Source organism: Microbulbifer maximicatervae (SeqCode), assembly GCF_052467225.1.
Genome location: NZ_CP174303.1, coordinates 1,000,515 through 1,115,857 on the forward strand (window position 1 = coordinate 1,000,515; position 115,343 = coordinate 1,115,857).

Annotated in this window: 104 protein-coding genes and 1 pseudogene (2 of these 105 cut by a window edge); 55 read left to right on the forward strand and 50 right to left on the reverse strand. The window is 48.5% G+C overall.

Annotation, left to right across the window (positions count from 1 at the left end; all coding sequences use genetic code 11):
* The 6 genes from ACJJIZ_RS04395 to gcvH all read left to right on the forward strand — a co-directional run.
* Positions 1 to 467 carry the final stretch of an FAD-dependent monooxygenase gene (locus ACJJIZ_RS04395; protein ID WP_444915312.1) on the forward strand. The gene continues 772 nt to the left of window position 1, outside the view, so only the last 467 of its 1,239 coding nucleotides appear in the window; its start codon lies off the left edge, out of view; it ends in the stop codon at positions 465 to 467.
* Positions 468 to 517: 50 nt separating this feature from the next.
* Positions 518 to 1,756: a UbiH/UbiF/VisC/COQ6 family ubiquinone biosynthesis hydroxylase gene (locus ACJJIZ_RS04400; RefSeq protein WP_282930941.1), complete on the forward strand. Its 1,239-nt coding sequence runs from the start codon at positions 518 to 520 to the stop codon at positions 1,754 to 1,756.
* A 148-nt stretch (positions 1,757 to 1,904) separates the two neighbouring features.
* Positions 1,905 to 2,846, forward strand: a complete 942-nt coding sequence (locus ACJJIZ_RS04405) for a rhomboid family intramembrane serine protease (protein WP_444915313.1) — start codon at positions 1,905 to 1,907, stop codon at positions 2,844 to 2,846.
* A gap of 5 nt (positions 2,847 to 2,851) precedes the next feature.
* Positions 2,852 to 3,967, forward strand: coding sequence for a CNNM domain-containing protein (locus ACJJIZ_RS04410; RefSeq protein WP_444907019.1), 1,116 nt, complete (start codon positions 2,852 to 2,854; stop codon positions 3,965 to 3,967).
* A 268-nt stretch (positions 3,968 to 4,235) separates the two neighbouring features.
* Positions 4,236 to 5,324: a glycine cleavage system aminomethyltransferase GcvT gene (gcvT, locus tag ACJJIZ_RS04415; RefSeq protein WP_444915314.1), complete on the forward strand. Its 1,089-nt coding sequence runs from the start codon at positions 4,236 to 4,238 to the stop codon at positions 5,322 to 5,324.
* Positions 5,325 to 5,390: 66 nt separating this feature from the next.
* The gene (gene gcvH, locus ACJJIZ_RS04420; RefSeq protein WP_444895858.1) at positions 5,391 to 5,777 is read left to right on the forward strand and encodes a glycine cleavage system protein GcvH; all 387 of its coding nucleotides are present in this window, start codon (positions 5,391 to 5,393) and stop codon (positions 5,775 to 5,777) included.
* 91 nt (positions 5,778 to 5,868) lie between these two features.
* On the opposite strand, the gene ACJJIZ_RS04425 is transcribed toward gcvH, so the two are convergent.
* From ACJJIZ_RS04425 to ACJJIZ_RS04445, 5 genes are all read right to left on the reverse strand, one after another.
* Positions 5,869 to 6,090, reverse strand: coding sequence for a hypothetical protein (locus tag ACJJIZ_RS04425; RefSeq protein ID WP_444915315.1), 222 nt, complete (start codon positions 6,088 to 6,090; stop codon positions 5,869 to 5,871).
* A gap of 118 nt (positions 6,091 to 6,208) precedes the next feature.
* Entirely contained in the window at positions 6,209 to 6,574 is a 366-nt protein-coding gene (locus ACJJIZ_RS04430; RefSeq protein ID WP_444915316.1) for a hypothetical protein, read from the reverse strand.
* Between the two features lie 75 nt (positions 6,575 to 6,649).
* A complete protein-coding gene (locus tag ACJJIZ_RS04435) occupies positions 6,650 to 7,387 on the reverse strand; it encodes a DUF1963 domain-containing protein (protein WP_444915317.1) in 738 nt (245 codons plus the stop codon).
* A 60-nt stretch (positions 7,388 to 7,447) separates the two neighbouring features.
* Complete coding sequence (locus ACJJIZ_RS04440) at positions 7,448 to 8,131, reverse strand: alpha/beta hydrolase (protein WP_444916187.1); 684 nt, start codon at positions 8,129 to 8,131, stop codon at positions 7,448 to 7,450.
* 720 nt (positions 8,132 to 8,851) lie between these two features.
* Positions 8,852 to 9,097 carry a hypothetical protein gene (locus ACJJIZ_RS04445; RefSeq protein ID WP_444915318.1) on the reverse strand — a complete coding sequence of 82 codons (246 nt, stop codon included), beginning with the start codon at positions 9,095 to 9,097 and terminating at the stop codon, positions 8,852 to 8,854.
* Positions 9,098 to 10,639: 1,542 nt separating this feature from the next.
* Here ACJJIZ_RS04445 and csrA point away from each other — a divergent pair.
* Positions 10,640 to 10,828, forward strand: coding sequence for a carbon storage regulator CsrA (gene csrA, locus ACJJIZ_RS04450; RefSeq protein WP_444915319.1), 189 nt, complete (start codon positions 10,640 to 10,642; stop codon positions 10,826 to 10,828).
* A 93-nt stretch (positions 10,829 to 10,921) separates the two neighbouring features.
* Here the strand turns inward: csrA and ACJJIZ_RS04455 are convergent, their stop codons facing one another.
* The 17 genes from ACJJIZ_RS04455 to ACJJIZ_RS04535 all read right to left on the reverse strand — a co-directional run bounded on the left by ACJJIZ_RS04455 (position 10,922) and on the right by ACJJIZ_RS04535 (position 25,278).
* A complete protein-coding gene (locus ACJJIZ_RS04455; protein ID WP_444915320.1) occupies positions 10,922 to 11,254 on the reverse strand; it encodes a hypothetical protein in 333 nt (110 codons plus the stop codon).
* A 1,492-nt stretch (positions 11,255 to 12,746) separates the two neighbouring features.
* Positions 12,747 to 13,067, reverse strand: coding sequence for an immunity protein PIM1 family protein (locus ACJJIZ_RS04460; RefSeq protein ID WP_444915321.1), 321 nt, complete (start codon positions 13,065 to 13,067; stop codon positions 12,747 to 12,749).
* Positions 13,068 to 13,098: 31 nt separating this feature from the next.
* On the reverse strand, positions 13,099 to 13,485 hold the full coding sequence (locus ACJJIZ_RS04465) for an MAPEG family protein (protein WP_444915322.1): 387 nt from the start codon (positions 13,483 to 13,485) through the stop codon (positions 13,099 to 13,101).
* A gap of 39 nt (positions 13,486 to 13,524) precedes the next feature.
* Positions 13,525 to 13,899: an alpha/beta fold hydrolase family protein gene (locus tag ACJJIZ_RS04470; RefSeq protein WP_444915323.1), complete on the reverse strand. Its 375-nt coding sequence runs from the start codon at positions 13,897 to 13,899 to the stop codon at positions 13,525 to 13,527.
* A gap of 440 nt (positions 13,900 to 14,339) precedes the next feature.
* The gene (locus ACJJIZ_RS04475; RefSeq protein WP_444915324.1) at positions 14,340 to 14,543 is read right to left on the reverse strand and encodes a hypothetical protein; all 204 of its coding nucleotides are present in this window, start codon (positions 14,541 to 14,543) and stop codon (positions 14,340 to 14,342) included.
* 175 nt (positions 14,544 to 14,718) lie between these two features.
* Entirely contained in the window at positions 14,719 to 15,141 is a 423-nt protein-coding gene (locus ACJJIZ_RS04480; RefSeq protein WP_444915325.1) for a hypothetical protein, read from the reverse strand.
* A gap of 142 nt (positions 15,142 to 15,283) precedes the next feature.
* Entirely contained in the window at positions 15,284 to 15,787 is a 504-nt protein-coding gene (locus ACJJIZ_RS04485; protein WP_444915326.1) for a hypothetical protein, read from the reverse strand.
* Positions 15,788 to 15,879: 92 nt separating this feature from the next.
* Positions 15,880 to 16,287, reverse strand: coding sequence for a hypothetical protein (locus tag ACJJIZ_RS04490; RefSeq protein WP_444915327.1), 408 nt, complete (start codon positions 16,285 to 16,287; stop codon positions 15,880 to 15,882).
* A 1,338-nt stretch (positions 16,288 to 17,625) separates the two neighbouring features.
* Positions 17,626 to 18,462, reverse strand: coding sequence for a hypothetical protein (locus ACJJIZ_RS04495; protein ID WP_444915328.1), 837 nt, complete (start codon positions 18,460 to 18,462; stop codon positions 17,626 to 17,628).
* Positions 18,463 to 18,817: 355 nt separating this feature from the next.
* Entirely contained in the window at positions 18,818 to 19,066 is a 249-nt protein-coding gene (locus tag ACJJIZ_RS04500) for a hypothetical protein (RefSeq protein ID WP_444915329.1), read from the reverse strand.
* A gap of 127 nt (positions 19,067 to 19,193) precedes the next feature.
* Entirely contained in the window at positions 19,194 to 19,700 is a 507-nt protein-coding gene (locus tag ACJJIZ_RS04505; RefSeq protein WP_444915330.1) for a hypothetical protein, read from the reverse strand.
* A 98-nt stretch (positions 19,701 to 19,798) separates the two neighbouring features.
* Positions 19,799 to 20,050: a hypothetical protein gene (locus ACJJIZ_RS04510; RefSeq protein WP_444915331.1), complete on the reverse strand. Its 252-nt coding sequence runs from the start codon at positions 20,048 to 20,050 to the stop codon at positions 19,799 to 19,801.
* A gap of 87 nt (positions 20,051 to 20,137) precedes the next feature.
* Positions 20,138 to 20,476 (reverse strand): hypothetical protein, encoded by a 339-nt coding sequence (locus ACJJIZ_RS04515; protein WP_444915332.1) that lies wholly within the window; start codon positions 20,474 to 20,476, stop codon positions 20,138 to 20,140.
* A gap of 83 nt (positions 20,477 to 20,559) precedes the next feature.
* Entirely contained in the window at positions 20,560 to 21,009 is a 450-nt protein-coding gene (locus ACJJIZ_RS04520) for a hypothetical protein (protein ID WP_444915333.1), read from the reverse strand.
* Positions 21,010 to 21,090: 81 nt separating this feature from the next.
* Positions 21,091 to 21,732: a hypothetical protein gene (locus ACJJIZ_RS04525; RefSeq protein ID WP_444915334.1), complete on the reverse strand. Its 642-nt coding sequence runs from the start codon at positions 21,730 to 21,732 to the stop codon at positions 21,091 to 21,093.
* A 678-nt stretch (positions 21,733 to 22,410) separates the two neighbouring features.
* The gene (gene ptsP / locus ACJJIZ_RS04530) at positions 22,411 to 24,663 is read right to left on the reverse strand and encodes a phosphoenolpyruvate--protein phosphotransferase (RefSeq protein ID WP_444915335.1); all 2,253 of its coding nucleotides are present in this window, start codon (positions 24,661 to 24,663) and stop codon (positions 22,411 to 22,413) included.
* A 108-nt stretch (positions 24,664 to 24,771) separates the two neighbouring features.
* Positions 24,772 to 25,278: an RNA pyrophosphohydrolase gene (locus ACJJIZ_RS04535; RefSeq protein ID WP_444916188.1), complete on the reverse strand. Its 507-nt coding sequence runs from the start codon at positions 25,276 to 25,278 to the stop codon at positions 24,772 to 24,774.
* Positions 25,279 to 25,616: 338 nt separating this feature from the next.
* Here ACJJIZ_RS04535 and ACJJIZ_RS04540 point away from each other — a divergent pair, with 338 nt between their 5' ends.
* A complete protein-coding gene (locus tag ACJJIZ_RS04540; protein WP_413665895.1) occupies positions 25,617 to 26,285 on the forward strand; it encodes a histidinol-phosphatase in 669 nt (222 codons plus the stop codon).
* Between the two features lie 42 nt (positions 26,286 to 26,327).
* On the forward strand, positions 26,328 to 27,512 hold the full coding sequence (locus tag ACJJIZ_RS04545; RefSeq protein WP_444915336.1) for an imelysin family protein: 1,185 nt from the start codon (positions 26,328 to 26,330) through the stop codon (positions 27,510 to 27,512).
* A 68-nt stretch (positions 27,513 to 27,580) separates the two neighbouring features.
* Here the strand turns inward: ACJJIZ_RS04545 and mepK are convergent, their stop codons facing one another.
* The 5 genes from mepK to ACJJIZ_RS04570 form a co-directional block, all read right to left on the reverse strand.
* Entirely contained in the window at positions 27,581 to 28,114 is a 534-nt protein-coding gene (gene mepK, locus ACJJIZ_RS04550) for a peptidoglycan L,D-endopeptidase MepK (RefSeq protein WP_282930973.1), read from the reverse strand.
* An 862-nt stretch (positions 28,115 to 28,976) separates the two neighbouring features.
* A complete protein-coding gene (locus tag ACJJIZ_RS04555; protein WP_444915337.1) occupies positions 28,977 to 30,155 on the reverse strand; it encodes a L,D-transpeptidase family protein in 1,179 nt (392 codons plus the stop codon).
* 56 nt (positions 30,156 to 30,211) lie between these two features.
* Positions 30,212 to 31,435: a L,D-transpeptidase family protein gene (locus ACJJIZ_RS04560; protein ID WP_444915338.1), complete on the reverse strand. Its 1,224-nt coding sequence runs from the start codon at positions 31,433 to 31,435 to the stop codon at positions 30,212 to 30,214.
* A gap of 187 nt (positions 31,436 to 31,622) precedes the next feature.
* Positions 31,623 to 33,575, reverse strand: coding sequence for a L,D-transpeptidase family protein (locus tag ACJJIZ_RS04565; protein ID WP_413663577.1), 1,953 nt, complete (start codon positions 33,573 to 33,575; stop codon positions 31,623 to 31,625).
* A gap of 414 nt (positions 33,576 to 33,989) precedes the next feature.
* On the reverse strand, positions 33,990 to 34,811 hold the full coding sequence (locus ACJJIZ_RS04570; RefSeq protein WP_444915339.1) for an NRDE family protein: 822 nt from the start codon (positions 34,809 to 34,811) through the stop codon (positions 33,990 to 33,992).
* Between the two features lie 88 nt (positions 34,812 to 34,899).
* On the opposite strand from ACJJIZ_RS04570, the gene lgt reads away from it, so the two are divergent.
* The 10 genes from lgt (at position 34,900) to ACJJIZ_RS04620 (ending at position 43,464) form a co-directional block, all read left to right on the forward strand.
* The gene (gene lgt, locus ACJJIZ_RS04575) at positions 34,900 to 35,751 is read left to right on the forward strand and encodes a prolipoprotein diacylglyceryl transferase (RefSeq protein WP_413665894.1); all 852 of its coding nucleotides are present in this window, start codon (positions 34,900 to 34,902) and stop codon (positions 35,749 to 35,751) included.
* Positions 35,752 to 35,757: 6 nt separating this feature from the next.
* Complete coding sequence (locus tag ACJJIZ_RS04580; RefSeq protein WP_444915340.1) at positions 35,758 to 36,591, forward strand: thymidylate synthase; 834 nt, start codon at positions 35,758 to 35,760, stop codon at positions 36,589 to 36,591.
* Positions 36,592 to 36,600: 9 nt separating this feature from the next.
* Positions 36,601 to 37,110, forward strand: a complete 510-nt coding sequence (locus tag ACJJIZ_RS04585; protein ID WP_444915341.1) for a dihydrofolate reductase — start codon at positions 36,601 to 36,603, stop codon at positions 37,108 to 37,110.
* A 287-nt stretch (positions 37,111 to 37,397) separates the two neighbouring features.
* A complete protein-coding gene (locus tag ACJJIZ_RS04590) occupies positions 37,398 to 38,180 on the forward strand; it encodes a DUF3450 domain-containing protein (RefSeq protein WP_413663573.1) in 783 nt (260 codons plus the stop codon).
* Positions 38,177 to 39,547 (forward strand): MotA/TolQ/ExbB proton channel family protein, encoded by a 1,371-nt coding sequence (locus ACJJIZ_RS04595; protein ID WP_444915342.1) that lies wholly within the window; start codon positions 38,177 to 38,179, stop codon positions 39,545 to 39,547. The genes ACJJIZ_RS04590 and ACJJIZ_RS04595 overlap by 4 nt, the downstream gene beginning before the upstream one ends.
* 14 nt (positions 39,548 to 39,561) lie before the next feature.
* On the forward strand, positions 39,562 to 40,089 hold the full coding sequence (locus ACJJIZ_RS04600) for a MotA/TolQ/ExbB proton channel family protein (RefSeq protein ID WP_444915343.1): 528 nt from the start codon (positions 39,562 to 39,564) through the stop codon (positions 40,087 to 40,089).
* A gap of 112 nt (positions 40,090 to 40,201) precedes the next feature.
* Positions 40,202 to 40,603, forward strand: a complete 402-nt coding sequence (locus ACJJIZ_RS04605) for an ExbD/TolR family protein (protein ID WP_444915344.1) — start codon at positions 40,202 to 40,204, stop codon at positions 40,601 to 40,603.
* A 5-nt stretch (positions 40,604 to 40,608) separates the two neighbouring features.
* Complete coding sequence (locus tag ACJJIZ_RS04610) at positions 40,609 to 41,226, forward strand: energy transducer TonB (protein WP_444915345.1); 618 nt, start codon at positions 40,609 to 40,611, stop codon at positions 41,224 to 41,226.
* A 14-nt stretch (positions 41,227 to 41,240) separates the two neighbouring features.
* Positions 41,241 to 42,593: a tetratricopeptide repeat protein gene (locus tag ACJJIZ_RS04615; protein ID WP_444915346.1), complete on the forward strand. Its 1,353-nt coding sequence runs from the start codon at positions 41,241 to 41,243 to the stop codon at positions 42,591 to 42,593.
* Positions 42,594 to 42,819: 226 nt separating this feature from the next.
* Positions 42,820 to 43,464, forward strand: coding sequence for an energy transducer TonB (locus tag ACJJIZ_RS04620; protein ID WP_444915347.1), 645 nt, complete (start codon positions 42,820 to 42,822; stop codon positions 43,462 to 43,464).
* 42 nt (positions 43,465 to 43,506) lie between these two features.
* On the opposite strand, the gene ilvD is transcribed toward ACJJIZ_RS04620, so the two are convergent.
* The 6 genes from ilvD to ACJJIZ_RS04650 all read right to left on the reverse strand — a co-directional run bounded on the left by ilvD (position 43,507) and on the right by ACJJIZ_RS04650 (position 51,013).
* Positions 43,507 to 45,339, reverse strand: coding sequence for a dihydroxy-acid dehydratase (gene ilvD, locus ACJJIZ_RS04625; protein ID WP_444915348.1), 1,833 nt, complete (start codon positions 45,337 to 45,339; stop codon positions 43,507 to 43,509).
* 127 nt (positions 45,340 to 45,466) lie between these two features.
* Positions 45,467 to 46,789: an amino-acid N-acetyltransferase gene (gene argA, locus ACJJIZ_RS04630; protein ID WP_444915349.1), complete on the reverse strand. Its 1,323-nt coding sequence runs from the start codon at positions 46,787 to 46,789 to the stop codon at positions 45,467 to 45,469.
* A gap of 59 nt (positions 46,790 to 46,848) precedes the next feature.
* Positions 46,849 to 48,012: an acetylornithine deacetylase gene (gene argE, locus ACJJIZ_RS04635; protein ID WP_444915350.1), complete on the reverse strand. Its 1,164-nt coding sequence runs from the start codon at positions 48,010 to 48,012 to the stop codon at positions 46,849 to 46,851.
* The gene (locus ACJJIZ_RS04640) at positions 47,990 to 48,868 is read right to left on the reverse strand and encodes a carboxylate/amino acid/amine transporter (RefSeq protein ID WP_444915351.1); all 879 of its coding nucleotides are present in this window, start codon (positions 48,866 to 48,868) and stop codon (positions 47,990 to 47,992) included. The genes argE and ACJJIZ_RS04640 overlap by 23 nt, the downstream gene beginning before the upstream one ends.
* A gap of 182 nt (positions 48,869 to 49,050) precedes the next feature.
* On the reverse strand, positions 49,051 to 50,325 hold the full coding sequence (locus tag ACJJIZ_RS04645) for an inorganic phosphate transporter (RefSeq protein WP_282930993.1): 1,275 nt from the start codon (positions 50,323 to 50,325) through the stop codon (positions 49,051 to 49,053).
* A 10-nt stretch (positions 50,326 to 50,335) separates the two neighbouring features.
* The gene (locus tag ACJJIZ_RS04650; RefSeq protein ID WP_444915352.1) at positions 50,336 to 51,013 is read right to left on the reverse strand and encodes a TIGR00153 family protein; all 678 of its coding nucleotides are present in this window, start codon (positions 51,011 to 51,013) and stop codon (positions 50,336 to 50,338) included.
* A 146-nt stretch (positions 51,014 to 51,159) separates the two neighbouring features.
* On the opposite strand from ACJJIZ_RS04650, the gene tfpB reads away from it, so the two are divergent.
* The 3 genes from tfpB to ACJJIZ_RS04665 all read left to right on the forward strand — a co-directional run bounded on the left by tfpB (position 51,160) and on the right by ACJJIZ_RS04665 (position 56,961).
* A complete protein-coding gene (tfpB, locus tag ACJJIZ_RS04655) occupies positions 51,160 to 52,935 on the forward strand; it encodes a type IV pilus assembly ATPase TfpB (RefSeq protein ID WP_444915353.1) in 1,776 nt (591 codons plus the stop codon).
* 169 nt (positions 52,936 to 53,104) lie between these two features.
* Positions 53,105 to 55,948, forward strand: a complete 2,844-nt coding sequence (gene glnE, locus ACJJIZ_RS04660) for a bifunctional [glutamate--ammonia ligase]-adenylyl-L-tyrosine phosphorylase/[glutamate--ammonia-ligase] adenylyltransferase (protein ID WP_444915354.1) — start codon at positions 53,105 to 53,107, stop codon at positions 55,946 to 55,948.
* Between the two features lie 59 nt (positions 55,949 to 56,007).
* A complete protein-coding gene (locus ACJJIZ_RS04665) occupies positions 56,008 to 56,961 on the forward strand; it encodes a branched-chain amino acid transaminase (protein WP_444895899.1) in 954 nt (317 codons plus the stop codon).
* Positions 56,962 to 57,013: 52 nt separating this feature from the next.
* Here the strand turns inward: ACJJIZ_RS04665 and ACJJIZ_RS04670 are convergent, their stop codons facing one another.
* The gene (locus ACJJIZ_RS04670; RefSeq protein WP_444915355.1) at positions 57,014 to 58,357 is read right to left on the reverse strand and encodes a UDP-glucose dehydrogenase family protein; all 1,344 of its coding nucleotides are present in this window, start codon (positions 58,355 to 58,357) and stop codon (positions 57,014 to 57,016) included.
* The gene (locus ACJJIZ_RS04675; protein WP_444915356.1) at positions 58,357 to 59,658 is read right to left on the reverse strand and encodes an O-antigen ligase family protein; all 1,302 of its coding nucleotides are present in this window, start codon (positions 59,656 to 59,658) and stop codon (positions 58,357 to 58,359) included. The genes ACJJIZ_RS04670 and ACJJIZ_RS04675 overlap by 1 nt, the downstream gene beginning before the upstream one ends.
* Positions 59,659 to 60,007: 349 nt before the next feature.
* Between ACJJIZ_RS04675 and ACJJIZ_RS04680 the strand changes: the two genes are divergently transcribed.
* A complete protein-coding gene (locus tag ACJJIZ_RS04680) occupies positions 60,008 to 60,895 on the forward strand; it encodes an ELM1/GtrOC1 family putative glycosyltransferase (RefSeq protein ID WP_444915357.1) in 888 nt (295 codons plus the stop codon).
* On the opposite strand, the gene ACJJIZ_RS04685 is transcribed toward ACJJIZ_RS04680, so the two are convergent.
* Both ACJJIZ_RS04685 and ACJJIZ_RS04690 read right to left on the reverse strand, forming a co-directional pair.
* A complete protein-coding gene (locus tag ACJJIZ_RS04685) occupies positions 60,892 to 61,557 on the reverse strand; it encodes a YrbL family protein (protein WP_444915358.1) in 666 nt (221 codons plus the stop codon). The two genes, ACJJIZ_RS04680 and ACJJIZ_RS04685, sit on opposite strands and share 4 nt — an antisense overlap.
* On the reverse strand, positions 61,550 to 62,680 hold the full coding sequence (locus tag ACJJIZ_RS04690; protein ID WP_444915359.1) for a glycosyltransferase family 4 protein: 1,131 nt from the start codon (positions 62,678 to 62,680) through the stop codon (positions 61,550 to 61,552). Before ACJJIZ_RS04690 ends, ACJJIZ_RS04685 begins: the two co-directional genes overlap by 8 nt.
* A gap of 238 nt (positions 62,681 to 62,918) precedes the next feature.
* Between ACJJIZ_RS04690 and ACJJIZ_RS04695 the strand changes: the two genes are divergently transcribed.
* Both ACJJIZ_RS04695 and waaA read left to right on the forward strand, forming a co-directional pair.
* A complete protein-coding gene (locus ACJJIZ_RS04695) occupies positions 62,919 to 63,839 on the forward strand; it encodes a glycosyltransferase family 2 protein (protein ID WP_444915360.1) in 921 nt (306 codons plus the stop codon).
* A gap of 103 nt (positions 63,840 to 63,942) precedes the next feature.
* Positions 63,943 to 65,268 carry a lipid IV(A) 3-deoxy-D-manno-octulosonic acid transferase gene (waaA, locus tag ACJJIZ_RS04700; RefSeq protein ID WP_444915361.1) on the forward strand — a complete coding sequence of 442 codons (1,326 nt, stop codon included), beginning with the start codon at positions 63,943 to 63,945 and terminating at the stop codon, positions 65,266 to 65,268.
* Positions 65,269 to 65,282: 14 nt separating this feature from the next.
* Here the strand turns inward: waaA and ACJJIZ_RS04705 are convergent, their stop codons facing one another.
* A complete protein-coding gene (locus ACJJIZ_RS04705) occupies positions 65,283 to 66,806 on the reverse strand; it encodes a TolC family outer membrane protein (RefSeq protein ID WP_444915362.1) in 1,524 nt (507 codons plus the stop codon).
* Between the two features lie 350 nt (positions 66,807 to 67,156).
* Here ACJJIZ_RS04705 and ACJJIZ_RS04710 point away from each other — a divergent pair, with 350 nt between their 5' ends.
* From ACJJIZ_RS04710 to ACJJIZ_RS04725, 4 genes are all read left to right on the forward strand, one after another.
* Positions 67,157 to 67,798 (forward strand): paraquat-inducible protein A, encoded by a 642-nt coding sequence (locus ACJJIZ_RS04710; protein WP_444915363.1) that lies wholly within the window; start codon positions 67,157 to 67,159, stop codon positions 67,796 to 67,798.
* 148 nt (positions 67,799 to 67,946) lie between these two features.
* The gene (locus ACJJIZ_RS04715; protein WP_413663550.1) at positions 67,947 to 68,483 is read left to right on the forward strand and encodes a paraquat-inducible protein A; all 537 of its coding nucleotides are present in this window, start codon (positions 67,947 to 67,949) and stop codon (positions 68,481 to 68,483) included.
* Positions 68,476 to 70,860, forward strand: a complete 2,385-nt coding sequence (locus tag ACJJIZ_RS04720) for a PqiB family protein (RefSeq protein WP_444915364.1) — start codon at positions 68,476 to 68,478, stop codon at positions 70,858 to 70,860. Before ACJJIZ_RS04715 ends, ACJJIZ_RS04720 begins: the two co-directional genes overlap by 8 nt.
* Positions 70,861 to 70,882: 22 nt before the next feature.
* A complete protein-coding gene (locus ACJJIZ_RS04725; RefSeq protein WP_444911647.1) occupies positions 70,883 to 71,434 on the forward strand; it encodes a DUF4136 domain-containing protein in 552 nt (183 codons plus the stop codon).
* Positions 71,435 to 71,503: 69 nt separating this feature from the next.
* Here the strand turns inward: ACJJIZ_RS04725 and ACJJIZ_RS04730 are convergent, their stop codons facing one another.
* Entirely contained in the window at positions 71,504 to 72,556 is a 1,053-nt protein-coding gene (locus tag ACJJIZ_RS04730; protein ID WP_444915365.1) for a glycosyltransferase, read from the reverse strand.
* Positions 72,557 to 72,593: 37 nt separating this feature from the next.
* The gene (locus ACJJIZ_RS04735; RefSeq protein ID WP_444892190.1) at positions 72,594 to 73,634 is read right to left on the reverse strand and encodes a glycosyltransferase family protein; all 1,041 of its coding nucleotides are present in this window, start codon (positions 73,632 to 73,634) and stop codon (positions 72,594 to 72,596) included.
* 146 nt (positions 73,635 to 73,780) lie between these two features.
* Between ACJJIZ_RS04735 and ACJJIZ_RS04740 the strand changes: the two genes are divergently transcribed.
* The 9 genes and pseudogenes from ACJJIZ_RS04740 (at position 73,781) to asnB (ending at position 85,915) form a co-directional block, all read left to right on the forward strand.
* Complete coding sequence (locus ACJJIZ_RS04740; protein WP_444915366.1) at positions 73,781 to 74,443, forward strand: NUDIX domain-containing protein; 663 nt, start codon at positions 73,781 to 73,783, stop codon at positions 74,441 to 74,443.
* A gap of 87 nt (positions 74,444 to 74,530) precedes the next feature.
* A complete protein-coding gene (locus ACJJIZ_RS04745) occupies positions 74,531 to 75,052 on the forward strand; it encodes a DUF1249 domain-containing protein (protein WP_444915367.1) in 522 nt (173 codons plus the stop codon).
* A gap of 41 nt (positions 75,053 to 75,093) precedes the next feature.
* Entirely contained in the window at positions 75,094 to 75,918 is an 825-nt protein-coding gene (gene cpdA, locus ACJJIZ_RS04750; RefSeq protein ID WP_444915368.1) for a 3',5'-cyclic-AMP phosphodiesterase, read from the forward strand.
* Between the two features lie 344 nt (positions 75,919 to 76,262).
* Positions 76,263 to 76,937 (forward strand): hypothetical protein, encoded by a 675-nt coding sequence (locus ACJJIZ_RS04755; RefSeq protein ID WP_444915369.1) that lies wholly within the window; start codon positions 76,263 to 76,265, stop codon positions 76,935 to 76,937.
* 102 nt (positions 76,938 to 77,039) lie between these two features.
* Positions 77,040 to 77,633, forward strand: a complete 594-nt coding sequence (locus ACJJIZ_RS04760) for a YqiA/YcfP family alpha/beta fold hydrolase (protein ID WP_444915370.1) — start codon at positions 77,040 to 77,042, stop codon at positions 77,631 to 77,633.
* 12 nt (positions 77,634 to 77,645) lie between these two features.
* On the forward strand, positions 77,646 to 79,532 hold the full coding sequence (parE, locus tag ACJJIZ_RS04765) for a DNA topoisomerase IV subunit B (protein WP_282931020.1): 1,887 nt from the start codon (positions 77,646 to 77,648) through the stop codon (positions 79,530 to 79,532).
* Between the two features lie 502 nt (positions 79,533 to 80,034).
* On the forward strand, positions 80,035 to 80,538 hold the full coding sequence (locus ACJJIZ_RS04770) for a hypothetical protein (protein ID WP_444915371.1): 504 nt from the start codon (positions 80,035 to 80,037) through the stop codon (positions 80,536 to 80,538).
* Between the two features lie 1,350 nt (positions 80,539 to 81,888).
* Positions 81,889 to 83,544 carry a histidine kinase gene (locus tag ACJJIZ_RS04775; RefSeq protein ID WP_444915372.1) on the forward strand — a complete coding sequence of 552 codons (1,656 nt, stop codon included), beginning with the start codon at positions 81,889 to 81,891 and terminating at the stop codon, positions 83,542 to 83,544.
* A gap of 436 nt (positions 83,545 to 83,980) precedes the next feature.
* Positions 83,981 to 85,915, forward strand: a pseudogene (gene asnB / locus ACJJIZ_RS04780) (asparagine synthase (glutamine-hydrolyzing)).
* 150 nt (positions 85,916 to 86,065) lie between these two features.
* Here asnB and ACJJIZ_RS04785 read toward each other — a convergent pair.
* Positions 86,066 to 86,857: an SDR family NAD(P)-dependent oxidoreductase gene (locus ACJJIZ_RS04785; RefSeq protein ID WP_413663536.1), complete on the reverse strand. Its 792-nt coding sequence runs from the start codon at positions 86,855 to 86,857 to the stop codon at positions 86,066 to 86,068.
* 111 nt (positions 86,858 to 86,968) lie between these two features.
* Here ACJJIZ_RS04785 and ACJJIZ_RS04790 point away from each other — a divergent pair, with 111 nt between their 5' ends.
* Positions 86,969 to 87,325: a winged helix-turn-helix transcriptional regulator gene (locus ACJJIZ_RS04790; RefSeq protein ID WP_413663535.1), complete on the forward strand. Its 357-nt coding sequence runs from the start codon at positions 86,969 to 86,971 to the stop codon at positions 87,323 to 87,325.
* A 60-nt stretch (positions 87,326 to 87,385) separates the two neighbouring features.
* Positions 87,386 to 88,099, forward strand: coding sequence for an NUDIX hydrolase (locus ACJJIZ_RS04795; protein WP_413663534.1), 714 nt, complete (start codon positions 87,386 to 87,388; stop codon positions 88,097 to 88,099).
* A 20-nt stretch (positions 88,100 to 88,119) separates the two neighbouring features.
* On the opposite strand, the gene ACJJIZ_RS04800 is transcribed toward ACJJIZ_RS04795, so the two are convergent.
* The 3 genes from ACJJIZ_RS04800 to ACJJIZ_RS04810 all read right to left on the reverse strand — a co-directional run bounded on the left by ACJJIZ_RS04800 (position 88,120) and on the right by ACJJIZ_RS04810 (position 91,726).
* Complete coding sequence (locus tag ACJJIZ_RS04800) at positions 88,120 to 88,959, reverse strand: ADP-ribosylglycohydrolase family protein (protein WP_444915373.1); 840 nt, start codon at positions 88,957 to 88,959, stop codon at positions 88,120 to 88,122.
* A 28-nt stretch (positions 88,960 to 88,987) separates the two neighbouring features.
* Positions 88,988 to 90,409, reverse strand: coding sequence for a nicotinate phosphoribosyltransferase (locus ACJJIZ_RS04805; RefSeq protein WP_444915374.1), 1,422 nt, complete (start codon positions 90,407 to 90,409; stop codon positions 88,988 to 88,990).
* Between the two features lie 204 nt (positions 90,410 to 90,613).
* Complete coding sequence (locus tag ACJJIZ_RS04810; protein ID WP_444916189.1) at positions 90,614 to 91,726, reverse strand: bifunctional nicotinamide-nucleotide adenylyltransferase/Nudix hydroxylase; 1,113 nt, start codon at positions 91,724 to 91,726, stop codon at positions 90,614 to 90,616.
* A gap of 139 nt (positions 91,727 to 91,865) precedes the next feature.
* Between ACJJIZ_RS04810 and ACJJIZ_RS04815 the strand changes: the two genes are divergently transcribed.
* Positions 91,866 to 92,261: an FAD-binding oxidoreductase gene (locus tag ACJJIZ_RS04815; protein WP_282931030.1), complete on the forward strand. Its 396-nt coding sequence runs from the start codon at positions 91,866 to 91,868 to the stop codon at positions 92,259 to 92,261.
* A gap of 57 nt (positions 92,262 to 92,318) precedes the next feature.
* Here ACJJIZ_RS04815 and ACJJIZ_RS04820 read toward each other — a convergent pair whose 3' ends face one another.
* Entirely contained in the window at positions 92,319 to 93,233 is a 915-nt protein-coding gene (locus ACJJIZ_RS04820; protein WP_444916190.1) for a LysR family transcriptional regulator, read from the reverse strand.
* Positions 93,234 to 93,350: 117 nt separating this feature from the next.
* Between ACJJIZ_RS04820 and ACJJIZ_RS04825 the strand changes: the two genes are divergently transcribed.
* Positions 93,351 to 94,073, forward strand: coding sequence for an SDR family oxidoreductase (locus ACJJIZ_RS04825; protein ID WP_444895922.1), 723 nt, complete (start codon positions 93,351 to 93,353; stop codon positions 94,071 to 94,073).
* Between the two features lie 131 nt (positions 94,074 to 94,204).
* Complete coding sequence (locus tag ACJJIZ_RS04830; protein WP_444911637.1) at positions 94,205 to 94,735, forward strand: hypothetical protein; 531 nt, start codon at positions 94,205 to 94,207, stop codon at positions 94,733 to 94,735.
* Between the two features lie 67 nt (positions 94,736 to 94,802).
* Here ACJJIZ_RS04830 and mmsB read toward each other — a convergent pair whose 3' ends face one another.
* Together mmsB and ACJJIZ_RS04840 are read right to left on the reverse strand one after the other, a co-directional pair.
* Positions 94,803 to 95,696, reverse strand: coding sequence for a 3-hydroxyisobutyrate dehydrogenase (gene mmsB, locus ACJJIZ_RS04835; protein ID WP_444915375.1), 894 nt, complete (start codon positions 95,694 to 95,696; stop codon positions 94,803 to 94,805).
* Between the two features lie 18 nt (positions 95,697 to 95,714).
* On the reverse strand, positions 95,715 to 97,226 hold the full coding sequence (locus tag ACJJIZ_RS04840; RefSeq protein ID WP_444915376.1) for a CoA-acylating methylmalonate-semialdehyde dehydrogenase: 1,512 nt from the start codon (positions 97,224 to 97,226) through the stop codon (positions 95,715 to 95,717).
* Positions 97,227 to 97,543: 317 nt separating this feature from the next.
* Here ACJJIZ_RS04840 and ACJJIZ_RS04845 point away from each other — a divergent pair, with 317 nt between their 5' ends.
* From ACJJIZ_RS04845 to ACJJIZ_RS04855, 3 genes are all read left to right on the forward strand, one after another.
* Positions 97,544 to 98,596 (forward strand): hypothetical protein, encoded by a 1,053-nt coding sequence (locus ACJJIZ_RS04845; protein ID WP_444915377.1) that lies wholly within the window; start codon positions 97,544 to 97,546, stop codon positions 98,594 to 98,596.
* A gap of 175 nt (positions 98,597 to 98,771) precedes the next feature.
* Positions 98,772 to 98,996, forward strand: coding sequence for a DUF7661 family protein (locus tag ACJJIZ_RS04850; protein ID WP_444907104.1), 225 nt, complete (start codon positions 98,772 to 98,774; stop codon positions 98,994 to 98,996).
* Between the two features lie 254 nt (positions 98,997 to 99,250).
* Positions 99,251 to 99,820 carry a cysteine hydrolase family protein gene (locus ACJJIZ_RS04855; RefSeq protein WP_444915378.1) on the forward strand — a complete coding sequence of 190 codons (570 nt, stop codon included), beginning with the start codon at positions 99,251 to 99,253 and terminating at the stop codon, positions 99,818 to 99,820.
* Positions 99,821 to 100,017: 197 nt separating this feature from the next.
* On the opposite strand, the gene ACJJIZ_RS04860 is transcribed toward ACJJIZ_RS04855, so the two are convergent.
* A complete protein-coding gene (locus tag ACJJIZ_RS04860) occupies positions 100,018 to 100,620 on the reverse strand; it encodes a GNAT family N-acetyltransferase (RefSeq protein WP_444907106.1) in 603 nt (200 codons plus the stop codon).
* A 461-nt stretch (positions 100,621 to 101,081) separates the two neighbouring features.
* Between ACJJIZ_RS04860 and ACJJIZ_RS04865 the strand changes: the two genes are divergently transcribed.
* Positions 101,082 to 102,563, forward strand: coding sequence for a DEAD/DEAH box helicase (locus tag ACJJIZ_RS04865; RefSeq protein WP_444916191.1), 1,482 nt, complete (start codon positions 101,082 to 101,084; stop codon positions 102,561 to 102,563).
* A gap of 126 nt (positions 102,564 to 102,689) precedes the next feature.
* Here ACJJIZ_RS04865 and ACJJIZ_RS04870 read toward each other — a convergent pair whose 3' ends face one another.
* Positions 102,690 to 103,991: a M20 family metallopeptidase gene (locus tag ACJJIZ_RS04870; protein WP_444915379.1), complete on the reverse strand. Its 1,302-nt coding sequence runs from the start codon at positions 103,989 to 103,991 to the stop codon at positions 102,690 to 102,692.
* Between the two features lie 727 nt (positions 103,992 to 104,718).
* Here ACJJIZ_RS04870 and ACJJIZ_RS04875 point away from each other — a divergent pair.
* From ACJJIZ_RS04875 to ACJJIZ_RS04885, 3 genes are read left to right on the forward strand one after another with little or no spacing between them, the layout of a single operon-like run.
* Positions 104,719 to 107,076, forward strand: a complete 2,358-nt coding sequence (locus ACJJIZ_RS04875; protein WP_444915380.1) for an efflux RND transporter permease subunit — start codon at positions 104,719 to 104,721, stop codon at positions 107,074 to 107,076.
* Positions 107,057 to 107,872: an outer membrane lipoprotein-sorting protein gene (locus ACJJIZ_RS04880; RefSeq protein WP_444915381.1), complete on the forward strand. Its 816-nt coding sequence runs from the start codon at positions 107,057 to 107,059 to the stop codon at positions 107,870 to 107,872. Before ACJJIZ_RS04875 ends, ACJJIZ_RS04880 begins: the two co-directional genes overlap by 20 nt.
* A gap of 11 nt (positions 107,873 to 107,883) precedes the next feature.
* A complete protein-coding gene (locus tag ACJJIZ_RS04885) occupies positions 107,884 to 109,068 on the forward strand; it encodes a hypothetical protein (protein WP_444915382.1) in 1,185 nt (394 codons plus the stop codon).
* Positions 109,069 to 109,137: 69 nt separating this feature from the next.
* Here ACJJIZ_RS04885 and ACJJIZ_RS04890 read toward each other — a convergent pair whose 3' ends face one another.
* Positions 109,138 to 109,731 (reverse strand): TetR/AcrR family transcriptional regulator, encoded by a 594-nt coding sequence (locus ACJJIZ_RS04890; RefSeq protein WP_444915383.1) that lies wholly within the window; start codon positions 109,729 to 109,731, stop codon positions 109,138 to 109,140.
* 352 nt (positions 109,732 to 110,083) lie between these two features.
* On the opposite strand from ACJJIZ_RS04890, the gene ACJJIZ_RS04895 reads away from it, so the two are divergent.
* The 5 genes from ACJJIZ_RS04895 to ACJJIZ_RS04915 form a co-directional block, all read left to right on the forward strand.
* Positions 110,084 to 110,380 carry a hypothetical protein gene (locus ACJJIZ_RS04895; RefSeq protein ID WP_444915384.1) on the forward strand — a complete coding sequence of 99 codons (297 nt, stop codon included), beginning with the start codon at positions 110,084 to 110,086 and terminating at the stop codon, positions 110,378 to 110,380.
* A gap of 60 nt (positions 110,381 to 110,440) precedes the next feature.
* Positions 110,441 to 110,752 (forward strand): cupin domain-containing protein, encoded by a 312-nt coding sequence (locus ACJJIZ_RS04900; RefSeq protein WP_444915385.1) that lies wholly within the window; start codon positions 110,441 to 110,443, stop codon positions 110,750 to 110,752.
* Between the two features lie 329 nt (positions 110,753 to 111,081).
* Positions 111,082 to 111,390, forward strand: a complete 309-nt coding sequence (locus tag ACJJIZ_RS04905) for a DUF1272 domain-containing protein (protein WP_444915386.1) — start codon at positions 111,082 to 111,084, stop codon at positions 111,388 to 111,390.
* Positions 111,391 to 111,581: 191 nt separating this feature from the next.
* Positions 111,582 to 112,544: a glucokinase gene (gene glk / locus ACJJIZ_RS04910; RefSeq protein WP_444915387.1), complete on the forward strand. Its 963-nt coding sequence runs from the start codon at positions 111,582 to 111,584 to the stop codon at positions 112,542 to 112,544.
* Between the two features lie 170 nt (positions 112,545 to 112,714).
* Positions 112,715 to 115,343, forward strand: the 5' portion of a protein-coding gene (locus tag ACJJIZ_RS04915; RefSeq protein ID WP_444915388.1) for a TonB-dependent receptor. It continues 236 nt past the right edge of the window; only the first 2,629 of its 2,865 coding nucleotides appear in the window; the start codon lies at positions 112,715 to 112,717; its stop codon lies off the right edge, out of view.

A 115,343-nucleotide genomic window follows, 5' to 3' on the forward strand; every position in this document is an offset into this window, starting at 1 on the left:
TAATGCCTGAGGCTGAGCGCCTGAAAAAACTGCAGCAGGTATTTGGTTGGCGTGCCGGACGTTTTATTAAGGTTGGAGCCGTTCAGGGGTATCCACTGAGTTTATCGATCGCCCAGGAACAGTGGCGCCGGAATGTGGTGTTGATGGGCAATTGTGCCCACTTTCTGCACCCAGTAGCAGGGCAGGGTTTTAACCTGACTCTGCGGGACTGTTATGGATTGGCACAAGCGCTGTCGACAGTGACGTCGGATACATTGCCAGGGCGGCTCGATTTCCTGCAGAAATACGGAGAAATGCGCCAGCTGGACCAGCAATTGACGATTGGATTCAGTGACCGTATTCCCACACTGTTTTCCTCTTCCGGTTGGCTGCAACAGGGAATTCGTCAGTTGGGAATGCTCGGCCTTACAATGGTCCCGCCGCTGCGCCGGGAATTTGTCAATCAAGCGGCGGGATTTGGGCTTTAAAAGGTGCAGGGTCGGGGACGGCTGCTGCCACTTCAGCGGAATTGGCTTTTATGAACAGACATCGTTTGGATTTTGCCATTGTGGGTGCGGGCATGGTGGGCATGGCCCAGGCAGCGCTGCTGGCAGTTCGGCACCCGGGCATGCGTCTGGCCTTGCTGGAGGCGTCCCCGGAAACAACGCCGCAATTGTCACCGCAGTATGAACCTCGCGTGGTGGCCCTGACACAGGCCTCCCGCGAGCTGCTCGAAGAGGTGGGAGCCTGGGATGATATTGCCAGCCGCCGCGCCTGCCCCTATGTGGAAATGCGGGTTTGGGATGCAGATGGAACCGGCTCAGTAAGCTTTAACAGCCGCGATGTGCAGCTGCCGAATCTTGGTCATATCGTTGAGAATAATGTCATTGTCGCCGCGTTAAGAGCACGGCTGGAAACCTTACCCAACGTGGAGTTGGTCAATGGTTTTCGCCTGGAGAGCTGGTGGCGCGACTGCGGACTCTGGCATTTACAGCCTCGCGGTGAAGATCGCTTAAATGAAGAGGATGGCCTCCGTGAGCAACCAGAGATAGTGCGTACCCGCCTGTTAATCGGTGCCGATGGCGCCCGCTCTAAAGTGCGAGACTTACTGCATATCCGCTCCCAGGATACCGATTACCATCAAACTGCGTTGGTGTGTGTCGCGCGCAGTGAGAAATCTCACCGTCACACCGCTTGGCAGCGTTTTTTACAAACGGGTCCACTGGCATTTTTACCTCTCGCGGGGTTGGGGGATGACAATCACTGCGCCGTGGTTTGGTCTGCGGATGAAGAGCTGGCGCAAGAGCTATTGATGCTGGATGACCAGGCCTTTGCCCTGAACCTGGAAAAAGCCTTTGAGAGCCGTTTGGGCAAAGTGGAATCCGTCAGTGAGCGCTTTTCCTTCCCCCTGCGCGCGCGCCATGCGGAACGTTATCGCGGCCCTGGCGCTGTATTGGTGGGAGACGCCGCCCACAGTATCCACCCCCTCGCGGGCCAGGGTGTAAATCTTGGGCTGCAGGATGTGCGGGTGTTGGCAGATGAAATTGACCGCGCTATGGCGCGCGGCCTGGAGCCCTCTCACTCTTCAGTGTTGGCCCGCTACGAACGCCGCCGTCGCGGCGACAACGCCGCCACTATGAAAGCGATGAGCGCCTTTAAGTCTTTGTTCGGTGCTGGTGATGTGCACTGGCGCTGGCTGCGTAACACTGGGTTGAGCATGGTAGATGCCAGCCCCATGTTAAAGAAGCGGATTATTATGCGGGCTATGGCTGTTTAAATTTGCTATTCCCGCAAAACGGATCGGGAGAAAGTGCTCGGTGGGGGTGTCAGAGAAGTTGCTGGTGTTTGCCTATCTACTTAGTGGCTTTTCCCAGAGGCAGAGGGGAATTAAAAGCCTTGCCGTCGGTAAAAAAGGTTAATTTCAATTGAGTCACTGGATTACTGTTTACTCATTTCCTATATCAAAGGATCTCAGCGCGCTTTTTCGCTTAATACAGCGTTACCAATTGCCATTGAGAATTGCTGAGGAAAAAAATCAGCAGGCGTTGTTGACGACAGATTCAGGTATAGCTGAATTGCTGAAGCCGCTTTTGCAAGATTGGGAGCGGGGATTAGTTGATCTGGACAGAGTTCAGCTAACAAAGGCAGAACCAGAGGCCGGCGAACATTTACCGGGTGAAGAGGGACAAGCATCAAAGGAGAAAGCACCTGTAAGCCCCTCATTTTTACCGACTTTCCCAATGGATAAAACACCGATTAGTTTACTGTTAATCGGCCTGTGTTTTTTTGGTTGGTTTTTACATTCCAATAATCTGTCTGCCCCGCTTTTAATATATCCAGATACCAGTGGTGGCCCACTTTTCTCACAGTCGTCTTTAATGTGGCACTTGGAGAGAGGGGAGTTTTGGCGATTGTGGACTCCTGCAATCATCAACTTGTCTTTTCAGCATGCCCTGTTCAATGCTCTGGCTATCTGGATACTTGGGCGTCCATTGGAAGCACGCGGAGGGCCATTTATTTATAGCCTTCTGGTGTTGCTCGGCGGGATTGCAGCTAATTTATCCCAATATGCCTGGAAGCCCGAGGTGATATTCGCTGGAATGTCGGGTGTTGTATACACGCTGGTCGGATTTGCTGTGGTAATGCAGCGTTGGCAACCGGCATGGAGAGATATACCCCCGGGTATTATTACCCTGGCGATTGTGTGGATGATATTGTGTGTTCTTGGAGTGATTACCTATTTTACTGGGATCGGCATCGCCAATGCTGCGCATTTAGGAGGCTTTTTTGCTGGTTTTTTGATTGCGCTGGTTTACTGCGTTGCTGGTGGTGCGCGAAAATTTAACTCTTATCCCGCTTCAATCTGAATTTTATGATTTTACTGATAACCTACGTTTTTATTGCCCTTGGCTTTTCTTTTCTGTGCTCGATAGCAGAGTCAGTTATTCTCAGCGTAACAACGCCATACGTACGCTTGATGGAGCGGGAGGGGCATAAAGCGGGGTCTTTGCTGCGCAAATTAAAATCCGATATTAATGCCCCCCTGGCCGCAATCCTCACTCTGAATACCGTCGCGCACACAGCGGGTGCTGCAGGTGCTGGTGCCCAGGCAGCAGCGGTTTTTGGCAATGAGTACCTGGGTATCGCTTCAGCGATCCTGACCCTGCTGATCCTGGTTTTTTCTGAAATTATCCCCAAAACCCTGGGAGCCGTGTACTGGCGCCAATTGGCCCCAAGCACCGCTTATGTATTGCGCGGCCTGGTTTGGTTACTCCACCCGTTTGTAAAAATGTCCGAGTGGTTGACCAAAGGACTGTCCCACGGCCCAACCCTGACGGGCTTCAGCCGCGATGAGTTCGCCATTATGGCGGAAATTGGCGAGGCCGAAGGGCAGTTGGAGCAGCGGGAGTCCAGCATTCTGCGCAACCTGTTCTTCACCCTGCGGGACCACTCCGTGCGCGAGGTGATGACTCCCCGTACGGTAGTCTTCTCCCTGCCGCAGGACATTACTGTGGAAGAGGCCTACGAGGATGCAGAGAAAGGGCGTTTCTCCCGTATCCCTGTCTATGAAAATCGCGACCCGGATTGTGTGGTGGGTTTTGTATTGCGACAGGAGCTACTGCTGGCCTACGCCAAAGGCGAACACCAGAAAACTCTGGCGGATTATCGCCGTGAAATGTTGATCCTGCCGGAAACAGCGACTATCTACCAAGCGTTCCAGAAAATGCTGTCCCGCCGCGTGCAGATTAGTGCGGTTATGGATGAATATGGCAGTCTCGAGGGCTTGGTGACCCTGGAGGATCTGCTGGAGACCCTGCTCGGGGAAGAAATTGTCGACGAGGCAGATAAAACACCGGACCGCCAGGAGTTGGCTAAGCGTTTGTGGCGCTGGAGATCGAAGAAGTACGGCCTCAAAGTCGACGAATCCGCAAACACAGAAGAGAACGCGGAAGAGGCTGGTCAAGGGCGCGACCGGGGCAGTGACTGATAAGAGCTTTGCTGGTTGAAAAGTGATCATTTCTGCACTAGCCCAATACAGCGGGTATTGGGTATTGCCCGATTCCCAAACGCGGGCGAATGCAGGATAGAGCGCCAGCGGAATCTTTGACGGCCTCTGTGAACCTGGACAGGTTTTACTACCAATGCCTGCTAGGCTTGCAGAGCATATATATTGCCGCGTCTGCCCCGCTGGCAAGGCCGGTACCCAAGCCGCTAGAATACGCCGCTTCGGAACCTGACGGACTGAGATTTTAAAAATGGGAAATAGAACTCCTCTGTATGACACGCATGTCGCTATGGGCGGCAAAATGGTGGATTTCGGTGGATGGGACATGCCGCTGCACTACGGTTCGCAGCTGGATGAGCACAACAAGGTGCGCACCGATGCGGGGATGTTCGATGTCTCCCATATGACCGTGGTCGACGTAGATGGCGCCCAAGCTCGCGACTACCTGCGCTACCTGCTGGCCAATGATGTGTCCAAGCTGGATGGCAACCCGGGTAAGGCCCTTTACACCGGCATGCTCAATGACAAAGGCGGTGTGATTGACGACCTGATCGTCTACCTGCGCGATCCCGGCTATCGAGTGGTTGTTAACTGTGCAACTCGCGAGAAAGACCTGGCGTGGATGCGCAAGCAGGCAGAGTCCTTCGATGTGACCCTGACAGAGTGCCCGGATGTAGCGATGGTCGCTATCCAGGGCCCCAATGCCATCGAGAAAACCAAAGAGGTTTTGGGCATTGATTGGACTGCCGCGATTGACGCACTGAAAGTTTTCCAAAGCGTTGCCCGAGGTGGCTGGTTTGTAGCGCGCACCGGTTACACCGGTGAAGATGGTCTGGAAATTATGTTGCCGGGTGAAGATGCCAGTGGTTTCTGGCGCGCCCTGGCCGAAGCGGGCGTTTCTCCCTGTGGACTGGGTGCACGCGACACCCTGCGCCTGGAAGCGGGTATGAACCTGTACGGGCATGAGATGGACGATGAGACCTCCCCTCTGGTTGCCAACATGGCCTGGACGGTTGCCTGGGCACCGGAGAGCCGCAACTTTATCGGCCGTGGTGTTCTGGAGCAGGAAAAAGCCGATGGCGTTAAGCACAAGCTTGTAGGCCTGGTGCTTGAAGAGCGCGGTGTATTGCGCGCAGGTCAACCGGTAGTGGTAGACGATAGTGATGACCGGGGTATCATTACCAGCGGCACTTTCTCCCCCACACTGGGTTACTCTATCGCCTTGGCGCGAGTTCCGGTGAGTGTTGGTGATACCGCACAGGTGGAAATCCGCAAGAAACTGCAGCCAGTCAAGGTGGTTAAGCCCTGCTTCGTACGCAACGGCAAGTCAGTTATTTAAGCGTCGCCCAGAGGTGTACGCGTCACTAAGACAATAAACTTAGATGCTTAATCAAGGGATAACAGCATGAGCGAAATCCGCAATGAATTAAAATACCTCTCCAGCCACGAGTGGGCACGCCTGGAAGAGGACGGCACCGTAACCATCGGCATCAGCGATCACGCTCAAGATGCCCTGGGTGATGTGGTTTACGTTGAGACTCCAGAAGTGGGCACCAACCTGGCTGCTGGTGACGAGGCAGGAGTAGTTGAATCCGTTAAAGCTGCCAGCGATATCTACTCCCCGGTTTCCGGTGAAGTAGTTGCTGTCAATGAAGCTCTGGAAGACGCTCCGGAAACTGTAAACTCCTCTCCTTACGACGATGGCTGGTTCTTCCGCATTAAGCCCTCCGACGTGAGTGAGCTGGACAATATGCTGGATGCAGACACATATCGCTCAGAGTCCGAAGACTAATAGAGCGAATGTGCTGAAAAGCATATTAAAAAAGGCTGTGGGTAATCCCCACAGCCTTTTTTGTTTTATAAGCGCCTAAAACAATTTCCGCTTATTGATCAAACGATACTGCGTTGCGAACTTCCTCATCATTCACAATCTGATCTAGCTGAGCTTTATAGGCCCGCAAGATATTGTTTTGTGGAGATTCACTAGCCTGCTCATCAACGACATCCCTTTCAGCAATATTCTTGGCAAGTAACTTCCCTTCTTCCAGGCTGTATATGAGGATGTCGGTATTCGTGTCGAAGTTGAATGCTGAAACCCAGTTCAAGTTAACACTGAAATACCACTCATTAAGCACAAGACTAATTATTTTTCATTACTTACCTCAATTTTTATTGAATTGAGGCAAACTTGCTATATGTGCTATTCACCCGTAGAGAGGAAGCTTAGTTACGTAGCCTTATAAAAAAAGAAGCGCCCAACCAAAGAGTAGCACCTACCACAAATCCCCCCGTAGTAACTACTAAAGAATAAATCAGGCTCCATAGATCCACACCGAAAAATGGAACAGTCAAAATATATAGAAGCAATCCAGCAATGCCACCAGAGATAGCAGCGTTGATTAAAGGGGCCTGAGCACCACGTTTTACCACCACTATGCCTGAGAGAATAGACGACAAAACTAGGAGTACCCCTGTAGCGCTAAGTGGAACGGCTAGAAAATTTATCATCAGAGTCAGCATGACCCAAAGAATACTGAAACTAATCAGACCCCAGGATATAGCCTTCTTGTTCAATTTTGTATAAAGCACTCTGGTCTTTCCAGCAAGGTTATAATATTTTTTTGTAAACAGCGTTGTATAAGCGGCATTGTATTAATTCTATTATTAACAGCAAGCCCATGCCATTGCTAATTGTTCCTTATGTTCTGTGCACTGTGAAATATGTGCGCATCCAGAATCTCCAAACATATAAGGAATATTTCCTGAGGAGTCTATTTGAAAGATAAACTGCATTTGTTTATTACATATCTTGCAGGATTGATATTCAATTCCCTGGACCCAATGCGGCCACCCCAGTAACTTTTCACCAGAGAATGGAACTTCGTCTTCGCATAGAAAATCTTCTTCGTCTTCTGAGAGCTCTACACCTAACTCCTCGAGCTCAAATGTATCTGGGTAGTCTTCTAACTCTTCCCAACCAGTTATTTTTAATTCTGGATAATCTGAAGAAGGGGTTAATGTAACTTCTGTTTGAGCCGGAATATTTAGTGGCAATATCCTTAATAGTGTAGCTTTTGAATTTGCAGCCCACGTATCACAGTCAGCCTCGCAGCTTGAATTTTCGTTAACACAATAGAAAACTTGTAATATTCCATCTCCAAAAGGGGTATTTGAAGCCTCTGGGAGATCTTTAGAGTTCAATTGTACAAAGAGCTGCATAGGTTCATTGCAATTTCCACACTCAGGCCAGCCTTCTGCTGTAAGTAGTGGCATTCCACAAAATTTAGAATCTGATATTTCAGTCACTTGCTCTTGTGTTTGAGGTTCCCACGCGATTTTTCTATAGGGGCTGAGTTTGCTTTTTAATTCTTCCCAATATTTCTCCCAATCAATTTCAGACAAAATTTAATACCTCATGCAAGTTATAAGAATCTTATTAATAAGTCAGTCAGATTGTAAGCATCACTTGGATTTGTGTGTTAGCTTACCAAACCAGTGAATTAACTCCCGACTTTCATTGTTACCAATTATTGACATACTTGGGTGGTTTCGGTCGTCAACTTTTACAATTGAAACACCATTCGATGCTAGATTGCTATAGCTTCTGTGTGGAACAATAGGGTCTGAAGATGATGCAAAAATAATTATAGGTACACTAGAAGATCCAATAATTGGCTTAATGTCCGTCTGTTCAAGGGTGATATCGGCTCTAACTAAACTATCTAACGCTCCTTGCTTGATGCTTTCCTCTGAGAAAAGCATTGTCATACTCGGAAAGTTAGCTTTAGTATAATTTAAAACTGCCTTATCAAATCGAAGCATTGGAGCTTGTAGTATTATTCCATCAATGTCATTTCTTAAAGTAGAAATGTGCATTGCAGTTGTACCACCCATAGAGTTACCAACAATATACAGGGTTTTATTTTCATATTTGTTGATGATTTCGTTGACTATTTTAGTATCACCAACACCGTATTCTTTATCCTCATCAGACTCACCATGCCCTAATAAGTCAGGAACTATAACTCTAAAGCCTAACATTCTGAAGTACAGAGCCGAATTCAGCATAAACTCTTTAGATGCCCTAAAACCATGTATAAGAACAACTGTTCCTGAATGTAATTCAGGTAGTGAGCTTTTTAAAATGTCTAAACTAACAGTGCTTTCCGCACCGCTAAATTATTCTAGGGAAACCGTATAGTGAAGTTTCTTGTTTTCAAGTGGCTCCCCTAGAAGGTAGTTTGTGCATACTTTATGCTCTGTAGAGCAATACCTGTTGTTTTTAAACCCATAAGTTTCAATAGTATCGAAAGAAACAATCTCTTTAAAATCAAAGCTATTAGACCGCTCAATATATTCTGTAACTACTGTGGAACAGCCAATAGCTATGCTGCTCACAAATACTAATATCAATTTCTTAATCATAATCTTTAATGATATAGGGAAAGATAATACTCTTACCTTTACACTTGATGCCAAAGCTCAATAGATTGTGTGGTTGGGCCTTCTCCCCACCTTATTGTGATATTACCCCTACCAAGAATAGATGGAGCATTAATAAAGATAACCACTTTATTGTCAAAGCTACATGTCTCTAGGTACAGCCAGATAGATTTCGACCTTACCCGAATAAGAGTTGGACTAATTGTATCTGTAAATACAGCCGGAATCTGATCGCCTTTAAGTACTATATTTTCAGAATTATCCATAAGCTCTAGTGCCGAATGATAAAGAGATGCTAACTGTTCATTAGTCAAACTCTTTGCCGTGACCACTTTATCAGATTGTGCTGTGCACGTGCTTTCACCTCAACTTATAATTAAAGCAGTACTAGCTATAAGAACTAGAAGTTTGAGTTTTACAAATTTACTTAACAATGGCCCCTATTGCTAATAAAAATACATCTATTGACAAGTTTTCAGTGCCGGTTGAACTAGCATCTAAGACACTATTTACACTTACTTCTGATTTTTCAAAATTAAATACAAGATCATAAACATTTCCATTAAACTCTCTAAAAGCTATCGATGGTTCTTCAACAGTGGCTTCAATACGCCCAATCAAGCGCTCGTAGAGTTCTTCACGAATAAAATTTTCTAGTAATACACCCATTGTTAGGTCTTTCTGCTAATTAGGTTCCACCTCTGTATTAAACCAAGCGAATAGGTTAAGCCGAGAATTAAACATATGCCTGAGCTGGTTAGCCAGAAAGTTAGCGAATTATCTGGGAAGGCTGGCATTATGAAATAAAAACCCAGCGCACGAGCTAAAAGTATCGTTGAGATTAGTATTAGGCCAAGCCGAACTAGCGGTAACCTAACAATTAAACCCGCTCCAGAAAAAGCATAGCTAGCCCAAAGCAGTAGAACGGCTGAAATTACGCTAGTTACAATAGTTGGGTAGGGGTGGCCACTTTCAGCTAGTTGAGCCATATGTTCACCGGCACCGAGAAACCGATACCAATCACCACCAAATACTATACACCCAATATGAACTAAAGCAGCCAATACAGTAAGTATCCCTGCTATCTGCAAATAGTTAATTCTCTGACTGACCATTTACTCTCCTTGGCTGGTCTATTCGTATAATCGAAAGTGGGAGAAATCATATCATTTATCAGCATGCCCAGAGAATGGAAAACGACTCAAATCAGGGAAAGATACCCACTAATGTAAAAACCAGTACCGATTGAAGAATATTCCAGTGGCCATATCACGTGTACAGTATATTCGCCTTGAGCCCTCTTTTAGAAAAAATCGTTATAAATCAATGAGTTGTAATACTTGCTGCAATATTTGTAATATCAGAATGTATCATAAGTAGTGCCCAGCCAAAATATACGGCTTGAGAAGAGTAATTAATGAGTTTTCAGGGACATTGAACTTTTAAATAGGTACGATCATGCAGGATATCTCTCCTAAATTACTGGCTGAAAATCAGAGTGCGAATGCCAATGGGTAAGTCGCATAAAACCCACGGCAATATACCCAATACTTAGAAGATACTTAGCCTTTCTCTTTTGAAATGAGGAGTACGTTTACGTATTTATTTTTGATTGTCTTGTGCCTTGAGGTTCTAACGTAAAAGCCATTAAAGATTGCCAATACGATTGGCCATTTTCTACATACTCCGATATTTTCCAAGGCGGTAACTTACAAAAAATAGGCACAAAAATGATCTTATTGAAATTTATTAAGTTTGTTTCAGTGTCAAATCTGCGTAAAATCGACAGATGTTTATTGGTATTTTGGTCGTAAATGAGGCGCTTTTTGAAGGCCTGTGACCAAAGAGATTCAATAGACCAAGATTTTTCTAAAAGAACCACTCTCTCAAAGGAGAACGGTAGCGTGACGTAAGAGTAAGTAAAAGGCGCTGACCCAAGGTGCGGGAACACCAGGGGCCAGCTAACCAAATTGATACCTTAACTATCAAAATGGCTATATGGATCATACGCTAGAAACCCGCTCGTCTCCAATAAATTGGAGTACACCCAGCGGCTTGGAGAGATTCTCTAAGCTCTGGGAGCGTTGCGTCCGGCTTTTCTTCTTCTATGCCTATCGTCCTCGCGCTCCCCCTGCATTCTTCAACAGATTAGTTTCTCAGCCGTCCATCAATAAAAGCCTACCCATGGCTTGAAAAGCAGAGAATAGAAATATGTTGATCTTAAAGCGCAGAACTGGTGAAAACCTAAGGATCGGAGCCAATGTCTCAATCACAGTATTGGAAGTTAAGGGAAATCAGGTAAAGATAGGAATACAAGCTCCCAGATCACTTCCAGTTCACCGTGAAGAAATTTACATACGTGTCCAGAAGGGAAGGATGCAGGGGAATAGAAACTGTTGAGAGCTTGGTCCTAATTGTGGAGCATCCAAAGCATCGGCATCAAAACCTTAGCAGAACCGCGGTCTTGGTGCCAGGTGCCGTTGCTAGTTACGTCTATTCACCTGATGGTACCACTTGATAAATACCGGCCTCATCTAGTAAAACGCCATTGGACATCATATAAGTAAAAATTAACAAAGATAAGATAACTACAGCTAAATGAACCTTCGTTGCTGAATTGGCGTACTTAGAAAGATAACCCAGGCCATTCTTTTGGTCTGAAGTGGCTGCAATGGCGAATGGTAATAATACAACTATTGCTAGTCCAGCTAAGAAGAAGTATGAAAGATATTCCTCATAATAATAAGGGAACCATGACTCATAGAAAGCTGTAAAAGTAAGATAATATGCAGCAAGTGCAAGTAGGAGTGTAATGGTAAAAATCAATAGCCTCTTCAACCGGAATGCCAATATTTCAAATAAAGCATATAAACTTGTGAAAAAATGCATTGTGAGGTTTTTTATCCGAAGAATAATACCAAAAAATGGAATGATAAAATCTATTTGTGAAATGCTAAAGCGTATACATGGCCAAATATTTTTAAGAATTAGGTCACTAGAAGTTGCCTTGTATGGGTAGCATACAAGGCAAAAATAATTAATCGTCAAATCTAACTTTAGGCATTTTGATATAATGTAATATAGAAAAAACAGTACCAAAAGGTATATTTAGCAGAGAAAATGCTGAGAATATATGAAGTGGAATTTGGCACCAAGATTTTCTACGAAAATAGCCTAAGATGCAGAATATTTCAGTGCAAAAAAATAAAATGGAAAAGATAAGTACGGCTGTAGTGATTGTCGAAGTGCTATTATAGGATGAAATTATTCCTACTATGAAGAATAGAATAAAAATAGTATTTCCGGCGAGCCTTAACCCCCATACAAAATTTAAAGTTTGAATCGCATTGGATTCTTCCATTTGCCGCCGAGACTCAGCTAGCTTTTCTGAGGAAGATAGAGTCTTAGGTGGACTTTTAATCTCCAACTCAGATTCAGGTGATTTATATATTGTATTTTCCACTTTTATATTTCCTTGCATAAAATTTAGCTTATACAGATTTTTGAACACAGCTGTATTTGGATCACTAATAATAAATCTATTATACCAATGGAAAATTTGAACCCCTAGTACAAGGATTACCAAAATACAGATCATTGTAAAACATACGTAATACATAAATTGTAGCTTGTGCCTCATCCGGGTGCGGCTCATTTTGTGCGTGTCTTTACACAAAAAGTGACAGCTACAATTTGTACGATGTAGCCACTTGGTACGCCCAGCATGGGCGTGAAATAATGGTGTGAAAGTTCCCTGTAGGAAGATCACCATTTAATGGGCTTCATTAAGTGCTAACTACTAGCGAATGGCAACTGAAATACCGATAGGTCTTGTGGGGAAGAAAAAACTAAGAGCTGACGAACAGAAACATCATGTAAGGCTTAGCCTGGAGGCGAGGCGGCCAAGGACATCGAAACCATGTGATCTAGCGGGTAGAGTAAATGATGCAGTTGTGTAGTGAAAATTCACATTCTTATCTGGGGAGATCTGTTTAGCGTGCTGCTGTCATAAGTAGGCCCAATCCACTAGTCACTATCACGGGAATAAAAAAATGGTGGAACACAGCAGTGCCATGCCAAGATGAACACCAAAGACAGGGTGAAGGTCTGAACCTAAATCCACGAGTTAAAAGACAGGGCTAGCCTACCTATATGTTTCCAGTCAGATAAAGTTAAGGTGGCGCACTGCCATGCCACTCAAGTCAAGTGAAGATTTACTAGTTGAGTAGAGATGCATTATGGATAGGGCACCGCCCATTGGAGACTTGCATGATGGGTGGCGAGGGGACCGGTATCTTGAAACTACCGGATACCCGATTTAGGTGTGCCATTCACTGGGGACTACGCCTTGCTGATAGCAGTGTTTTAAGTAATCTAAGAACTCTGATTCTATTCCCAGCGTTTCTGTCTTGTTGATAAGCTCAAGATCATCGGCGATGTAAGAGCAAACCACATGGTGGTTTGTAGCATTGGACAATCTTATAAAGAGCTCTTTGTTGTCTATAGTTGCACTAACTTCGCTTATACGCTGATTCAATTTGACCCATGTGCAATCAAATGGACCTTCATCTCTTTGGTCAAGCAAATTATCAAGATCATCAGAACTCAATGATTGTAAGGTTTCTAGCAGTTTATTCATAATCCCTTTTTACAGTTAATGCAGCGCCTTGTTAGGCATTTAAGCTGACCAACAAGGTTAAAATTGCAGCTCCTTGAGTAGCGTATGTAATTGCTGCGCCTATTTGTCTCAATAGTGGGTTTCTAAGTAGCATACCATATGCGTGAAGTAATCTTGTAAGAGTAAAAATAATTACCAAGATCGGTAGTGCAACATTATCTGGATTTGCAAATGATATCGATAGGATAATTAATGCATATATTGGAACTTGCTCTGTACCGTTAGCGTGAACCCTTATGGCTTTCATTAAACCTTTATTGCCTCCATCACCCCAAGATATTTTATACTTAATTCTTAGTCTTGATACGTTTATTGTAAATGCCAAAAGAATTGCACTATTCGAGATGATAAAAATAATAAACCAGTAATAATCTTGCATAGAACTTCCTTATTTAGTTGATGCCTAATATCCCGCTAATCAGCGAGCGTTAGTGAGTCCAATAGAGGCCACGCTTTTGGCGGCCGAAACGATTTTTGAGCGGCTTGCTAGAATTTTACGTGCGCAATAAACGGTAGAAAAGTGCAATACGAATGGTCCCCCTCCGCTACCACTAATTACATGACATTTTCTGATTTCGTTGTTTTGTAGGTACGCACTAGTTTTTTCCGAACATTTGTCAAATGACGGGGCTGAATCAAACTCGCCATACCAGGCGCGGGTAGGGCAAATTAGCCGAATACCAACTTTACTCGCGAGCTCTGAAAACTCATGCCCGGACTCACCTTTTTGAGGTGTACCCATAAAGAAAATGACCGGGATACCCTGATAGTCACCAAATTCATAGACTTGCACAATATCTCCTTGTGTGTGCTAACGACTACAACAGGGTCGGTTGGAACGAAGCGTAGTCCGTCCCGCGAAGGGCCAAAGGCCCGAAGCAACTTGACTTTTGCTTGTTAAAAATGATTGGATCCTGAGCTATTTCAACGGCCATATTTTGACTCCAATACACACTAATGCTGCCACAAGCACCCCTTGGAGCGCGGCTATTACGGGGGCCATGACCAAGAGTAAAACTACAGGCTTTCCTAGCTCCGGACCAAGAAGGTATCCAAGTAAAATAGCTATGAATGCCAGAATACTTACGCTAGTAAACCAACCGCGCCAAACAATTTTGAAAAGATGTTCTGTGTTCATAGATCAATTTTTAATGACTACAACAGGGGGTGCTGAAAGTAGACCGTCCCGGGAAGGACCAAAGGCCTTCAGCAACCTACTTGTGCCTGTTAAATTTATTCTGGCAGAGCTGGCACCACTAAACCAATTAAGAAAGGTAACACATAGCATGATGGGAAGTACCAAACAGCTACACCTTTTTTCATGAGTGATAAACTTCTCAATGCCGATAACGCGCCTACGGAAACCACTACAAAAGGAAGCTCTATGAGATTGGCTAATGAACCTCCTTTTATCATTGACCCAGCATACCAAGCCAATAAAGGTCCTCCGATGAAGACTACGAAGCCCCATTCATAGTCTTTGAAATAATCACGATAGAAGTATCGGCCAACAGCAATACCAATAATCAGTGGCCCCCACCAAACATAGTAAATGTATTAAAGAATAAATAGCGTTCAATACCCAATCCATTCTGTGCATGAAATTTATCGACTACAACAGGGGCGTCTGGTGGGCAGTATAGGCCGTCCCGTGAAAGGGCCGAAGACCCGCAGCAACTTGCTTGTACTTGTTAAGCATAGCGACGCTATAAGCAGAATAACTTTGATAAACTTCATGATCTTTGTAATCCCCTTGCTCATTTAAGTTTATATATATTTGAATGGCACAATCATAGAATAGCCAAAGAAATATAGATTCAAATTTACAGTCAGACTCATTTTCTCGTACTACGGCCTGATATCTAAAAGAATACACAATGTTAGTTGAGGTTAAATATTCTTCAATTAATTTCTTACTATCGCCTTGTGATAGATTAGCAGAAATACTTTCCTGTATTTTTTTGACCGTATTGAGATTATTACTCCAAACAGGATTACTAATTATTATTAGTGCTAATATAGTAACTGTCTTCAATGCTCTTCCTTGAACGCTGAACGCTGAACGCTGAACGCTGAACGCCTTTGTCACGGGCTAAATTGGGATGGATTATTTTGACATGAAATTTCAACGCAATGCCAAAATGCGTAACGGAAATTTAGTTCAGTGCGCAAACTTGTTAGCTATTGGGAAGCAAAATAAGCCAGTTAAAAAATCCATTTATCTCTTTTACAGGAAACTTATCACCTATGGAGTAACACTTAAAATCTTTTCTATCAACTGCAAGCTCTATGGTTTTCCCTTGTCGATCAATACTAATGTGCCAGGCTTCGGAGGATTTGCCTGCCCTCTCTTGATATTTTTTATCTTTAATCTCATAAGAGGAAATAGTTTCACTCTTGGCGTAATTTCTATTTAATACACAAGAGGTAGAGATAGAAAAGCTGATAACGCCAACATAAAACAAAGATTTTGCTGCCCATATCTCGTTATCAGGCACACTAGAAAGCAAAAAAGAACCTTTACGGGCTATAGCTGCTGAAACACAAATCCCAAATAATGTTGCTACCAGAAGCAATAAATATATATCTTGTGTGTTCTCCAAATCTCTCAATTTAAACAATATGGAGATCAATCCACAAAAAAACGTACAGAAAATTACAAAACTTTTTATAGACTTCATATTGAAATAGCTAATGCCCCGCACAAGGACAGATAAATAAATGCAGCGCTTTGATTGTCCCAACGACCAACGGGAGCGATTGCTGCGGCTTATTACACACGATTTAGCTCTCTTAGTGAAAATCCCAAACCTAATATTACTAGCGTATAAATAGCTAAAAGTGAAAGCCATAACTTTAAATTGGTTTCTTCCACAGATTCTGTCCATTCACCTTCATATGATCTGCGAATTGTAACAATTTTACTAGCGCTAGAAACACTTATAAATTGTCTCTGATCATAAGCATTACTGTAATCACACTCTTCATTGACGCAGGAATAGCTGCCAAAACCAAAGCCGATTTGAAGCAGTTTAGAGTTTGGAAGGTGATTTCTTGCTCTTTCTACGTGCTCTATACTTGGATTCAAGTACCCACTCACAACAGAGTATATCGGCAAAAACACGAGTACTAGGCATGGCATTAATATAAAAAATCCTACAGCTAACTTTCGATTAAGCACTAATACTCCTTGCTGTGTAACGCTCGCAGTAACCGGACGGAGCTGCGAAGCAGTGGAGGTCCGATGGAAGCCGCGAAGCGGCTGGAATGAAGTTGACTGTTTTGGTACGCCCAGCATGGGCGTGAACTAATGGGGTGAAAGTCCCCTGTAGGAAGATCACCGTTTAATGGACTTCATTAAATGCTAACTACTAGCGAATGGCAACTGCAACACCGTGAGGTTTTGTGGGGAGGAAGCCGCTAGCAAAACTACGAGCTGACGAACAGAAAAATCATATAAGGCTTAGCCTGGAGGCGAGGTAGCCAAGGATCCCAAAGCCATGTGGTCTAACGGGTAGAGTAAATGATGCAGTTTTGTAGTGAAAGTTCACGTTCTTATCTGGGGAGATCTGTTTAACTTGCCGCTGTGAAGCTGTCAGCGTGGCCGCTGACTCATAAATAGGCCCAACTCGCTAGCCACCATCGCGGGGATAGAAAAAAATGGTGGAACGCAGCAGCGCTCCGCTCAGTAATGAGTAGGGTGATTAAACAGAAGTCAGCAGACGGCATAGTAGCCAAATGCCAAGATTAATACCTTGGACAGGGTGAAGGCCTGAACCTAAATCCACGAGTTGAAAGGCAGGGCTAGCCTACTGATATGTTTCCAGTCGGTTAAAGTTGATGTAGCGCACTGCCATGACACTCAACTCAAATGAAGATCTGCTCGATACTATCGTTGGGTAGAGATTCATTACGGATAGGGAACCGCCCATTGCGGACCCGCACGATGGGTGGTGTGGGGGCCGGTAGCTAAAACTACCGGCTACCCGATTTAGCCATTGCTGCACCCCGGAACCCAGTATACAGGGGCTCCACCACCCCCGTCTTCAACTGTATAGCTTACACAATGACTCTCACCTTTTTTTAGGTTTGCCGGCCTTTGAGTACTCTTGATCAGAGTAAAAGACTTCGTAGACTTTGCCTACGTGCCGCTGACAGTCAGTGCAACTACTGAAATATAACTCACCCCTAGTTTTTGAAAATTTCTTTGCTTCCTCTACTTTTAGCTGAAACTTCAACTCGCGCTCATACCCTTGAACATCTGAGACCACACGGCCGGACAAATGGCAGAATTCCATCGATGATGCCGCGGTCATGTATGGAAGCAGCAAAATGATAGCTACGTATTTCTTCATTTTATGGCTAATGCCTTGCTCAGTGGAGGCTTACTTTATGCGTATTTTGCGCAAAAATAGGAGCGAAGCAACCCCGTAAAATGAGCATAAAGTAAGGCGTGGGCTGCAGCACTTTGTTAGCGGGGACGTGGCACTTAGCTCAAGAAATATATATTGACGTACCGCTATTTTCTGAAATCACTGAACGAATAAGCTTTAGCATGAGAGTCATTTTTGTTAAATGAATCAGTAAAGACCAACTGTCGGTTGACCTGGGAAAAGGTTACTACAGGATCATCAGGATGATTACGCCACCTACCATTTGGGTAATTTCTCCAAACTATCCGATTTCCCTCTATTCGGCATTGTACTGGACTATAGCTTCCTGGATGATCTACAACAGGTTGATCTCCTCTCCGGCTGACATATATCATGTTTAGTGGTTTTGTACCCACATTCGCCATATGTGCTCCGACTAAGCCACGGCATAAATCATATTTTGAATAAAGGAAGTTTTCTTTTGGTATGGAAGCGTCCTTGCCATTGAGTGCCGATGTAAGAATTGCCAAAAATACAACGACGCCAGTGATAACGCCAATCACACGCTTCGAATTGTTATTGTTTTTACTGTTGCCACTCTCAACGGGCACTCCAACCTTACCAACAATAGAAGTCTCAAGTTGCGCAGTACGATGATTGCCTGAAGCTGAAACGTTTCTTGACGGTGCTGATGAATCAACTACTCTCTGAGCCCCTGTAGCACTGAAGCTTAAAACAATAGTTTGGATTCTATCGCTTGACCATGTCTCTTGGGAATCCAATGTTCTCTCACCAGAGTCATTCATCAGTTTCGCGATAGCGTAACTGTCGTTCCCCGCGTTGTGCCAATCCATAATTTTACATATCTGCTTATTTGCGGCAGCGTTTTCAACATACAGTGGATCAACTTTTGCGCTGCAAAACCTGCAGATTTTAGCTCTTTTTTGTATTTTCTCTGCACAGTATGGGCATTCTCTTTGCATAAAAAATCAGACTCCCCAGTAGATCCAGATGCTTAAAATATTGCTAACGCTCAAAACACGGGCCGGAACGGAGGGGCCAATTTTGTGGTTCACAAAATTGAGCGCCGCAGTGGAGGTCCGGCCAGCTTGCTGGCTTGGCGTGGTTTTGCTTGTTATACATTATTTTGCGTTTTTTAGTACATGATAACTGGGCAGGGTGACCGCACGTATGTGTGTTTTTTGAGCACAATGCATATTGAGCATATATTTATGGATCAAGCGATAAACGTTTTGCTCCGTAAGTATACGAACTCTGTATACGAAAACCCCATATTTTGATTAAAAAACGTTCATGTGGTTGCCCTGGATAACTGGGTTAGCTGCCAACAAGAGAAAGTGGAAGCGCCAGAATTAAAATATAAACTGCTTTTGGATATTTATAACCAACAAGACCAGCTGATACACCAAAAAAGAGCGCCACAATGTATTGAACTATACTTGATTCTAGTGAGCTTCCGGCTAGTAAAAATGAAACTGAAAAAGCCACAACAATGAAAACAATAGAGTAAGAAACCCTCTCTTTGCTTGAGTAATCACTATTCCTTTTTCTAAGTCCTTTCATCATATCCTTATTACCTTAACTGTGTGTATAACGACTGCATCACCAGCCGGAGGTAATTGGAGGCTTTTTTGCAGCTCTACCGCAAAAAAGGTGCAAATTGCCGGAGGTCGGGTGCATGCCCTGGTTATGTTTATTTCTCATTCCACGCTAACCCCAATTGGGTTACCACTACAAAATCACTAAATTCTACAAAGAATAAAATGTACTCATCACCGTCATCATCAAGAAATCTTAAAGTCGTATGTTCTTGACTAATAAATCTATTCCAAGGGCCATCTTCTTGGTCTGATGTTGAGATAAGACCATAATACTCAATTAGATTCCAATCTAAATTATCCAAAGCCCTAGTTTTGGTATCTGATATTTTCTTATAAATATGATCGATGAATAATTGATAAGTAGTTTTGTAATCAGATTGTCTTTGTTCTATGAGTTTTCCAAACTCACCAATACTTTTTATTGTGCCTTCGATAATAGAGTTTAAACCAGCATCCTTTTCGACAAGTGTTGCACTAAACATCCTTTTCGGACAGTCGATCACACACCTTAATGCATTGAGGAAGCCATTCAACTCAATTACTGCAGGCTCTGCTCTATGAATTTCAAGATTATTTGTTTTAATGGAACGACCTCTCAAAAAACATAACGCCTCAATAACCGGCAGCTGGAACGGAGCGAAGCGCAGTGTAAACTGTCCGGTGCCGAAGGCGCGAAGTTCATTGACTTGTTATGTGTCTACTGCCTAATAAGAAAGCCATAAGTCTCAATGCTATGATCAATTTCTTCTTGAACCTCTGGATGTATATCAGTGATTTTTTTGTTGAAATTGTATCCGATATCGGCAATAACCTGGGCCAGAGATGACTTTAGAGATTCTTTTAGAGCCTCATCATCGCAGTGCTCGTTTATAAAAGCATAGAGATTGGTAAGTTCTGACGAGCTTCTAAAGGCGGTTTTTACTACGTGTCTTGCGACTTCAATATCCATCTTTTTCTCTAATTTTGGTTTTGCACATAAACGCCCGCGGAGGCCCGAAGGGCCGGAGCAAACTGCCTGCGATTGTTATGAGTTTTGCTACAGACCACGGGCAATGGCTTTCTTAACTATTGGTGCAACGGACTCAGCTGTTATACGCCGCTCTTTACAATACTCAGACTGCAACCAAGCTGAAAGGCCTTTTTGCCCTTTACTCGCATTGCAACCACGACAACAAAGAGCGATATTTTCTTTCGTGATTATTTTTGCATCATTGATGATATATTCCCAACTTGGAGATGCCTTCACAGATTCTTTTGGTGATGTGAATTCATTACGGCAATAGATGCAATCTTTATCTCTTGCCCTCACTTCTGCCTCAAGCCAAGCTGGAATATTCCAATTATTTGCCATCGTGATTTCCTTGAGTTGACTCATAACGCCTCAATAACCGGCAGCTGGAACGAAGCGAAGCGTAGAGCAAGCTGTCCGGCGCCGTAGGCGCGAAGTTGATTGATTCGTTATGTGTTTTTGGCACCGAGATACCCTTTACTCAGTTTTGTCTTGTTGTACTGAGCGATATCAGTGAAAGGCCAATATGCCAACTCACCATGTTCTTGCCACTTTTCGAGAGTGCTTTGCCCGAAAGCCCCGAAACTGATTGAGTTAAGAAATCTGTCTCTGAAACTAGCAGAGGGCCACTTATACTCAATGTCTGACTTTAGGAAAAGAATCCAACGCGCTACAACAGACCGCTCTTCATTGGAAAGTGCCTCTTTTCCTCTAAGTTTGTACTCTTTCATATCGCTGTACAGACACCAAACCCCGTGATGAAAAACCTCCCATACAGCATCATCTTTTGACTGAGGTAAAGCATCTTCAAACTCATCATTTGTAATTATGCCAGCAACCAAGCTACGAATAAGCTCAGCAAGTTTATTTCTAGATTCTCGGTCAATCATGGTTTGCACATAACGCCGCCAACACAGGCCGAGCGCAGCGAGGTCCAGCCCAATGTGTTTTTTTGCATTGGGCAATTGTGCTTGGCTTTGTTAGGCATTTTGTAGTTCGGTTAATAATTGGGAAGCTGATATTACATTTGGTTTATAAACTAGACTTTTAGCCTGATTTATAGACCTTTCTAATTTGGCATCCAAGGTTAAAAAGTAATCTGCCTCATTTATCTCTGCACACCACAAGAAATACGCATCTGCAAGCTGATTGTAATTGGCATCCTTTCCTTGTAATGCACCAGAGAATTTCGCTAACTCTAAGAATCTTGGGTGTTTCAGATTATGAAGGAAATTGTGAAATTGCTTGTCGGTAGGCCCTGAATTTAACCAGCTAGGACCCCCTAGAACCGTATTAAATTCAGGCGGCCGCTCCGCGTATTTGATGTCGCTACCATAAAAGAATTCTTTCCTAAATCTTCCCGCCCTACGCACCTCTGAATAGATATTATCAAAATCCATGATCAGAGTGGCACGGAGAGCTTTCAATTTAGATGCCAGCTCTTCCAAACAATCAATTTCCGCCCTCAGTTTTTGGTTTTTTGCTGGTTTCTTGTTAATTGTTTGAATTGGTCCTTTTCTTACCAATGGCTCACCTGGCTTAGCTCCACCAAAATATATATCCATAGTGCGATATGTTGTCGCTGAGTGCTGAATAATATTGCTATCTAGGAATACCTTCATATCTCGACATGCCTAACATTTATATAGTAATCATTCTGACCACTTTTATCATGATTACTATTTCGGAATCAATTTTCCCGATATAGTGGAAATTTTAAATATAAATCATAGGTTTAGATGTATTTGGTGCTAAAGTGCAAATTACAAAAATGATCACTTTGACTACTATCCCAGTTTTTAACTCAACTTATAACTGACTGATTTTTAAAGTATTTCTACACATTCTACGTGAAACTCAAAAATAACGGTCAAAATGATCATAATTACCTGAGCTGGCATTCACTAACTTGTCAGAATTATCGGAAATTTAGAATTGTGATGAGGCCAAGGCTTCAGGGTTGAGTGTTGTGAAGGGTTAGATATTTTTTTGGTTTGAGTGTACTAATTGAATATCACGCGTATTTAGTAGTTATTTGTTTTTTCTTTGGGTGGGGGATATTCTGCTATTCCATTGACACACTTAAAAATAAAGTGAGATTGCCATTTCTGAAAAGCAGCTTAAGGATTAGGAAACATTGAGAAGTTATTTAGTGGGTCAGAATAATGTTGAGCAATATAGCTCTTCATTAGTCGCTTGGGCAAATATCTTACTGTTGCGAGGGACTAACGGTCTGGTTGTTAGCTATTGAGCGCAGGCTTTATAAAATCGGGTAAATTTAGATTTAAATACCTCATCATTTACGGCTGCAAAGACACCTTCAACCCCGCCTCATTAAGAAACTCTTTTACCGTACTTTCAATTTGCTCAGGGCTATTCATCTGCAAAACCTGTTGCAGGAGCTGCTCAATATCAGCTCGGCTAACGGCGCGCAGCGTAGCTTTTATTCGCGGTAAGTTAGTGGCGTTCATCGATAGCATATCGTAGCCCATGGCTACTAATAACAATGCACCACTAGGTTCTCCTGCTAGTTCTCCACAGATCCCCACCTTTGTGCCAACGGCATGGGCTGCCGTTACGATTTCCTGCAAAGCGCGCAGTACCGCTGGGTGCAGAGCGTGGTAAATATTGGCTACGCGGCTGTTATTACGATCCACCGCCAGGAGATATTGGGTGAGGTCATTACTGCCCACCGATATAAAGTCTGCATGCACGGCGAGTTCCCGTACTTGGTAGACGGCGGAGGGTACTTCTACCATTACCCCGAGTGGGGGCATAACAATTTCGTAACCTTCTTCAAGCAACTCCCGGTAGGCTCTTTCCACCAGTTTGCGCGCGGCTTCGAGCTCGTTCAGGCCGCTGATCATGGGGAGCATAATGCGTAGGTTATTTAACCCCAGGCTGGCTTTCATCATGGCGCGTACTTGCGCCAGGAATATTTCCGGGTGGTCGAGAGTTACGCGAATGCCACGCCACCCCAGAAAGGGATTGGTTTCCTCTATAGGGAAATAGGCCAGTGCTTTATCGCCACCGATATCCAAGGTGCGCATTGTTACGGGAAGGGGGGCAAAGGCTTCCAGTTGCTCCCGGTAAATTTCCCGCTGCTCTTCCTCGGAGGGGAAGCGGTCTCGCAATAGGAAAGGTACTTCGGTGCGGAAAAGTCCTACTCCTTCAGCGCCGCGTTCCAGGGAGCGAACAACATCGGCCATCAGCCCAGTATTTACCATCAGGCGAATGCGGTGGCCATCGGAGGTGATTGCCGGGAGTTGTGCCAGATGGTCCAGGTTGCGGGCCAGTTGCTCCTCTTCTTTGACAATATCGTCGTAGCGACGTTTGAGTTCTGCGCCGGGGTGAATATGCAAGTCGCCTCGGTAGCCATCCACCACCATATCGACACCGTCGATGGTTTCGTAGGGTAGGTCCTGGACTCCCATTACTGCGGGCAGTCCCATGGCTCGGGCAATAATAGCCACATGGCTGTTGGAGGAGCCTTTAACGGATACGGCTCCGATCAGCTTTTCCCTGGGCACTTCTGCCAATACCGCTGCGGTTAGCTCTTCGCCGATCAGGATGGTGTTATCGGGGAAGTCCCGGTCGCTCTGCTGCTGTTGCCGCAGGTGCATCAGCACTCGGGCGCCCAGGTCGCGAACATCGGCGGCCCTATCGCGAAAGTAGGAGTCGGACATGGCTTCAAAGCGCCGCACATGTTCCAACATAACTTCGGCCCAGGCCCGCTGGGCACTTAGCTGTTGTTGGATGCGATCGCACACCTCGACGGCGAGGGAGCTGTCATCCAACATGCTGATATAGGCATCGAATAGCGCCCGTTCCTCGGGGCTGAGGTCGCTCTTCAGGCGCTCACCGACTTCGCGAATTTCATCTTGGGCGGCGGTCAGGGCCTGTTGGAACAGGGCCAGTTCAGTGTCCACATCCTCGCATTCGGAGTAGGGCACTGTGCCGAGATTCGCATGTGGGGTGACAATATGTACCCGCCCGATAGCCACACCGGGGGACGCAGCAATGCCAGAGAAGTGAGTTTCCCGTTGTTGCTTGCCAATACAGGCGAGAAGACCGGTGGCCTCGGCGTGGGCGATAACGCCAGCGAGCTGCGCCGAGAGGGTGACCAGGAAAGCTTCCTCCCACTCGTCGAATCGACGCTTCTCCTCTTGCTGCACAACTAGGACACCCAGTACGGCGCGGTGGTGAATAATCGGTGTGCCGAGAAAGGCGCTGAAGCGCTCTTCTCCTGTAGAGGGGAAATATTGGAAGGCGGGGTGGGCTTCGGCCCTTTCCAGGTTAATCGGCTCTTCGCGGGTAACTACATTGCCCACCAGTCCCTCGCCGGGGGCCAGGTGGACCTGGCCAACCGCTTTGGGGTTGAGGCCATCGGTGGCCATCAGGACATAGTTGCCGTGTTGCTTGTCGCGCAGGTATACGGAGCAGACGCGGGTGTGCATGATTTCCCGCACGCGATGCACAATGATTTCCAGCACCGCGGTGAGGTTCCGGGCGGCATTTACTTCCTGAACGATACTGCGCAGAGATCCGAGCAATGGCCTGTCCTCGCCAATCAACGGAGAAATTCGATGGCCCCGGAAAGTAGAATTTCGATGCTGATCGGGGCCATTTTGTGAAGATACGCTGCTAACTACCCTGTGCGGTCAGCTGTCCTGTCCGCGCAGCCAGCGTCTCTCCAGCTGTATTTGTTGTGGGGCTAGCTCGGTCAGTGCGCGCCGGTATACTTCACGCTTAAAGGTCACCACTTTACTCAGTGGGTGCCAGTAGCTTACCCAGCGCCAGTGGTCGAATTCGGGTTTGTAACCATTGTCGAAGCTGATAGAGGCCTCTTCTGACTCGAGCCTCAGCAGGTACCACTTTTGCTTTTGCCCGATGCACAGTGGTTCGGAGCGACGTCGAATCAGCCTTTGAGGCAGGCGATAACGCAGCCAGCCACGGGTACAGGCAATCATACTGACTTGATCGCGAGTAAGGCCTACTTCCTCGTACAGTTCCCTATATAGCGCCTGTTCAGGGGTTTCGCCCGGATTAATACCACCCTGGGGAAATTGCCAGGCGTCCTTGCCACCTACCCGCCGCGCCCACAGTGCCTGACCGCGGGCGTTGAGCACGATAATACCGACATTGGGGCGGAACCCCTCGGCATCGATATTGCTGCTGCTCTCGCCACTCGTGCCCCGGTTCTTGTTACCGGCCGGGGCTTTATCATTGCGATTCGAATGCTTGGCGGGCTTACGGCGGTTCTTTCGTCCGGCCTGTGCCGGCTTGCCGTCGCCCAAAATACCATCCTCAATACTGTTGTGTGCGGCCGTGCGCTGCACTTACTTGTTCTGCATTGTTCCACAGCGGGGGGTTTACAGCAATTCAGTGACGCAGTCCGTGTGCTGTCGTGCGGCGCAAGGTAAAATTAGCGGCCGCGCTGGGGACGTTTCTGGCTTCCTGGCGGTCAAATACTTATGGGGAACCTATAGTTATGGGAGAGTCGACGGTGCACTTGGCAATCTTTGATCTGGATAACACGCTGATAGGTGGTGATAGCGATCATGCCTGGGGCGAATTTCTGGTGGAGCGCGAACATGTCGACGGGACCCGTTACCGCTCGGCTAACGATCGCTTTTATCAAGATTACCAGCGCGGTGAATTGGATATTTTTGCCTACCTGGAATTTGCCTTGGAGCCCCTGGCTCAGCTTTCCCGTGGCCAATTGGATAACTTGCAAAGCGAGTTTATGCAGGAAGTTATCAGTGAATTGTGGCTGCCTCGGGCCCAGGAGCTGATCGGCGAACACCGCCGCAAAGGCCACCACATCATGATTATCACTGCGACCAATCGCTTTGTGGTTGAGCCTATTGCCTCGCGCCTCGGTGTCGATACCCTGCTGGCCACTGAGCCTGAGGAGGATGAGGGGCGGTTCACCGGGAAGGTTGTTGGTGAACCCTGTTACCAGGGGGGGAAAGTTGTCCGGTTGCGCCAATGGTTGGCCCACAATCCGGAATACGCCAACAGTGAAAAGTGGTTCTACAGTGACTCCATCAATGATCTGCCCTTACTGGGCGAAGTTGAGCACCCAATTGCGGTGGACCCGGATGATCGCCTGCGCGCAGAAGCTGAGGCTCGCGGATGGCCGGTGATCAGTTTGCGGGAAGAGAGTGAGTAGGTGCTTGCCAGTATTTGTGAAATGCACAAGATGGGGAATTGAGTGAACGGATCTATTATCCAGTACCGGGCCCTGGCTGTTTTAATCGGGGCCCTGGCCGGACTTTCTGCCTGTGAACAAAAAGCGGTAGAAAAACCGCAGCAGGTATCGCAACAAAGTATTGCGCCGCAACCTGTGAATGAAAAGGCTGCGACCGAGTTATCCCTGGCAATTTGGCAGGCGGGTGAGGCCCAGGTTATCCACGCCCATGCTGCTGTTGAAACTTTGCAGCGTGAAGTGGATGGTCTTCTGGCTCAGCCGAATGAAAATAAGCTGGAAAATGCCAGGCTCGCCTGGCTGGATGCCCACAGGGAATTTGCTGCTGCACTGCCTTATATCCAGTTGGCTTTTTCTTCGGGAGAGTTGCGCAGCCAGGGTAGAAAATTACTGTTATCAGTAGATAGTTGGCCGGCCCAGGCGGGCTACCTGGATACAGTGCCGGGTTATTCTGAGAGCGGTATCGTTAACGATACGGCCATTGATCTGACTTTAACGAACTTGCGCAAGCAGCACCGCCTGACGGCACATGAAGAGGCAAGCACCGGTTTTCACGCCCTGGAAATCATGCTCTGGGGACCCACCAGCGAGCGGGTTGCGGAACAGTTTTTGGCTAAGTCCGATGGGGAAAAACCCGAGGCCCTGGCCGTCAATCGGCGCCGTGAACTAACCCGCTTGATCGTTAAAGGTGTGGAAGAGGATATGGCAGGCTTGGCCCGCCGTTGGCCGACGGCAGCCAACAGCCTGTCGCGGCCCTATCTATCCCTTGGCCCGGTTGCCCGATTGCAGCAAATCCGTGCAGCGCACACCCGGGTGATTGATGAGCAGCTGTTGCGCAGGTTGCCGGAGAGTTCTGAGAGCGATGTGGAAAGTAGCCGCGCTGCCGATTCAAAGCAGGCGATATTGGCGATTATGGCAACTCTCCAGTCAAACTGGATTCCCACTGGTGGGGGCGGCTTGGCGGAGCTGTTACTGGATAGACATCAGGTGACAGCTTTAGAGCAGGCTTTTGTGGATTTCGAGAGCTTGTTGTTGCAAATGGAAGACCCGATTGAACTGGCGGAGCTGACCCAATTGGCGCAGGCACGCAAACTTCTCGAGCGTATCGCCGGGTTGATGGCAGGTACTACCCAAGTGCCAGTATCCGATCAGGATGTGATGCCGGTTAGCTTACCGGTTGATGGTGAATAAATCTTGCTCTCACAGGCATAACAAAAAACCCGGCGACTGCCGGGTTTTTTGTATCTGTTGGGTGGGGATTACCAGCGACGTACAGGGCCAGTATCCACGTGTACGAAGTTACTCTTCGGGTAGTATCCGACACCGCCCGCTTTCAGGTTGAGTGCTGCCTGGCGCAACTTCGACAGGGACACACCCGGCATACGGATATCCAAGGCCATACCACGTGTGTGGTAACTGCGTTTCGCTACGCCTCGGCCAGCTGCACGCAGCTTGGCATTGGTTTTAGGTGAACGGTATCCAGAGATAATCTCAATGGTGCCGTTGTAATTGAACTTCTCCTTCAGCTTGTAGACGATATCTAGAAGCTTGGGGTCCATTCGGGTCACTTCGTTGGCGCGGTGGTCACGAAGCAATTTGTTGAACTGCTTCAGGCCTCCGCTGCTGTAATCTCCGTTAGTCCAGTAGGCGGCCTCCAGCTTCTCCCCGGTGTGCAGGTTGCGCATTTTCAGGGTGCGGGAGCTACCTACTTTTGCGAAAGTCGGTCCGGCGCTGACGGCCGCCGCAGTTGCGCAGGTCACTGCCAGGAATCGACGTCTGGATGGATTCTTCATAATTCCGCCTCGTCGTTAAATCTCTCGTCGGTTTGCCTTAGTTGGCGCAACCGGGTACGGCGGAAAATGTACAAAAAATAACCAGTTGTTACAAACCTGAAGCTGCTAATTCGGAAATAATTAGATGGCCCCGGTGGTATATTTTTTCTTTTCTGCTACCTGAAACCGGAATTTTTATTGCTGATCAGTCAACGGTGTTGAATAGGGAGGAGACAGCGTTGTCATTGCACGCTAATCACTAAAAAATTATTTTTCTGCGACTTATAAGTTTTATCGGGCTGTTTCGTCAGTGTACTTGGGAGCTATCCGATCACCTCTTCGGTCATGAGCTTGATAGCCTTCTTTATTAGTGGATGGTTTACCGATCTATATACAGAAGACAACCTAGATATAGAGAAGATAAGAATTTGTATGTACATGTATATACATGTGACTTAGGTGCTGCTAGCGTAGTATTTCTCCGGACATTCAGCTGTTTAGATTATCTGGCAGACCCTGGACCGCCCTATATTTGGGGGCGTATTGATCTCGATTTCCTGGAGCCCTCCAGTAGAAGCGGGCGATAAAGAGAAACCTGGAAAAATTAGATCCGGCCAGTATTGCTACCACGGTTGTGAATATGGCAACGCTCTAATTTTGTGATAACAAGGATGTAGTTTTCAAACCAAAGCCAGGGTTTAAATAGAAGTGTGAGTAGTGCTTTGAAAAATTAAATCAAACTTGCTTAGGTGGTTATTTTGACCGGTGTCTTTCAAGTTCTATTTCCTGGGGAGCTTTAGCGTTATAGAGCGCTGCCAGCGAAAATGAGAACAGGCAAAATCCTTTAGCGATACTTAATATTTTTCACTTGCCGATAGGCTCCCTAATTTGGATAAGGCTGTTCTTTGTCACGATGATAAATATCAGGGCGGAATTGGGGGCGCCCATCCCTATCTATCCAGGCGGTCATATAAACGATGTAAATACGGGGTGATCCCTTAATCTTTACATTCAGAGCATCGTGCCCATTGGCTGCCTGCGCTACCCGGGTTCTGTCCCACCCCTGGTCACGGAGAAGAAAATAAGCTAATTCTTCTGGTGCTTGTAGCCTTACGCATCCGTGACTTAATGCCCGCTGGCGAAGTTTAAACAGGCTTTGAGCCTGGGTGTCATGGAGAAAAATAGCCTGCTTATTGGGGATAACAAATTTCACTTTTCCCAGAGTATTCTCAGGGCCACTCAATTGCCTCAAAGTAGCGTGCCCACCGGCTGCCTTGGCAATAGTCTCCTCTGTAATAGGGGACGATTTACCGCTGCGATATTGCACTACTCGATAACCCCGCTTGTGCATGGCTGTTGGGTTGTGTCGTGCCTTGGGCAAAAGCTCGGTGACAAGAATACTTCGGGGGACAGTCCAGGTTGGGCTGAAAACAATATTGGTTATCCGCGTGCGTAAATTTGGTGTGCGCGTACTGCTTTTTCCCACGACGGTTTTCATATTGAGAGCGACCGAACCATCTTCAATAAGCTGCAATCGATAGTCGGGCACGTTGACGATTACGTAGCGATCATCCTCTGGGAGCTTTAGCTGCTCCCATCGGGATGCATTTAATTCCATTTGCTTAGCGCGTTCCATTGGCGATATAGCCAAGGCTGCAAGTGTGTCTTCATCGGCGATACCGGTAACGTTCAATCCGTGGCGTTCCTGAAAGCGCTCCACTGCAGCTTGGAGCGCACTGTCAAATCTTCGGGGGTCTTTTTGCGGAGCGGAAAGCGGCCCGGGCTGACCGTGATAATCCTTATACATTGCCAGTAAATTACGTAGTTGTAGGACACGAGGGCCTTTGTCTCCGGGCTGTAAAGTTTTTCCCTGGGTAATCGGTCGCCAGTTTTTCGCTAACAGTCGGTAGGCCTGAGCGGTATCGCGTAATTGCTGGGTCGAACTGATTGGCTCAATAATGATATCGGTCCGCCCAGTGAATGAAGCATTCAAAGGGCTGGCCGAGGCAATTACGAGGCTTATCAGTGCGGCGATGCCGAGCTGGAATGGGCCATTTGCCATACTGATAACTCAGTAGTCCCTGTAGCTCTCAATCCGCTTCACTCTGTTACCTCCTATTACTGATCCCGGTTATAGATATCCGGCCGAAACTGAAGCTGCCCATTTTCATCGATCCAGGCAGTCCAGTAAGCGATATAAACCGGTAGGGGATTTTTAAGGGCAACGCCATGGGTGCGACCACTTCCCAGCGCGCGATTGATGCGAGCATCACTCCACTTGTTTTGCTGAGCTAACATCATGCGAGCAAACTGCAATGGTTTTTCCAGACGAATACAACCGTGGCTAAAGGCCCTTTGTGATTTTTTAAATAAATGCTTGCTATTTGTGTCGTGTAGAAAAATGGCCTGCCGATTGGGGATAACAAATTTCACTCTTCCCAAAGCATTTCCCGGCCCGCCTTTTTGTTGCAGTGAAACTTGTCCTCGACGCACTGCGGCTACATTTCCACGAGTAAAAGGCACCGATCTGCCCCGATGATTCATCAGGCGATAACCTTTTGCCCTAAGGGCGGAACTGCCCTTGGGTAAAAGTTCCCGCAGCGCAATACTGGGCGGGACACGCCATACAGGATTAAATTCCAGTCGCGTCATACGGGTAGCGATTTGTGGTGTTTTGTGTTTTGGTTTTCCCACAACCACACGCATACGGAACTGCTCTTTATCGCCTTCAATTAGGCGCAAATTAAATTCCGGGACATTCACGATGATATAGCGAGGCCCTAAATCCTTGGGGAGTTGTTTCCAGCGTTCAATATTTGCTGCCAGAATTTTGGCAACTTTAGCTGGCGGGGTATTGAGTCGACTCCGGGTTCCCTCATCAACAAGTGCCGTTTGTTTTAATCCGTGACGTTTCTGAAACCGTTTAACGGCCTGCTGCAATTTTTTGTCGTAGACATCTGCTTTAGAAGTATCTGCTCCGTACTCTTCGGGGTGGTGATCACCATAGAGCATTAGCAGGCTTCTCAATTGCGCAACCCGGGGACTGCGACTGCCCGGTGCGATAGGTTGTCCAGCACTGAGCGGTTTCCAGTAGTTACCTTGTGCCAGGGTTTGGTAGCGTGCTAACGCTTCGCTGAGTAGGGAAAATTGCCTGCCCTGAGGTAAAAAAGGATCGCGACTGCCGATCAAGTCAGGTTCGACGGTATCTTTAGCTTCGGCGATTATTTGTGGTGAGTGAATGCCTATCGATATTGCTATGGCAATCGCAGCGGCACTCGCCCTGAGGGAGGTTAGTTGGTTGCGTGGCAAAAAAGCGCAAAGTGAATTGTTGGCAGCACCCATAAGTCACCCCTGCAAGCACTGAGAAATCAGTGAGATTTATCACTGTGCTCACATTGATAACTTGTGACTGATAGTCTTTAAATAATTTTCAGGAATGGCGCTGCTTAAGAAAGGCTAATTAATGGAATAACACGCTCAATAATTCCTTGGTTATAACCGGGGCGACGTATAGCCGCCCCGGTTTCTTTTAAAATTGATTATCGGTCAGTCCATCTTTGCCATAAATATCCGGGCGGAAGTTCAGGTTGCCCTGACCATCGACCCAGGCAGTCCAGTAGGTGATATAAACCTTCACCAGTTGGGACATATCCACTTCTGTGGTTTCCTCTCCTGTGGTCAATTGATCGATACGCCATTGATCCCAATCCCCTTGGGGACGAAGCAGCGCTTCGGCCAAGTGGCGGGGTTTTTCCAGGCGGATGCAGCCATGGCTATAGCCCCGTGAGGTCAGGGAAAAAAGTTTGCGCGCGCGCGTATCGTGCAGGTACACGTCGTGAATATTGGGGATTTCAAATTTGACACGTCCCAATATGTTTTCCTCACCGCCCATTTGGCGCATAAGGTAGGAACCCGCACCTGCAGCAGATAGGTTTTGCGGAGTTAGAGGCAGTTTTTCACCCCTACCGCTAATCACCCGGTATCCCATTTTTTCCATACCCGCTGGGTTTTTACGAGCTTTGGGGAGTATCTCATTTACCAGGATACTGCGCGGTACTGTCCAAGTGGGGTTAAAGACTACCTTGCTGACACGGGTGGTTATTTCAGGCGTTGCGTGCTTTTTCTTGCCGACGACCACATTCATCGCCAGTTTGACCTGGTCGTTTTCCACGTATTTGAGACGATACGCAGGAATATTGACCTGGATAAAGCGGCTGCCCAATTGTTCCGGCAACTCTTCGCGGCGCTTGATATTCATTTCCACAATGCGGGCGCGCGCAGCTGGGGATAAGTTCAGGCGCTTGCGAGTTGAGCGACCGACAATACCATCTGCTCTCAGGCCGTGACGTTTCTGGAAGCGCACCACCGCTTGGTGAAGGCCCCGATCGAAGCGATTGCGATCAGTGCCGCCGTAGCTGTAGTAAGACTGGTAATCACCGTATAGGGAGAGCAGGTTGCGCAGGAGGCCCACATGTGGGTGGCGTGCACCCATGGTCATGGCAGGGCCCGCCGGGATCGGACGCCAGCGACCGCTGGAGGAAATCTTGCGCAGTCGTTGCAGCTCACCGCGCAGCGCCCTTACATCGTTGCCATAGGGCCGGTTTTCCTCGTAGTAAGGCCCCTCACTGTTTTCAGATCTCACCGGTGGGGCGGCAGTATTTGACCGCCCCTGATTGTAATAAACACGGCTGCCGGAACCTGAGCCACTATTGTTGTCCCGGTAGGAACGGTATCGACTGCGCTCATAGGTGCGAGTGCTACCGGAATAATTGCGTCCTGAGTAATTGCCGGAAGTATCCGCATTGTATTCCCGCGAGTAATAGCGGCTGCGTACATTGCTGCCGAGATTGGCTGCGCGATCATATCCGCGGAAGTACTTGCGCCCGCTGGGTTCACTGGAAGCCTGCTGTTGAGCGGTGCTGGTAGCAACCAGGCGGAAACCTTCGCTATCCCGCAGAACCGGTGTGACACCCCGACGCGGGCGGGTTTTGGGCTTGAGCCTGTCCAGCTGGGTATCTTGCGCGTAGGAGACAAAGGCATCGGTCAGTAAGATATCCAATACTGCAGCCATCTGAAGCCGTTGTGGAGTATCGCGGAGGGTGCGATCGAAGTACCCCAGGTGGTAGCGGTAGTCGACCATGCTGCTCGGATTGCCGGAGCTGGCAGCTGTGAGTTGTTTCAGCAGGTCATTGGCACTATCACTTAGGCTGTAGTTATCGAACCAAAGCAAGCGGTAATCCGTGCGCTGGTAGATCTTGCGCACAGCGGCGGGGTTAAAAATGGGGTCCTGGGCTGGCCAGGCATCAGGGTTTTCCTCCAGCCAGTGCACTAAATGAGGGCGAACAGCGTTCTCCGGTAAAACGGGTACGGTCTTCTGGTTTGCTGCGAAAGCATAATAAAGAATGAAGACACAGAGACTACCCAGTGTCAGCAGTGGAAGTACAGATTTGCGTCTACGATGCTCGGGGTTGAAATACGACATGGTACCTCAGCGATTCTGCGGGGGCCCGGTGCGATATTTTGGAAAATGCCGGGCGCCAGATCGTTCATACCTTCCCAACCTGTGGCGAGCCCATCCAGATACTCAGGGATATTATCGGTGACTCGCACGTGTCATGCGTCCCGCGCGACTTCCTTTTATTAAGACTGCTGTCGGTGTCCTGCTTGCGCGAAACTCAACCAACTTCAGTCTGTGAAAGTAAGTATGGCAATAAATGCAAAATTTGCTTGGCGCTTCATTCTTTTTAGAGTAAGGATTTGCGAATGATGAGTTTTGCGTCAAATTTTCCGCTCGTGGGTGAAAAAGGGGCGTGTTTACTGGGGCTTATTTGAATATGGTGCAGAGGCTTGCACAAAAAGTTATGCACAATTTCTCTGCCATTAGCATTGAGCCCGCTTAATTGGGCGACTTAGTAGTGAAGTAGCGCAGGGGGCCATTTTCATTGCCCTGTATAAAAGTCTGCTCCCAAAGTTGGCCACACCCCCTCTGGTCGATGGTGATTACGGTGCTCGCGCGGGTGCCGTAGCCTCCATTGCGAAGCATTGGTTCTGTCGCCGAGCTATTGGCATCAATTTGAATGAATATAGGAGAGAGTGCCCGCTCAATCTTCAGTGGCAGTCCAGTATGGGGGAGTTGTTGGTCCGGCGCGGGGGTGCGATCTTTGAGTAGTGCCAGGGCTGGCTCCACAAAGCTCTCGATTGTTACCAGCTGGTCGGCCGCAGGTATTATTTCTGCCAGCCCCGCTTTGCCCCTCTCCACCTTTGGCCAGGGTTCGTCCGGTGCGCCGTTGGAGATACCGTGAATACCCGGTTCAAACGTAAATGGCTTGTGCCGGTTTCCGGCACAGAAGAGAGTGTTTTGATTCTCAACATCAAACAGCAGGGCGTTAAAGCCCCGGTACTGCTGGGATTCCAGGTAGTGGATGAAATGCTCAGGGCTAATTTGTTGGCTGAGGAATTTCTGCGGTATTTCCCCGCGGGATAGCGCTCCTACAGGTTCCGGTGTTCCAGGTTCCCGGATATTGGTTACAGCGGCGACCCGACCGGGGGAGACGCCGGCCCATGTTCCCTGGGCTTCAAGGTCTCTACCCGCAATTAGTCCGGTCCCTGGCCAGCGCGCCGCTGCAGCGGTTGGCCGTTGATAGAACTCATCCCGATTGGCGATCAACAGCAGCGGGTATTGCGGGTGGCATTGATAGGCGAATAGCAGTAGACACATGGGGATCTTCCCTAGGGGCAAGCTGCTCTTCCACAGCGGGGGGCTTTACGACCATAATACGCCCTTTATTGGCAATCGCGATTCCCCCATGCTGACCTATCCCGAAATTGACCCGGTAGCCTTTGCAATAGGCCCCTTAAAAGTGCACTGGTATGGGCTGATGTACTTGGCTGGCTTTGTCGCGGCCTGGTGGTTGGCATTGCGCCGAAGTGCCAAACCCTGGTCACCGGTTATTAAATCCGAAGTTGAGGACTTGATTCTCTACTGTGCCATTGGTGTCGTTATCGGTGGCCGCTTGGGGTACATGTTCTTTTATAACTTCCCCCAGTTGCTCGAAGACCCGATATCACTGATCCGGCTGTGGGAAGGGGGGATGAGCTTCCACGGCGGGCTGATAGGGGTAATGTTGGCCACGGCACTCTACGCACGCAAAATTGGTACAACCTTCCCGGCTCTAATTGATTTCGTTGCTCCTCTGGTGCCCATAGGTCTTGGGCTTGGGCGGATCGGTAATTTTATTGGCCAGGAGCTTTGGGGGCGTGAAACTGAAGGCCCTTGGGGCATGGTCTTTCCAAAGGACCCGGACCTTCTGGTCCGGCACCCATCCCAGCTGTATCAAGCCTTCCTTGAGGGGCTGGTTCTCTTTGCGCTGCTCTGGTGGTTCTCCAGTAAGCCGCGCCCTCGACTCGCGGTGGGCGGTATGTTCGTGACGCTCTACGGTGTATTCCGCTTCCTGGTGGAGTTTGTCAGGGAGCCCGATGGGCATATTGGTTTTGATTTATTTGGATGGATGACTCGTGGGCAGCTTTTGAGCCTGCCAATGATTATTGCCGGCATCGCATTGCTGGTGTGGAGTTATAAAACTCAGCCGCTTCCCGAGGGGCGAACTGAGCAGAAAGGTAAGAAAGCAGGGTCTTCCCGAGTTAAAGGCGGAGCATAGCAGTAGATGAAGCAGTATCTCGATCTAATGCGCCATGTGCGCGATAACGGCACCGTTAAAGGTGACCGCACCGGCACTGGTACTCTCAGTGTGTTTGGCTATCAAATGCGCTTTAATTTGGCGGAGGGTTTTCCGCTGATCACCACTAAAAAGTGCCATTTACGCTCGATTATTCACGAACTTCTGTGGTTTTTGCAGGGGGATACCAATATCCGCTATCTGCAGGACAATAAGGTGCGGATTTGGGATGAGTGGGCGACAGAGGACGGTGATCTGGGCCCTGTATATGGCCATCAATGGCGCTCCTGGCCCACTTCTGATGGTCGCCAGATCGACCAGATTGAGCAGTTGGTACACCAGTTGAAAACCCGCCCGGACTCCCGGCGCCTGATGGTTAGTGCCTGGAACCCTGCGGATCTGCCAGATGAAGGTGTTTCACCTGCTGATAATGCTCGTGAAGGGCGCATGGCCCTGGCTCCCTGCCATGCCCTGTTCCAGTTCTATGTCGCTGATGGCAAGTTGTCCTGCCAGCTGTACCAGCGAAGCGCAGATATTTTCCTGGGGGTGCCTTTCAATATCGCCTCATACAGCCTGCTGACCCTTATGCTGGCACAGGTATGCGGTTTGAAGCCCGGCGATTTTATCCACACCTTTGGTGATGCTCACCTCTACTCCAACCATATGGAGCAGGTCGAACTGCAATTGCAGCGCGACCCTCTGCCTCTGCCACAAATGCACTTGAATCCAGATGTGAAAGATCTGTTTTCTTTCCGCTTCGAGGACTTTGAGCTCAAAGGTTACGAAGCCTATCCACATATTCCGGCACCTGTAGCGGTTTAAGGGGCAGTAATGACGGTTTCTATTGCTTTGATTGCGGCAGTTGCCCGCAATGGTGCTATCGGCAAGGATAATGAACTCCCCTGGCGCATCTCCGGCGATCTGCAGTTTTTTAAGCGGACCACTATGGGAAAGCCAGTAGTAATGGGACGAAAGACCTTTGAGTCTATTGGTCGCCCACTTCCGGGGCGTGTCAATATTGTCATTACGCGTAATGCTGACTGGGTTGCGGATGGCGTTGAGGTGGTCCAGTCTCTGGATAAAGCCCTGAGTCTGGCCCAAAGCTGCGCTAAGGACAGCGGCGCCACTGAAGTGATGGTTATTGGAGGGGCACAAATTTATCGTCAGGCACTGCCTCTGGCTGCCCGCTTATATGTCACCGAAGTTGACGCAAATATCGACGGGGATGCATACTTTCCCGACATGGATGACTCATGGGTCGAGTCGGCACGAGAGTGTTACCCGGCCTCGGACAGGAATGAGTACAACTACTCATTAGTCCAATATGACAGATTTAAATAAAAACAATTTGATCAAAAGTTGATCGATCTGTTAAATTCTCCAACAGCTTACACAAGGAACGTCGCCGCTAATGTGTGCAAGTAACCCGGGAATGTTACCCAAGTGTTACCTTGCTACCCAAGCGGGCCGATGCTGGCAATCGGCATTTGAATAATCAAATCGGCTGTTTACAATGTGCGGCTCTTAGCTGTCTTCTAACCAATGTTTTTAAAACAAAAGGACACCGCGTTGTGGCAGCTAACTCATCGCGACCATGTTGTGAAATATTGAACCCACTGGGGGGTCTAATGAAAACCAAGCGATTCATGGCTGTGGCGCTGACCACTGCGCTGTCTGCCGGCGCGCTCTACGGCAGCGTAGCCACTGCGGATACTCTCGATAACGTACTCGCCGTCGGCCAGCAGAAAACCACTGCGGCCCAGGCATCGCAAAAACGCATCGACAAGATTGCCGACGAAACCAGCAGCCTGCTGCAGGACTTCAAGGTGGTTAATAAAGAAATCGATGGTCTGCGCGTATACAACCGTCAGCTGGAAAAGCAGCTGGCCAACCAGCTCGAAGTTATCAATGAGCTGGACGAGTCTATTGCCAACGTTACTGTCATTGAACGTCAGATTCAGCCGCTGATTCTGCGTATGCTGGAAGGTCTGGAGCAGTTCATTGAGCTGGACGCACCGTTCAAGCTCGAAGAGCGTATGGCGAACCTCAACGGTGTTAAGAGCACCATGGACCGTTCCGATGTAAGTGTTGCGGAGAAATTCCGCCAGGTACTAGAGCTGTACAACTTCGAAGCGGAATACGCCCGTAAGATCGACTCTTACCGCGATACTCTGACCGTTGCTGGTCAGGAGCGCGAGGTGAGCGTTCTGCAAATCGGCCGTATCGCCCTGCTGGCTCAGACTACTGATGCAGAAATTGCCCTCGCATATGACAAAGCGCAAAAAGCGTGGGTTGAGATCGACGCTGGTGAATACCGCCGCGCTCTCATGAACGGTCTGAAAATTGCCAAGAAGCAGGCCACTATCGACATCATGACCATGCCGATCCCGGCTCCGGAGGCAGCGCAATGAAAACCTCTTTCGCCAAACGCGTTTTAGTAGCGGCAGCAGCTGGCCTGATCAGCTTCTCCGCGGTTGCTCAAGAGAAGGCCTCTTCTCTGGACGACCTGCTGAAAATGGTTCAGCAATCCAAAGTTGCCGAGTCCAAAGAACACAAGCAGCGTGAAGCTGAGTTCCGCCGTCAGAAGGCGAACCAGAATGCTCTGCTGAACCAAGCTAAGAATACTCGCACCGCTGAAGAAAAACGCTCTGCTGAACTGGAAAAGAAATACCAGGAGCAGGAAGTCGCTGTTGATCAGAAGCGTCAGCAACTGGACCAGCGCCTGGGTTCCTTGAAGGAACTGTTTGGCCATATGTCCTCTACTGCTGCTGACCTGCGTGCCAATATCGGTTCCTCTCTGGTTTCCGCTCAATACCCTAACCGTACTGAGTTCATCGATGGTCTTCTGGCCAAAATGAATAGTGCTACCCAGCTGCCGACTATCGAAGAGATCGAGCGTCTGTGGTTTGAGATTCAGCGCGAAACCGTTGAGTCCGGCAAGATCGTTAAGTTCAACGCAACTGTGATCAAGCCCAACGGCGAGCAAGCTGAGCAGGAAGTGGTTCGTGTAGGTAACTTCAACCTGGTTTCCAACGGTAAATACCTGGAAATGAACAATGCCTACAAAATGGCTGAGCTGATCCGTCAGCCGGATGCCAAGTTCCAAGGCATGGCTGAAGCTCTGCAAGCTTCTACCAGCGGCTTCAGTGCCTTCGGTGTAGACCCGACTGGCCCTACCGGTGGTTCCTACCTGAAAGCCATGATCAACAGCCCGGACATCGTAGAGCGCTGGCACCAGGGTGGTATCGTGGGCTACATCATCTCCGCAGTTGGTGCCTTCGCAATGCTGCTGGCTATCTTCCGCCTGATCGTTCTGACCGGTGTTAGCGGCAAAGTAAATGCACAGTTGCGCTCTTCTACCCCGAACACCAATAACCCGCTGGGCCGCGTACTGTCTGTTGCGGAAGAGAACAAGGGTGTAGACGGTGAAACCCTCGAACTGAAGATGGAAGAAGCGGTACTGAAAGAGCGTCCGGCGATCGAATCCGGCCTCAACCTGCTGAAGATCATCGCCATGGTTGCTCCGCTGCTGGGTCTGCTGGGTACCGTTACCGGTATGATCATCACCTTCCAGGCGATCACTATCTTTGGTGCGGGCGATCCCAAGGCAATGGCCGGCGGTATTTCCTCAGCCCTGATCACTACTGTTCTCGGTCTGGTTGTGGCTATCCCAACCGTTCTGATGCACACCGTAGTTAATGGCCGTGCCAAGCGTGTCCTGCACATTCTGGAAGAGCAGAGTGCTGGTATCGTGGCAGAAAACGCCGAGCGCAAATAAGAGGAGGCGGCAACATGCACGCATTAAATGACGCATGGGCCGCCGTCAACGCCTTTATGGCGTCGGGCGGGCCAGTACTGTTCCTGATCGCCGGCCTGACCTTCTTTATGTGGACGCTGATTTTTGAACGTATTTTCTACTTTAACAAAGGGTTGAAAAGTGACGTTCAGGGTGCGGTAGACCAGTGGGAGGGGCGCGGTGAGCGCAAATCCTGGGGTTCGCACCAGATCCGTTATGCAATGATTTCCCGGGTATCCGAGAAAATTCAGGACAATATGGACATGATCCAAGCCTGTGTCGCCCTGGCCCCTCTGTTTGGGCTGCTGGGTACGGTTTGGGGCATGATCAACGTGTTCGATGTTCTCGCGATTACAGGTGGTGGCGACGCCAAGCAGATGGCCAGTGGTGTATCCATGGCAACTATCCCGACAATGGCGGGTATGGTTGCGGCCCTGTCAGGTGTATTTGCCAATACCTACCTCGCCCGTAAAGCTGAGCGTGAAACCCAGCTGCTCGAAGATCATCTGACAATGGATCACTAAGCATCCACCAGCGAATAAGCCAGCTTATTTGCTGTGAAGGTTTAGCCAAGCCAGATACTTTCGCCGGGGGCTCCCCGAGCCCCCGCTGGAAAAGTTCGCTAAGAGAGTTGCTATGAGCAAAAGACAAAATACGGCAGAAGAAGAAGCCGGCGCAATTGACCTCACGCCCATGCTGGACGTGGTGTTTATCATGCTGATCTTCTTTATCGTCACTGCGACCTTTATCAAGGAGCCGGGTGCTGATGTTGAGAAGCCGGAAGCGACAACCGCTGAACTCAAGGCCGCCTCTATTCTGGTAGCGATCAACGACAGTGACGAGGTCTGGATTGCCAAAGAGAAGGTCGATGAGCGTCAGGTACGAATTGTCCTGGAGCGTCTCTACTCGGAAAACCCGAAAGGGTGGTTGGTAATTCAGCCCGATAAGGGAGCAAGTATTGAGAAGATTGCCCTGATTGCAGACGCAGCCAGGAAGATTGGTATCAAGAAAGTTTCCGTCGCTACAGAGAAGAGTTAACAGCTATGAATCCGGTAAGACTTCTTGGGGCAGGTACGCTGGCGTTAGCCACAACCTTTGGCCTCATCTTCACCATGCATCAGCTGATTGCGGCAAACATGAAGGCTCCAGAGGATAAGGAGCAGTTCAAGGTTGCCGATGTGGTGATGCCTGAGACGAAGATTGAAACACAGTACGACACCGCCAAGCCGGTAAAACCAGACGAGCCAGAGACTCCGCCACCGGAGATGCCGGAGCCCGACTTTGAGGAGCCGAATATTGATGGCAACATCAGTATCGCCGCTCCGAAAGCAGGAGGTGGGGTTAAGCTGTCTGGCTTCAGTTTTGGTGAAGGTGACTACCTACCGATCGTAAAAGTACAGCCTCAGTACCCCCGTCGCGCTCTACAGCGCGGTATGGAAGGCTATGTAATCGTTGAGTACACAGTGACGACAAACGGTTCTGTACGCGACCCGATCGTAATTGAGGCGTTTACGCTGCAAGGTAAACCGACCACGGTTTTCAATCGGGCTGCTCTGAAGTCCGCGCTGAAGTACAAGTACAAGCCGCGGGTAGTCGATGGCAAGCCGACCGAGGTTCCTAATGTTAGGACTAAGATCAGCTTTAACATGGCTAAGGACTAAAAAGGGGAAGCACTATGAAGTTGACGACCATCACTAAAGGTTTGTCCAAGTTCGCTCTGCGCACGTCAGTAGCGCTACCCTTGGTTCTGGCACCGACGGTCAGCGTTACCGTGCTGGATGCGGTGGGTGTATCAGCACCTTTCGCCTCTGCACAGGCGCAGGAACAAAAAAAGCCGAGCAAAGAAAAAACCCGTAAAGTTCCGGCGATGCGCGAAGTGGCGTATAAGAAGCTGGAAAAAGCCCAGGAAGCTGCGGATGCAGAGGATTGGGCAGCGGCACTAGTTGCACTGCAAGATATGGATGCAGCTAAGAAGCGCTTCAACGGCTATGAAATTGCCCAGATGTATAACTTTTTCGGTGTTGTTTACTACAGCACTGAGCGTTACAAAGAGGCGATTCCCTACTTTAAAAAGGTTCTGGACCAGGGTGAAAAAAACCTGCCGGTAGCTTTAGAAGTAGGCACTTTGTTTACACTGGCTCAGCTGTATTTTGTCACTGAGGATTACAAGCAGGCGATTAACTACCTAAACAAGTGGTTTAAGGTCTCCGATCGCATCACTGCGGACTCCTATGCCTTGCGCGCCCAGGCTTACAATCAGACTGGTAACCAGGACAAGGCCCTCGCGGATATCAATATCGCGGTATCCATGTACGAGAAAGAGAGCAAAACACCCAAGGAGAGTTGGTACGGATTGCAGCAGTACGTTTATTTCGAGCGCAACGACTACAAGAGCGTAGCCGCTGTTCTGGAAAAACTGGTGCAGTACTATCCTAAGCCGGTGTACTACAAAACGCTGGCTGCCATGTACGGTGAGCTCAAGCGTGACAAGGATCAGCTGCATATGATGGAAGCTGCTTACCTTGCCGGTGCACTGGAGAAAGATAGAGATCTGCTGAATATGGGGTATCTCTTTATGGGGCATGAAATGCCTTATAAAGGAGCCAAGGTGATTGCCAAGGGTATTCAAGACAAGAAGATCCCGCGCACGGCTAAAAACCTGGAAACCCTGGCCCAGGCATACCAGATGGCACAGGAGCTGCAAAAGGCGATTCCACAGCTGGAAGCGGCTGCACAGCTTTCCGATAAAGGTGAGATCTATTCACGCCTGGCCGGTATTTACCTGGATTTGGATCAGAACGAAAAAGCCATCGCTATGGGTAAAAAAGCCCTGGCAAAAGGCGGTATCAAGCGGGTTGACCAACTGCATATCGTAATGGGTATGGCAAATGCCAACCTGAAGCGTTATGACTCATCGTTAAAGAGCCTCAAGCTTGCACTGAAAGATGAACGCTCTGAGAAGTTCGCCAAACAGTGGATTACCTTTGTTGAGGGTGAAAAGAAGCGTGAAGAGCAGTTAGCCATCTAAAGCTGACCCGCTTTCCAGGTTTCTTAAAAGGCCGCACAGAAATGTGCGGCTTTTTTTATGCTTGCCTTCTGCCGTATGCCGATACAAAATTTTGATACAACCTGTATTAACAGACTATTTGCATTTTTTTGTAAATTGGCTAATGATTACTGGCAGCTGATCAGCTTTTCCATTTTCGGCATATGAATGCCGCTTATCGCACCCTAACAATAATAGGAGAGGTGTTATGGACAGAGCTTGCCAGTCGATTTCCAACCCCTTATTTTTCCCCCCACATTTACTCGCGGGTTACACAAAGAGTCTGGGTTTTGCCGCTGCAATCACAGTTGGATTGATCTTTTTGATGAGTCAACTAGTAGCTACTGATATCGAGGAGCCCAAAGTTAGTTTGTTGCCTGCGATAAAACCGGTACATATGCCAAAAAAAGAGATTGTTACCCAAACTTATGAGGAGCCTACACCGCCGCAAGCTGTGCTGGAGCAGCCGACGATGCGGGTTGAGGAAACTGAGGTAGCACCGGTTACGATGAATGTGGTGATTGGTACGCCCACTCCAGTCACTTCTACTGGGGTGCAAATATCGCGCGACCCCTTACCAGTTTATAAAGCTAAACCGCGATACCCCAATGCGGCACTGCGCAGGGGGATAGAGGGGTATGCCGTTGTAGAATTTACGGTAACCAAAACGGGGGCGGTACGTGATGCTCGCGTGGTTGGGGGCTATGACTCTAATGGTAACCCCACGAGCGTATTTGATCGCTCAGCTGTAGCCGCGGCAGAACGGTTTAAGTATCGACCCCAAATGGAGAATGGCCAACCAGTGGAACGCTACGGGGTACGCAATCGAATCAGTTACAAAATAGCGGAATAAAAAAACGGCCCTTTGGGGCCGTTTTGTTTAGAACAGTTTTAATCAGTCAATTTCCCTCACCGCCCCGCGGTCTGCACTGGTGGCAAGCATGGCATAGGCTTTCAGTGCTTTGCTGACTTTACGAGGGCGCTTTTCGATGGGCTTCCATCCATTGGGGTTTTCTTCCATTTCTTGGCGCCGCTTATCGAGTTCACTTTCCTCAATAGCGATTTCAATTTTCCTCGTTGGAATATTAATACGTATTAGATCGCCATTGCGCACGAGAGCGATGTTACCTCCAGACGCCGCCTCCGGTGAAACATGTCCAATAGAGAGGCCCGAAGTTCCTCCTGAGAAGCGGCCATCGGTAATCAATGCGCAGTGCTCACCGAGTCCTTTGGACTTTAAATAACTGGTGGGGTAAAGCATCTCTTGCATTCCAGGTCCACCTTTAGGACCCTCATAGCGAACGATAACAGCCTCCCCTTTACTGACCTTCCCTTCGAGGATATTGGAAACCGCCTCTTCCTGGCTTTCTACTACATGGGCGGGGCCTTCGAACTTCCACAGCGACTCATCGACGCCGGAAGTCTTCACTACACAGCCATTGGGGGCCAGGTTACCAAAGAGAACGGCGAGCCCTCCCTCAGAGGAGTAGGCGTGCTCCGCAGAACGGATACAGCCGCGCTGGCGATCGGCATCTAAAGTGGACCAGCGGCAATCCTGGCTGAAAGCTGTTTGCGTGGGAATGCCTGCGGGGCCCGCGCGATAGAATTCCAGTACAGATTGGTCGTCCGTGCGGCAAATATCCCAGCGCGCCAGGGCATCGGCGAGTGAACCACCGTAGGCGGTTGGCAGCGAGGAGTCGATAAGACCTGCGGCCTCCAACTCCCCGAGGATGGCCATTACACCACCGGCGCGGTGTACATCTTCTATATGGTATTTCTCGGTATTGGGGGCAACCTTGCACAGCTGTGGAACCTCACGGGAGAGGCTGTCGATATCTTCCAGGGTAAAGTCAATCTCACCCTCTTGAGCAGTTGCCAGCAGGTGCAGGATGGTATTTGTGGAGCCTCCCATGGCGATATCGAGAGCCATGGCATTGCGGAAGGCTGTGCGGTTGGCGATGTTGCGCGGCAGGGCAGTTTCGTCATCCTGCTCATAGTAGCGTTTGGTCAGGGTTACGATCTCGCGGCCAGCGCGGAGGAATAGCTCCTTGCGGTCGGCGTGAGTCGCTAGCATGGTGCCGTTACCAGGGAGTGAAAGCCCCAGAGCCTCGGTCAGGCAGTTCATGGAGTTCGCTGTAAACATTCCTGAGCAGGAGCCGCAGGTCGGGCAGGCAGAGCGCTCATACTCAGCAACTTCCTCGTCGGAGGCCGTATCTGTAGCGGCGATCACCATAGCATCTACTAAGTCGAGCTTGTGGTCAGCCAGCTTGGTTTTGCCGGCCTCCATGGGGCCACCGGAGACAAAGATAACTGGAATGTTCAGGCGCATGGCTGCCATCATCATTCCCGGTGTGATCTTGTCACAGTTGGAGATACAAACCAGGGCGTCGGCACAGTGGGCATTGACCATATACTCCACTGAGTCAGCGATAATTTCGCGGCTGGGCAGGCTATAGAGCATGCCGTCGTGACCCATTGCGATACCGTCATCCACAGCGATCGTATTGAACTCCTTGGCCACGCCGCCGGCGCGTTCAATCTCCCTTGCGACAAGCTGACCCATATCTTTTAGGTGTACGTGTCCGGGGACAAACTGGGTAAAAGAGTTTGCGATGGCAATGATTGGCTTATGGAAGTCCTCGTCCGTCATACCGGTGGCACGCCACAAGGCGCGGGCTCCGGCCATATTGCGACCGGCGGTAGAGGTGCGGGAGCGGTATTGGGGCATAGTCACAGATTCCAGCTGGCAACAATGAATGCGCCAGCTTAGCAAAAAATGGACTTTCCTGGGATGTTTTTGCGCCCAAACTACCCATCAAAGGAGTAATAAGGATAAATATTTCAAATTTCTGTGACTAAGTGGACTGACTTTTCCCCAGGCGTTTACGCAGGATTCTCGAATTGCGCTGAATGTTGTACAGGGACTTTCGCGCGGTAGGCAGCTCACTGATACCGACTTGCTCAAAACCCTGCTCGATAAACCAGTGCTCTGTCTGGGTGGTGAGGACGTAGAGTTCATCAACCTGGACTGTTTGCGCCTGCCTCTCAAGGTGGCGCATCAGCTTGGCTCCACGCCCGCCACCGCGAAATTCTGGGTGGCTGGCAAGGCAGGCAACTTCGGCTGCTGTGGTAGTGCCCCTATCATCCTTAATGGGATACAGAGCAGCACAGGCAACTGGAGTACCATCCACTTCCACAAGCGTGAAGTGTTCAATTTCTGCCTCGAGCTTCTCACGGGAGCGCCGTACCAAAACGCCATCTTTCTCTAACGGACGAATCAGTCCAAGAATGCCGCCCACATCGGTAATTCGCGCTCTCCGCACAACTTCGTAGCTGTCCCGGTAAATCATGGTGCCGGCGCCTTCACGGCGGAATAGCTCCTGAATTAAGGCGCCGTTTTTACAAAAGCTAAGTAGATGTGTACGGGCGATCCCTGCATTACAGGCTCGAATGGCGCAGCGCAGAGTTGCGCTTTGCACCTTGGGTGAAACTTGCTCTGCCTGCAAAATACTCAATTCGTGTACCGAATTTCCGTCCACTTGGAGTTGCTCAGGTTCGCGGAATAGCACTAGTTTCTCGGCGCGCAATACCCTGGAAGCTTCAGCGGCCAGATCCAGGTAATTGATATTGAAAAGCTCCCCGGTCAGGGATGTGCCCAGGGGAGAAAGGAGTACCAGGGAACCCTGATCCAGGTTTTGTTCCAGAGTGCTGGTGTCCATACGTCGCACGGTGCCGGTCCAGCCCAGGTCCACGCCATCGAGCACGCCACTGGGGCGGGCGGTAACAAAATTGCCCGAGACTACCTTGAGGGCCGAACGCGCCATCGGTGAGTCTGGCAGTCCCTGGGAAAATGCGGCTTCAATATCGAAGCGCAGTTTACCCACGACAGACTTAACAATCTCCAATGTCTCTCGATTGGTAATACGCTGGTTCTCGTGAAACCGATTTTCTATGCCGCGCTCATCCAGGGCTCGATTAATTTGTTCCCGCGCGCCGTGCACAACAACCAAGCGAACCCCAAGGCTGGCGAGCAGCGCCATATCGTGTACTAGATTGCGGAAATTGGCGTGCTCTAAAGCGTCGCCGGGGATACCAATTACTAAAGTGCGACCGCGCAGGTCGTTGATGTAAGGTGCCGCGTGGCGAAACCAGTTCAGGGAGGCGTTATCGTCGCTCACTAATTCTTACCGTGTGCAAGTCTTGTGGTGTTAAAGCCCCGGAGGCTGTCGCAGGCAGATTAAAGGCAAAAGCGGCCAATCAAGTCGCGCAGAATGTTGACCATAGGGTTGATACGATCCAGGGCGAGAAATTCATCCGGCTGATGAGCTTGGTCAATATCGCCGGGGCCGAGCACGATAGTGTCAATATTCAAACTCTTCAAGTAGGGCGCTTCAGTACCAAAGGCAACACTTTCAGCGGGATGGCCACAAAGTTGTTCTGCGACTTTTACTAACTCTGAATGGGCATCCTGTTCAAAGGGCGCAGTGCCAGGGAATAAAGAGGCCACTTCCACCTGAATTTTATTGTCTTGTGGAATGGTAAGGATACGTTTGTTTAGTTCTTCCCGCAGGTCCGTAAGCTGCATTCCTGGCAACGGGCGAATATCAAACTGGAGTTCTGTGTGGCCGCAGATCCGATTGGGATTGTCACCCCCATGGATACAGCCTAAGTTCATCGTGGGTACTGGAACGGCGAATCCGGGGTTGTTGTATTTTTGCTGCCACTCTTTTCGCAGTGTTAATAGCTCACCGATAACTTTATGCATGGCCTCGAGCGCGTTGGCCCCTAAACTGGGATCTGATGAGTGGCCGGATTGCCCGGTAATACGCACAGCTTCCATCATAACGCCTTTGTGCATACGTATCGGGCGAAGCCCGGTGGGCTCACCAATTACCGCGTAGCGCGCTTGGGGTTTGCCAGCCTGCACCAGGGCGCGGGCACCACTCATACTTGTTTCTTCATCGGCTGTTGCCAAAACAATCAATGGTTTTTGTAGAGGCTTGTCGAGAAAAGTCTGCACGGCCTCAATAACCAGAGGGAAAAAACCCTTCATATCACTGGTGCCGAGACCGTATAAGCGGTTGTCGCGCTCTAAAACCTTAAAGGGGTCCGATTGCCAGCGCCCCGCATCAAAGGGGACTGTATCAGTATGTCCGGATAGAACGAGCCCGCCTCTATCACCACCTTTACCGCCGAGAGTAGCAATCATATTGGCTTTGTTGGGAGAGCCCTTTAAAGGCATTATCTCTACATTGAAACCAAGTCCTTCTAACCATCCACCCAGTAGCTCAACCACCGGGCGGTTACCCATATCCAGGGAAGGATCGGTTGCACTGACACTGGGGCAGGCAATCAGTTGATGTAATTGGGTCTTCAGGTCAGGTACTGCGATACTCGCCATGGTGACTTTCCCTACTCTTGTTGCGCCATTCATTCAAGATAACAGCGGCTCCGATCAGTCCTCCCCCAAGGGCGAGACGGGTTAGATCGGCATCCCGATTCCAGATTAACAGATTTACCAATAAGCCAGCGGGAATCAGTGCATTATTCATTGCGGCCAGGGTACCAGTAGAGACCTGCGTAGCACCCTTGTTCCACAAAAAGTACCCCAGACCTGATGCCACCAATCCCAGCCAGAGTAGAACACCCCATTGCTGTGAGCCCTGTGGGTACTGCGGTTTCCCAAGCAGGAGCCAGGCAATAACAGTGATCAAGCTGGCGCCGACAAAAAACCAAGCGAAGGTTTGTCTCGGGAGGAGGCCTTGCTCTCTGGACATCAGGCGCTTGTATGCCACCTGCCCCACGGCAAAACATAGGTTGGCACCCTGGACGACTGCAAACCCAATCCAAAAGTCGTTACTGGGAGAGCCCCAGCGAATAGTGGCTGCTCCCAATACGGCTACGGCTGCGATAGTGAGGTTCCAGACAGAAAAGTGCTTGTTAAGGAAGTCCTCAAGGGCGGTGATATACAGGGGAGTGAAAATAGTAAATAGAAGTACTTCGGGGACACTGAGCAGTAAGAATGACTGGTAGTAAAACAAGTACATCAGCCCCAGCTGTACAGCACCGATCACAATTAAACGTATCGCGGTACGGGGAGGGCAACACTTCCATTTCAGCATGGGTAGAAATACCGCTGTGGCAAGGAGCACCCGTGTCATTGCGGAAAAATAGCTATCCACCTGTCCGGCCAGGTAGACGCCTATCAAACTGAAGGAAAAGGCCCACAGAAGAGTGACAAACAACAGTAATGGCATCAGGGTGAATTCGCAGGCATAGATTGGTCGGCGGGCTCGGCCCAGTTTATTGCCCTAAATATTAATGCCAGAGGAGCGAAATAGATATCGACAGGGAGCCTTACTAAAGTGGTGGATATGAGGGGCATAAAAAAGGGGGCTTTAGCCCCCTTTGCTGATCTGCTCTGTGTGCTGCTTCGGTTTTAGCCGAACAAGCCTTTGAAGAAGTAGAAGAACAGGATCGCAATACCTGCACCCGCTGGGAGGGTGACTACCCAGGATGCGGCGATAGTGGTGATCATACGCAGGTTCAGTGCGCCAATACCCCGTGCGAGGCCAACACCCAATACCGCGCCCACCAGAGTGTGAGTCGTGGAAATTGGCAGGCCGGTACCAGATGCCAGTACGACGGTGGAGGCCGCACCCAGCTCGGCAGCGAAGCCACGGCTCGGGGTCAGCTCGGTGATTTTCTTACCGATAGTGGCCATTACCTTAAAGCCGTATGTCGCCAGGCCCACCACGATACCGATACCGCCGAGCAGTAATATCCAGGAAGGCATAGTGGATTTAACGGTGATAGCGCCGCTCTGGATGGTGTTAACTACGGCAGCCAGAGGACCAACGGCGTTGGCGACATCGTTGGAGCCGTGAGCGAAGGCCATGGCACAGGCGGTGAAGACCATCAGGATCGCAAATACGCGCTCGACGTTGGCGAAACGGTTTTCAGCTTCAGCTGCCGGGTCGCGCTGGACGCGCTTGAGCATGGTGACTCCGATACCGGCGACAGCAAGGCCCACCAGGGCGGCGATACCGGCATCCTGAATAAAGCTGAGCTGGATATTGGCATCTTTAAGAACGTGCTTGAGGCCCTTGGTAAGGGTCACCATGGCAATCATCCAGCCCACTGCAAACATGTAGAAGGGGATGTAGCGCTTGGCATTGTTGAAGGGGTCTTCCGTATCTAGGATCAGGCGCTGGACACTGCGGAATAACAGGAAAGAAAGGGTGCCCGCGAGAACCGGGGAGACCACCCAACTAGCCACGATGCTGCCCACTTTACCCCAGGCCACTGCATCTGGGGATATACCTACCGCAGAGAAGCCGACAATTGCGCCGACAATAGAGTGGGTGGTGGATACCGGCCAGCCGAGAATACTGGCTACCAGCAGCCAGGTGCCCGCCGCCAGCAGTGCCGAAAGCATACCGTATACCAACAGTTGCGGTTGGGCGGCGAAGACTTCAGAATCGATAATGCCTTTGCGGATAGTTGCGGTAACCTCTCCGCCTGCCAAATAGGCGCCGGCAAATTCAAAGATCATGGCGATAACAATCGCCTGCTTGATAGTCAGTGCACGGGAACCTACGGAGGTACCCATGGCGTTGGCTACGTCGTTGGCACCGACGCCCCAGGCCATAAAGAAGCCTGCCACACAGGCCAAAATCAATAATATATGGCCGTATTGACTAATAATTTCCACGCCAAACCCCCTAACGTGCTAACAACAACTGCAATCGGTTGCCCACGCTGTGGGCGCGATCGGCGAGTTCACCGATCCATTCAATAACCCGGTAGAGGAACATAACGTCCACCGGAGGTAAGTCTTTCTCAATAGCAAACAACGACGCGCGAATTTCGACTTCAAGCTTGTCTGACTTGCGCTCCAGTTCATCCAGCTCTTCGGTCATGCGTTTGGCGATATCCACCTCGCGCCCGGCAAAGCCGCTTTCCAGCAACTCGTCCAGTTCGTTGATCGCGCGCAGTGCCTGTGCAGAGGTGGCGACAGCGCTCTCCACAAAGGTGGTCATCAAGGATTGGAGAGATGCGGGAATCTGCATCTTCCTGCCTACAGCCAGACCAGCGATATCCTGGGCAGTGTTGGCTACCTCATCCTGGGCATGCAGCAATTCCAGCAAGTCGGTCCTGGACACTGGCATAAACAGGCTGTCCGGCAGATGCAGACGCAGGTCTCTCTTGATATCGTCAGCGCGATTCTCCGATGCGGAGATGCGCAGTTGGATCTGTTCTGCCTCTTTGAGGTCACCTTTGATCAGTGCTTCAAAGAAGGGGATCAGGTCAGCCGATGCCTCGTGGGCCGTAGCCATATGCTTCTCGATTGGCTTAATCGGAGAGCGGCCAAATAAGTTGGCAATATTCGACAGGGCCATGGTTAGCTCCATTGCTCAGAATGCGAAAACGGCGGCATGGTACCCCAATCGGGGCAACTTCGTAACAGTGCGTTAACAGCGCACTTTCACAGCTTGATGATAGGGCTACAATGCAACGTCGCCATATGAGAATAAAGGGGTTGCCAATGGCAGAGAGCAGAGTTGCAGACCGCATACTGGAACTGCGCGGATTACTGGAAGATTTGGTGGGGCAGGGCTTTATTAGCCGAGAGGATGCCAACCGCATTGTCGGGACTCCGCGGACAGCAGAACAGGCCCAGATGCACCCGCTCAGCTATATCGCCAGTTGTGACCTGGCCAACCGCAAGCAACCGGGTAGCCTGCTCAATAGTGAAACCCTCAGTGCCTGGTTAGCGGAGAGCTCTTCCCACCCCTTGTATCATATTGATCCTCTGAAGGTTAATGTGAGCGCTGTCACCGAGGTGATGAGCTTTCAATTTGCTAAGCGCCACCAAATCCTCTGTGTCGAGGCGAGTACCGAAGAGCTTCTGGTGGCGACAGCTCAACCGTTTACCCATGGCTGGGAGGAGCAGCTGGAACATACCACCGGCCGTAGAGTTCGCCGTGTGGTGGCTGATCCGGCCGATATCAAGCGACATTGCGTCGAATTTTACTCCCTTTCCAATTCAATCTCTGGCGCAAGCGGCCTTCAGGGAACCTCAGCGGCAAATAATTTTGAACAGTTGCTGGAGTTAGGCGCCTTAAAGGACCCTGAAGCTAACGATCAACACATCGTCAATATCGTCGATTGGTTGTTGCAGCACGCCTTTGACCAGCGCGCCAGTGATATCCATATTGAACCACGCCGGGAAGTGGGACGTATTCGCTTTCGTATCGATGGCGTATTGCACCCGATACATGAGCTTCCAGACCAGGTAAATGCTGCGGTTACCAGTCGCCTGAAAATCCTCGGGCGCATGAATGTGGCGGAGAAACGCAAACCTCAGGATGGCCGTATCAAGACAAAAAGGCCAGATGGCAGCGAAGTGGAGTTGCGCCTCTCCACACTTCCCACAGCCTTTGGCGAGAAGTTGGTAATGCGGATCTTCGATCCAGAGGTTCTCGCGCGATCTTATTCCGACCTGGGACTGGGTGGTGATGACTTGGCTCGCTGGCAGGCGATGCTGTCACGGCCCAATGGTATCGTACTGGTCACCGGTCCTACCGGTTCGGGAAAAACCACCACTTTGTATACAGGCCTCAAGCAGCTGGCGACTAGTGCGGTGAATGTCTCTACCGTTGAAGACCCTATCGAAATGGTGGAAGAGAGCTTTAACCAAACTCAGGTTCACCATGCTATTGGCTTTGATTTTGCTGCAGGTATCAGAACCCTGATGCGCCAGGATCCAGACATTATCATGGTGGGCGAGATTCGCGACTTGGAAACTGCTCAGATGGCGGTACAAGCGGCACTGACAGGCCACCTGGTTATCTCAACCCTACATACCAATGACGCTCCAACAGCGGTTACCCGCTTATTGGACCTGGGCTTGCCGCATTATTTATTGAAGTCCACCATTCTCGGGGTGATGGCCCAGCGCTTGGTACGGACACTATGTCCCAGTTGCAAGCAGGAGGACAAAATTGAAGAGGCCGATTGGCAGTCTCTGGTGAGACCCTGGAGAGCGCCGTTGCCGGAGAAAGTCTACCGGCCGGAAGGTTGCCTGGAATGTCGTAATACGGGCTATCGTGGGCGTCAGGGAATTTATGAAATCCTGCCATTTAGCGAGTCGGTACAAGCTATTGTCACCTCCGATTGTGATCTACAGCAACTGCGGCGCCAGGCGATGCGCGAAGGTATGAATAGTCTGAGGCTTTCCGGTGCGAAAAAAGTAGCGGCGGGTTTGACTACTGTGGCAGAGGTATTGAGGGTGGCCCCACCGCCGGATATCGCTTTCTAGCTTGGGTGGCCTCTCTGAGATAACTGTTTGAAGATGTAGAGGCCAGTGAAGTGACCTTATAGGAGGGCTTGCTCGGCCACTCATCATTATCCGATACCACCGCTAGCTATCGGAATGCCGATAGCTAGGCAGAATTGCCCGCTGATATTCGCACCAAGGATTGCCCCTCATGTTTGACAACATTCCGTGCCCAAAACCTATCCGCGCTCAACTTCAGTCACTTTGGCATGACTGGTGTGGACTGACGGAGGCCGCGCTTGTTGTTGAGGTGGAGAGCTTGCTGGCAGAGCCATTGCTTGCGCAAGGAGTGGCTCGGAGCTTAATTGGTTCAGAATTTTTTTATCAACAGTGCTGTCGCCGCCCAGAGCTTTTACGGGATTTGTTACTTAAACAAGATCTTGGGCTCACCCTCCCGACCATAGAAAGTGATGAGGAGTTAGATCTTCAATTGCGCTTATTGCGTAACCGGGCAACAGCTGAGGTCATATTTCGCGATTTTGCCGACCAGTGGGATATTCCCCAGGCATGTCTGCGCCTCAGTGAATTGGCAGAGCTATCTATTCGCACGGCGATGCAATGGCACCATGAAAAGTTAGTGGATCGCTATGGCGAGCCTCGTAGTAGAGCCGGCGATAGTCAGTCGATGGTGGTGTTGGGGATGGGCAAATTGGGAGCCCGGGAGCTCAATCTCTCATCGGATATTGACCTGATTTTTGCCTACCCTGAGCCTGGTTATACCGATGGCGAAAAGAGTGTAGAAAATCAGCAGTTTTTCCAAAAACTTGGCCAGCGTTTGATTAAATCGTTGGATGGAATCAATGCGGATGGTTTTGTTTTTCGTGTAGATATGCGTTTGCGTCCCTATGGTGACAGTGGTCCCCTGGTAAGCCATTTCGCTGCTCTGGAGGACTATTACCAGACTCAGGGGCGTGAATGGGAGCGCTACGCCATGGTCAAAGCTCGCCCTGTTGCTGGCAGGGAGGCGTTTTCTGAAGAGCTGATGGAGTTGTTGCGCCCATTTACTTATCGCCGCTATATCGATTTCAGTGCTATTGATGCTTTGCGTGAAATGAAAGCCTTGATACAGCGGCAAGTGCGCGCTCGCGGTTTAACGGACAATATCAAACTTGGGCGGGGCGGCATACGCGAGTTGGAATTTATTGCCCAGGCATTCCAGTTAATTCGCGGAGGGCGCGAACCCGCGCTGCGCGAGCGCAGCTTGCTCAAGCTACTGCCCCTTTTGGAAAGTGATGGCCATGTTGAACCGGGAGTGGCCAGTGAACTGACCAATTGTTATTTGTTGCTGCGGAGAGTTGAACACGCTCTTCAGGCATACCGGGATCAGCAGACACAGGCGCTCCCAGCTGAGGAGGAAGAAAGGGAAAAATTGGCATTTGCCCTGGGCCGCGATAATTGGGAGCAATTGGAGAGTGAGCTGGTCGATGTTCGTTCCTTAGTTGAGCGGGAGTTCGATACTGTAATCGCTCCACCAGAGGAGATGGCCGCCCCCAGTGTGGCTGAAGAGTGGCAGGGACTCTGGGCAAGTTGCGCCGATGAAACTGCGAATGAAGAGAATTTGCAGATTTTGGAAAGTGCAGGGTTTCTTCCTCCACCGCAGGCACTCGAGCACTTAAAGGAGCTGTGCCAGTCAACAATGGTTGCGGCACTACCTGCTTCTTCCCGTGCGCGCCTAGACCAATTTATGCCTACGCTACTGGCCGCAGCAGGGTTACAGGCTGATCCCTTGTTAGTGCTAACCCGTGTTTTACCTTTAGTGCGCTCAGTACTGCGTCGCAGTGCCTATCTCGTCCTGATTAATGAAAATCCCCCCGTGCTCAACCAGCTGGTGCGCCTCTGTAGTGCCAGTCCGTGGATTGCTGAGCAACTTGCGCGCCATCCAATTCTGCTGGATGAGTTACTGGATTCCCGCAGGTTACTGGCACCCTCTACGGCGGCAGATATTGCCAATGAGCTGCGTCTCGAATTGTTGCGGATCGATCCTGAAGATCTGGAATTGCAAATGGAGGCGCTTCGATATTTTAAACAGAGTCAAAGCCTGCGCATTGCGGCACAAGAGGTGAATGGTGCCCTGCCTTTGATGAAAGTCAGTGATTCCCTTACCTGGTTGGCAGAGGCGATATTGCAGCAGTCATTGCAACTCGCCTGGGCACAGATGGTGGATAAATACGGTGTGCCTGCGGGGGCCTCGGCAGAGGATATGCACTTTGCCATTATCGCCTACGGAAAGCTGGGGGGGTTGGAGCTTGGCCACGGTTCTGACCTGGATATTGTTTTTGTGCACGATGCAGATGCGATGCAGGTTACCGACGGTAAAACCAGTATTGATAACCTGAGCTTTTTTACCCGACTAGCACAGCGACTTATCCACATATTGCAAACCCGTACATTGAGCGGGCCTCTTTATGAGGTAGACACAAGACTGCGCCCTTCGGGTAATTCAGGACTCTTGGTGACTTCATTGGCTGCCTTTGAAAAATACCAGAGGGAGAGTGCCTGGACCTGGGAGCATCAGGCGCTGGTGAGAGCTCGATCTGTCGCCGGTAGTCTCCGCCTGAGTGAGTCGTTTCAACAGTTGCGTACGAAATTGCTTTGCCAGTCGCGAAAGAGCGATAAATTGCGTGATGAGGTGGTGGAAATGCGCAATAAAATGCGTGCGCACCTCGATAAGAGCAACGATAAAAAGTTTGATCTAAAGCACGGTGAGGGCGGTATTGTCGATATTGAATTTATGGTTCAATATGCTGCTCTGGCCTGGGCAAAAATTTCGCCCTCGATCGTGCGGTATACCGATAATATTCGCATTCTCGAAAGTCTAATTGACGCAGGCCTGATGCCGGCCCAACAAGCCGGACATCTGATCGACGCCTACAAAGCCTACCGATCTGAAGGTCATCGCCTGGCACTACAACAACTGCCAGGGATTGTGAGCGATGACCAATTCACAGCGGAAAGAAAGACCGTTCAAACAAACTGGCAGCAATTACTCGGTTAACACCGGGTTTCTACCTGCTGCCCGATTAAACTGTTTTTCAGGATTTGTAGGAGTTACCCATGTCTTTTGCCGACCGCGACGGCGTTATCTGGTTTGATGGTGAATTGGTTCCCTGGCGCGATGCCCGGGTGCATGTCCTCACTCATACCCTGCACTATGGAATGGGGGTGTTTGAAGGCGTACGGGCTTATGAAACCGGTAACGGCACCAGTATCTTTCGTTTGCAAGAGCACACCCGTCGGTTGTTTCGCTCTGCAAAAATAATGAATATCCCAATGCCCTACAGCACTGATGAGCTGAATGAAGCTCAGCGGCTTGTGGTGCGCGAAAATAACTTGCGCCAAGCTTACTTGAGACCAATGGTATTTTACGGGTCAGAGGGAATGGGGTTACGCGCAGAAAATCTTTCAACCCATGTGATTGTCGCTTCCTGGGAGTGGCCCAGCTACATGAGCCCCGAGGCGTTGGAGCAGGGGATTAAGGTGAATACCTCCTCATACACCCGACACCATGTGAATATCAGCATGTGTAAGGCGAAAGCCAATGGTAACTATATAAACTCGATGCTGGCGTTACAGGAGGCAGTGCGCAATGGCTGCGAGGAGGCGTTATTACTGGACCCCGAGGGTTATGTTGCTGAGGGTAGTGGAGAAAATGTCTTCATTGTTCGCGATGGGACTATTTATACCCCGGAGCTGACGTCGTGCCTGGATGGAATTACCCGAGATACAGTTATTGAGCTGGCACGGGAGTGCGGCTATAGGGTGCTAGAGAAGCGTATCACTCGGGACGAAGTCTATATCGCTGACGAAGCGTTTTTTACTGGCACAGCGGCGGAAGTATTGCCCATTAGTGAGTTGGATGGGCGTTCTATCGGCAGTGGTCGTCGCGGCCCTATTACCGGTCGTTTGCAAAACCTTTATTTTGATGTGGTACATGGGCGTAGTGCTGCGCATCGGGGTTGGCTCAGTGATGTAGCGGGCCAGGCAGAAGTAAAGATGCGAATAGCATGACAGAAAATAAAAACCCGGCAGATGCCGGGTTTTTATTTTAAGTAAGGCTTACTTAGTAAGAGCTGGTGGTGTCCGGGCGCCCTACGCAGTAATAATCAAAGCCTGCCTCGCGCATTTCCTCTGGTTCGTACTGGTTGCGTCCGTCAAACACAACCGGGGCACTGAGAGCACTGCTTACTTCATCGATATCAAGAGATTTGAACTGTTGCCATTCGGTCGCGACAATCAGGGCGTCGGCACCCTGTAAAGCCTCTGTCTTGGAGTCGCAAAGGGTCAGGTCTTCGCGATCGCCAAAAATTCGCTGACACTCCTCCATGGCCTCAGGGTCAAATGCTCGTACTTTCGCACCCTGCTCCCACAATCGAGCTAACAGCACACGGCTTGGGGCTTCGCGCATATCATCTGTATTGGGTTTGAATGACAGGCCCCAGAGCGCAAAAGTTTTGCCCTGAATATCTCCGTTAAAATGGCGTTGTATTTTTTCGGCGAGATAGTGTTTCTGGCGCTCGTTGCGGGATTCCACGGCGGCGAGAATATCTGCAGCAATGCCCAGCTGTTGAGCCGAGGAAATCAGGGCTTTCACATCTTTCGGGAAACAGGAGCCACCGTAGCCGATACCTGCGTAGATAAACTGGTAACCAACTCGTGGGTCTGAGCCGATTCCGGCCCGAACTGCTTCAATATCAGCGCCAACTTTATCGGCAATATTTGCCATCTCGTTCATAAAGCTGATTTTGGTCGCTAGCATGCAGTTGGCGGCATACTTGGTCAGCTCCGCGCTTTTAACGTCCATCACCAGGATTTTTTCGTGATTTCGGTTAAATGGTGCGTACAGGTGGCGAAGCTTCTGCTCTGATTCTTCTTCGGAGGTGCCGATAATAATTCGATCCGGGCGCATACAGTCATTGAGCGCCGAGCCCTCCTTGAGGAATTCAGGGTTGGAAATAATATCGAATGGCAGATCAGACCGGTCCAGTTTGGCGAGTTCCTCCTCAACGGCAGCCCGCACCTTATCGGCAGTCCCCACGGGTACTGTGGACTTATTGATAATGTATTTCTTGCACTCCATGTGTTTGGCAATGGTTCTGGCGACAGTCAACACATGGCGAAGGTCCGCCGAACCGTCCTCATCCGGGGGCGTACCTACGGCAATAAAGATCAATTCACCGTGTTCTACGCCGTAGGCGGCATCGGTTGAAAAGGACAGATTGCCGTTGGTGATACTGCTTTTCACCATAGGTTCGAGGCCGGGCTCATAGATAGGGATAACACCCTGCTTGAGACGATCGATCTTATCCGAGTCTATATCGATACAAACTACTTTATTGCCAGCTTCAGCTAAAACTGCTGCTTGCACCAGACCCACATAGCCGGTGCCAAAAACGGTTACATTCATCAGTGTGACTCTATCTCTCGACGGTTACTGTTTTGAGGATTGCTTTTTGGGAAAGTTTTACACTGCCCCGGGATCTGGTTTTCAAGATTACTTCGCGCCAGCAGAATAGCTAGGGGAATCCAGTAAAAGAACCAAATATAATTGGGTTTTGCCAAAGGTTGCTGGGCGTATGTCAGCATTGCCAATATACCGAACAGGAACCAGGTGAAGTACAAACCGGGGATCCAGCTCAGAAGCCTCTCTTTGGATCTCACTGTCCACAGGGCTGAGAGTCCTTGCCAGGCACAAGCGGCCACCCCCAATATCCCACTGAAGCGTGCGATATCCAGGAGGAAATTATGTGGATGGGGCACCATTCTGTTTAGCTCGATAAACTTCTTGTGCACTAGGCCTTGACCAAACAGTGGGGATTGCAGGAACTCTTCAAATGTCTTTTGCCAGAGTGTCATGCGAACGGAATAGGCACTACCCCGATGTAGAAGAGGCAGATCACCATACAGCGTAAAGTAGGCCAGGGGCAGCACACAAACTATGGCAACAACAACGAGTATCTTTAGCAGTCGTGAAAGATTGCCGAATACAACCAAAAAGATTGAGAAGCCCGCCATAACAATCGGTACTTTGGTTTGTGACAAAACTATATAGATACAGGAGGTGAGTAAACCTGCTCCTGATAGCCAGCGCCAAATACGGGGTTTTTGGTAGAGACCGTAGCAGCAAAAAAGGGCGTGGAAGCCGAACAGCATTCCTGTTTTATCAATATTGCCCTCTAGAGATATACCTCCAATCCGACGCAGATCTTGTAGGCTCCCCTCTAGGGCATAAGCAACTAATGAAGCAATGCCAGATAGCAGCCCAATCACAATAAGTGCGAGTAACAGCTGATGGAGGATAGTGTCGCCATACTGTTCCAGTAGGAAGTAGGTCGCACAGTAAAATAGAGACAGGTATAACACCAATTTCCAATAGTAATCAGGTTGCCTGTAAACGTCAGCGGTGTCAGGTGAGGCCCACAGGGTTGATAGCGCTAGTATGATTGGGAGGCTGCAAAAGGTTATAAATTGCCAAGAGAGCAGGAAGTGATAACTCTTTCTCCATGCCAGCAGTAAAAAGGCTGTGGGCAATAAAGTCAGGTAAAAACTGGTTTGTATCCCTGAAACCTTGGGAAAAATATAGAAGCCACATACCAGCAGAAATAGCCCCAGAAAGGCCCATTTAAGCAGACCTGAAATCCACAATGAGCTTTGCTGACGGTAAACGGGTTGAGAAAGCTTATTTAAAGTACTTCCAAGTTCAGGCATAGGTGCAACTGTCGGCCAAATAGAAAAGGTTGTATTAGGTGCGCGGAAATAGACTGTATGGTTGGATACTATATAAAAGTCTGTTGTCCATGAACGCTCGGAATTTGGTTTTTGGTGATAATTGCGGGGCTTTACACAAAGTAAAAGTGGATATCTGTTTTGTTGAGCGCTTCAGCTGGCCTCCTGAGGGCACGGATTTACAAGGCCACTTACCGGGTACCCCGCTAAGGTTTGAAGGGCAGTATACTGGATGTTTCGGGGCTCCCAAAGCCTTGTCACAGTGGCCTCTCTGATGGGGGGTAGGTACACTGCCTTATATTCCTATGTTTCAGCAGTTTAGGGTCCTATCTTGCAACTTACTATTTGGCGCTTTTTAGATGGCAACCGGGCCCATGAAAAGCAGAGCGCAGCTCTGATTGAAGGGATGCGCAGGAGCTATATCGGGGAGGTGCAGGTTTTTGATATATCGCCAGAATATACAGCCAGCCGTATTCTCCTAAAAGCTGGAGGGGAGCTGGAAGTGTTGCCAGCCCCCGACTTTCTGGTTGGCACAGGTCGCCGCAGCCGGCTTCCCATGTTATCTGCCCGTTGCCGGTTTGGTGGTCGCGCAGTGGCAATTAATCGCCCTTTGTTGCCCTACAGCTGGTTTGATTTTGCGGTCGTCCCCGAACACGACCGTCCGCCCCCTCTGCCTAATGTGATTGTGAGTCAGGGCGCACTGACTGAACCCCTCGAGAGTGATGTACTGCAGCCTGGAAGGGGGCTTATTTTATTGGGTGGACCCAGTAAGCATTACAGTTGGGATACCCTCTCAATCCGGGAGCAGGTCGAGAAATTATTAGCCCAACCCTTGAATTGGTGTATCTCTGACAGTCGGAGAACACCGGCGGGTACCATGGAGCAGCTGGAGAGAAGCGGTGTTGAGTTGGTTGACTGGCGCTCTTGTCCGACGGGCTGGCTTCAAAAGCAGTTGTCGGAAGCGGAGACAATCTGGGTTACAGAGGACAGTATCTCCATGCTATTCGAGTCGTTACAAAGTCGGGCCCAAGTCGGTGTGATTCGGGTTCCGAGTCGCAGCAAATCCAATAAAGTGCGTTCAGCGGTATTACGACTTTTGGATCAAGGTTTGGTTAGCGAAAAGCTTGAGGTGAAGGCAGGAGGCCAGCGTGCCCCCCTGGATCAATACCTATTGTGTGCTCAAGCATTGTTGCGTCGATCAGGGTTGCCAAGTCATTAGCGCTTTAGCCCCTCAGCTTCAAACTTTCGCCAGGGGGTTTCCTTATCGGAGATTTCCCACTCGACTCTCAGCCACATACGCTCGATACGGCGGCGGATATAGCGTCTCGCAAAGTAGCTGGAGACTTTTGGGAGGGGCAGGAAAGAAGCGCAACCCAGCCCATCAATCAGGTAGGTTTGAAGTTTGCCCTGCTCTTTTCGCAGGACTAGGTTGTGGGCAATCAGGTTCTTGGTGAGAACCTCATACTCAAGCAGCCACTCAGAAAAACGCTGTAAAGATGTACGTACCTCGACATTGAGACCGTATTTGTTCAGGTATTGGCGCAGGGTGGGCGCTGGATTTCCATCACTGTCCAGAATCATATCGGTGACAGCTGCGGGGCCTAGGTTGGTCTCCTGAATTCCATACCAGCGTGGTAAATGCTGCCATAGGTCCTCTCGGTCACTGGCAATAGCTCGCTGGCTATAGCCCTCCAGTTCGCGAAGGTTATCATCGAAATAGGACTCCCCTCTCCAGGTTTTGTACCAGGGGGCTCGCCCCAATAGTTCCGCTGTTCGACCGGGACGCATCACCTTGACACAGATTTCAGGCCGCTCCGGGTGTCGGTAGCAAAAGCGATTGCCTCCACTGGCAAACGGCTCGCTTTGGCTCAAATTAATCACTCGGTTTCGCTCCGGTACGCTCTGTGAGTAGGCTTTTGTAGATTTCAATGGTGTGTTCGGCTTGTCTTCCCAAAGTGAAATCGGTAGATAGGTGAGGCTTCTGTTCAGGGCTGTCGAGCAGCTCTTGAGTACGCACGAATAAAGCTTTTGAATCATTGATATCAACTAGCCCTTGAGGGAAACAGGCATTTAGTGACTCTGCCGGGCCCCCAATGTTATAACCGATAATAGGTGTGCCAATCGCAGCGGATTCTATAACGGTCCTGCCAAATGGCTCGGGTCGACGTGATAGGTTATACACCAAACTGGACGCACTATACCAGTGGCGTATATCACTACGATGACCAACCAGGGTAAGGTGGTTCTCAAGCTTCATTGAGCGAATTTTTTGCTCCAATTCATCGGCGTAGTGCTGCTTATTCTTCTCCGCTCCGCCGAGAATGATGCCGTGGACATCAGAACGGTTTTGGACTAGCTGATGAATTAGATCGATAAAGTCCTCTTGTCCCTTCCAGCGGGTCAGCCTGCCGGGTAATAGGAGCCAGCGCTTGCCAACAAGCTGGGGGAAATCCTGGTGTACTTGTTGGTACCAGGACTCCGATGGCTGGACATCGGGATTGAACTCATCTGTATCAACACCCCGATAAACGATCTGTGGGGGGCGTTTTAGATCGTTTGCATAGTTCTCCAATAAGTAGCTATTCACACACTCTGATATTGCGATTACTTGTTCGGTTTTCGCCATAATGGCACTGTATCGATTTATCGAGTAAAGGCCATGAGCCGTACTGACAAGACGAGGGCGCTCAGCTGGGTCAAGGCTTAGCCAGGCAAGATAGGCTAGCCAAGCCGGAACCCTGGAACGCACATGGATGATGTCGGGCTTCTCACGAGAGATAACCTCTCGAAGTGGTCTGACCTGTAACAGGCTGAAGAGAGACTTTTTGTGGATTGGAAGTTCAATATGGGCTGAGCCTTCAGCTTTCAGTTGCTCGACCATGCTCCCCCCACTGGAAACGACGATTGACTGATGACCGCCTGCTACCAGGTAGCGGGCAAGATCAACGGTCCCCCTCTCAACCCCCCCAGAGTTCAGAGCGGGTAAAAGCTGCATAATTTTCATGGGGAGATATACCAGGACTTATGAAATTTGTTTTTTGAATTAATTTGACTAATGGGTTGCGTTTTAGCAGGGAAGGTCGGGCACGAGTATATAAAATGGACCATAGATGCCCTGATAAAGCATTTGGCAAAAGTGGTATTATAGACAGGTCATTCTTAAGGGTATAGGCTGATTCTTTTTTAACCCAGCCGAAAAAGCTTATATCCGATTTGTTCTTGGCCGTAATCTGGAGTTTACATTGCACCCCTTGTTAGTGATCTGTATTTGTACTTATCAGCGACCAGAGCGGCTTCGCAGTTCTCTGCAAAGTCTGGCCAAGCTCCAGCTACCTACAGGCTTAAATGTGGCTGCACTGGTTGTCGATAATGATTCGGACACTCAGGCTGGTAGAGAAGTTGTGGAGGAGTTGTCGGGAAGCTTTCCCTTCTCCCTCAACTGTGCTGTAGAAGAGCGGCGGGGAATCCCTTGTGCACGCAATCGCTGTATCGATGAACTGGATAATATGGGGGCTGACTACCTGGTTTTCATTGATGATGATGAGTGGGTAGAGCCCGATTGGTTAATCCAGCTATATGATTACTCGCAAAAGCTGGGGGGCAGTAGCGTGGTGTGTGGCAGTGTTGTTCGGCGTTGGCCGGATTCTGTGCCTGCCTATTACTCACGTATTTTTTATCGACAGAAACGAAAGACTGGAGAACAGCTCAACTACTGTGCGACCAGCAATGTATTAATACCGATGAGCAGTATCCGCTCGCTAGGCCTGAGGTTTAATGAGCAGGACCCTCTAGGTGCCGGTACAGATGTGATTTTTTTCACAGAGTTTAAGGCCAAGGGCGGAAAGATTGTTTACTGCCTGGAGGCGAGGGTTTACGAGGCTGTACCGGAGAGTCGCGCCAATATGCGTTGGTTGTCGCGTAGAAAATTCTCCGCTGGTATCACTCTGGCAAAGCATAAACTTGCCAAAGGTCGCGGTCATACCAGTATCTTTGTATCGGCTCTGGGGCAATTGTTGATCTCCAGCATAGGCTGTATTTTAGGATTGATTTTCGGTGGAAAGCGCTTGGGTTCTGGGCCTTGGCTCCGCGCTTGCCGTTCAGCCGGCATGGCTTGTGGTGTTTTTGGGGTGCGCTCTGAGTTTTACCGGGTGGTCGATCACTAATGGCCTGAGGCCTTCCTTACGGGGGTGTTTTACCTGGAAGAGATAACCGTCATCATTGCACTTTCTTTGGTGGCAATATTGATCTTTAGGTGATCCCTGCTTCATGCAAATATTTTATTCCTGGCTCTTCCGCCTGTTTTTACCTGTTGTCCTTCTACGTCTCTGGTGGAGAGGGCGTAGCCAGCCGGCCTATCGGTTGCGTTTAAGAGAGCGTCTGGGTCAGGTTCCAAAAAGGCACAGCCGGGCACCGTTAATCTGGATCCATTCTGTATCTGTAGGAGAGACCCTAGCCGCCGTACCAGTGATCTCTAAATTGGCTGCGCGACATACAGACTGGCAGTGGTTGGTAACGACTACAACTCCAACCGGATCCGAGCGCGTACAGGAAGCCTTGCAGCCAATTCTTGGTGGCCGCTTACTTCACTATTACCTCCCCTATGATCTCCCTGAATGCCTGGTGCCATTTCTCAATGCGCTTAGCCCGAGTGCATTGGTGATTATAGAGACTGAGCTTTGGCCCAACCTACTCAAGCTCTGCTCGAGCAGGAAGATCCCAATTTTATTGGCCAATGCACGGCTCAGTGAAAAATCTGCACGAGGTTACGGGCGTTTTCCCTCTTTGAGTCGAACGATGTTGAGCAACCTGGATCGTGTTGTTGCGCAATACCCTGCGGATATGCAGCGGTTTATCGATCTGGGATTACCAGCGGAGAGAGCAGTAGCCAACGGCAATATCAAGTTTGACCTCAGTATTGATATGGGACTGGCCAGTGAAGCCCAGGCGCTGGCGCACCAGTGGCGGGGGGAGTCTTCCAGGCCTATATGGCTGGCGGCTAGTACCCATGTGGGTGAGGATGAGGTGATCTTGGATGCCTTCTCTATTTTGAAGAGAGAGATTAAAGATCTTTTACTCGTGTTGGTGCCCAGGCATCCACAGCGTTTTGATGGTGTTGCCCGCCTGTGTCGGGAGCGTGGCTTTGCCCTGGTTCGAAGGAGTGAAGGCACAGCCATTAAAGCTAGTGATGAGGTTATTCTGGGAGACACCATGGGGGAGTTACTGCGTTTCTATGGAGCCAGTGATATTGCTTTTGTGGGAGGTAGCTTGGTTTCTGTTGGTGGCCACAACATGATTGAACCCGCTGCCTGGGGTGTGCCAGTTATTTCCGGTCCCCACCTGCATAACTTCGCCACTGTATCCAGTTTGTTGCAGGAGGCTGGAGCCATGGTTGTAGTCGAAGACAGTGAATCGATGGCTTCACAAGTTCAGGCTTGGCTGGAAGATGTGGGGCAAAGAAAAGCCGCCGGTCAGAGAGCGAAAAAAGTAGCTTCAGAAAATAGCGGTGCTTTGCAGCGCTTACTGGGCGAGGTGGAGCGGCTGGCTACACAAAATGAAGACCAGAGAGAGAATAAAAATCCTGCTCTCTGGTAGATGCGTATACGCAGTTACTTCGAAGGTGCTGGAAGGCTGGTGCCTCCAGTTTCCTCTACGCGAGAGACATTATTTGCAGGATTCAGCATCATATCCAGATCCTGAAGGTCTTTAGGGGATAAGAGTCCTGCAGCTTGCTTCAAGCTCAGTGAATTTAGAATGTAGTCATAGAGGGAGTTGGCATAATCGGTTTGCGACTGGAACAGTGTGCGCTGTGCCAGCAGTACATCAACAATATTACGGGTGCCTACTTCATATCCTGCTTGGGTGGCATCCAGGGCGCTTTTAGCAGAGATAACGGCCTGCTCACGGGCGGACACTCGGGATACATCTGTGACTACGGCGCGGTGTAGGGTGCGGGTGGTTTGTATGGTATCTCTCTCTGTCAGTATGCTCAGGTCCTGGGCCTCGAACGCTTGGTTGCGGGCTTGGCGGCGATTGGCACTGAGAAGGCCCCCGGTGAAGAGGGGCATGGAAATTGTAACCGCTGCTGATGACTCCCATGACTCAGTATCTTCCGGGAATCTGGTGAACTGAGTTCCAGATACATCAGTAGTTCGAACCCTCTGCTTACCATCAGAACTAAAGTTCGAATAAGCTAGTGTTCCGGTCACTGTGGGAAGGTGCTCACTGGCCACTGCACGGGCATTGTAACGGGCTGCATCCGATCCAAGACGCGCCGCCTTCAAAACAAAATTATTGGCCAAGGCAAATTCAACCCAATCAGCGCGATCGGATGGAACAGGTGGCGTTACCTTAAAGCTGGCAACCAAAGGTGCCACTTCGTCGTGATAACCGCCGGTCAATACAGACAGGGCGTCAAAGTTGCTGAGCAAATCATCCTGGGCGGTAAGGCGGCGGGCGACAGAGCTGTCATAGGCCGCTTGGGAGTCGTAGACGTCGGTAATAGCTGTGAGGCCGACTTCAAAGCGCTGTTGCGTCTGCTCTAGCTGCTTGGCTAGAGCCTGCTCCTCAGCAATAGCAGCTTCTAGAACATCGTATGCGCGCAACACGTCAAAATACGCTGTGGCGACACGGAGCATCATCCCCTGCTGGTTGGCACTGAACTCAGCCGTCGCCTGTTCGGTAAGCATCTTACCGCGTTGGAAATCAAACCAGGCTGGAGCATCAAAAATAGCCTGATTTAGAGTGGCGGCATAGGTCCTCTCTTGAACAGATTTACTGCTTCTAGGCCTAAGATTTAGCAGTTGGAGATCTTCCGGTTCACCCTCTTCACTGACATTTACAAGTTGGAAGCTGTTTGTCGCGCTATATTGATGGCTCCTCTCGGCTATGTAATTAGCCTCCACCTGAGGTAGCAGAAATGCACGGAACTGATATTTGGCCTCGATACCCGCGTGGTAAGCAGCGCGATCTGCGGCCAGCTCGGGATCATTCTCCAGGGCCTGTGTATAGATATCCCACAGGGTGTCGGCTTGCGCCTGCATGGCGCCCAGGCCCAGCAGCGTAGCGGCGATTAGTTTTTTCAGCGGACGCAACTTGCGGCCTTGCGGCTCTGTGCGGTTACTTCTTTTCATCTGTTTCGACTTCCTGTGGAGGGTACGGTCTTCAAGCTTTTGCAAGTTATTTGGAGCTGGTGTCATGTAGTGGGGATATGGAGGGCTCCAGCTTGCGATTATTACTAATATTGCCAGTCTCCCCAATAGCAGTCGCGAGAGTTTACCCGGGGTCAAACCGACCGTCGAGACGGCAATCGGCTTTTTGCTATATCTTCGTTAAACCGACACCTATGTGCGTTTATCGGTAATTTCTTGGCAATAACTAGGGCCCATTGAATAAGGTTGAGGGCCTATATTTCAATAGACGCGCCTCATAAGCATTTGGATGCGGCAAAAATTGTGCAGAATAAGGCAAGGACTGACTGTCCATGAATGAGGGGCGCAACGCAGTGCTGACCAATTGGCAGAGGGTCTGTCACGAATGCGATCTACTTTTAACCGGCGGCTTGGCGCCTCCGGGACAAAAGCTAATTTGCCCACGATGTCGCTGTACTTTGCATCGCAATGGCAATCATAGTATTTACTACACTCTGGCTCTCAGTCTAACCGGCCTATTACTGTTTATTCCCTCTGTTAGCTTGCCGTTGCTCGACTTTTCCCTGTTCTCATTTGGTGCAGAAAGTACCTTGCTTAATGGCGTTTACTCTCTTTTCAAGGCAGGGTTTATTTGGCTCTCGGCGCTGGTGCTTTTCTGTAGCGTTCTGGCTCCGGTAGGTAAATTTGCCCTGTTGTTGTTTATTTGTTGGGGCAGTGCTTGGGCCTGGCTTGACCGGCCAGTATCCAATGCTGTTCGTTTTTACCAGCACTTGAAAGAGTGGGGCATGCTCGATGTCTATATGCTCGGAATTTTGGTGGCCCTGATTAAATTACGGGATTTGGGCAAGATGGAGGTAGAACCGGGGCTGTACTGTTTTGGTGCCATGATGCTACTGGCAAATCTCTCTTCCCTGAGTTTTGACCAAACAGCAATTTGGCACCGCTTAGCACAGCGTCGTGCGCTTAAGGAATAAGCTTGTGAATAGCGTACCAAATAAAGGTTTAAAAAAAGGCTTAACCAGCTGCCTGTGCTGTCATCAATTAATTATTCTTCCCCAAAATGGTCGTTGCCGATGTCCGCGCTGTGGAGCGAGAGTACACAGCAGAATCGAAGGAAGCTTGATGTTAACTTGGGCTCTAACGATTACTGGCACTTTATTGCTCTTACCTGCCAATGTGTTACCGATAATGACAGTAGTTTATTTAGGTGCCGGTGATCCCAGCACCATCATTAGCGGGGTCATGCAACTCTATAACTCGGGAATGTGGGGAATAGCTTTAATTGTCTTTGTTGCCAGTATTGCAGTTCCTGTGATGAAGCTACTGGGATTGGGATTGCTCCTGATCCAAATTCAGTTGCGCCTGTCCTTCGACCCCATTCAGTCCATGAAAATATATCGAGTAGTTTCCGGCATCGGGCGTTGGTCACTCTTAGACTTATTTATGATTTCAATTCTGGTGTCGCTAGTGGATATGGGATTTATTTCCCAGGTAACTGCTGGAGCTGGTGCGACAGCTTTTGCCTCTGTGGTAGTGGTAACCATGTTGGCGGCACGAACTTTCGATTCCCGTTTAATTTGGGATGCCTATGACGGAGATTTATATGAGTCTGCAGTAGAGCCAGAAACGGCTCATAGGAGCGCCGCAGAAAATGGCTGATGAGCTGCCCCCGCAGGATACGAGTGATGCGTCTCGCTTGGATGGAGGCGCTCAGCGGGGAGTAGTGCGCGCAAGTAGGGGGTTACCCCTAGTGTGGATTTTACCTTTGATCGCGGGGCTGATTGCTCTCTGGTTGCTCTATCAGGATTTGTCAGAGGGAGACGTTAAAGCCACTATTTTATTTCATTCTGGCGATGGCCTGGTAAAAGGAAAAACGGTGGTCAAATATTCCGGGGTCGATATTGGTATGGTCCAGGATGTGAGCCTTGTACCTAATGCGAAAGAGCTGAATGGAGCCGATGGCGTTCTGGCCGAAGTTAGTTTAAATCGCAGTGCCGAATATTTATTGGTAGAGGGCACTGAGTTTTGGGTAGTAAAACCCGAGTTATCTATTACCGGTATTAGCGGTTTGGAAACTCTACTTTCAGGCAATTACATTGCCGTTGAATCAGGTAGTGGAAAGCGCAAGCGCAACTTTGTTGCCCTGGATCAGCCTCCTGCATTTATCCGTGGGGATGGTTTGCGTGTTGTTTTGCAGTCCCGTCGTTTGGGCTCTTTAAGTCGAGGATCGCCAGTATATTATCGTCAGTTGCGAGTCGGTCAGGTAGCGGATTACCGTTTGGATCGAAACGGAACTGAAGTCAGTATCGAATTATTTATTCGTCGTGAATATGCCTATCTGGTTCATCGGGGCAGCCGCTTTTGGAATAGTTCAGGGATATCTATTGAAGGCGGTATTAGCGGTATCAGTGTCAATTTAGAATCCCTGGCAGCACTTTTTGCCGGAGGCGTAAGTTTTTATACCCCGGAAAATCAACGTCAGTCTCCACTTGCTGTAAATGGTAGTGAGTTTGAGTTATATAAAAATTTTGCCGCAGCAGATGCGGGAATTCCTGTGACATTAAATTTCGATCAGGGGGTGAATGTTACTCCGGATTCTACGAAGGTTTACTATCAGGGCATCCAGGTAGGGGAAGTCAGTGGGACCAAGGCAAACCGCCGTTTGAATGGTATGGAAGTCAAAGTTCTGATGGATCCTACAACGGATGAATTGCTCACCGAAAATACCCGTTTTTGGCTAGCCCCCCCAACCTTCGATTTTACTGGCGGATTAAACGATTTAATCCAAGGTAATCGTATAGAAGTAGACTTGCGCAAAGGACAGCGCTCCCAGCGCAATTTCACTGCGCGAACCTCTGCGCCACCGATGGATCCCCGTGTGCCGGGGCTGCATTTACGCCTCACTTCACGCAATCCAGGGTCTTTGCAGCGGGGCGCGCCGGTTTACTTTCGCCGTATAGAGGTAGGAAAAGTTCAGGGAATGGAATTGCGTAGGGATGGCGAGGGGGTAGAGGTTTATGTGGTGATAGAGCCCCGCTATGCCCACTTTGTGCAGGAAGGCGTTCGGTTCTGGAATGTGAGCGGATTGCGGGCTACAGCAAGCTTGACCGAGGGGGTGGAAGTGGAGGCAGATTCGCTGATGTCACTTCTGCGCGGCGGTATCGCCTTTGGTATACGCCGGGAAGACCTTGGAAAAGGCGGGCAAGCAAAAAATGGAGACCAGTTCCCTCTTTTCAGTAGTCGGGAAGCGGCTATGGAGGGGGGGATACAAATTCAAGTCAGCCTTGTCAGTGCCGAGGGGCTGAGAGTTGGAGCACCGTTGCGCTACCGCGGGGTACAAGTTGGAGAGATTACTCGCCTGAGACTCGATCGCTCTTTGGGCGAGGTGTGGGCCAGGGCCAAGCTTTATCATCGCGGGGAACAGTTTGCTCGGGAGGGTACACGTATATGGGTGGTATCCCCGCAAATTAGTATCGATAAGATTGCCCATCTGGATACCCTAATTACAGGGCGATACCTGGCGCTTGAGCCTGGCTTAGGTGATCCTCAGACAAAGTTTTACGCTTTGGAACAGGCACCGGAAGAGGACCTGGCAGAAACTTTTACCCGCCCTGGGCTGGGAATTATCCTGGATGCTGCGAGGCGAGGATCTCTGGTAGCAGGGAGTCCGGTTTATTATCGCCAGGTAAAAGTGGGAGAGGTTACAGGTTTTTCCCTGGGGGAGTATGCTGATCGAGTGTATATCTATGTTCACATCGAACCCCAATACCAGCCCTTGGTGCGAGAGCACACGGTGTTTTGGAATGCCAGTGGCGTCGATGTGAATTTCGGTCTGAAAAGTGGACTTAATATCAACACGGAATCGGCTCAGGCCCTGTTGCAGGGGGGGATCGCATTTGCCACGCCAGAGGCCCCTTTTATGGGATTTGAAGTGGAGTCGGGCAGCCATTTCCCTCTCTACCCAAAAGCTGAACCCAAATGGTATACCTGGAGTCCTAAGATAGAACTTTATGGCACGGTCGAACCAGTAAAATAAGTACGGGAATGTAGGAGTTTTTATGCGCTATTTATTAACAGGCTTGCTGAGTATCTTGCTATTGGCGGGTTGCCAGGAGGTACAGGTTGAAAAAGCCGCTACCGGGGAGCCACCGGTTGCCTTTGCCACGTATAAATGGGGGGTAGCTCCGCTGAGTGGCACAGAGGATGCCACTGCTCAGCTGGTGGAGTTGGATGAAGAAATGCGCGATACCGTTGCCGCAGAGTTACAGCAACGAGGCTATCGCCAAGTGTCCCAGGACCAGGATGCGGATATGGTGGTGGATTACCAGGTTGCGGTAGTCGATGAGTTTTTCTCCGGTGATACCCGGGATCCCAGCTGGGACAAACAGTTTGATAGCAATGCTCCACAGGATGTAGTGGAACTACCGCCCCTGACAGATGCCCCTTTGGTGATTATGAGTGTGGGTATTGGGCGCCCGGGCGGGGCTGTGATTTGGGGGGGGAGAGCCAGTGAATTGTTAACACGCCCCGATAGTATTGAGCAGCGTCAACGACTGATCGCCAATGGGGTTAGCGCTCTTTTGCGGGATTTGCCCCCGGCCTATCAATAAGTACGATTTGGCACGAAACGAAAAATACGATTTAGCAGCCACCGGGTATTCGGTGGCTGCCATTCACCGCTAGCGCCCTTTCTTCATCAGGTTTTCGTATAGATCGATATAGGAGTCGACGATAACCTGTTTCGCATAAGTCGTTGCGTACTCCTCGGCCGCATTTTCGATCAGGCTTTGGCGCAATTCCGGCGACTCGATAACGGACTTCATGGCTTTGGCCAGTTCATCGGCATTATCGATAGGGGTAATCAGACCGGTTTTGCCATTGGTAATCACTTCTCCAGGGCCCTGAGAGTCCGTCGCCACTATAGGGCAGCGATGGGCCCAGGACTCCATCACAATAGAGCCCAGGCCCTCATGTCGAGAAGGGCACACGAACATATCCGCAGTGCGCATTAACGTGGTGACATCGTTGCGCCAACCCAGGAAGCGTACTCTCTCCTCCAGGCCAAGCTGGTGACACAGAGATTTCAATTTACTCTCTTCGGGACCGCTACCGGCGAGCCACAAAGTGGCATTGGGAACCTGGGTGAGTGAATGCAGGAGGGTGTCGAACCCTTTATTGATATGCAGGCGGCCTGCAGCCAGGATCAGGGGCCGGTCTTCCGGAGTATTGAAGCTGTTTCTAGGCAGCGGATTAACTGGCGTCTCATCGGCAAAATTGGGGATATGGAAAATTTTATCCTTGGGGATGCCTCCGTCCCTTAAATGCTGGCAGATACCTTTGCTGATGCCGATCCAATAATCTGCGTGACGGTAATACTTCAGGTTGTAATAGTGCCCTAGGCGGCTTACCAACCGGTATTTTTCAGAGTTGGGGGTGATTGAAGTGGCACGCCCCATCCAAGTCATCACGATATCCGGTTGCCATTGGTTCAGGGCATCCCGGTATTTTTTTCGGCCGAGAAAATCCAGCTTGCCACCAAATTTAAAACCTTCGGTTTCAACATTGTTGCTGCGCAGTGCCTGTACCCGGTGATCGTGGTTGCGAATAAACGCTTTTTCTGTAATTTCGCTGCGGGGATTTAATCCACTGACGAGACGCACAAAGAAATTCTCAGCACCACCGTGCTCAGCACCGGCGAGTATCTGTGCGACTCGAATTGGGTTATTACTCATAATCTATTGCATCTGATCGAATAGAGTGGGTGCAACACTACCTGAGTGTGCCATCCAGATTGATATCTTGAGCCCAAGCATAGTCGTGGCTAAAAGGCTGTAAGCTTGTGGCTTCGACAATGTACTGAGCGTAGAGCTTCGAGTTCATTTCATTGTGGAAAAACTCCCTGGCCCGTGCGGCCCAGGCGCGTCGCTTGGCATCGTCACCGTTAAATTCGCGGATTTTTTCCAGTAGGTCCTGCTCATCGGAGAAATAAACGACGCTCTCAGCAGGCAACAAGTCGTCAAAATGTAATTTATCACTGGTGAACTGCAAAATACCGTTGCCCGCCAACTGCGCCATACGTGCTGAGGAATACCAGTAATGGGTATCCTGGCGATTGAAATTCAATCCCATTTTGGTTTGAGATAGAGCGTGGTCGTAGTCGCGGCCCCAAACGGGTGCCTCGCCGAAGCTGCCATAGGTTTTAAAGTTCAGCGAATCCCCCAAGGCATCTTTCAGGTTTTTAACCATTTGCAGACGCTTGGTGAAATTATTACTGTTACTGCAGAAAAGCAGGTCGATGGCTAAATCTGTGCGTTCAGCGTTATTGAGGTTTTCAATCGAGGGTTCAACCGGGTTCGGCATGTGATAAACACGAGCACCAAAGCCCTCAAATATTTTCAGTTCTCTTCGCCCGGTGGATACAAAAACTGCATCGGCGACTTCCGCACGGTATTTGATTCGCTCGACATTGCTGGGAACAAAGAGGGGATCATTATTGCAGTGAGCGATAAAGCAATTGGGCAGGCGTTGCTTAATGGCCTTCAGAGTGTCGTTAGTGATCATATCGCAGTGGCCTGCGATGATCAGATCTGGCTCAAAGGCCTCGACAGTTTCCATCAATCGTCGGTTCGCCTTTTTTACACCCAGATCGCGAATACCAAAGGGTGCCTCAAACGCGGCAATATCGCGGTCGCTGAACACTTGGGTGTAGTGGTCATTCTTAATCAGGCCGAAGGTAAGCTTTTGTGCCCAGCTAACCCTTGTCTTGCCATAGCGCCGTAGCTGCTGATAGGCGATATTCAGCACTCTCATGTTGTGTACTCTCGAAATTCAACACGGAAACCCGGATAGCCTCTGCAGTCAGCGGCTGGTACGGTGGGCGCAGAGTATAACAGCTGGTACCCCGGTCTTGTCGCGGAAGCAGCGCAGCAAAACCGAAACCTAGGGAAAGACGAACCATGCCACAACATAACAGTCGAACTGATTTAAACCCGGAGTTCACCGCTGATTCGGTAGACATAATTTCCAGGGAAACCGTGTTTAAGGGATTTTTCACTATGGTGCGCCTGCGATTGCGCCACCGCTTGTTTCGCGGGGGTTGGAGCAATGAAATAGAGCGGGAACTGTTTCAGCGCGGAGAGGCCGTTGGAGTCTTACTTTACGATCCTGTCAGGGACCTGTTGGCGCTAACCGAGCAGTTCCGAACAGGTGCCCTGGGGCGCCCAGCAGGGCCTTGGTGTCTTGAAGTGGTAGCCGGTATGGTGGAGAAAGGGGAGAGTCTGGAGGATGTAGCGCGCAGAGAGGTGTTAGAAGAGTCTGGATGTACTGTGGACGACCTGCATTTTATCCACAGTTATATCCCCAGCCCAGGGGGCAGCTCGGAGCGGATACATCTGTATTGTGCCCTGGTAGATTTGGAGCAGGCCGAGGGCGTATTCGGCTTGGCTGAGGAAAATGAGGATATCCGTTTGCGGGTATTCCCGAGGCAGAACGTCGTAGATGCGATGCGGGGGAATTACGGCCCGGGAGAAAACCCGATAGACAATGCCACCACACTGATTTCGGTGCAGTGGCTAGAGTTAAATCGGAAGCAGTTTACTCATATGACGCCACCCGCCTGAGCGGTCACAGCTCTTTGCGCTACTTTACCCGCACAAAAGGTAAACTGAGATGTAAGTCACGGCGGCAAATGAATTGGAGTGTTGATAATGGCTCTAGTACGTGAGGTAGGTGCGCACCAGCGCAGGCAGATGAAAATGTCGCCAAATGGCAACGGTAAAGCAGTATATCGCGTCGATTTACCGTCTTATCATGCCGACTGCGACGCTAACTACCTACGTCTACTGAGGCTGCTACCTGAGCTTTCAGAGAGAGAGCAATGGTGCTATCAAATCCCTGGTGGCAGCTTAAAGCTGAGAGTGGTAGCGAGATCCAGGTACACCACAGAAGTGTCACTGGACGCAGAGGTAAATCTCAGTGAAAGCCACTGGCTGGCATCTCCTAACCTGACCGCTCGTCTCTATCACGATGCGCGGATGGCAGAGGTGATAACAGTTAATGGCTGTGGGCCGGTAGGTGGTAAAGGAGTGGATATCGCTTACCCAAATCCCCGTATGCAGCGCGCAGATGAGAGGCCTCAGGCCAACCGTTTTCTCGGTGAGTGGCTTGAGTACTGTCTTGCAAATGGTCGCGCAGAATTTCAATTAGTGCTGGATGGCCGAAAAATTTAATTCTGCGGTAGAACACATGGATGTGATTACAAGGTGAGCAAGTGATTCGCGAGCACAATGAGCCTAGCAGGTCCGATAAGACCAATTCATATCGTCTGATCCAAATAACAGACCCACACATCGGCAGCCGGCCGGATTATCAATTACTGGGTTTGGACACCGGTCATACTTTGGATGAGGTACTGTCCGCAATCGTTTCCAGGCAGCAGGCAGCGCAATTGCTGGTGGCGACAGGAGATATTAGCGCGAATGGGGCCGAGGCCTCTTACCGCCGGTTTCTTCAGAAAATGCGCAGGGTGCAGAAACCTTGGTACTGGCTACCAGGGAATCACGACTTAAGCTCTCGTATGAAACAACTGGCCCCACAACGCTGTACAGAAGTGGTTGCCCTAGGAAGTTGGCGCCTCTTGCTTCTGGATACCAGTGTTGAAAACCAGATATGTGGCGGTCTCAGCGAAGCTCAGCTTGAGCGTTTGCAGCTGCTGCTTTGGGAAACCCGGGAACACCCGGTAATGATCATGATGCACCACCAGCCGGTACAGGTGGGTAGTAAGTGGATTGATGGCCATATGCTGCGCGATGGACGCGAGCAACTCTTGCAAATGGTATCCAAAGCGCCCCAAGTCAAAGCGCTCGTGTGGGGTCATGTTCATCAGCAGTTTGATAACCATGAGGGCCGGGTCGGCTTACATGCGACACCTTCCACTTCTGTACAATTTACTCCGGGTAGTGGGCCTTTTGCCGTAGACGACGAGATGCCGGGATATCGTTGGTTCGATTTATATGATGACGGTAGCTATAAAACCGGTGTCGAACGGGTTGAGGTTTCAAAATACTCTGTTGACTTTGCGTCTTCCGGCTACTGAGTCACCTCTCCTTGAGATGTGCCTGCTTTTTTGAAGTCCCACTTTGTGGGATTTCTATCGTGTTATTTAAGAGTTTCTAGCTCGCCTTTATTTGTAAAGCCTCCCTTTACGAACTTACCATTATCTTTTTTGTTTTCTCACCGTACAATGAAATTTCCCCAGGCTTATGATCATTGATGATATTTGTTTAATGGGGCATACCAGAATCAATAGTAGTATTTGACAGTTGATAAAATACGCTAATAGGCACTGGGGTTTTATTTGCGCTACTGCCCCTCATTTCATGCGTATTTTGCAGCTACTCCGTCAGTTAACTAGATAACATCGGGAAGTGAGGAATAATAATGAACAGAATATTTGTTTTACCGCTCATTGGCTTGGCGTTATTAGTCGGTGCCTGTGCTCATGATCCCAGTAAGGTGGGAGAGTCAAAGCTGGCAGTGCAGGAGGATAGCCAAGGTTTGGTTCCCAGATCCAGCTCGTTGGATGAAGTTGCCGCGGCCTTTGCTTTTGATATGAGCGGCTCCAAAGTGTTTATTGCCCCTGTGCAAATTGACTACACCAAGCGCTTTTCTTCGGTGCCACGCACCCGCTACAGAGAGAAAGATTACGAGCTGGATGATAGGGACCTACAGCAGATGAATGCACTGTTGGTCAAAACGTTTGCAGAGAAGTTTCTCGAACCGCGTAACAGCGTGGTAGCAGAGGAGGAGGAAGAGGCAGATTACACACTGTCCTTATCCCTGGAAAAATTTTCGGTAGCTGCACCACTGGACCCCTCTCCATGGACCTGGCGCGTCTACACCGAGCAGAGTGCCTATGGGGTACTGGTCGGAACGCTTTATGATCGGGAGGGCAATGCTGTGATGCGCTTCCGGGATCGCCGCGATATCGGTGAGAACTTTGGTGCCTATGGCCCCGGTGGGCGCATGGAGCGTTTTACCAGTGTAACTTTCTGGTCTGATATGCGTGTAGATATGAGGCGGGCCTTTGCCAGTTTGAATCGCACATTGCTGTGATACCCACACGTTTTGAGGCTTCTGGTTACATAGCGCCCCCGATTGACGATATGGGCGCTATAATCACCGCCTATGCAAACTAATGATCTTCAGGGAAGGCCGGTGCTGATATATCTGCACGGCTTCCTTTCATCACCACAGTCCTTCAAATGCCAGTTGATGCGAGAACGGCTCCAGGCCCAATACCCGCATGTTACCTTCTGTGCACCGCAGATTCCTCCCTATACAGAGGAGGCGCAGAAATCGTTGGTGGCTCTTGTGGAGGATCTCCTTCGGCAGCCCGATAGGGGACCCATTGGATTGGTGGGTAGTTCTATGGGGGGCTTTTGGTGTACTTACCTTAGTGAGCGCTTCCGATTGCCCGCTGTACTGATAAATCCCGCAGTGCGCCCCGCGCGCTTTATTCCAGCCTATGTGGGGAAAGTTTTAAAACCCTATAGCGGTGAAGAAGAGGAATTTCGTCTTACCCTGGTTGATGTAGATGCCATGCAGCGGGTACAGGCTGAATTGGAGAAGCCGTTGCAGAGTCGCTACTGGTTACTCGCCCAGCGCGGGGATGAAGTTCTGGATTATTGCGATGCGCAGGATTTCTACCAAGGACAACGCCAGACCATTGAAGACGGTGGCGATCATAGTTTTCAGGAGTTCGCACGCTACTGCGACCCTATCACCGAATTTCTATTTAACGAGCAGTAATCAATAAGAATTATGGCTAATTATTCCGCCGAAGATATTGAGGTACTCACGGGACTAGATCCGGTGCGTAAGCGCCCCGGGATGTATACCGATACCGCACGCCCAAATCACCTGGCTCAGGAGGTAATCGACAACAGTGTCGACGAAGCCCTGGCCGGACATGCCAAGAAAATTGAAGTGGTGTTACACAAGGACCACTCGCTTTCTGTCAGCGACAACGGCCGTGGTATGCCTGTCGATATCCACCCTGAGCAGGGACGGCCTGGTGTAGAGGTTATCCTCTCCACTCTGCACGCCGGCGGTAAGTTTTCCAATGATAATTACCAATTCTCCGGCGGCCTTCACGGCGTCGGTGTTTCCGTGGTTAATGCCCTCTCAAAAGTGCTGGAGGTTACTATCCAGCGAGATGGCAAGGTTCATCGCATTGGCTTTAAAGATGGTGAAAAGGCCTCCGACCTGGAAGTAGTAGGTGAGTGCGGTAAGCGCACAACTGGCACCAGTGTTCGCTTCTTACCAGATCCCCAATATTTTGATTCTGCTAAATTTTCAGTGGTGCGCCTGCGACACCTTCTGCGTGCCAAGGCGGTGCTCTGCCCGGGTCTCACGGTTACGTTTATCAATGAGCAGGATGGCGAGTCCGATGAGTGGTATTACGAAGATGGCCTCAAGGACTATTTGGCCGCTGCAAATCAGGGCTGGGAAGTACTGCCAGCAGAACCATTTGTAGGTAGTTTTGCAGCTACCACTGAGGCGGCAGACTGGGCGGTCCAATGGTTGCCAGAGGGCGGAGAGGTCACCGCTGAATCCTACGTAAACCTGATTCCCACCGCCCAGGGCGGTACCCATGTTAACGGTTTGCGGGCCGGCCTGCTGGAAGCAATGCGCGAATACTGTGAAATCCGCAATCTGCTACCGCGCGGAATTAAATTGGGACCAGAAGATATTTGGAGCCAGTGTTCTTACGTTCTCTCTGCCAAACTGGCTGATCCCCAATTCTCGGGCCAGACAAAAGAAAGACTTTCCTCCCGTGAAGCGACCGCATTTATTTCCGGTGTCGCCAAAGATGCATTCAGCTTGTGGCTGAACCAGCATACGGAAGAGGGCGATAAACTGGCGGAACTGTGTATTGGCAACGCACAGAAGCGCATGCGCTCCGCGAAAAAAGTTGCACGTAAAAAAGTTACTCAGGGACCGGCCTTGCCTGGCAAACTGGCAGACTGCTCCAGTGGCGATACCACGCGCTCCGAACTCTTTCTGGTGGAGGGTGATTCGGCCGGTGGCTCCGCCAAGCAGGCGCGAGACCGGGAGTTCCAGGCTATCATGCCTCTGCGCGGTAAAATCCTGAATACTTGGGAAGTTGACTCAGGGGAAATTCTCGCTAGCCAGGAGGTACATGATATTGCTGTAGCCCTCGGTGTGGACCCGGGCAGCGATAACCTGGAAGGCTTGCGTTACAACAAGATCTGTATCCTCGCCGATGCCGACTCAGACGGACTGCATATTGCTACGCTGTTATGCGCGCTTTTCTTACGTCATTTCCGGCCGTTGGTCACTAACGGTCATGTCTATGTGGCCATGCCCCCACTGTTCCGAATTGATATCGGTAAAGACGTTTATTATGCGCTGGATGAATCTGAGAAACAGGGCATTCTCGATCGTATCAGTGCAGAAAAGAAAAAGGGCAAGATTCAGGTAACCCGATTTAAGGGATTGGGAGAAATGAATCCTATGCAATTGCGTGAAACTACGATGGACCCCAATACCCGACGTCTCGTACAGCTTTATATAGATTCAGGAGATGACAGTAATCAACTACTAGATATGCTCCTAGCTAAAAAGCGTGCTGGAGACCGCAAGCAGTGGCTGGAAAGTAAGGGGAATCTGGCTGAAGTGGGTTAAGCCCTTAGCTTTCTAACATAGATATTGGTGTTGCCTTAGTGTAATAAGGCAACAGATCAATGCATATGATTAATATGGAGCGCTCTTCCTTTTGAGGGGCTCTATCTCTCTTTCAGAAGTTGTATCAGTTATTCAACTTAATGGATGCCATTTCAGCTGGATATTATTTAATTCCTTTAGTTTAAATTTCTTGTTTTAGAATTATACTTATTTAAAACAGGCAACTTCATTGATGCGAAAATATATAGCCTTAGCATCTATGTGATATTTTCGATAAAAAAGAAGTGCACAAATCAATCCATTCTATTTGGTTTTACTATTTTGTCCTTTTCTAATTACCTATAGTCTAAATTTTTTTAAAAAATGAAATAAGCACCATGTGACAAGTGCCTATATAATGTCTTGACAGTGAGACTAGCAGTTTCGGGTATTTTCAAAGTCTAAAGCGACAGCATCAAAAGTTATATAATTAATGCCTGCTTGACGAGATTAAGTTTTGAGTATGCTGTGGAATACATTAAGTGCCGTTGGTGAGCTTGTTGGTGCCTTTGCGGTTGTCGCGTCTTTAGTCTATCTTGCCGCTTTAATAAGAGTTCAGAATAAAGAATCGAAGATTGCTTCTATGCATGAGATATCCATTGCTCATCGAGAAGCTGTGGCAGCAATTTGTGACGGACCAATGGCAGATATCTTTGCGAAGGCGATGAAGGATTTTGATTCTTTGTCGAGTGCCGATACTTTAAGGATCATTGGTTTTGTATATCGTTTTTTTAAGATCTGGGAAGAAGCTTATTTCCAATACAAGGCAAACAGGTTGGATTTTACTATTTGGGACTCAATGACTCGTCAATATACAGCATACTTATCAATGACACCTTTTAAAAGGATATGGGAGTTGCGCTCTGAATATGTAGCTCCCGAATTTCGGGATTATGTTAATTCAAGAAAACCAGTAGATTTGATTTTACCAAATTCAATTAGTAATAGGGGTGGTTCCAAAGGTTAAGCTTAAATCATGCCTTAATAGGACTGTGATTTATCTAGATGTTGTAAAAGGAATCGTCATATTAAATTTGACTGCTGGTGGCATTACACTCAATAAGATCAAGTTGTGAAAGAGGTGTTTTCTCTCTCCAAGTGCCAACAGGAGCTTGTACAACCGATAGTCAGCCAAAAATATATAATGAATGAATATTGCGAGGCCATGGGAGTTAGTAAACCCAGGATGAGGCTGTGGATTCGAAAAATACGTGCAGAGCGAGCTGGAAGAGTAGTTGAGTATCTAATAGCTTGAGCTCCAAATAAATATTGGAATACTCACAGATTTTTGTTGCAAGAAATGACTGTCACACATTTTTAAACTGCTTTCATGTATAAAAATTATGAGATACGATAAAAGTATTACTCTATTATCTAAATGGACAGAAGCTCACACTTCTTAATTTTTACGCCCGAAAATTGTTAAGCTGTAATCTCTTCATCGATTTATTTTGTGTAATTATGTGGGATATCTGGTTTAAAATTTCTAAAAGCTATCCGTATTTTTGTTTGCTAAGAAATTTTTAGTCACATTTATTTATGAAAACGTACCCTCAAGTTCGGACAGATGTCTAGCCATTAAAGACTTTTAGTTGGGCCTATTGTTCTAATTTAGGGGATGAAAATATATTTATTAAAAAAAGTTCACTCTGTCAGTTGAATCTTGTAGGCTGTTTAAAAGTATCAGAATGTTTAGATAGCAGTTTCATTATAGGTGCCTTATAAAGTCTCGGCTGTAATGTGAAGGGTGATAGTTTATAGGTTAAATTAATAAGTTATGTTTGTAGGTGTTGCTATTGATTTTGTATTGGTCGGTTGCTCCATTTGGTGTGCAGGATAATTGGCGCAAACCCAATAATGAAAGATAAATAGTGTAGACGTTGATAAGTTTTTTGCACCTTATTTAGTAGTTATCACTGCCGGCTGCTGAACAAATAAAATATACATAATAATGTCTGCTCGTCTGAGTGTTTGCTTTATATGTTTTTCATGCTGGTTAATTGACTATTGTGAATTCAAGAATGAATTTCTAAGTTTTAATTGGCAAGTTAATAAAGCAGTCTGAGCCCTTAATCCTGTCAAGGCTCTAAAAGAGAATCAAACATAAATCTATAAAAGGGGATGTTTATTTACGAATATATTCGAAGTTTATTCTAATTTTACTTCTCGCAGTGGTTCTTGTTGGAGATATTTTAGTGCTAAGGCGATGCGAGAATAGTCTGTATTTTCGTGTTGACAATAAAAATTATATCTAATTAAGGGCTAAGGGTAAGAGAGTTTTGAAAAATGATACGATGACCTATAAGGAAAGCATATAGTGAAATTTAATATTAACCTAGCAATCTTGATGTTCAGTGTCTATCTTTCAGGTTGTAATGGATCTTCGAGCGGGGGAGATGATCCAGACACGGGTGGCGAGCTTACAGCTGCTACGATGACGGTCCATTATGAGAAACCTAAAACGCTAACCTTTCGCTGGAGCGATGTTTCTGGGGCAACTTATTATCAGTTATTTGAAAATGCTGATGGGCACTCTGGGTTTGAACCTATTGGAAATCCCATTACGCCAAAAGAAGAGCGCATTGAATTAGTGGTGCCTTTATTCAAAAAGCTTAATGCCCAATACTTATTGCAAACCTGTGATGATCAGAGATGTATCGATTCTGATGCAGTAGCGATTGATCAGGATGTGATAGGTAGTATCGGTTATTTTAAACCCAGTAATACGGATGCTGACGATCAGTTTGGATGGAATCTAGCAATTAGCGATGATGGCAACCTGCTTGCAGTAGGTGCTCCTCGCGAAGATAGCGGTGGTGACCAAGAGGATAACCTGACACCTGATTCAGGTGCAGTTTATATTTTTAGTCGGGAAGATGGCGAATGGACACAGCAAGCCTATCTTAAGTCTCCAGATCCTCAAGAAGCTGCAGAGTTTGGAACTGCATTGAGTCTTAGCGATGATGGTTATACGCTTGCAGTAGGGGCATTCAAGGAGAACGGGGAACATGATAATTTTTCTGCGGGCGCTGTTCATATTTTTTCCCGAAGTAATGACGGTTGGGTCCATAGCGCCCGACTTCAAGCAGACAATCAAGGAAATAATGACCTATTTGGCTATGCCCTTAGCCTTAGTGGGAATGGTTCTACTTTAGCAGTAACCGCACCCAGTGAAGATGGTGGTCTTGATGGCGATTCTATTGAAGATTCTGGAGCGGTATATATGTTCCGTAATGAGGAGGGAAGTTGGTCACAGTATGCCTATATTAAGGCTGCTGATAGTTCTGAGGGGTTAGGTTTTGGTTCTTCGATAAGCCTTGATGATGCCGGGGCTTCACTCGCAGTTGGGGCTTATGCTGACAATGCAGAGGCAGGTTCCGTTTATCTATACCAGTTGGATGGTGAATCCTGGGTGGAAGATAGTAAGATATCGGCTAGTAATCCTGTCGCTGGTGATTGGTTTGGATTTGCGCTCAATTTAAGTGGTAATGGGCAAACTCTAGCAGTTGGCGCCCCATTACAAAGTGGATCTAACAGTGGCTCTGCCTACATTTTTTCTCGAAAAGAAAACGCTTGGGAGCAAACTGCCTATTTGAAAGCTTCCAATCCTCATGTATCGGCTTACTTTGGAGAGGCGGTAAACCTGAGTGATGATGGCAGTTTTATCGCCGTGGGAGCATGGGGAGAGAAAAGCTATAGCCAAGGATTGTTCGGAGATAGTACAGACGAATCTTCAACTAGAGCAGGAGCAGTTTATACCTATTTATTTAATGGCGTAGACTGGTCTAGTGAAGCTTATATTAAGGCGAGCAACACAGACTCGGGAGACCATTTTGGTGGCTCTGTTGCGCTAAGTGGAGATGGAGCTAGTTTAGCAGTAGGGGCGAACGGTGAGGATGGAACGGATAGCGGTTTGTTCGCAAACCCTGAGAGCAATGAAGCTGAAAATGCAGGAGCGGTCTATATTTATTAATTGGGCTGTATAATTTGTATTTACGTATAAAGTTAGTTGTTTGAGTTTAAATGGTATTGTTATCATTAATCTAGACCGATCGGAATACGTACAATGTAAATTTTAGAGATCTTTATTCTAAGTATAGATTTTAGGCTGCTCAGGTAAATCAAAAGATTTTCCTAGAGCAGCAATATATCTAGAGTTTTAGCTAAAGCTTAGCTGGATAGTGAAAGAAAAGGATATCTTTAAAATTTATAACTCTCTTTAAGTCTGAGCTTGTAATCAAGCTCAGCTAGTGAAATGTGAGTTTGGTTCTAAATTTTAATCTTATACTTATCTCTAGTTCAATTCTTTAATGCATAAGTATTTGTTCGCTTTTTTTTGAGTAGATGGCGCGAAGTACTTTTTTGCTAATCTGAGGCAGTCCTTCTATCGATATTGGGGAGGCAGCAAAATGTGTGGGCTGCTAGCTGTATTTTCAAATACCGTTGTATACAACGGGGAACAGATTTATCGAGCATTACAGCCCCTTTCCCATCGAGGGCCTGATGGTGAAGGGTTCTGGTCATCAGGAGATGGACGGGCCTGGCTGGCTCATAAGCGCCTCAGTATTATTGACTTGGAAGGTGGTCAGCAGCCACTATTGAGTGATGATGGAGAGATAGCCTGCATTGTTAATGGTGAATTTTATAATTATTTAGAGATAAAAGATGATTTGATAAGGCGGAACTATCGTTTTCTTACACAATCGGATAGTGAAATACTTATCGGCCTATATCAAGAGTTTGGTGTTTATTGCCTGGAATATCTACGAGGGGAATTTTCTTTCGTACTTTACGATAAAAGAAAAAACTTAATATTTTCTGCTCGAGATAGGTTTGGAATAAAACCTCTATTTTATTATTGGGCAGATGGATGCTTGTGTTTTGCATCAGAAGTTAAGGCCTTCAAAGCGCTTGGCTTGCCGATAGATTGGAATCCACATACTTTTTGGCAAGAAATTAGCTTCTTGCATGCTCCAGCCTCTAGTTTATTTAACAATATTCATGAGCTTCCTCCTGGTCATTATGGTTTAGCCTATTTGGATGATCTACAATTTTCGACTCATCTTTATTGGAATTTACACTTCCCCAATATTGCGGAACAAAGAAGTAACGTTTTCGATGAGAAAGAGGTTATTAGTGAGGTGCGCGAGCGCTTCTCTGAATCGATTAAGTTAAGGCTCAAAGCTGATGTACCTGTTGCCTGCTATTTGAGTGGTGGCATAGATGCCTCTTCCGTGCTTGGTATAGCGCAAAGTATGGTGGATAAGCCGATCGATGCATTCACCTTATCTTTTGATCATCCGGCCTATGATGAGTCCTCTAACGCAAAATCCATGACTGATTACTTGGGAAGTAATTATCACCCTGTTGAAATTGATAGTGACACACTGATCTCTTGCTTTGAGGATACTGCTTATACCGTCGAAAAAATGTTCTTTAACGGTAACGCTATCACTAAATATGTTCTAAGCCGAGTTGTTCGAGAGCACGGTTATAAAGTGGTTCTTACTGGGGATGGAGCAGATGAAGTATTTGCTGGTTACGGTTGGTTCAGGCAAGATTTTATCGAAAATTATTTAGATACAATTCCAAAAAAAGAAAAGCAAGCTATCTTGCAGAAATTGCAGTCTGGTGATCCTGTTTCCGAAGGCGTTTTTATGGCCTCTACAAGAGTGCATCAGTCACAGGTGGTGAAGTCAGCCCTTGGCTTTTTTCCAAACTGGATGCAGAGCTTTATGGATATGGGCAAAAAGATATTCCCATTGTTTTGTGAGGATTATGCCAAGTATATACAGCACTTACAGCCTGCAGAAACCCTGTTGGAACACTTGGGAGGTGCCTTTTCGGTTAAGAACAGGTCCATTTTATCAAAAAGTCTATATACCTTTACCAAGTCTATGCTGCCCCACTATGTTCTTACAATGATGGGGGATAGAACAGAAATGGCTCACTCTATCGAAGGGCGCCTACCTTTTCTGGATCATCACCTGGTTGAGTATGTCTAAGTATTGCCGGATAAATACAAGATTCGCGGGTTAACGGAGAAATATATACTCAGAGAAGCCATGAAACCTGTGTTAACAGAGCAAGTATACAAGAAGCAAAAACAGCCTCTTTGGACTCCACCACTTACGGATAAGAAAAACAGGAAACTTTATGAATATATGAAGGATATTGTTCATAGCCGTGCAACTTTGGATATGCCGTTTTTGGACCATAAGAAGGCAATTAGATTTTTTGAGAAGAGTGATAGCTTATTGCAAGCCGATCAGAATGTTGTTGATGCTGTAAAATACCTTATAGTGAGTGGTATTTTGTTGCACAAGCGATTGGTCATGTCTTAGGATTTAATTTTCTACTTTAGATGGTTTTGATGGTTTACTCTGGATATTTAAATAAAAGGTAAAATAACAATTCTTTAGCAGGAGCTGCAGTGCAGGAATTTCTCTAAATTGAGCCCGAATAAAATACTTCTATCCGGGCGTTTTGGTATTCTAGTTTCTCCCAGCAATTACCCCGCCATCAACGTCCCAAATGGCTCCAGTTACCCAACTTGCTTTGTCGCTTAAAAGAAAATCTACGACACCAGCGATGTCCTGGGGGGTACCAATTCTGCCAATAGGGTGAAAGTTATCGAAGGAAGCAAGTGCTTGGTCTATTTCCCCCGAATCGATAAAGGACTCATAGATAGGCGTCTTAACCACCGCAGGGGATACTGCATTAACACGAATTTTGTGATCGGCCAGTTCCATCGCCATATGTTGGGTGAGCGAATGTAAACCGGCTTTGGCCATTGAATAGGCTGAGGAGGGTGTCGCCTTTACGGATTGCTTGGCCCACATGGAGCCAATATTCACTACACTCCCTCCGCCGTTGTCTACCATGTTTCTTGTTACGGCCTGGCTAATAAAGAAGGTGGCACGGTTGAGGTCGAGATAAGTGTCGTAGTCTTCCCGAGTATGTTCAAGAAATGCAGTAGGATTAAAATATCCAGCGGCGTTTACCAGGTATTTAAAATGATGATTGCTGGATTTTATATATTCGATAATATCGCTGATATCAGCCTGTTGATAGAGGTCTGCCTGAAGTGCTTCTGCAGAGCCCATCTGAGTTAATTCGTTGTGGGCTCTTTCAAGTTTGTTGAGATTATTGCCAATAATAACTGTGTGGATTCCCTGTTTCACCAGTAGGTTTGCAATGGCGAGTCCCATACCACTGGAACCACCAACGATTAAGGCAACTTCTTTTTGTTCAGTAGAATCTGGTCTTTTAGTGGAGTCACTCATATTATTTCCTCACTGAGATATGCTCATTACGTGAGTGGAGTTTAGAAAAGAATCGGATAGGTTGAAAAGTAAGCACAAAATGGTGCACTAGTTACTTTTTGGTAAGTATTGATGAAATCAGAGAAAAACATGCTCACGCGAAAGCGCCCGCCCAAGAGAAGTGCCAGAATGGTTGAGACTATCTATGGCTGTAAATGGTCCCTTACTGTCTATCAGCTTCTGGCTGGAGGGGTAAATCGACCGGGGGAGATGGTTCGCAGCGTTGAGGGTTTGACTACCAAGGTCCTGAATGAATGTTTACGAAGAAATATGGAGTTCGGGATACTGGAGCGGATCAGCTATGCAGAGATTCCTCCCCGTGTGGAATATAACGTTACAGAATTTGGACAGAAATTCCTGAGAATTCTGGACGACTTGGAAAAGCTACAAGAGGAAATTGACGGCTCAGAATTATCTGAAAGTAAATAACTTTATCCCACCAATACCTTCGAGTTACACTAAGTGTCTAAATGATACTTGTCTCTCCCTATGAATGAAAAAGACTATATAGCTCGCTATGAGAAGCGTAACTTTGACGCTCCTTTAGTTACTGTGGATGCAGTTCTATTTACCTATCACGAAGGCTTTCTCAAGGTGTTATTGGTTAAGCGCTCGGCTCACCCAGAGAAAGGAAAGTGGGCTTTGCCTGGAGGATTTGTCTCTGAAACCGAAGATAATAGTCTGGAGGCGGCGGTTAACCGAAAGCTAAAAGAAAAGACATCAGTTATACCTCCCTATTTAGAGCAGCTTTATACCTTTGGTGGATCTAGCCGAGACAAGCGCGGATGGTCGATATCGGTTGCCTATACTGCCTTGATTGCCCACCAGCGCTGTGCAAGTGCAATCGATACCGTATCGAGTGTGGACTGGTTGCCTTACTCTCAGATATCTCAATTATCTCTGGCTTTTGATCATCAGGAAATTATTAGTCGTGCCCATGAGCGTTTGGTTCAAAAAGCGCTCTATACTATTGTGCCTGCATTTGCATTACCGGAAACTTTTACCTTGCCAGAGTTGCAGCATGTACATGAGGCAATAATTGGTAAACCAATACAGAAAAAATCATTTCGCAGGCGAATTGAGCAGGCAAATTTGTTAGTAGATACTGGTGAAAAACGTTCTGAAAAAGGTCGGCCTGCAGCGCTCTATCGTTTGAGTGAAAGCTCCGCTGATCATAAATTTATAAGAAATTTAGAGCTTTAACTGAAAAATAGTTTCGCTTCTTAAGATAAAAAATTGTTAACTAATTTTTTATCTAGCTCAATCAAGTATTGGTATCCATAAGTACTATTTTCCAGGCCAGAGAGTAAACTGAAAGGAAGTTCCAAATCGTACTCTCTGGTAAGTGCTGCAAGCCCGCAGGCAATTGCGGCGACACTATCAGTATCACCACCAAAATCTATACAGGTCTTCAATAGTCCAAGGAAGTCTCGATTACTTTGTAGTGCTATATTTACCGCAGCCAAGGTTTCTAAGGCATCACAGTTGACCTTGCCAGACCAGTTTCCTATTAATTTTAGGTTGAGCTTTTTCTCAATAAGCTTGGGCAACTCAATTAGAGTTGATTTTTGGTAGATTAATAGATGTGCCATTAGGGCAACTGCTTGAGCAGATAAGATCCCCTCTTCGGTATTGTGCGTAACGCTAGCTTGGCATTTAGCCACTGTTAGTAGTTGATCAATATCGGGAATAAGCCCAAGGGGTACTGAGCGCATTGCTGCACCGTTACGTTTGCTGTGAGGCCTTATCTTGCGAGTTAGATCCTTTCCAGTTTCACAGCTATCGAGAAGGCTTTGAAAGCCTGATGCATATCCAAGGCGAGGATCACGCTTATAAGCGTGGATAAAAGCTTGTGCAAAGTCCGACTCTTGGGGATTCGAATTCTCAAGAAGGAGCTCAGCAATAGCCAAGCTCATCTGAGTATCGTCGGTATAACAACCGGGTTTGATGCCAAGGGGATGAGAGATATACCCGTTAGCATGATTGTTATTGTTAATAATCTCACGGCTACAAAACTCAAATCCGGCTCCGTAGGCATCTCCAACTGCTATTTCCAATAACATCAAAGCCCCCTAAAAGATTACCGATTAGTTAATATTGACTGGCAACAGCCAATACATCTCTACCTTTAACAATAACAGCCCGTTCTCGAATAGTTTCCAAGTCTTGTTCTATAAGTAACTTTCCGTTGCGGTATACGGTTTTTAGCAGATTATTACGGCCGCCAATATCTTGCTCACGAATAGTGTAGGGCGTTCCGTCAGTACGATTTATTAATGCCAAGCGCCCTCTCTTGGAGCGCTTACCGCTATCGGTGGCGGGGTCTTTGTAAACATCCCGCCATAGGCCATCGACTCGAACCGCACTGGCTTTCATGGCGAACCTCATGGTATCTCGGTTAACTTTTTGTAAAAGCTCACCTCCCATACCGAAGCTAATATTTTCAGCGCTCTGTTTTCTGGCCTTCATTGCGCTGAGGATACCCTCAATGGTGTGTAGAGAAATCCCGTCACCCTGGATCACCCGAATAAAGTCCGGAAGTACTCGGAAACCTTTACTATTAATGGTCGCTCCGAATATTCTCATCAAGCGCTCAATAGTCTGAGTGACTATATCAACGGGATCGCCGCTATCCGGGCGAATTACCAGGGTGCCGCCATTATTTTCTACCCTCTCTTTTAATTCACCGCCCCAGATATTCTCGATTGCACTCCAAAGATCGTAGCTGTCACTCACTACGGCGACCAGACTGTTATCACCGCTGAATTGCGTCAGCATATTTTCATAGGCTTTGGCTTCCTGCTCGCGCCCCCAACTGGTCATGGTGCTGTGCTCTGCAGCGGGTATTGAAAATCCGGCCATTGGGGCTGCGTAGTAGCGGCGGCCGGCGAGTACGGCGGCAATGGTGTCTGTGCCTTGGAAATTTACCAGGTGGGCCAGGCCCCCAATCGCAGCTGTCTCTTCGCTGCTAGCACCGCGTGCGCCAAAGTCATGTAGCTTGAAGGGCAGTGAGTCGAGGCCCTCAGCAGTTTCCAGTAAATATCGTTGAATGACCTTTTTGGCTTCCCGGCTTTGGGTGGCAACTGTGGTGGGGTACCAAATTGCGCGCAGCAGGGCGGTTTCGATATAGCTGGTTAGCCAGAAGCACTTGGGGTCTGTATTGACTACTTGGACTAAGACATTTCTAGTCGGGATAACACTGCCCTCGGGAACTGCTTGAATCTCAATGGGCAGGTAACCCTGATGCTCCTGGAGAATGTATTCCCATCCCTCGCGATTAAATGGCAGGCCATGGGCCAGACAGAGCTCCTCTGCCTCTTCGATGTGCTCTGCGTTGATCGGGGTAGTCAGGTACTGCTTGATAAATGCCTGTAGGCCAAAGAAAACAGCCTCTTTGAACTGGCCGCCCCGGCTCTCGATATAGCTGCTGACATACTGGGTTCCCTCTGGGTACTGAAGGTAGTGGCTGGTTTTATAGCTGTCGACATTCAGGATTGGGTTGTACTGGTTCATCGCGGAAATCCTCCGTGAGTAGTTGTTAGCACCGGTCTCTCCAGTGCGGGTCTTGCCAATTATTGTCTAAAGGACACTAACCAAGTTAATAGTGTCTTTTCGATACTAAGCTGTCAAGTATTGGCGTGTTTTTTTGGGTATTGGTGAAGGTAATGCGAGTTGTTGAATGTGTAAGAGGCGGCAATTGGCCACCTCTTACAAGCTTTAGGCACCGCCAATCAGGGATTGAATGATGTAATAGTGGTCTTCAAATAGCTGCTGAGGGTCCAGATCAGCGAGGGGCACCCAGCGGGCATGGCGAGCGTCGTCACCGCCCTTTACCTTGGGAAGCTGTTGGCTGGGAGCCAGTTCTATGTAATAGGCGTGCGTGATGGTCCTTCCACGAGCCGAGCGATAGGGTTCATCGAATACATCCTGCCGGCGTATAGATCCTTTCAACACTGGTGTCGGGACTTTAAGGCGTGTTTCCTCTCGCAATTCTCGCAGGCAAGCATCGATCAGTCGCTCACCGGGGTCGACAAAACCACCGGGCAGCGCCCATAAACCCCGCCCGGGAAAAGCTCGTCGCTCTATCAGCAGGATATGGCCAGATTGGACCACTACAGCATCGACAGTAACGTGAGTTGGCGGATAGGGAGCGGTGGCCCAGGAGGATCTGTAGCGCTGGATAAATGCCATTTCTTCGCGCATCTCGCCGTAGGCTGGGTTGGTCTCCACAAACTCTCTTAAAGCGCCAACAGTGCCCTCTGGCAATTGCTTTTCCTGGCTGAGTGAATTCAACAAGCTATCGGCGCTGTCGGTAAATAGTGCCTCCCTAAAGGGGGTTGCACTGATTTCGTTGTGATTCTCCACCCCAAGGGATTCCCACTGGGGGAAGAGGTTGAGGTAAAAACCGCTCTGGTCTTTCTGGTGCCCGATTAATGCAATTTGAGGTGGCTTGTGGGGAATGGAGTGATGAGCGGTCACTATGCCGTTAACGGAGTTTTGTACATTGCGTACCCACAGCTCATCGTTATAGGGCACATCCATTAAAGGTAGGCAGGTCAGGCGCTTGTTGTCACTCTCGCTTAAACTTTTCCTGATAAATTGTTCCCGCTCGCGATGAGTCCAGGGGTTGCGAGGATTGCGGGGCTGGTTGGCGGAGCCAATCAGGATAATCAGGTGCTGGGCCTGAGCTAATCCGCACTGGACTACTTTTAGATGTCCGGAATGGAATGGCTGGAATCGACCGATAAAAACGGCAAAATCGTAGTGCAGGGCCATAGCAGCAAGCTCCTTGCTGTGAGTAAACCCCGGTCTCTCCAGGGCTTGAATAATAAGTCTTGAAACATTATGTGTCTAATGGACACTAATGGCAAGTGGGCTTAAATTCAATTTTTAGTGGTTTATCGAAGAGGTGGGGTTATATTCCAGTCTCCGAGCCGATTTACTTTTTTCGAGTGTGTGAGTAGAACTGATGTGCCGCTGGTTGTTGTTCATTTCCTTATTGAGTTTGGAAGCCTTTGCGCAGGAAATAGAACCATTTACTACTGATGGTTGTAGCGCATTTCCCGATGGAACTTTTGATCAACAGGAGTTGTGGCTCGACTGCTGTATTGCCCATGATTATGCCTACTGGAAAGGGGGCACATACGATGAACGCGAGCAGGCGGATAAAGATCTGGAAGTCTGTGTAGCTGGAACCGGGGAAGAAGAAGTTGCACTAATGATGTTACTTGGAGTTCGGGTTGGCGGTACGCCTTTTTTACCCACCCCATTTCGCTGGGGGTATGGCTGGCCCTATTTGCGTGGCTACAAGGCTTTGTCACCGGTGGAATTACAGGCAATAAAACAATCAGAAGGTGAACTTTGACGGTAATTAGGAAAAGCTAGTCACAGAGACAAATTGTTCGCGTTTATTTGAGGTACTTTATTCAATAGGACTAACAGCTAAAGCCTGTAAATAAATATCCGCAAAACCTTCCTTTAGCCACTGCATCAAATTGCGCACCCGTAATAATTGGTGGCGTAGGGGCGGGCATACCATGGAGAGCTCGGTAGACTCAGACCAGCCGGGCAGAATTTCAACCAGACGCCCACTGGCAATATCTGCCTGGACATAGATATCTGCCAGCCGGGTAATTCCAAGTCCCTCAATTGCAGCGCGGTGCATTACCCTTCCGCTAATCAATTTAGTGCTGTTTTCAACTTGCACAACCTGTTGATTCTTACCTCGTGTCAGCAGCCATTGATCTACACTGCCGGAAATTAGCGGTACAGATGCTAAATCAGCAGGTTTTTCTATAGGTCCATATTCTTGAAGGAACTTTGGGCTGGCTACGTATCGGGTTTTGATAGTGTGAAGTTTACGCACGATTAGAGAGGAGTCCGGCAAACTGCCCATACGAATAACCAAATCGTACTGGTCTTGAATCAAATCTACTCGGGTGCTGGAAAAGTCCAGATGAACTCTAACTCCTGGATTGGCCTGCTGAAACTTGATCACCAGCCGAGCAATTAAGCTCTCTCCGATAATGCCACCAACAGCGTTGATGCGGATGTTTCCCTCCAGTCCTCCCTTTGATTCACTGGCCCACTCGGCGGCTGAATCCAACTGCTGCATCGCTTGCTTGCAACGCAAATAGTAACCCTCACCAATCTCGGTAAGACGCAGTTGTCTTGTCGTGCGGTAGAGAAGCTGTATATCCAGGGTTGTTTCCAGCTCTGTGACCAGTTGGCTCAAATTGGCCTTGGAAAAGCCGCTGTCCCGCGCTGCAGCGGTGAAGCTTCCGGCATCGGCCACCTGAATAAATGCACGAATAGCGCGCCATGAGATATTGTTCATAAAAACCAAACAATGTTTTCCTATTGGTTGGGCTAATCATATTAGTCGGAATTCCTATACTGGGTCTACTTAAACAAAACTATCCGCCGGGATAACTCATTGAAGGAGAGAGAGCCCATGTCCAAACCACTCGTTGTTATTACTGGAGCCAGTTCAGGTATTGGTGCTGCCATTGCCCAACATATGTCTGCTGCCGGGCATCCTCTATTATTGTTGGCAAGGCGTGTGGACAAACTGGAAGCTTTAAATCTGCCAAATACTCTTTGCAGGAAAGTGGATGTGACTGATATGGCAGCCTTGCGCGAGGCAATTCGTGAGGCTGAGACTCAGTTTGGTCCGGTTGACTGTCTGATTAACAATGCCGGCAAAATGTTACTGGGCAATATTGAAACCCAGAACCCCGATGAGTGGCGGAAAATGTTCGATGTGAATGTATTGGCCTTGCTTAACGGTATGCAGGCAGTTTTGGAGGATATGAAAACTCGCCATTCCGGGACCATTATCAATATCAGTTCTATTGCTGGAGTAAAAACATTTATCAATCATGCTGCGTACTGTGGTACCAAATATGCTGTCTCTGCTATTGGTGAAACCGTGCGCGAGGAAGTGGCGCCTACCGGGGTACGTGTAATGACCATATGCCCCGGCGCGGTGGAAACAGAGCTGCTAAGCCACACTACCTCAGCAGAAATTATTGAGGCCTATCAACAATGGAAAGAATCCATTGGTGGTGCAATTAATGCAGAGGATATTGCTCGCACAGCTATGTTCATGTACTCCCAGCCCCAGCATGTAAATATTCGAGAGGTTCAAATTGCAGCAACAGGGCAGGGACAGTAATCCTGATTTTGTACCGCGCAAACACTAATCGTTTTTCCAAGCAATATTTCTTTTGCTAATATTCCCAACTTAAGCCAGCTAACTGGAGCTGGCTTAAGTTGGAATGGATAGTAAAGGATATGGAGATATCAGTGCGAAGAACGATTTTAATTGCCGGCCTGATTTTATGTTCCTCTGCGTTTGCACAGCAAAATACAGATGAGCAAGAGAGTGGCGTAGCGGAAACGGCAAAATCAGTGATGTCTAACATCGTCAGCTTTGGCAAAAACCTGATGGATGGTGCCAGTGAAGGTGTGGTTGATGGACGTAAAACAGGGCAGAGTACTGATGGTGCTGTACTTATCAATACGCTGGAAGATCTCAATAAGTATCTGGAAAGCGACGTTATCGCAGTGACCGCCCATGCAGAGAGTGGTTGCTATGTTGAAGTTGGTTTTAAAAATCAAAATGACTTCCCCGTGCGGTTAATCGACCTGGATAGCTCCGAGGCAGTGATCCTTATTGACCAGGATGGCTATGCAACCAACTTGTTTAGGGGCAAAGGAAACCCTGAAGAACTCACGATTCCCAGTAATGCTGGACGCAAACAAAAGTTCTACTTTGCTATAGAGTGGGATCAAGTGCGTGAAATCCGAATTCTCGGTAAAGTCATGCAACCATAGCCAGTAACTGGTGCTGGAGAGAAGTGGAGCTGCGGCAGGGGTTGTGGATACCCAGCCTGCTACGCGGCTAATCCACTTCTTGAAATAGCTTTTGAATAGATGAGAAGTCCAAATCACTACCTCCGCGCAAATTGAGAATTCCATAGAGATTGCGCGCCATTGAGCCGAGAGGCGTATAGCTCTTACTCTGAGTGGCTGCTTCCTGCGCCAACCCCAGGTCCTTACACATAAGTTTTACCATAAAGCCACCGCTATAGTTTTTACTCGCTGGAACTTCGGGCATTACTCCGGGATAGGGATTGTAATTTTGTAGGGACCAGTTGGCTCCTGAACTCTTTAACATAATGTCGGAGAGCACATTGGGGTCGAGTCCATTATCTACCCCCATTTGTAGGGCTTCAGCGGTACCAATCATATGAATAGCCAGCAGCATATTGTTACAAATCTTTGCTGTTTGGCCAGATCCCGCTGCTCCGGCATAGAAAATATTGCTACCCATTGGCTCTAGAACTATCCGGGCCCTATCGACATCACCGGCCTCTCCCCCACACATAAAACTCAAAGTTCCTTTGCTAGCACCCGCCACTCCCCCGGATACCGGGGCTTCAATGGCTTGCAGGCCTTTGATTCTGGCTTCACGAATAAGGCGCTTAGAACTGTTGGAAGAAATAGTGGAGCAGTCGATAATCAAACAGTCGCGAGAAATACTGTCGAGCAGTTTGTCGGTATCAATATACAGGCACTCAACCGCCGCGCTATTAGGCAGCATGCTTACCACAAAACCTGCTTCCTCGACGGACTCTTGGGGAGAGGAACACTTTTTGATACCGCTTTCTACAGCGGCATCCAGTATTTCAGTGACCGGGTCAAACCCTTTAACTTCAAAGCCTGCTTTGACCAGGTTGGTGGCCATAGGCAGTCCCATATGGCCCAATCCTAAAAATGCGACTGTTTTAGTCATGCTGCTCTCCGGTTAACATTATTTGAGCTGTATGGTTAAATTGGTGTGCTCTGCATGCTCTATATCGCTGTCAAACCAGCGTGCTGTAACAGTTTTGGTTTCGGTGTAAAACCGTACAGCTTGTTTTCCATAAGCGTGTTGATCACCATAAAAAGACGCTCGCCAGCCGGTAAAGCTAAAGAAAGGTAACGGCACTGGGATAGGCACGTTAATACCGACTTGCCCCACTAATATTTCGTGTTGGAACTTACGTGCGGCAGCGCCACTAGCCGTAAATATTGAGGTGCCATTGCCATAGGGGCAGTTATTGATTAATTGGATTGCTTCTTCCAGGGAGTCGGCATTTACCAGGCAAAGTACGGGACCAAAAATCTCGTCGGTATAGATCGACATGTCCGAGGTAACATCGGCAAATAGGGTGGGACCAACCCAGTTCCCATTGGGAAACCCTTCGACAGTAATTTCAGAGCCATCTAATACACAGCGGGCGCCTTCCTTTTTGCCCTGGGCGATATACCCAAGCACCCTCTCACGAGCAGCGGGTGATATTAGTGGGCCGAAGCCCGCTTGCGTATCCTTCCAATGACCGGGCTTGATAGCTGACATAGCGTCTTTAATGTCGTCTACCCACTGTTGTGTCTCCCCAACAAGTACAGCGACGGAAATCGCCATGCAGCGTTGCCCGGCAGCTCCGATGGATGATCCAACAATATTATTTATAGCCGCAGCCTTATTGGCATCGGGCATCACGACCATATGGTTTTTTGCACCGGCAAAAGCTTGAACTCGTTTTAGGTGCTGGGTACCCGTCTGATAAATATGCCGCCCTACGGGGACTGAACCAACGAATGAAATGGCCTGAATGCCGGGATGCGTTAGAAGAAAATCCACCTGTTCCCTGCCGCCATGTACTACCTGTAAAACACCTGCAGGAGCCCCAGCTTCAGCAAATAATTCGGCCAGTTTGCAAGGCGTGACAGGGTCCTGTTCAGAAGGTTTCAGAATAAAAGTATTCCCACAGGCAATCGCCATTGGAAACATCCATAGTGGAATCATTGCGGGGAAATTAAATGGTGTGATCCCCGCACAAACTCCAATAGGTTGTAGATAGGAGTAACAGTCGATGGTGTTGGCAACATTCTCTACGGTTTCACCCATCATTAGTGAAGCGATATTGGCTGCATGCTCAACAACCTCAATACCGCGCCAGACGTCCCCTTTGGCATCCTCAAAAGTTTTACCTGTTTCCTCGCTGAGGATTTCAGCCAGCAGCTCCTGATTTTCTTTCAGAAGCGCCTGATACCTCAACATAATCCGTGCTCTTGCAGTAACCGGCGTATTTCGCCATTGGTCAAATGCTTCTTTGGCGGAAATTACTGCATTCTCCAGTTCAGTCTGGGTAGACAATGGCGCCTGTGTAAGAACATCGCCGGTAGCGGGGTTGGTTACATCCAGCCACTCAGTACTTTTGGACTGAATCCACTCACCACCAATCATTATTGGTAACTTGGAAGGAATATTCTTATTCATGTTAATTAAAGCGCCGAGAGGAGGGGATTTTATCCAACAGTTTAGGTGTTTTTTCGCGATTAAAGAGGAATATCACGCTGCTTTTATGACTATTCACTTTTGCTGAGCAGAAGGTTGATTGACCAAAAAATTAAAATAAATGTATTTGATTATCTTTGTAGAATAGATCGCAAATAATTAACACCCATAAGAAATGAAAAAATAATCTTGCACTGTACGGCTAGTATCTTGTGGCTGGCAATTCGGCTTTGGATTAATGCCTAGCTTAAATGTTGTTGTCGTAATGTAACTAGTGAAGAGTAAAAGAGGATTATTCAATGTGTTTTATGATAAAAAGAATACTGATTGTAATCGGATTAATGATATCTCCCATATTTGTTGGTGCTACCACTCTAAGTGACTTAAGTGCACATGAGCCTAGCTCTGACAAAACCTGGGCCGAGCAATGGTTCTATAACATTGCAATTCCCGATGTAGGATATTTCAAAGTTAGTTTACAAACCTATATTGCACCTGACTTTGCAGTTGTCAAGCCTAAAGCCTATATCCATTTAGCTTTTTCTTCAGAGACCGGAGCTACCACGAAGTATGATCTCTTTTTTGATGAAGTGATCTTGAAGCACCCCGAAGGTATTGATGAGTTCTATTATGAAGTACCGGGAGTAGTTGTGGCCGATGAGCAGGGTGTACAGGTCTTACATCCAGATTTCCTGTTTAATATGGAGTGGGCTGGTGAACACCACCATTACTGGCATGGGTTAAACCCCGGTCAAACTCCTTTTGGATTTATTCCTGAGATACCTGGGGTAGGAGGAAAGTGGTTCCTATATACGGTCGGTACCCCAGTCAATTACAGTTATTTTGATGGTTCTATGTCTCTAGCCGGTGCTGGCTATGCGCAATTGGATAAGGGCTGGTATGACAAAGAATCCAGTGCCGGTATGATCTATTCAATGGGGCTAACAGATGACCTCTACTATATGATTACCGGAGCTAAACTGGGTGACTCAGAGATTGAAATGTGGGCGGGGCGATATGTTTCTGAGGAGCATGACCTGATTTTTTTACCGGCTTTTAATGGTTTCTCTGTTAAGCGGGAAGCAGACGCCTGTTCAGGTTATCTACAAGTTGAACTTAACAAAATTTCATACAAGTTAGTTGTCGAAGCAAAAGCAGACATTGCCAGCTTTTATCCACTGGAGTTTCCCTCTGTAATTATTTTTGGTGGTGAGCAGAGTTATATGAAATCCATGCAGGCAGATGTCAACTTCTATCTGTATCAATTTGGACAGCTGAAGGAGCAAATTCAAATGCCTCAGGCCTTGCTCGAATTTAGTGGGCCATTGGCGTGTGATGATTTTTTTGACTAAAGAAGAGTGGTATAAAAGAAGAAGTTATTGGGTTTGCAGGAGTTAAATTAACTCCTGCAAATACTTTATTGTATCTGATCGAGAGCGTATTGTATCCATGCAAAGAAAATAGGTTTGTGAAATTTGTGTGAGCAATTGCATAGCTTTGAGGCATTTTAGTTGTACATAGTTCTTTATGAAAAAGCTTAAATTCAATGTTTTTGGTAGAGAGGTTTTGATCGAAAGGCAGTCGAATAGCTGGGCCACATTCTATCAGGGCAATGAAGGTAAGCGTCGCAGTGCCGGGATATCAATACCTTCGGAAATTAGTGAGAAAGATTTAGCCCAATACTTGGCAGATATCTGCCATGAATGGGCAAGTGAGCGGTACCCTGTTGTGGTGCGTATAGATGTAGAGTAAATATGTTGGCAAGTAAATAAAGATGAGAATAGGGGGGCTTTAAATCCATTTCATTGGTTAAAGTAAAATCAGTTTTTTCCCTGTGCCGGGTAGTGTTATTTGTGTGTTTAAGTTGGCTACTATTACTTTCTGTCTTATAAGGTAAATAGTGAATATTTTCATGTGACAAATAGAAAATATGGGTTGGTCTTTTGAACGCTGCTGACATACTAATTTCCTACCGAGGAAGATTGTCTTAATAGGAGAGGTGTTCAATGAATAAAGCGTTACTTATAATTGATATGCAGAATGATTTCGTTCTGCCGGGCGCTCCATGTCGAGTTTTTGGTGCTTATTCTACGATATCTAAGGTTAGGCGTGTTTTAGAATTTTTCAGGAAGCATAACCTGCCGATATTTCATGTTGTTCGGGAGTATCGAGAGGACGGTAGTGATATTGAAAATTTCAGGTATCAGGATTTTATGACTAATAAAAAATATGCCGTTCCAAATACACCTGGATGTAAAATTATAGATGAGTTACAACCATTTGAGGGGGAATATAAAATCATTAAAAATAGGTTTAGTGGTTTTATGAATACTGAACTGGACTCCATTCTAAGACGTTTAAAAATTAATGAGCTAGTTGTTACCGGTACTCAGTACCCAAACTGTGTTAGGGCCACAGTTTATGATGCGGTTTGCTTGCATTACGAGGTAACCATTATTACTGATGCAACCTCAGCCCAAACGATAGAGATTGCCAAGGCCAATATTGTCGATATGAAAAACATTGGTGTAAAGTTTTTATCCAGTGATGAGTTGATACGAGCTATGAGCCCCTAGGTGTTAATAATTTAGATGTTAATATTGTTTTTCCTGAGGGGCATATTTCATGTAATGGTGTATTAAGTAATATTGTTGGATTTTTAAAATACAAAAATTAAAAGTCAGTTGAATAGGGGGCAAGCGAAACAGGTCCTAAAGGCACCTGCTTCATAATGATAATTGTAATTGTGAATTTATTTATTGGGCTGTCTAATTTACTCCAAATTTATTCGGGAAATTTCCTCTTTATGACTAAAGCCGTTAGTCTCAAGATTAGTTTTCAATTCTAGTGTATAGGTGAGCAGGGTATAGTCTTTGGCATCGGCTTTACAGGTAAAGCCCATGGATTTTGCGAAACTGTCCACTCGTCTATTTTGTGCTGACTCAATCGAATAGATTCGTTCAAGCCCCTGATCCTGGGCGCAGTTGATGAGTCGCTTTAACATTAAGCGTCCCAAACCTAACCCCTGCCAGTCATCGCTCACCACAACGGCACACTCACAAGCGCGTCCGTCAACGTCAAGTGCGTAGTGTGCTATAGCAACGGCTCTCTGTGCTCTGTCACTACTGCAGAGTGCAATAAAAGCTTCATGTACATGGTGGTCGTTATCTGTGAGTAACTCCAATAGCTTTTGGCTGGCTTTACAGCTTCCGCCAATAAAGCGATCGCGGCGAGTTTCTGGAGATAACTGTTCAATTAGTTCTTTCTCAAGCTGGCCATCACTGCGACAGATGGGGCGTATTGAGACTTTGCGTCCATTGCCGAGGGTGATCAGCTCAACTTGGTGTTCAGTATTCACACTGTTGTTGGGTGACATAACGGTTCCTATCCTGGCTGCTTTGAGCAGCTTTGTTTTACAAGTTCGCAACGGGATGGGGTACCTCAAAGATAGACGCTCGCGCTGCGAACGTGAAACTATGTTACGGTCCTGAAGACGACCTCCCCAACAACTGCTCTGTATAAACCTATAAAAGAAAGGAGTTTGGCTGGGTGAAACTATACAGTCAGCCTTTGTGTGGTATAGTACCGCCGCTGATTTTTCTCAGCTGCGTCATTTGTAGGCCGGTGATCCGCCGGTAGCCCCTCCGGAACTTTTCAAAAATTCTTCCAGGAAATTTCTACTGAATGCCGCGCGCCGGTTACGAGGACTGGCGATTAGACGGCTGTACACGCTGGGAGCAATACAGGCTCCCGATGTCGACTCCGATTTCTCTCTTCATTCCCTCAGGGGGAGTGAGTGTGTTTGATTGCGCCTGCGGCGCAGTTCGAGGTTTTTTTATGTTGTTTGAAGATCTGGGCCTTGCCCAGGAGATTGCCCGTGCCGTTGCAGAGCAGGGATACACTGCGCCTACGCCAATCCAGGCACAAGCTATTCCAGCGGTAATGAAGGGCAGCGATATTATGGCCGCAGCCCAAACTGGTACCGGTAAGACGGCTGGCTTCACTTTGCCGTTGTTGCATCGTCTTAGCCAGGGTGAGCGCGCTAGAAAAGGGCAAGTACGCGCACTGGTGCTCACTCCAACCCGTGAATTGGCGGCTCAGGTTTTCGATAATGTGCAGGGGTACAGCCAGTACCTGCCTATGCGCCATGCGGTGGTGTTTGGTGGTGTGAAGATCAACCCCCAGATTTCTCGCCTGCGAGGCGGAGCGGATATTTTGGTAGCTACCCCTGGGCGCTTGCTGGATCTGCACAATCAGGGGGCAATTCGCTTCGATCGCTTAGAAGCCCTGGTACTTGATGAAGCAGACCGCATGCTGGATATGGGCTTCATCCACGATATCAAACGAGTATTGAGGATTTTACCGGCCAAGCGCCAGAACCTTCTATTCTCCGCAACTTTTTCACCAGATATTCGTCAGCTGGCGAAAGGCTTGGTAAAAGATCCGCTGGAAATTGATGTCAGTCCACGCAACTCCACTACTAAAACGGTGCGACAGAAACTCCATCCTGTGGATAAGGCTCGAAAAACGAAACTGCTTAGTCATTTGATTAGGGAGAATAACTGGCACCAAGCCTTGGTCTTTAGCCGAACTAAACATGGTGCCAACAGGCTGGTGAAGCAGCTCGAAGGTGACGGCATCCTGGCAGCAGCCATTCATGGTAATAAAAGTCAAAATGCACGAACTCGTGCCCTGGCGGACTTTAAGGCTGGCAAGGTTCAGATTCTTGTGGCGACTGATATCGCGGCCCGAGGCATCGACATTGACCAGCTGCCCCAGGTAGTAAATTTTGATTTGCCCAATGTGCCTGAGGACTATGTCCACCGTATTGGCCGCACAGGGCGTGCGGGCGCTCAGGGACAAGCGGTATCACTTGTTAGCGCTGATGAGATTAAGCAGCTTCGCGATATTGAGCGCTTGATCGGCAAGCCAATTCCGCGCGAGGAAATCGAAGAGTTTGAGCCAGACCACCAGGTGCCCGCATCCGGAAATCCAAAGCGGGGTGGGTTGCAAAAGCCCGGCTCCAGCAAGCGCCCAGCGGGTAACTCACAGAAGAGTGAAGGGCGGCGTGAAGCGCGCGGCAATAGCGAGGAGCGTCGGGGCAACCGCGGCAATGGACGCGGTAAGCCTGAGGGGCGTGGAAATTCTAGCGGCCGCAGTGGTAACGCCTCTGCGGGTAAAGGTGCTCCAGCCAAGCGCGCGGGCGATAACGGTAAAGGTAAAGGGCGCGGTGCTGAGGCTGGTCGCAGTGATGGACAGAAGCCACAACGAGCTCCGAGACGGCGTCCTACTACTAGAGGGCGATCTGAAAGTGCCTAGTATTTTGCTGGACTCTTAATGCCGATAACAAGGTATTCACCTGCGAAGGTGTTGTAATCTTTAATATCGAGTTTTAAGAGTAACAAGCATCTAAAAAAGAGCCTCAAAATGAGGCTCTTTTTACAATTACTGTTTTTTATAGTTTGCCATATAATCCAAAGTTAACAGAGTCAGCGCTTCAGTACCCTTGCGCAAAGCGTCTTCATCCACATAGAAAAGCGGTGAGTGGTTGCTTGGAGCTTGGCTGGCATCCTGATCCCTAGGAGTTACTCCCAGGAAGTAGAAAAAGCCAGGGACCTCATTGGCGTAGTAGGAGAAGTCTTCTGCCCCCGTGATTTTGGGTACTTCTATAACATTCTTGTCGCCGACAGCAGATCTCAGAATAGGCAGGGCCATTTCTGTAAGCTCTGCATTATTTATCGTTACCGGGTAGCCCTCCAGAATCTCCACATCTGCACTTGCACCGGAGCTTTCAGCAATTAACTCCGCAGTGGTTTTTAAGCGTTTGAAAATTTCTGCACGGTTATCCATATCAAAATTACGGATGGTGCCATTCAGATAGACACTATCGGGAATGATATTGTTACGGACACCACCGTCAATACGTCCGAAGGAAACGACTGCAGGCTCTTTGGTGATGTCGATCTGGCGGCTGACAATGGCTTGGGTGCCCATTATGACTTGTGCCGCGGCGACAATAGGGTCCACTCCACCCCAGGGGCGTGAGCCATGGGTTTGGCGGCCATTGATGGTAATACGGAATTCATCGGCAGCGGCCATAAGCGGGCCCGAGCGATAGCCGATGACGCCGGTGGGTAGTGATGAAGTGACATGCTGGCCAAAGGCCACATCCGGCTTGTACTTCTTGAAGATCCCTTCTTTGAGCATCAACTCCGCGCCACCTTCTTCATTGTCCGGTGCGCCTTCTTCTGCGGGCTGGAATATAAACAAGACGTTTCCAGCCAGCTCATCGCGAAGGCCTGCCAGGACCTCGGCAGTGCCCATCAGCATGGCCACATGGGTATCGTGGCCACAGGCATGCATAACGCCAACATCTTTACCTTGGTAAGTGGTTCTCGCTTTGGAAGCGAAGGGCACATCGGTTCTCTCGGTGACTGGCAGAGCGTCCATGTCCGCGCGCAAGGCAACAGTTGGTCCCGGTTTTCCGCCCCTCAAAAAGCCCACAAGGCCGGTATGGGCGATACCGGTTTCCACTTCAAGGCCCAGTGCACGTAAGTGTTTTTCAATATATTTGGCTGTTTCAAATTCGCGATTGCCCAGTTCTGGGTTCTGGTGCAGGTGGCGGCGCCACTCAATCACTTTGGACTCAGTGTTTTCCAGCAATTGCTGAGGCTTAGGGTCGCTTGCAGAAGCATGGGTAGCTAGCAGCGATGCACCGATTGCGATGGGCAGGAGCAGTTTTTTCACAGCACAATTCCTTCATTCTCATTATCGTCGGCCGATTCTACCCCAGATTTTGCGTAACCGACTCCCTCGAGCTGGCTTGCCTTTATATATTTTCAGTTTCCGCTGTTGACATGATGAACCGAACGGTTCAAGATGTTCTGCATAGGTTGTGGAAAGAGCTATAACCACAGAACAATGAGGGTTGCAGGAGGCTCTCAAGGTTTTCACGAGACTGAGTGGCACAGAAAGTTATACTGATAGGTCATAGGTTGGAAATAATTAGAGATGTTTAACTTGTCGAGCCCTCTAATTATTTCTTAGAGGATAATTAACGGGTTAATTTATAGTGATAATAATAGGCAGGTTACTAATATATCTGTATGTCTCAGGCATATATAAATAATTATTATATTTATTGTTAGATTTACGACACTGTAAATTAGGTATTCTCTTAACTCGATAGCTCTCTCGTGGTCGCCCCTGTGTTGGGGAAAGGTAAGCTTTTCCTGATAGTTGGCTACCATTAATTACAAAGAAGTGGTTCTTATAGCGCCAAAAGCGATAACTTTTTATTGATGTCTCGGCCATATTTACGGTTTGGCTGATGGCATTAGTGTGCCTTTTTATCAAATTTTGTGGCTGATCTTATATTGGCTACTACGGGATTCTGTGGCCGTAAGTAAATACCCATTTGCTTAGGTTGTTGATTAATTATTTTTCTATCAAGTTGTTTGAAGGAGCTGATTTCATGTCATCCCCCCAATTACCTTCGAATTGGGTCAGCCGTTATGCGGATTGGCTTATTCGATATCGATGGCTGGTAGCCATTGGCGCACTACTGTTAGCCTTCTTTGCGGTAAGCGGAGCAAGATTCCTGGGTTTCAACAATGATTACCGGGCATTCTTTAGTGAAGCTAATCCTCAACTACAAGCTTATGAGCAAATCCAGCGCACTTACACTAAGAATGACAATATTCTGTTTGCGGTAGTGCCTAAAGATGGCAATGCCTTTTCCAATGATGCCCTGGCAGCCGTAGAGGAGATGACCGAGAAATCCTGGTTGTTACCCTATGCGCTGCGGGTGGATTCAATCACCAACTTCCAGCACACCATTGCCGAGGAAGATGACCTCCTGGTACAGGACTTGGTGGAAAATGCCAGCAATTTAGATGCAGAAACCTTGGCCTCTATCAAGGCTGTAGCACTGGCAGATCCCACCTTGAAGGAGCGCCTGGTAAATAGTGATGGCTCGGTTACAGGGATAAATATCACCTTCCAGCTTCCACAAAAATCCATGCATGAAACCCCTGAAGCGGCTGAAGCTGCACAGGCATTGATGGAAGAGATTGAGGCAAAATACGATGTAGAGGTTTATGCGACCGGTATTATTTTACTGAGTAATGCATTTTTTGAAGCCTCTCAGTCAGATATGAGCACTTTAGTTCCGCTCATGTACCTGGTGATTATTGCAGTTGTATTTTTGTTGGTGCGGAGCTTCAGTGCGACTTTTGCAGCGCTGTTGGTTATCGTCTTCTCCATGGCTGCAGGCATGGGTTTGGCCGGTTTTATAGGTGTTAAATTGACACCGCCCTCCGCTTCTGCGCCCACCATTATTATGACTCTCGCAGTGGCGGATTCGATACATATATTGGTGAGTTTGTTCGCTGCAATGCGCCGTGGCCTCAGCAAGCACGATGCAATTAAAGAGAGCTTGCAGCTCAACATGGGGCCTGTGTTCCTCACTTCTATCACTACCGCCATTGGCTTCCTGTCGATGAACTTTTCCGATGCGCCTCCCTTCCACGATCTGGGTAATATTACCGCTATGGGTGTGATGGTGGCCTTCTTCTTATCGGTTACCTTACTGCCTGCATTGATGGCGATACTGCCAGCCAAGAGTCGCGCCAGTGAATCCAAAATTGGACGCTCCATGGATATTCTGGGAGATTTTGTGATTCGCCGTCAGCGCCCGATATTACTGGCGGGAGTCATTGTCTCGTTGGGATTATTGGCAATGATTCCAAACAATGAGATTAATGATGACTTTGTTGGTTACTTTGATGAATCTGTGGAATTCCGAACCGATTCAGATTATATCAATGACAACCTCTCTGGTATTTACCAGCTGATTTACTCGATTGAATCCAGTGACAACAATGGTGTCAGCAATCCGGAATTTCTTGCCAATCTGGAGCGTTTCACTGAGTGGATGCAAACCCAGCCCGGTGTGCGCCATGTCAATACCATTGGCGATACGTTCAAGCGGTTAAATAAAAATCTGCATGCTGACGATCCGGCCTATTACAGGTTGCCTGAAGACCAGGAATTGGCAGCCCAGTATTTGTTACTGTACGAGCTATCTCTCCCCTATGGCTTGGATTTAAATAATCAGCTGAATGTGGCTAAGTCATCGACGCAGATTATTGTGACTCTCGATAATCTCAAGTCGAAAGAGCTCAAAATGGTGGCGGATGCCGGCAGTAATTGGCTGGAGAAAAACATTGGTGTAACCGCTTATGGTGTAGGTCCGGCGATCATGTTTGCCAATATTGCCGAGCGTAATATGGAGGGCATGTTGGTGGGCACTCTGGTTGCGCTGGTGTTAATTTCTGCACTGATTGGTATTGCCCTGCGCAGTGTCAAACTCGGTTTCTTAAGCTTAATTCCCAACTTGTTGCCGGCCGGCCTGGCATTTGGCCTCTGGGGTGCACTGGTAGCTGAAGTCAATGTGGCTGTCACTATGGTGACCGGTATGGCACTGGGTATTGTGGTCGATGATACAGTACACTTCCTCAGTAAATACCTGCGCCAGCGCCGTGCAGGCTACAACGTGGAGGACGGACTGCGTTACGCCTTCTCTTCAGTGGGGGTAGCGATAGTTGTTACCTCAGTCATTCTGATTGCCGGATTTATGGTGTTGGCCCAGTCCTCCTTCGGTATGAATTCCTCCATGGCACTTCTGACCGCAATTTGCATTTTGATGGCCTTGCTGGCGGATTTCCTACTTCTTCCGATTCTCTTGATGAAGCTCGATGCCAAGGCATACGACCCCGCTATTACCTCTATTGAAAATAAGGAGCAAAACTATGCAACCCAGCCGCTCTAAAAAACAGTTTTTGACGCGGGCCCTAGCAGGTGCCCTGGCTCTGGCAGCTTTCTCTGTTTCTGCCAGTGAACTGGACCTGGCCGCAGAAAAAGGTCTGGAAATTGCCAAGGAGGCGGACCGTCGCGACTTGGGATTCGGCGATCTCAGCAACAGTCTTACAATGACCCTGCGCAATAAATATGGTGAGGAGAGTGTGCGGGCTATGCGCACTAAAACTCTGGAGCAGGAAAATGACGGAGATAAATCCCTGGTGATTTTTGACAACCCTCGGGATGTAAAGGGCACAGCATTTTTGTCCTTTACTCATAAAGTGGGCTCCGATGACCAGTGGCTCTATTTGCCTGCTTTAAAGCGAGTAAAGCGTATTTCCTCCAGTAACAAGTCTGGACCATTTATGGGTAGTGAATTCTCCTATGAAGATATCGCCTCACAGGAGGTGGAGAAATACACCTACAAATATTTGCGCAACGAGTCTTTCGATGGCCGCGATCACTTTGTTCTGGAGCTGGACCCGGTTGATCCTAAATCCGGTTATTCCATTCAACACCTTTGGGTTGATACAGAGGAGTACCGCGCATGGAGAACGGATTACTATGATCGAAAAGGGGACCTGATGAAGACCCTCACGATTTCCGACTACAACCAGTACGGCGATCAATACTGGCGAGCCAATAAAATGGAAATGGTTAATCACCAGACCGGTAAATCCACAGAGTTGTTGTACGGTGACTGGGTACTTGGCAATGGTTTTACCGATCGCGACTTCACCAAGAATAGTCTCTCCAGGGCGAAATAGGGATTGCGCCCATGGTTAACCGAAAAATACTCACTTTGTTGCCACTATTGGCGGCGTTGAGTCATATGGCTGGAGCAAATGAGTTGAGCGGTTATGCGGGCCTGGAGGCCCGCGCATTCACCGCAGATCCTTTGGATTCAGCACAAAGTGATGCCGGTCTTTCTGCGTCTTTAAATCTCGAGTACTACCGGGATTTTGACGATGGAAACCAGCGTGTTGTGGCCAGTGTCTTTGGGCGCTGGGACAGTGAGGATAGCGATCGCAATCACGCGGATCTCGGCGAGCTTTACTGGTGGAAAGCTTACGATAGTTTCGAGCTTTACGCCGGGGTGCGCAAAGTATTTTGGGGAGTTACTGAAACCGTGCATTTGGTGGATGTGATTAACCAGGATGATGCATTGGAAAATATCGATGGTGAAGACAAGCTTGGCCAACCCATGATTAACCTCCTGATGGAGCGTGATTGGGGAACACTGGAGGTGTACGGTTTACTGGGTTTTCGTGAGCGTCAGTTTGCTGGCCGGGAAGGGCGATTACGTGCTCCGCTGCCGGTGGATGAGGATGCTGCGGTCTATCAATCTGACCGGGAGGAGAAGCACATAGATTGGGCCTTGCGTTACAGCCATGTACTTGGAGATTGGGACCTGGGCCTCAGCCATTTTTCCGGCACTAATCGGGATCCATTATTATTGCTTACGGAAGATGGCTTGCTTGCGCCTTACTATGCACAGATCGATCAGACGGGTGTGGACATCCAAACTACCCGTGGAGATTGGTTGTGGAAGTTTGAAGCTATTTCATTTAAACCTCGCGGTGAAGATCGACAGACAGCAGCTGTCGGCGGTTTCGAATATACATTTTATGGTATTGGCGAAACGGTCTCAGATCTTGGGGTATTAATGGAGTATCAATTTGATGATCGTACCGGACCTTGGTCTACGGCCAGTCAAAATGACATTGCGATAGGTGCGCGATACGCCCTAAATAATACCCAGGATACGGAGCTTTTATTTGCCGTAAGTACCGATTTGGATAACGGTAGTCGTTTTTCCAATCTGGAACTGACCCACCGACTAAATGACCGCTGGTTAATGGAAGCAGAGGCGCGTTTTTTCGGTAATGCCGATGAAGAAGACCCTACCTACAATTTGCGCAACGACGACTATTTTCAGTTGGAATTACGTCGCTATTTTTAAAAGTTAATTCTCACAGGAATACCCCCATTCCCACCCCAAAGAGGCAAGAAGTTTTGGGGTGGGCTTTTTTTAGGGAAGTGTATATTGGTCCAGAATTGTGGATAGCTGTTGGTAACTGTTTTTGCCTGCTGTGGTACTGCCCGTGCCTTTATTCAGGGCCACTACGCCTCGGCTTACCGCCATAACCATCGCGGCGAGGGCGGCACAATCGACACCGGCCTGCAATTGGCCATCGTCAATAGCCTTTTGCATACGGGTTTCGATCCGGTTCAGCATATCATTGGTACCCTTGGCTACCAGGTCAGCGAGAAATCCTTCACTGGCACCCACCTCCATAGCTGCCATAGTAGCGATACAGCCTTCAGGAGTTTCAGAGCTCTCCAGACCTGACTGAAGCATTTCCAGGAAGCCGCCCATAGCTGTGCGGAAGTCCGGGTGGTTCAAGGTATCCATAGCATCGCAGGCGTATTGGGTGTGGAAATGTTCCAGACAGCGGCCATACAACCCTTCCTTGCTTTGGAAGGTGTTGTAGATGCTGGATTTGTTCAGTCCCATGGCCGATTCAAGATCCGACAAGGAAGTTGCTTTGTAGCCTTTTTCCCAGAAAACGCGCATGGCCTTGTCTAGTACTTGTGACTCATCGAACTGCTTGCGCCCACTCATTTATCGTTACCAAACCTCAAAAAAATGATAGTGACACATCAATCTGGGGTGGGCAAGACGAGAGGGGGAGCGTCTCGAAATTATAGGGGTAAATAGGTTTTGGCATGAATAATCCAGCGGATTTGCCGGTTCATGAATAGGTGGTCAGCTTATTTTGTACAAAGGCCTGGTGCTGACTAATGGGCCCCTTTTTACTGGGTACTCAAAGCCTCTGCTGTAAGTGACCAGCTCGTCTTAACCCTTGATTGTTGTTGCCTCGAGGTGGAGTCAGGGCTACCTGTTTGCGGTTCCTAAAAATAGATATTTAACCTATGATTTCGGCCGCGAATGAATAGAGAAGGAATAGGAAATTATGGGTATTTTTGAAAAAGCCAAGGAACTCGGTGAAAGGGTCAATGAGTCCGTAACCGCTTTTAGCAGTGATGAAGTAATAGCCAATACCGTTATCAAAGCGGTTGAGAAACAGGAGAAGGTGAATGCCATTCTCAAAGCCAGGGGATGCAATTATCGTGTTGCGGACATCGATCTGGGGATGGGAATTCCACCAACGGTGACTTTTGGGGTGAGGCGAGTTGATGAGCTCGCAGAAAAAAAGGCTGATGAAAATGGTGTCATGACTTCCCCTGCGCCTGAAGAATCCGCCTTATAGTTACCGACTCTTTAAATGATGGTTCCGGAAATTTTATAAAGCGATATTGGAATAAACATTATGAGAGTAGTGCGTAGCAGAGATTTTACCGGTAGTAAGCCCTGGGAATCGCAACTTATCGCAAACATGAACGGGATTACCACTAAACTGCATTGGACTAATAAACCTTATATTTGGCATATCAATGATGGCCAGGAAGTCTTCGCTGTTCTCGATGGTCATGTAGAAATGTTTTACAAAGTGGCAGGTAGAACCGAATCGGAACTTCTTGGACCTGGTGATATATTCCACGCTTCTGAGGGCACGGAACATGTAGCTCATCCTGTTGGTGAGGCTCGCATTCTGGTTGTGGAATCTGAGGGAAGTGTCTAAGTTGGTTTTCCTTTCTTAGAAATTAATTAATGTGGTTATCTTATCAAGAGATAGTCATCAATTTGATGGTTTGGATAAGCATTTTGCAATGTTGATTTTGTAACAGTGGATCATGTCGGAATTTGTCGATTTACTGTCATTTTAATACCACTATTAGAGAGAGTAAGTCGTTAATATGAAAAGCTATTTAATCTTCCATATATAAAGTTTATACAGATTTTATGTAGTCATTTTTTGTTGGGATAACTTCCTTTGTGTAGGGAGGTTGAGCGAGAAATTAAGACTAATAAACTTCAAAAAATTATTTAGCGAACAAGGAGGGAACTGGGATGCTGGAGTTAAGGCCGAACTGTGAGAATTGCGATAAAGACCTACCGCCAAACTCGGAAGAGGCGATGATATGTACTTACGAATGTACTTTCTGCCAGCCCTGCGTCGATACATTACTCAGTAACGTCTGCCCTAACTGTGGCGGTAATTTTTGCCCCCGTCCCATTCGGCCCCAGGTTGCGCGGCGTAGCGGTGTGGGTATTAGCTATCAACCGGCCTCACAGAAGCGAGTCAATACCCGATTTAACAAAGATGAAATCTGCTCGTTTACTGATAGCGTGAAAAATATCCCCCCCGCTGATCGCTAAAATAAAGTGACTGAAAGTTGCAGTTTGGTTTTCTGTTGCGAGGTTTATCGAGTTTATCTGGGTTATATATGGGGTTATGCGGTTTCTTTATAGGGTGAGTTGTCCTCTGTAGTAAGCTTTGGGGCTGGCAATATTTTGCCTGACGCCTTAAGTTATATCGCCTTTTTTAGGGGGAAGTTAGAAGGATAACTATGACGAGTATCGTAGCGGATATCGGTGGGACCAACGCCCGATTTGCCATCGCCAAGCCTGTAGCAGAGGGTTACCAGCTGGAAGAACTCAAAGTCGTTGATTGCCAACGCTTCGAGGGATTTGATGCAGCACTACAGCACTGGCTCGATGGGTTAAACCAGCCGCGCCCGGAAAAGGCGTGTATTGCAGCAGCCGGTCCGCTGGAGATGACTCCAACAGGTGGAAAGGTTTTTATGACCAATCTGGGCTGGACTATTGACGCCGGGGAGCTGGCGCAAGAGTTTAGCTTTCCCCACCTAGAGCTGATTAATGATTTTGCAGCCTTGGCTCAGTCTCTGCCCCGTCTGGCCGAATCAGATTACCAGGTATTGCGCGATACTCCCCGGCAGGCAGGTGCCCCTATGGCGGTGCTCGGTCCCGGAACCGGCCTCGGTGTTGCCGGACTGGCTGAAGCCGATGGCCGATACCATGTGCTGGCGGGAGAGGGTGGGCATGCCAACCTGACTGTCTCCACTGAGCGTGAATTGCAGTTGCTGCAAATCCTGATGAAAACCCAGTTACCTGTTTTCAACGAATGGGTTTTGTCGGGCAATGGGCTGGTTAATCTCTATCGCGCAGTTTGCGAGCTGAACGGAGAGACCGCTGAGGACCTGACGCCCCCCGATATCAGCGCCCGAGGCCTTGAGGGTTCAGATCCGCTGTGCCGTGAAGCTCTGATAGATTTCCTCAATTTTCTCGGCAGTGCGGCCGGGGATGCGGCCTTGTATATGGGCGCCCGTGGCGGAGTATTTTTGGGCGGTGGTATACTGCCCAGGATCGCTGAACTGCTACCTGAGAGCGAGTTTGAGCAGCGTTTCCTGACGAAAGGGCGTGTTGCTCAATGGATGGAGGCCGTTCCGGTATACGCGTTGAATGCGGGTTATCAGGCTCTGATTGGCGCTGCAGTACAGCTTGAGGGGTAATTACTCGGTACTTTTGTTGGGTTATGGCCTGACAAACGTGTATTAAATTACACCTGTGATTGATCTCACACTTTTTCCCGTCTCCTCCCCCCTCGGGGGAGGATGTTATGGATTAGGGGCCGCCCTAGGATGCAGGGTCTCAACATAACGATAAGTCCAGGGAGAAGATGATGAGTCTATCCAATAAAGGTAAAGGGGCGCTCAGACCCACTTTGCTATCTGCTGCCATCGCGGCCTCCGTGTCCACCTCGGTTGGGGCCTATGCGCAGGAGCAGGAAACACTGGAAGAAGTAACAGTTACCGGTATTCGCACCAGCGTTTTGGACTCCGTTGAAGCCAAGCGCGCCGCCGATGTTGTGGCCGATGTGGTAGATGCGGGCGCTCTGTCATCTCTTCCCGACCAATCAATCGCTGATGCCCTGGGCCGTCTGCCCGGCGTAACCACCGTGCGATCCAACGGTCAGTCCTCACAGCTAAATATCCGCGGTATGAACGGTGACTTCCTGCAGACCACCCTGAATGGTCGTGAGCAGGCCTCTACCAGTGGTTATACCGAAAGTACTCGCTGGATATCTTTTGACCAGTACCCAGCTGAGCTGATTAATCAGGCCGCGGTCTACAAGACTCCGAAAGCCTCTCATATCGAAGGTGGTGTAGCGGGCTCTGTAGAGCTGAAAACAGCCAATCCTCTCGACGCCGAGAAAGAACACAACTTTAATGCCAATGTGCGTATGTCGTTTAACGACGCAGCAGACGACGTCGGTGCCGACGAGTTCGGTGAGCGTGTCACGCTGTCGTACATGGGTAAATTTATGGATGACAAGGTGGGCGTCGCCCTGGGTTATTCCCACCTTGAGCAGCCGAATAGCTTTGTAAAGTCCCGCACAGGTGCAGACGCCCAGATCGGTTATGAACCGCCGGCAAGCGATTACGATGGTGACGGCAGCGCAGATGCTTTGCCGCGCGCATTCCAATGGCAGTCAGGTGATGGTACCGATACCCGCAATGGTTACCTGGCTAGCGTCGTTTTTGAGCCTACCGATGGTTTCAAGGCCCAGTTGGATTACTTCAAATCTGACTTTGAGCGTGTGGATACTCGCCACGGTATTACGGTTGGTGGGCTGGCCAATACAGACATGTATACCCTTTCCGATACGGAAGTAAACGGCGGAGTGGTTACCGATGGAACGGTAATTATTACCGATCCAAAAACTGTTTACGATTCCAGCCCCTGGTTTGAATCCCGCTCTGAGGATCAATCAACTCAGGCGGACAGCGATAGTATTGGCCTGAACCTGGAGTGGAATTTTGGTGACCGCCATACCCTGGCCGTTGACTACTCCTATAGTAAGGGCACCAAGACGCGCAAGGATCAGATTGTATCCATGCACGCTTACGACCTGACCTACGATGACAATGGGAACTTAGAGACCTGGGAAGAAGCTGCTGGGCAGAGCTTTGCCTATTCCCTTAATGGTGATGGTATTCCCTCAGGCGTTTTCTCCGGTGTAGATTTCACCGATCTGGATACCATGCGTTTGTCGCGCTATGAAGAGTACCCCCACGAGTACACAGATAAAGTTGAAGCCTTCAAGTTCGATTACAAGTTTGACTTGGAGTGGCGAGCCATTGCCTCTATAGAGACTGGATTCCGTGTCTCTGAGCGTACTTTCGATTCTGAACGTGGTGCTTTCCTGTACGGTAGCCGCGATGGTCAATTCAATGACTACTGTGCGGATAACCTGTCCGACATCGATTGTGAGCCGCAACTACTGGACGGCTATGTCAGCATTGAATCTACCAATGGGATACCACAATTCGTAGTCAACGATATGGATGCCCTGGCTTCCAGTATTTTTGGTGCCGGTAATTACGAAGGTAAAAAGGTATTTAGCCAGGACTGGACTTTCGTTGAGTCCGGTGCTGTGAAAGAGGAAGTTTTTGCCTACTACCTGATGGCCAATATTGAAACCCAGTTGGGTAGTATTCCAGTAACTGGTAATTTCGGTGTACGGGTTGTTGAAACCGATGTGAAGTCCAGCGGTATCCAAAATGTGGGTGCTGGCAATGGTATCGAAATTACTGATGACGTGGGTGTAACTTCAGATAGCTACGACTATGTTGAGTACGGCCCCGAATACACAGACACCCTGCCTTCCCTTAACTTGAACTTTGAGCTGACCGAGCAGGACTACATTCGCTTTGCTGCAGCTAAAGTGATGGGCCGTCCGCCGGTTGGGCAGCTGAAGGGCGGCGCTGGCTCCTGGAACAGTGTTAACAACGATGGCGCTACGGAGTACAACGTTTGGACCAAGGGGTCTCCCTACCTCGATCCTTTCCGTGCAAACCAGTTTGACCTGGCTTACGAGCACTATTTCGAAGATGGCGGCGCGGTAACTGCAGCCATTTTCTGGAAAGATATCGAAAGTCTGGTAGAAAAGCAGTATATCTACTTGGACAGCCAGGCAGATCGAACGGCACTGTTTGATTCCCTTGGCATTGAAATTCCCGTTGGTCTGGAAGCCGGCGCTTTTGAGACTTACGTGAACAACGACAAGGGGGGTTATATTCGAGGCATCGAGCTTGCGGGTACCAAAACCTTTGATCAGCTGCCAGGTATTTGGGCTGGCTTGGGTATGACCGCCAGCTATTCATATACTGAGAGTGAAACCGAAGTGAGTGGCGGTAACCTCTATGGTGAAAACCTGCCGTTGCCGGGCCTCTCTGAAAATGTCTGGAGCACTACAGTATTCTGGGATATTGGTAATTTCAGCTCCCACGTCAATGTTCGCTATCGGG

Coding starts and splice junctions, on each gene's coding strand:
- ACJJIZ_RS04400 (WP_282930941.1), top strand. CDS start 518: ATGAACAGACATCGTTTGGATTTTGCCATTGTGGGTGCGGGCATGGTG.
- ACJJIZ_RS04410 (WP_444907019.1), top strand. CDS start 2,852: ATGATTTTACTGATAACCTACGTTTTTATTGCCCTTGGCTTTTCTTTT.
- gcvT (WP_444915314.1), top strand. CDS start 4,236: ATGGGAAATAGAACTCCTCTGTATGACACGCATGTCGCTATGGGCGGC.
- gcvH (WP_444895858.1), top strand. CDS start 5,391: ATGAGCGAAATCCGCAATGAATTAAAATACCTCTCCAGCCACGAGTGG.
- ACJJIZ_RS04445 (WP_444915318.1), bottom strand. CDS start 9,097: ATGGGTGTATTACTAGAAAATTTTATTCGTGAAGAACTCTACGAGCGC.
- csrA (WP_444915319.1), top strand. CDS start 10,640: ATGTTGATCTTAAAGCGCAGAACTGGTGAAAACCTAAGGATCGGAGCC.
- ACJJIZ_RS04460 (WP_444915321.1), bottom strand. CDS start 13,067: ATGAATAAACTGCTAGAAACCTTACAATCATTGAGTTCTGATGATCTT.
- ACJJIZ_RS04465 (WP_444915322.1), bottom strand. CDS start 13,485: ATGCAAGATTATTACTGGTTTATTATTTTTATCATCTCGAATAGTGCA.
- ACJJIZ_RS04485 (WP_444915326.1), bottom strand. CDS start 15,787: ATGAAGTCTATAAAAAGTTTTGTAATTTTCTGTACGTTTTTTTGTGGA.
- ACJJIZ_RS04495 (WP_444915328.1), bottom strand. CDS start 18,462: ATGCAAAGAGAATGCCCATACTGTGCAGAGAAAATACAAAAAAGAGCT.
- ACJJIZ_RS04500 (WP_444915329.1), bottom strand. CDS start 19,066: ATGATGAAAGGACTTAGAAAAAGGAATAGTGATTACTCAAGCAAAGAG.
- ACJJIZ_RS04510 (WP_444915331.1), bottom strand. CDS start 20,050: ATGGATATTGAAGTCGCAAGACACGTAGTAAAAACCGCCTTTAGAAGC.
- ACJJIZ_RS04515 (WP_444915332.1), bottom strand. CDS start 20,476: ATGAGTCAACTCAAGGAAATCACGATGGCAAATAATTGGAATATTCCA.
- ACJJIZ_RS04525 (WP_444915334.1), bottom strand. CDS start 21,732: ATGAAGGTATTCCTAGATAGCAATATTATTCAGCACTCAGCGACAACA.
- mepK (WP_282930973.1), bottom strand. CDS start 28,114: ATGAAGAATCCATCCAGACGTCGATTCCTGGCAGTGACCTGCGCAACT.
- ACJJIZ_RS04555 (WP_444915337.1), bottom strand. CDS start 30,155: ATGGCAAATGGCCCATTCCAGCTCGGCATCGCCGCACTGATAAGCCTC.
- ACJJIZ_RS04560 (WP_444915338.1), bottom strand. CDS start 31,435: ATGGGTGCTGCCAACAATTCACTTTGCGCTTTTTTGCCACGCAACCAA.
- ACJJIZ_RS04565 (WP_413663577.1), bottom strand. CDS start 33,575: ATGTCGTATTTCAACCCCGAGCATCGTAGACGCAAATCTGTACTTCCA.
- ACJJIZ_RS04570 (WP_444915339.1), bottom strand. CDS start 34,811: ATGTGTCTACTGCTATTCGCCTATCAATGCCACCCGCAATACCCGCTG.
- lgt (WP_413665894.1), top strand. CDS start 34,900: ATGCTGACCTATCCCGAAATTGACCCGGTAGCCTTTGCAATAGGCCCC.
- ACJJIZ_RS04580 (WP_444915340.1), top strand. CDS start 35,758: ATGAAGCAGTATCTCGATCTAATGCGCCATGTGCGCGATAACGGCACC.
- ACJJIZ_RS04585 (WP_444915341.1), top strand. CDS start 36,601: ATGACGGTTTCTATTGCTTTGATTGCGGCAGTTGCCCGCAATGGTGCT.
- ACJJIZ_RS04590 (WP_413663573.1), top strand. CDS start 37,398: ATGAAAACCAAGCGATTCATGGCTGTGGCGCTGACCACTGCGCTGTCT.
- ACJJIZ_RS04595 (WP_444915342.1), top strand. CDS start 38,177: ATGAAAACCTCTTTCGCCAAACGCGTTTTAGTAGCGGCAGCAGCTGGC.
- ACJJIZ_RS04600 (WP_444915343.1), top strand. CDS start 39,562: ATGCACGCATTAAATGACGCATGGGCCGCCGTCAACGCCTTTATGGCG.
- ACJJIZ_RS04605 (WP_444915344.1), top strand. CDS start 40,202: ATGAGCAAAAGACAAAATACGGCAGAAGAAGAAGCCGGCGCAATTGAC.
- ACJJIZ_RS04610 (WP_444915345.1), top strand. CDS start 40,609: ATGAATCCGGTAAGACTTCTTGGGGCAGGTACGCTGGCGTTAGCCACA.
- ACJJIZ_RS04615 (WP_444915346.1), top strand. CDS start 41,241: ATGAAGTTGACGACCATCACTAAAGGTTTGTCCAAGTTCGCTCTGCGC.
- ACJJIZ_RS04620 (WP_444915347.1), top strand. CDS start 42,820: ATGGACAGAGCTTGCCAGTCGATTTCCAACCCCTTATTTTTCCCCCCA.
- ilvD (WP_444915348.1), bottom strand. CDS start 45,339: ATGCCCCAATACCGCTCCCGCACCTCTACCGCCGGTCGCAATATGGCC.
- argE (WP_444915350.1), bottom strand. CDS start 48,012: ATGGCGAGTATCGCAGTACCTGACCTGAAGACCCAATTACATCAACTG.
- ACJJIZ_RS04640 (WP_444915351.1), bottom strand. CDS start 48,868: ATGCCATTACTGTTGTTTGTCACTCTTCTGTGGGCCTTTTCCTTCAGT.
- ACJJIZ_RS04650 (WP_444915352.1), bottom strand. CDS start 51,013: ATGGCCCTGTCGAATATTGCCAACTTATTTGGCCGCTCTCCGATTAAG.
- tfpB (WP_444915353.1), top strand. CDS start 51,160: ATGGCAGAGAGCAGAGTTGCAGACCGCATACTGGAACTGCGCGGATTA.
- glnE (WP_444915354.1), top strand. CDS start 53,105: ATGTTTGACAACATTCCGTGCCCAAAACCTATCCGCGCTCAACTTCAG.
- ACJJIZ_RS04665 (WP_444895899.1), top strand. CDS start 56,008: ATGTCTTTTGCCGACCGCGACGGCGTTATCTGGTTTGATGGTGAATTG.
- ACJJIZ_RS04670 (WP_444915355.1), bottom strand. CDS start 58,357: ATGAATGTAACCGTTTTTGGCACCGGCTATGTGGGTCTGGTGCAAGCA.
- ACJJIZ_RS04675 (WP_444915356.1), bottom strand. CDS start 59,658: ATGCCTGAACTTGGAAGTACTTTAAATAAGCTTTCTCAACCCGTTTAC.
- ACJJIZ_RS04690 (WP_444915359.1), bottom strand. CDS start 62,680: ATGAAAATTATGCAGCTTTTACCCGCTCTGAACTCTGGGGGGGTTGAG.
- waaA (WP_444915361.1), top strand. CDS start 63,943: ATGCAAATATTTTATTCCTGGCTCTTCCGCCTGTTTTTACCTGTTGTC.
- ACJJIZ_RS04705 (WP_444915362.1), bottom strand. CDS start 66,806: ATGAAAAGAAGTAACCGCACAGAGCCGCAAGGCCGCAAGTTGCGTCCG.
- ACJJIZ_RS04710 (WP_444915363.1), top strand. CDS start 67,157: ATGAATGAGGGGCGCAACGCAGTGCTGACCAATTGGCAGAGGGTCTGT.
- ACJJIZ_RS04715 (WP_413663550.1), top strand. CDS start 67,947: ATGTTAACTTGGGCTCTAACGATTACTGGCACTTTATTGCTCTTACCT.
- ACJJIZ_RS04720 (WP_444915364.1), top strand. CDS start 68,476: ATGGCTGATGAGCTGCCCCCGCAGGATACGAGTGATGCGTCTCGCTTG.
- ACJJIZ_RS04725 (WP_444911647.1), top strand. CDS start 70,883: ATGCGCTATTTATTAACAGGCTTGCTGAGTATCTTGCTATTGGCGGGT.
- ACJJIZ_RS04730 (WP_444915365.1), bottom strand. CDS start 72,556: ATGAGTAATAACCCAATTCGAGTCGCACAGATACTCGCCGGTGCTGAG.
- ACJJIZ_RS04735 (WP_444892190.1), bottom strand. CDS start 73,634: ATGAGAGTGCTGAATATCGCCTATCAGCAGCTACGGCGCTATGGCAAG.
- ACJJIZ_RS04740 (WP_444915366.1), top strand. CDS start 73,781: ATGCCACAACATAACAGTCGAACTGATTTAAACCCGGAGTTCACCGCT.
- ACJJIZ_RS04745 (WP_444915367.1), top strand. CDS start 74,531: ATGGCTCTAGTACGTGAGGTAGGTGCGCACCAGCGCAGGCAGATGAAA.
- ACJJIZ_RS04755 (WP_444915369.1), top strand. CDS start 76,263: ATGAACAGAATATTTGTTTTACCGCTCATTGGCTTGGCGTTATTAGTC.
- parE (WP_282931020.1), top strand. CDS start 77,646: ATGGCTAATTATTCCGCCGAAGATATTGAGGTACTCACGGGACTAGAT.
- ACJJIZ_RS04770 (WP_444915371.1), top strand. CDS start 80,035: ATGCTGTGGAATACATTAAGTGCCGTTGGTGAGCTTGTTGGTGCCTTT.
- ACJJIZ_RS04785 (WP_413663536.1), bottom strand. CDS start 86,857: ATGAGTGACTCCACTAAAAGACCAGATTCTACTGAACAAAAAGAAGTT.
- ACJJIZ_RS04790 (WP_413663535.1), top strand. CDS start 86,969: ATGAAATCAGAGAAAAACATGCTCACGCGAAAGCGCCCGCCCAAGAGA.
- ACJJIZ_RS04795 (WP_413663534.1), top strand. CDS start 87,386: ATGAATGAAAAAGACTATATAGCTCGCTATGAGAAGCGTAACTTTGAC.
- ACJJIZ_RS04800 (WP_444915373.1), bottom strand. CDS start 88,959: ATGTTATTGGAAATAGCAGTTGGAGATGCCTACGGAGCCGGATTTGAG.
- ACJJIZ_RS04805 (WP_444915374.1), bottom strand. CDS start 90,409: ATGAACCAGTACAACCCAATCCTGAATGTCGACAGCTATAAAACCAGC.
- ACJJIZ_RS04815 (WP_282931030.1), top strand. CDS start 91,866: ATGTGCCGCTGGTTGTTGTTCATTTCCTTATTGAGTTTGGAAGCCTTT.
- ACJJIZ_RS04820 (WP_444916190.1), bottom strand. CDS start 93,233: ATGAACAATATCTCATGGCGCGCTATTCGTGCATTTATTCAGGTGGCC.
- ACJJIZ_RS04825 (WP_444895922.1), top strand. CDS start 93,351: ATGTCCAAACCACTCGTTGTTATTACTGGAGCCAGTTCAGGTATTGGT.
- mmsB (WP_444915375.1), bottom strand. CDS start 95,696: ATGACTAAAACAGTCGCATTTTTAGGATTGGGCCATATGGGACTGCCT.
- ACJJIZ_RS04840 (WP_444915376.1), bottom strand. CDS start 97,226: ATGAATAAGAATATTCCTTCCAAGTTACCAATAATGATTGGTGGTGAG.
- ACJJIZ_RS04845 (WP_444915377.1), top strand. CDS start 97,544: ATGTGTTTTATGATAAAAAGAATACTGATTGTAATCGGATTAATGATA.
- ACJJIZ_RS04850 (WP_444907104.1), top strand. CDS start 98,772: ATGAAAAAGCTTAAATTCAATGTTTTTGGTAGAGAGGTTTTGATCGAA.
- ACJJIZ_RS04855 (WP_444915378.1), top strand. CDS start 99,251: ATGAATAAAGCGTTACTTATAATTGATATGCAGAATGATTTCGTTCTG.
- ACJJIZ_RS04860 (WP_444907106.1), bottom strand. CDS start 100,620: ATGTCACCCAACAACAGTGTGAATACTGAACACCAAGTTGAGCTGATC.
- ACJJIZ_RS04865 (WP_444916191.1), top strand. CDS start 101,082: ATGTTGTTTGAAGATCTGGGCCTTGCCCAGGAGATTGCCCGTGCCGTT.
- ACJJIZ_RS04875 (WP_444915380.1), top strand. CDS start 104,719: ATGTCATCCCCCCAATTACCTTCGAATTGGGTCAGCCGTTATGCGGAT.
- ACJJIZ_RS04880 (WP_444915381.1), top strand. CDS start 107,057: ATGCAACCCAGCCGCTCTAAAAAACAGTTTTTGACGCGGGCCCTAGCA.
- ACJJIZ_RS04885 (WP_444915382.1), top strand. CDS start 107,884: ATGGTTAACCGAAAAATACTCACTTTGTTGCCACTATTGGCGGCGTTG.
- ACJJIZ_RS04890 (WP_444915383.1), bottom strand. CDS start 109,731: ATGAGTGGGCGCAAGCAGTTCGATGAGTCACAAGTACTAGACAAGGCC.
- ACJJIZ_RS04895 (WP_444915384.1), top strand. CDS start 110,084: ATGGGTATTTTTGAAAAAGCCAAGGAACTCGGTGAAAGGGTCAATGAG.
- ACJJIZ_RS04900 (WP_444915385.1), top strand. CDS start 110,441: ATGAGAGTAGTGCGTAGCAGAGATTTTACCGGTAGTAAGCCCTGGGAA.
- ACJJIZ_RS04905 (WP_444915386.1), top strand. CDS start 111,082: ATGCTGGAGTTAAGGCCGAACTGTGAGAATTGCGATAAAGACCTACCG.
- glk (WP_444915387.1), top strand. CDS start 111,582: ATGACGAGTATCGTAGCGGATATCGGTGGGACCAACGCCCGATTTGCC.